This window comes from Streptomyces sp. NPDC043861 (genome assembly GCF_056435905.1).
On sequence record NZ_JBWKDP010000004.1, the window covers coordinates 1 to 110,040 of the forward strand.

Here is a 110,040-nt window from a genome sequence, read left to right on the forward strand (position 1 = left end):
GGTTGATAGGCCAGATGTGGAAGCCAGGTAACTGGTGAAGCTGACTGGTACTAATAGGCCGAGGGCTTGTCCTCAGTTGCTCGCGTCCACTGTGTTAGTTCTGAAGTAACGAACACGCCGAGACCACACACCACCACCATCATCGGTGCGGGAAGTGCTGGTCGGCCGGGTTCCACATCTTCATAGAGTTTCGGTGGTCATAGCGTTAGGGAAACGCCCGGTAACATTCCGAACCCGGAAGCTAAGCCTTTCAGCGCCGATGGTACTGCAGGGGGGACCCTGTGGGAGAGTAGGACACCGCCGAACAATTCTTTCGGGAAAGCCCCGGACCTTATGGTCCGGGGCTTTTCTGCGTTCACCACCACCCCACCCCAAAAACCCCACGGGACTCAGGTCGTATGCTGCCCACCCGGGTTGTTCGGACACTCACGGCAGCGACGGTTCTGCCGACGCACATCGGGCCGACGCACATCGGAGGGAAAGGCATCGGAGGGAAAGGCGTTGACCTGCGAGGCCCGGCCCGTGAGGATCGGTGTATGGAGCACTCTATTCGCGCTGTACGCGCCGACGAATGGGAAAAGGCCCGGGACATCCGGCTGGCCGCACTTCAGGACCCTGCCGCGCCCATTGCCTTCCTCGAGACGTACGAGCAGGGGCTCGGACGGTCCCCGGAGTTCTGGCGCGAGCGTACGGGCGCGGCTGCGGAAGGAGTGTCGAGCACGCAGTTCATAGCCGAGGCGCCAGACGGTCGTTGGGAGGGCACGGTCAGTGTGCTGGTCGAGCGGCCCCAGGACGAGGCCCGATTCGGGGCGCCGGCGGTGGTCGAGCAGACCCATCTGGTCGGTGTCTTCGTACGGCCGGAGGCGCGGGGGAACGGGCTGGCCGATGAGCTGTTCGGGGCGGCCATCGAATGGTCCTGGGCGCTGGAGGACCCGCGCATCGAACGGGTGCGGCTGTATGTGCACGAGCGCAATGTGCGGGCCGAGGCCTTCTACCGGCGGATCGGGTTCGTGCCCAGCGGGGTGACCGCTCCCGTGCCCGGTGATCCGACCGCGATCGAGGTCGAGTTCGAACTGCCGCGCGGGGCCGTGCTCAGCCCGTGATGACGCTCTGTCCCGGCCATCGGGCCCGGCCCTGTTCGCGGGAGCGCAGCAGGGCCAGGGTCGGCATGCCCTGATCGGCGCCGGAGGTCAGCAGCTCGGGCAGCAGGGGGAGTGGCGCCACGGCCGCGACATCGTCGAGGACGAGGGTGAGTGGTGGGTCGAGCCGGCCGGCGGATGACCGTGCGGCCATGCGGCGGCCGTGCTCGACCACGCTCGATGCGGCGGCGGTCAGCAGAGGCATTGCCCCGGGGCGGGTGCGGGGATCCTCAATAGGGTCACCCACCACATAAAGAGTGCCCCCCTCGACCAGAAAAGATTCCCACGCGAGCGAATCTGCTCGATTTGGTGTGCAAGCGTCGCGGATATGAACCGATGCCATCGCGGCGAGCGTACGTGCCGTCAGTTCCTGTGCGATTTCGCGCCGTTCGGGATGAGCGGTGAGCGCGGACTCGAGGAGACCGGCGAACCCGGACGCCGCCCTGGGGTGCGTACGGAGGATGCGTACGGGCTCATGGGCACCGCCGCCCTGCGCCCAGCGGTGGACCTGCTTGAAGGGGCGGCCGTCCACGGCAGCGGCGTGCAGCCAGCAGCGCAGGAGCGTTTCAGCGGTGTCGGCGACCGCCGCGTCGATACGGGCGGGCGGGCGGACGGGTGCGAACAGGGCGACCGCGCGGGCAGCGGCGGTGTCGGGGTCCTCACAACCTGTGGAGGGCGACCAGTGGAGGCGGGCGGGCGTGTCGCACAGATGCGAGGGGTCGTACAGGAGGACGGGGCCGAGCTTGGCACGGGCGTCCTTGGTCTCCGCCCACACGGAGGGGTCGGAGGTGACGACGAGTGCGGGGCCGTCGGCCTCACGGACGGCCTGGACGGTGGAGGGCCGACGGGAGGGGGCATCGCCGTAGACGACGCCCGACCCCAGGGGCCCTCGCGGGGCGGGGACGGTCCGCTCCACGGGAAGGCCGTCGGCGGCGGATGTCCCCGGCTGGGACGTCGCGGTCGGGGCGCCGGGGGTGACCGGGGTGCCGTGGCTCTCCGGGAATCCCGGAACTGCGGCGGTCCGGCTCGTGGCCGAGGCACCGGTTGCGACACCACCGGTGGCCGGTGCCGGTCCTCCTGTCGGCATCGCCCGGGCCTCGGCTGGTGCCTGACCCGTCGTCGCCTCTGTCCCGGGGTCGGCGTCCGGCCCGGATGGACGGGTGGTCATGTCCGAGGGCCGGTCCGGCACCGTCTGCGCGGCGGTGTCCAGGACGTGTTCGACGCCCGGCTGCCCGGCCTTCCCGCGGCCCGCTGCCGCCGTCGAGGTACGCCTCCTGGGGCCGGCGCCTGCGGGTCGTGGCCGCGACGCCCGTACCACACGCCAACGCGCCAGCGTCCCCAGCACGAAGACCGTGAGCACGACCAGGACCATCAGCTCGCCGATCAGCAGGCCCCAGAAGAGTCCGTACCCGGAGAGCTGCGCGGGTGGGGTGGTGGGCCAGGCGGCAGGCAGGTCGTGGGGTTCCGAGGCCAGACTGCGCATGGCCAGCGGGGTGTTCGTGAACATCACCCCGTCCGGCCATGCCCCGTGCGCGAACAGGCCGGCCAGGCCCGTCGCCGTCCACACCAGCAGCGTCAGCCCGAGCAGGAAGGCCAGCAGACCCACCAACAGGCCGTCGGGGATGCCTCTTTCCTCGCGAGGGCCCACGCGCCCCGGCAGCTCGCGGGACATGTCACGCCACCGTCGACTCGGGCGACTCGCTCAGACGCTGTTGCTGCTGTTCGATGAGGGCGGCGCGCTGCTCCGTCTCCCACTCCGCCGCCCGCAGGTCCTCCGGCACCGAGGATTCGGTCATGGCGCGGTCCGTGTAGACCAGTGGCCGTTCGGCCTCCGTGACGAGGTGCTTGACCACCTGGACATTGCCGTTGACGTCCCAGACCGCGATACCGGGTGTGAGCGTGGGAATGATCTCGACGGCCCACCGTGGGAGACCGAGCACCCGGCCCGTGGACCGGGCCTCGTCCGCCTTCTGGGCGTAGATCGTCCTGGTGGAGGCCATCTTGAGGATTGCAGCCGCCTCACGCGCCGCCGCCCCGTCGACCACGTCGCTCAGATGATGGACGACGGCCACGAAGGAAAGTCCGAGCCGGCGCCCGAACTTGAGCAGCCGTTGGAAGAGCTGTGCCACGAACGGACTGTTGATGATGTGCCAGGCCTCCTCGACGAGGAAGATCCGCTTCTTCCGGTCGGGCCTGATCCAGGTGTGCTCGAGCCACACGCCCACGATCGCCATCAGGATCGGCATCGCGATGGAGTTCCGGTCGATGTGCGACAGGTCGAAAACGATCAGCGGGGCGTCGAGGTCGATGCCGACGGTGGTGGGGCCGTCGAACATGCCTCGTAGGTCGCCGTCGACAAGCCGGTCCAGGACGAGGGCGACATCCAGGCCCCAGGCCCGTACGTCGTCTATGTCGACGTTCATCGCCGCTGCCGACTCCGGCTCGGGATGGCGCAGTTGCTCGACGATGTCGGTGAGGACCGGCTGCCGGTCGGTGATCATCTCGTTGACGTACGCGTGCGCCACCTTGAGGGCGAAGCCCGACCTCTCGTCGAGCCCGTGACCCATCGCCACCTCGATGATCGTGCGCAGCAGGGCCAGCTGGCCGGTCGTGGTGATGGCCGGGTCGAGGGGGTTGAGGCGAATGCCGCCGTCCAGGGCGGCCATCGGGTCGAGGCGGATGGGAGTGATGCCGAGCTCCTCGGCGATGAGGTTCCACTCGCCGACCCCGTCCTCGCCCTGTGCGTCGAGGACGACCACCTGGCGGTCGCGGAATCGCAGCTGGCGGAGCACGTAGGTCTTCTCCAGCGCCGACTTGCCGTTGCCGGACTCACCGAGGACCAGCCAGTGCGGGGCCGGCAGCTGCTGCCCGTACAGCTGGAAGGGGTCGTAGATGTAGCCCTTTCCGCTGTACACCTCGCGGCCGATGATCACACCCGAGTCCCCGAGTCCCGGTGCTGCAGTCGGCAGATAGACGGCCTGGGCCTGGCCCGTCGACGTACGCACGGGCAGCCGGGTCGTCTCGACCTTCCCGAAGAGGAACGACGTGAAGGTCTCGGTGAGGACGGACAGCGGATCTCGCATCGGATCAGGGCCCCTATCGGCGGATGCCGGTCGCGAACGGCAGCGTGTTCACAAAGGCCCGGTGGTGCTCGCGGTCGCACCACTCCAGCTTCAGGTACGACTTGCCCGCCGAGGCCCTGATCGTGCGCTTGTCCCTGGCCAGGGCCTCGGGCGTACGCGACGACACAGTGATGTACCCGACGAGGTTGACGCCTGCCGCTCCACTGGCGAGATCTTCACCCCGCTGGTCGAGCCTGCCGTGCGCGGCGATGTCGCGCGGGTCGACCGTGCGGTTCATCTTGGCGGCGCGGCTCGCCTCCGCCTCGTCGTTCGTCTTCTCGGTCAGCATCCGCTCGATGGCGACCTCGGTCGGTTCGAGGTCCATGCAGACGGCGACGGTACGGATCACATCAGGGGTGTGGACGAGGAGTGGGGCGAGGAAGTTGACGCCGACGGGAGTCATGGGCCACTCCTTCACCCACGCGGTGGCGTGGCACCAGGGGGCGCGGGTGGACGACTCGCGTGTCTTGGCCTGGAGATAGGTCGGTTCGATCGCGTCCAGTTCGGCGGGCCAAGCGTTTCGTTTCGTCATCGCCTGGATGTGGTCGATGGGGTGGTCCGGGTCGTACATGGAGTGCACGAGGGACGCCAGCCTGCCCTGGCCCAGCGGCTGGCGTACGCGGATGTCGGCCTCGGCGAGGCGGGCGCAGATGTCGGTGAGCTCGCGGGCCATGACGACGGCGAGGCCGGCGTCCTTGTCGAGCTTCTTGGTGCCGGCCCCCTGGCGGGCGGCGCGGGCCATGGTGTGGGCCTCGGCGGCGAGTTCGCGGCTGTAGTGCATGCAGGCGACGAGGTAGGCGCGGTGCTGCTCGCTCGAGGTGGAGACCATCGACTGGAGCTGGTCGTACGAGTCCTGGAGCCAGCCGGGGGCGGATACGTCGCCGCGCTGGGCGACGTCCTTGGCATGGGCGTCGGGGTCCGCGGGAAGCGTGCGGGCCAGCATCTGAAGACGGGTCACGAAGCCGTCGCCGTTGGCCACATGCTTGAGGAGGGTGCCGAAACGGTCGACCAGGGCCTCCTGGTCCTCGCTGTCACGCAGCCCGACGCCCGGTCCCTCGATCTCGATGGCGGCGGTGACGGTACGGCGGTCGGCGTGGAGCAGTACGGCGATCTCGTCCGGTCCGAAGGGTGCGGCGAGCCAGTTGATCCTGCCGATGCCGGGCGGGGGCCCGACCTCGACCTCACGGCCGTCGATACGCGTGCCGGACTCCATGGCGGTGGAGCGGTAGACCGTGCCCTGGCGCAGGGTGCGCTTGTAGCTGCGGTTGATCTCGAACCAGCGGTAGAAGGTGCGCTGGCGGTACGGGACGTACACGGCGGCCAGCGAGAGCAGCGGGAAGCCGGTGAGCAGCACGATCCGCAGGGACAGGACGGGGACCAGCAGTCCGCTCATCATGCCGAGGAACGCCCCCGCGATGATCAGGGCGATCTCGCCGCTCTCGCGGTTCTTGCCGACGATCGCGTTCGGCCTGGCCCGGCCGATGAGGTACGTACGGCGGGGCGCGATGGGCTGGGACTGCGTCGTCAACGCCCTCCACCTCCTGTGCTTCCTGTGCCTGTGCTCTTGCGGCTGCTGTGGGGGGTGCCCGTGCTCGGACCGCCGGCGCCGCTGCCGCCGCTACGTGGCGGGGAGGCGGGGGCGGGGACGGCTCCGTCACCGGCGCCGCGGGAGCCGTGCGCGGCCATCCCGCCGCCGACGGGGCTCGTGGGCCGCGGGGCGCTGCTCGACCCGTCACCCTGCTGGTGGCTGCGGCTCGAGTGGGTCTTGATTCCCTGCGAGACGAGTGCGGCGGGTGAGCTGATGACGGCGGCGGCCTTGTTCTCCGCACTGCTCTGGATGCGGTTGTTGCGGGAGGCGGCGATCTCGTCGCCGAACCCGGGCACGAAGCGGTAGATCATCGCTGAGGCGAAGATGGCGAGCAGGATGATCGCGAGGCCGGTGACGACCGCGGAGAACGAGTCCGGCCCGTCGTCGCCGGCGAGCGCCCCGGCGAGGCCGAGCACGATGATGATCACCGGCTTGACGAGGATCACGGCGATCATGATCCCGGCCCAGCGGCGTACGTGCCCCCAGAGGTTCTTGTCGACGAGTCCGGCGTACACGACGACGCCGAGCAGCGCGCCGACGTAGAGCAGAACGGCGCGGATGAAGAGCTCGAGGTAGAGCACACCGGCCGCGAGCACCGTCACGAGCGACACGATGATCAGCATGATCGGTCCGCCGCCGATGCCGTCGCCCTTCTGGATCGCTTCCTTGAAGCCTCCGAAGAACACGTCCGTCTGGCTGCCGGTGCCCTGCGCGATGACATCGGTGATCGCGTCGGTCGCGGAGACGAGCGTATAGAGGATCAGCGGGGTGAAGGCGGACGCGAGGACGGTCAGCCAGAGGAACCCGATCGCCTCGGACATGGCGGTGGCCAGCGGTACGCCGCGGATGGCGCGCTTGGCGACGGCGAGCAGCCAGAGGAGGAGGGTGAGGAAGGTCGCGGCGGCGAAGACGACGGCGTACTGGGCGAGGAAGGTGCCGTTGGTGAAATCCACCTGGGCGGTGGACTTCACGGCCTTCGACAGCGCGTCGATGATCGCCACGGCGGCGTCGGCACAACCCTTGGCGAGCGACGCGAGGGGGTCGAGGGGGGTGGTGGGGTCGTCGAGGGAGGGGGCGCGGCGGGAGGCGCCTTCGCCGTTGCTGCAGTACTCCTTGGCTGGACCGATCAGCAGGTCGCACGGGTCATTGCTCGGTGTAGGTGTAGGCGACGGGGCTGCGGCGGCGCGCGTCGCGAGCATGATGAGCGCCGTGGGCACAGCTACCAGCATGGTGGCGGCCGAGCTGAGGCGATGCCGAGGACTACCGGGCATAAGTGAAGCCTCCGTATTCCTCAACGGCCTTGCTGATCTCGTCCGAGCTCGACGCTGCGATGTCGCCTGGCACTGGCGCCGGGCCGTCCTTCTGGGAGTCGGTCGTGATCTTCCAGTCGTTGTCCGTCCACGCCAGCTCGAAGGTCCAGGTCTTCCACGTCGTGCTCACCGGGTCGGTCGACCCTGAGCCCGACATGCCGATCAGTCCCGTGTACCAAACCGACACCTTGGCGGTGGCTCCTGCGAAGCTCTCCACCTTGGTTCCGACAGGGATGGTCCTGGACACGAACGTGCTGCCGTCCGGTGCTTCGCCCTCGGCGTTCAAGCCCAGTTTGGCGAGGAACTCCGCGGAGTAGGCCGAGTCCTGCGGGCTCTTGAGTTTGGCCGCCGCCTGGGACGTGTAGACCGTATCCACGATTTGGTGTCGGCTGTCCTTCTGGAACATGCCTACGGAGCCCAGGGCCACGGCATAGTTGGATGCCGCGCTCTGCGCCCCCTGCTCGTTCTTCGCGTACCCCTTCGGGATCTCCCCGGTCTTGCCGGTCACGGGCCGAATCCCGGTCGCCGCGGTCGGGGCGGCACCCTGGGCCTTTTCGGTGGTGGCCGGGGTGTCCGCGCCATCGCCGCGGTTCGCGAACGCGATCGCGGCGATCAGCAGGACCACGACGCCGACCACCGTGATGAGCGAGCGCGAGGCCCGTACCGGCCGTCGCGCACCGCCGTACCCGTCGCCGTTGCCGCCGGTCTCCGGGAGGCGGGTGCGTGTCTGCCCCGCGCCCCCGACACTGTCGTGCTCGTCGCCGAAGCTCATACCGCGTACGCCCCCTCAGCCGTGTGCGGTTCCGTACCGTGGTCGCCGTCCCCGTGTCCTTGTCCCGGCCCGTGGTTCCCGTTGTCGCAGCCGTGGCCGTAGTACGACGGTAGCCGGGCTGGTGTCCGCGCGGGCGCGGTGTGGTGACTCGACATCAGGGGGACGCAACCTCTGCCGGTGGGCGCGACGGGCGGATGGTGTCGGGGACGGGTGGAGTCGGGTGAAGAGGCGTCAGACGGCCATCCCGTACACGATGGTGAAGAGTGTCCCCAGTGACCCGATGATGAAGACTCCGGTCAGCCCGGCCACGATCAGGCCCTTGCCCTGTTCCGCACTGAAGGTGTCGCGCAGGGCCGTCGCTCCGATGCGCTGTTTGGCCGCGCCCCAGATCGCGATGCCCAGGCAGAGCAGGATGGCGACCGCCATCACGACCTCGATCATCACGCGGGCCTCGTTCCCAAGGCTTCCGAAAGGCCCCCAGTTCGGGGCGATTCCACCGATGATGGTGGTGATGTCACCCTTCTCGGCTGCCAGGATCATGTAACTCACCGCCCCTGTCGGGTATTTCGACGCCCTTGCCGTTCGGCATGGGTCACGCTCTATCTTCGCTGATGGAACCGGTCTCGTGCGCCGACTTGGCTGGTCTCTTTACCCGATCCCCGCACAGTTGACCGAACCGGTGCGGCTGACCTGCGGCGGCGGTCGGGCAGTTCTGTGCGAGCTTACGCATGGTCACTCTGTGTATCACGCAGGGTGACTCCGGGCAATGACTGTCGTTGGGGCACTCAGGGCCGAAAACGCCGAGGCCGGACCGGGCGTTCCCGCTCGGCAGGGTGTATCGCTCCAACACCCCTGCGGGTAAGGGTGGTTGGACTACGTTGACGGCATGGCCAACGATCAGGACCTCTCCCGTATCGACACGTCACGCCCCCATACGGCCCGCATCTGGAACTTCTGGACCGGCGGCAAGGACAACTACCCCGTCGACCGGGAGGCCGGCGACCGGATCCGGAAGCTGCACCCCGGGATCGGGGATTACGCGCTCGCGGACCGGCGATTCCTTGGGCGTTCGGTCCGCCGTCTGGCAGCGGAGGCGGGGATCCGGCAGTTCCTGGACATCGGTACGGGTCTGCCGAGCGCCGACAACACCCATGAGGTCGCCCAGCGCGTCGCGCCCGAGTCGCGGATCGTGTACGTGGACAATGACCCGCTCGTCCTCGCGCATGCCCGAGCACTGCTGACGAGTTCACCCGAGGGTGCGACGGACTATCTCGACGCCGACCTGCGTGATGTCGACGCGATCCTGGAGCAGGCCGGGCGCACGCTCGATCTGAACCGGCCCGTGGCGCTCATGCTGCTCGGGGTGGTCATCTTCATCGAGGACGACGATGCGTCGTACGACGTCGTCCGCCGGCTGATGGACGCGTTGCCGTCCGGCAGTCATCTCGTCCTGTCGCACACCATCACCAGTCCGGTGATGCCCGACGTGGACGCGGCCGTCGCCTTCTGGAACGAGAACGGCACCCCCCGGCTGACCCAGCGCACGCCTGAACGGATCCTGCGCTACTTCGACGGGCTGGAGTTGCTGGAGCCGGGCCTCGTCTCCTGCAATCGCTGGCGGCCGGATGCGGGCGAGCCGCAGGAGCCGGAAGAGGTGGCGATGTACGGGGGAGTGGGGCGCAAGCCCTGAGACGGCAGGACCGTAACGACACGGTCCGGGAGTCACCCGGCCGGCGGCACCGGGTTCGATGCCGCCGGCCGGGTCAAGGGCTCACGCCCGGACGGTCATCAGACCGAGCAGTGCGACCGCCACGGCGATCAGTGCGATGACCATCACCGCAGCGGCAGTTCCCCCGGAATCGCCGACGCGACGGGCCTTGTTCCCCACGTTTCCCATGGTGTTCTCCTGTGTTGCTCGCCCCGCCGTTGGTCGTCGGCGGGGTTGGTGCACAGCCTCCCTGGCTGCGTAACACAGAGTAGTGGCCGCAGGTCCAGACCACTTACCCGGGGGTAGGGCCGGCCGCGGCCCCGGGCCGTGGGATCCGGAGCCGGGGTGAAGAGCGCAGTCAGAGGTCGAGTCAGAGGCCGGGTCCCGGCAGGGTGGGGCGAGCAGACCCAGTGGGCCGGGCGAGCAGGCTCAGCGGGGTGCGACGAAGAGGCTCTGTGCGCCGCGGCCGATCGGGCCCTTCTCGTCGTGGAGTTGGGAGTCCGCGAGGCCGATGCCCGCCGGGTCGATGCTCGTGCGTGCCTCGACGCAGACCCACTCCCCGACGGGGTGCCGGTGCAGATGGACCGTCAGGTCCGCGTTGATGAAGACGTGTCGGGTGAAGTCGAGGACGTTGCTGATGCCGTTGCCGGAGTCGGCGGCGATCAGGACACGGTCCAGGGGCCGGATCCCGTCCCCCGCGACGAGTGGCATCCTCATCCGCATCCAGCAGGTGCCGGGTCCCTGTTCCCGGAAGGTTCCCTCGGTGAAACGGGTGTCCATGGCGGTGTGGTAGCCGACGTCCCACGGCACGGCGAAGAAGGGCGTGTCGGCGGTCTCGCCGGGCGAGGGCACCTGGGGCCCGGGGGCGACCGCGGGGCCGGGCTCCTCGAGGGTACGGACACGGAGCGCCCTGGCGATCATGACGGGCGCCTCGCCCTCCGGCGCGAGGGTGGACTCGACGACCTCGACGCTGCGGCCGGAGCGCAGGACGGTCGTGGTCACTTCGAGTGGCCGGATCGGCACGGGGCGGACGATCTCGTACGTGACCCGTGCGAGGCGCATGTCGGTACGCCCACCGGGCCGCTCCTCGAGCGCCCGGCCGAGCAGCGCGGCCGGTGGTCCGGCGTGCTGCGAGTCCGCGTCCCACGGGCCGCGGGTGTGCTCGGTCGGGGCGAAGCGGTTCTCGGAGATCCGCTCGAAGAACGCCTCGGGTTCCGCCATGACGGGCCGCCTCTCCCTGTCGACAGGTGTAGGGCACACGCTACCCACTGGTAACCGGCTGAGCCAGGGTCTGCGGTGCGGCGACCTGCGGTTCCCCCGCGGTGACACGGTGTGACCGCTCCGGCCGCTCCGACCGCGAAAGCGCCCCGACCGGTCGTCCCGACGCCGCAACCGTGGATTCACCCGTGGCCCGGTGCGGCCGTGACGGGCCGCTGCGACCGCCATGGCTGCCGTGCCCAGTGGCGTGATGCGGCTGCTGCGATCCGACGATCCACGGGATCCGACGCGGCGGGCGGCAGGAGGAGGAAGGCAGCAAGGAGGGAGACCCGGCGCCCGACGGGAGCAGGTGGCGTGCGTTCGGCCAATGTGGGCCGGCGTACGCGTCACCGCCGACGCGGCCACCCCTGATCCGGGGGCCCCGCACCTACACTGGCGCAGGGCGGACTTCCGTACGGTGGAGGGTGGTTGACGGTGCGTAAGGCCTGGCTGGTCGCCGGCGGTGCCGTCGGGCTGTGCCTGTGCTTCGTCGCGCTGCTCGTCGTCGGCACCTACACCGCCGCTGCGGGGATCGCCAGGAGCGGGGCGGGCGGGGCCGTCGCCCTGGCCAAGGGGGCCGTGCCGGCGCTCTATCAGCCGCTCGTCCAGAAGTGGGGCAACCTCTGCCCGGCCATCAATCCCGCGCTGCTCGCGGCGCAGCTCTACCAGGAGAGCGGCTGGAACCCGCGGGCGCAGAGCCCGGCCGCCGCGCAGGGCATCGCGCAGTTCATTCCCGGGACATGGGCCGCGCACGGAGTCGACGGGGACGGTGACGGGGACCGGGACGTGTGGGACCCCGCCGACGCGATTCCGTCGGCCGCCTCGTACGACTGCAAGCTGGCCGGCTATGTGAAGAAGGCGCCGGGCGACCCGACGGACAACATGCTGGCGGCCTACAACGCGGGGGCGTACGCGGTCATCAAGTACGGGGGAGTGCCGCCGTACAAGGAGACGCGGAACTACGTCAAGATCATTCGCTCGCTGGAGAAGAGCTTTGCGCGGCCCGTGGGGCGGGTCGCGCCGTCTCGACAGGCGGCGGGGGCGATCTACTTCGCCCAGCAGAAGCTCGGCACCCCCTATCTGTGGGGCGGCAACGGGACGCCGGAACAGGGCGGGCGGTTCGACTGCTCGGGACTGACCCAGGCCGCGTACAGGACCGTCGGGATCGAGCTGCCGCGCGTCGCGAACGACCAGTACAACGCCGGGCCGCATCCCTCACGGGACGAGCTGCTCCCGGGAGACCTGGTGTTCTTCTCGGACGACCTCACCAACTCGCGGGCGATCCGGCACGTCGGGCTCTACGTCGGCGGCGGATACATGATCAATGCGCCGTACACCGGCGCCGTGATCCGCTTCGACAAGATCGACACGCCCGACTACTTCGGGGCGACGAGGGTGACCAAGGACGGGGCGGAGGCGCTGCCGAGGGCCCGTGCCGGTGCCATGACGGAAGACTGACGGAGTGTCGGTCATGGCCGGAACTCTCCGTTAAGTCAGGGCCCTGAGCTGCGGCGATGTATCACTCTTCGATAACGTCATGGTGATCGTTCCGTGGAGAGTGGAACGGACCGGCGGGGCGCGTCGTTCCCTGGAGCGGAGCATCACTCACGTATGCACCGCACACCGCACCGACCACGGGGGACTGGCAGGAGCGGCGCACACCGTCGTGCGCCGCGGCAGCAGGCGACAAGGCAGGCAAGGGGCCGCAGGATGGCTGGACTCGCACTCCAAGGGGTGAACCCCGACGTCGGCCTGCTCCATGACATCAACGGGCTGGCCCGGTCCGCGCCGCCCTGGTTCGACGGCGTCATGGCATTCGTCGGTGAGTACGGGATCATGCTCGCGATGGTGCTCCTGGTGCTCTGGTGCTGGTGGAGCGTCCGTCGGCGGAGTACGCAGGACGAAGCGGTCGCGGCACTGACCGGGCTGTTCTGGGCGCCGCTCGCGGCCGCTGTCGCGCTGCTGGTGAACATCCCGATCCGTGGGTTCGTGGAACGGCCACGCCCGTTCCTGGACCACGAGGGGATCGAGGTGCTCGTGGCCGGGAAGACCGACTTCTCGTTCGTGAGCGATCACGCGACGCTGGCGATGGCCCTGGGCGTCGGACTCTTCGTCGCACACCGGAACTTCGGGTTCGTGGCGATCGGTCTCGCGCTGGCCGAAGGCTTCTGCCGGGTGTACATGGGCGTCCACTACCCGACGGACGTGGTGGGCGGCTTCGCGCTCGGCACGGCTGTGACACTGCTGCTCGCACCGCTGGCGCTGGCCTTGCTGACCCCGCTGGTCTCGGCGATCGCCCGCTCCGGAAGGGCCGGTTGGATCGTGCAGTCGCGGCGCGCGGCGGCACGGGAGCAGGCGCAGGAGGGCCAGGAGCTGCGCGGGACGCTGGACCTTGCGGAGCCGCGGCGGGCAGCCGGGCCCGGCGAGAAGGACCTCGCGGCGTAACCGGCTCCGCCCGGCGCGGAGGCGGTGCTCGCCCTCACCGGGCGCGGAGGCGGTGCTCACCCCGCCTCATGCTCATGCACAGGTCGCCCCGTCCTGGAGAAGGACGAGCGCCGGGGCCGGGCGCAGGCGTATCCCGCCCACGGGTGCTCGGTGCGGAGGCCGCCCGGCGGGGGCGGCCCTTGGGGAGGGCAGCCTTCGGGGCCGGTCGCGGCGGCTCGTCTCGTGGAGTTCGTGTCCGGCCGCGAGGACGCCGTTCGACGCGGCTTCGCGGTGTGCCCGGCGGGTGCGCCGGGACGTGGGGCATCCTCCTCGGCGGGCACTCGTGTTCGCGGCGGTCAGGACTCGGCGGACGGGCTCGTCTCGTGCAACTCGGCGTCGGTGCGGGCGCGTTCACGGGATCGGCGGGCCGGCCCCCGCCAGCCGCAGCTGCAGCTGGCGAGGCAGAAGGAACCACGTTCCGTCGTCTGGGTGTGATGTTGCCGCTCCACGACTCCACGGTACTTGCCGTGACGGGGTGCCGGGGACCGTCGTTATCCCGGGCGGGAGGGCCGAGGAATGGGGATGCCGGCGATGGTGGTGCAGCAGCACAGGCTCAGGGGCGGGGCGTGTGCCGTCGCCGCCGTGGTCGGTGTGGGGGTGGGGTTGATCGTGACCACGGGTTGTTCCGCGGGCGGAGATGCCGTGGCCGACGCCCGGCCCAGCGGTGATCCCGTCACCGCCGTACGGAACGCCGCCGATGTGCTCGCCGGCGCCGGCACGTCCAAGGCCCGCACCTCGATGGAGATGGCGGCCGGCGGAACCCGGGTCACCATCCGGGGCGAGGGCGGCTATGACTTCCGCCGCGGCATGGGCCGGCTGCGCGTGGTGCTGCCCAAGGATCCCGCGGGCGCGGACGAGCACCGGCCGATCATCGAACTGCTCGCACCCGGTGCTCTTTACATGAAGGACCGCGGCGCGGGGGTCCCGCCGGACAAGTGGGTACGAATCGACACCACGACCCTGAAGGACGGCAATCTCGTCACGGGTGGCGCGACCGACCCGGCGGCCGCCGTCGAACTGCTGCGCGGGGCGCGGACGGTGACGTACCTCGGCCGGGAGGACCTCGCCGGCGTCAAGGTCACCCACTACCGCGGCACCACGGACATCGCGCACGCCGCCAGGGCCGCTTCGCCGCGGACCCGGGGTGCGCTTGCCGCGGCGGCGAAGGGATTTGCCCGGGACGCGGTGCCGTTCGACGCGTACCTCGACGACGCGGGGCGGCTGCGCAAGGTGCGCCACCAGTTCAGCTTTGTGAATCAGGGCCGCAGCGTCGACGTCGCCTCGACGACTCTGCTGTACGAGTTCGGCGCGCCCGTCGTCGTTCAGTTGCCGGCCCACCGGGACATCTACGCCGGCAGGATCCGCGTCTAGACAGAGGGGGCTGTCGCTAAATGGTCCGGACGTGCCATGCGTGGCGCGTGTCCAGCTCCCTACGCTAGGAAGTCGACACCGGCCGGAAGAGGTGAAAGCACGTGGCTCCGCCCAGCACGCCGACAGTCCAGGACCACGTGGCCCTCGCCGAGATCGAGCTGTGCGGTGAATTGATGATCGCGGCGTCGGCCGCGGACGGGGAGCGGCTCAGCGCCGACCGTATCGACGAGGTGCTCAACGTGATCAGTGCGACGGTGTCGGGCAGCGACTGAATGCGGAGGCGTGCGCCCCGGGCCGCGCCCTCGCTCAGGTCCGCATCATGCGGGCGATCGCCTTCGTCGCCTCCTCCACCTTCGCGTCGATCTCCTCACCGCCCTTGAGGGCGGCATCGGCGACGCAGTGGCGCAGATGCTCTTCGAGCAGCTGGAGTGCGAAGGACTGCAGAGCCTTCGTGGACGCGGAGACCTGCGTGAGTATGTCGATGCAGTACGTGTCCTCGTCGACCATGCGCTGCAGCCCGCGGATCTGGCCCTCGATCCGGCGCAGCCGCTTGAGGTGCTCGGCCTTCTGCTTGTGGTACCCGTGCACACCGCGGTCGTGGTCCGTGACCGGAAGTCCACCGGCTGCTTCCGCGGCCACATCCGCGGCCGTTTCCGCGGCTGTCCCCGCGGCCGTGCCCGTGGTCGTCATCGCGTCCTCCCGTGGTCCCTGATCTCATGGCCGAAGCTCTGTCCGGTATACCCCTCGTGGGTATATGGTACCGATCCCTGACGGTTGCGGCAGGGCCCTGTGCTGATCACTGTGCCCCATGGGCGACACTGAGGGGACGCCGGTTAGCCGTGGCCGGATGATGCGCCTAGCATCAGCCTGACCGAACCCAGCACCCCGAGGACCCCACGTGCGATTTCGTCTGACCCCCAGGGAGACGAGCTTCTACGACATGTTCGCCGCGTCCGCGGACAACATCGTCACGGGCTCGAAGCTCCTGATGGAACTGCTCGGGGCGGATGGACCCGCCCGGGCCGAGATCGCGGAACGGATGCGGGCAGCGGAGCATGCCGGGGACGACGCCACCCATGCGATCTTCCACCAGCTGAACTCCTCGTTCATCACCCCCTTCGACCGCGAGGACATCTACTCGCTGGCCTCGTCGCTCGACGACATCATGGACTTCATGGAGGAGGCCGTCGACCTGGTCGTCCTCTACAACGTCGAGGAGTTGCCGAAGGGCGTCGAGCAGCAGATCGAGGTGCTGGCGCGGGCGGCGGAGCTGACGGCGGAGGCCATGCCGCATCTGCGGACGATGGACAACCTCACCGAGTACTGGATCGAGGTCAACCGGCTCGAGAACCAGGCGGACCAGATCCACCGCAAGCTTCTGGCCCACCTCTTCAACGGTAAGTACGACGCCATCGAGGTGCTCAAGCTCAAGCAGATCGTGGATGTGCTGGAGGAGGCCGCCGATGCCTTCGAGCATGTGGCCAACACGGTGGAGACCATCGCGGTCAAGGAGTCCTGAGGCTTCGTGGACACCTTTGCGCTGGTCGTGACCATCGGGGTCGCGCTCTTCTTCACGTACACGAACGGATTTCACGACTCCGCCAACGCGATCGCGACCTCCGTGTCCACGCGGGCGCTCACCCCACGGGCCGCGCTGGCGATGGCCGCGGTGATGAATCTCGCCGGTGCCTTTCTCGGCAGCGGAGTCGCCAAGACCGTGAGCGAGGGCCTGATCGAGACGCCGAAGGGCGACCGGGGCATGGGCATCCTCTTCGCGGCCCTGGTCGGCGCGATCATCTGGAACCTGATCACCTGGTACTTCGGTCTGCCGTCGTCGTCCTCGCATGCGCTCTTCGGCGGCATGGTGGGGGCGGCGCTGGCCGGCGGTACCGAGGTCATCTGGGGCGGGGTGCTCGACAAGGTCATCATCCCGATGTTCGTCTCGCCGGTCGTGGGCCTGCTCGTGGGCTATCTGGTGATGTGCGCGATCATGTGGATCTTCCGGAAGGCCAACCCGTCCAAGGCGAAGCGCGGATTCCGCATCGCCCAGACCGTTTCGGCGGCGGGCATGGCCCTCGGCCACGGTCTCCAGGACGCGCAGAAGACGATGGGCATCGTGGTGATGGCCCTGGTCATCGCGGATGTCGAGGACTACGGCGACCCGATTCCGGTGTGGGTGAAGATCGTCTGCGCGGTGATGCTGTCGCTCGGTACGTATGCGGGCGGCTGGCGCATCATGCGGACGCTGGGGCGGAAGATCATCGAGCTCGATCCGCCCCAGGGGTTCGCCGCGGAGACGACGGGGGCGTCGATCATGTTCGGGTCCGCCTTCCTCTTCCACGCCCCGATCTCGACCACGCATGTGATCACCTCGGCGATCATGGGTGTGGGTGCGACGAAGCGCGTGAACGCGGTGCGGTGGGGTGTCGCGAAGAACATCGTCATGGGCTGGTTCATCACGATGCCGGCCGCGGCGCTGGTGGCTGCGGTCAGTTTCTGGATCGTGCACCTGGCCTTCGGCTGAGGTACGCCCCCGGGCGGGCGTGCGCTCGGCGTCGTGGCGGTGCGTGTGGCCCGCGGCGCCGGGGGTGTGGGGTGCGGATCGGCCCGTACCGCCGGTACCGGCCGGGTGCCCTGACCTCGCGGACGGATGCCCCGGCCGCCTTCGCGGCGCCGCCCGAGCCCGTCGACCTCGGCACGTCCGGTGCTTACGGACGGATGTCCCGGGCCGCCTTCGCGGCGCCGCCCGAGCCCGTCGACCTCGGCACGTCCGGTGCTTGCGGACGGATGTCCCGGGCCGCCTTCGCGGCGCCGCCCGAGCCCGTCCGCCTCGGCACGTCCGGCGCTTGCGGACGGATGTCCCCGGACGCGCGGACGGTGACGGTGCCGGTGGGCGCCCGCGCCGGTGGGGAAACGCGTGTCGGCCCCCTCTCTGTCGAGAGGGGGCCGACCCTTCGCCTTGCGGTGGCACCGCCATGCAGCACCGCGAGGCAGACCGGAGGGGGCGGGGGCCCGGACTCAGCCGAAGCGGCCCGAGATGTAGTCCTCTGTGGCCTGGACGGACGGGTTGGAGAAGATCCGCTCCGTCTCGTCTATCTCGATCAGCCGGCCGGGCTGGCCGACCGCCGCCAGGTTGAAGAAGGCCGTGCGGTCGGAGACACGCGCCGCCTGCTGCATGTTGTGCGTCACGATGACGATCGTGAAGCGGTCCTTCAGCTCGCCGATCAGGTCCTCGATCGCGAGGGTCGAGATCGGGTCCAGCGCGGAGCAGGGCTCGTCCATGAGCAGGACGTCCGGCTCGACCGCGATCGCGCGGGCGATGCACAGACGCTGCTGCTGGCCGCCGGACAGGCCCGAGCCGGGCTTGTTGAGGCGGTCCTTCACCTCGTTCCAGAGGTTCGCGCCCTTGAGCGACCGCTCGACGATCTCGGCGAGCTGGCGCTTGTTGTAGTTACCGTTGAGCTTCAGGCCCGCAGCGACGTTGTCGAAGATCGACATCGTCGGGAACGGGTTCGGGCGCTGGAACACCATGCCCACCGTGCGGCGCACCGCGACCGGGTCGACACCCGAGCCGTACAGGTTCTCGTCGTCCAGCATCACCTTGCCCTCGACGCGACCACCGGGGGTGACCTCGTGCATGCGGTTCAGGGTGCGCAGGAACGTGGACTTTCCGCAGCCGGACGGGCCGATGAAGGCCGTCACCGAGCGGGGCTCCACGGTCATCGAGATGTCCTCGATGGCCTTGTGGGCGCCGTAGAAGGCACTGAGACCGCTGACGTCGATTCGCTTGGCCATGTTCAAATCACTTCCAAAAGGCCTTAGCGGCCGGTCTTCGGGGCCTTCCAGCGGGCGATGCCACGGGCCACCAGGTTGAGGATCATGACGAAGGCGATCAGTACGAGGGCCGCTGCCCAGGCGCGGGCGACGGCGGCGTCGGTACCGACGGCGTACTGCTCGTAGACGTACAGCGGCAGCGAGGCCTGAGCGCCTTCGAAGGGGTTCGGGTTGATCAGCTTCGTACCGAAGACGAGCAGCAGTACGGGAGCCGTCTCACCCGTGATGCGGGCCACCGCGAGCATGACGCCCGTGGTGATGCCGCCGATCGCGGTCGGCAGGACCACCTTGACGATCGTGCGCCACTTGGGGACGCCCAGCGCGAGCGAGGCTTCGCGCAGCTCGTTGGGGACGAGCTTGAGCATCTCCTCGGTGGAGCGGACGACGACCGGCATCATCAGGATGGCGAGAGCCATCGCGCCGGCGAATCCGGAGGGCCCGAAGCCCAGCATCAGATTCCAGGTGGCGAGGATGAAGAGACCCGCGACGATCGACGGAATGCCCGTCATGACGTCAACGAAGAAGGTGACGGCCCGCGCCAGCTTTCCGCGGCCGTACTCGACCAGGTAGATCGCGGTCAGCAGCCCGATGGGGGCGGCGATCGCGGTGGCGATGAGGACCTGCTCGATGGTGCCCAGCAGTGCGTGGTAGACACCACCGCCGGTCTCGGAGTCGAGGATGCCGTTCATCGAGTGGCTCAGGAAGTACCCGTCGAGGACTTCCGCGCCCTTGCTGATCGTGACCCAGGCGAGGGAGAGCAGGGGGACGACGGCGAGGACGAAGGAGACCCAGATGACGCTGGTGGCCACCCGGTCCTTGGCCTGGCGGCTTCCCTCCACCCTGGAGGTGATCAGAAAGCTGGCGGCCACGAAGATCAGGGCGGCCAGCAGACCCCACTGCACCCTGCTCTGCCATCCGGCGGCCGCACCGATACCGATGCCCGCGGCCACGGAACCGACGGCGATGGCCGGCTGGGCCCAACGGGGCAGGCGCGCGTGGGAGAGGTGGTTCACCCTGGCGTCCCGGACAGGACGCTGGTTCTGGACGGCGTGGCTCATGCGTTGGCCCCCGAGTACTCCTTGCGGCGGGCGATGATCCACCGGGCCGCACCGTTGACCAGCAGCGTGATGGCGAAGAGGACGAGGCCGGAGGCGATCAGGGCGTCCCGTCCGAACTCATCCGCCTCGTTGAACTTCGAGGCGATGTTCTGGGCGAACGTGCCGCCGCCCGGGTCGAGCAGATGCCCGGAGATCAGGAAGCTCGGGGAGAGCACCACGGCGACGGCCATGGTCTCGCCGAGAGCACGGCCCAGGCCCAGCATCGAGGCGCTGATGATGCCGGAGCGGCCGAAGGGGAGCACCGACATGCGAATGACTTCCCAGCGCGTGGCGCCCAGCGCGAGCGCGGCCTCCTCATGCATCTTCGGAACCTGGAGGAAGACCTCACGGGTGACGTTGGTGATGATGGGAAGGATCATGATCGCCAGCAGGATGCCGACGGTGAACAGGCTGCGCGCGGGGCCGTCGCTCGACTTGTCGAAGATGTACGTCCAGCCCATGTACTCGTCGAGCCACTTGTTGAGGCCGTCCAGATACGGGACGAGGAAGATCGCGCCCCAGAGGCCGTAGATGATGCTGGGCACGGCGGCGAGCAGGTCGACGACGTACGCGAGCGGGGCGGCGAGCCTGCGCGGCGCGTAGTGCGAGATGAAGAGGGCGATGCCGACGGCGACCGGCACGGCGATGGCCATGGCGATGATCGAGGAGACGACCGTGCCGAAGGCCAGAACCGCGATGCCGAAGACCGGCGGGTTGCCGGCCGGGTTCCACTCGAAGGTCGTGAGGAAGTTCCCCTGGTCCTTCGAGACCGCGAGGATCGTGCGGTAGGTGAGGAAGCCGGCGATCGCGGCCATGATCACCAGGAGGGTGATGCCGGATCCGCGCGACAGACCCAGGAAGACGCGGTCTCCTGGGCGGCTCTTGGATGTGGTGTTCGTGGTGGCCGGCCCTGGTGGGGGCGGCGCTTCGGTGTGCGTGGTGGTTGCCATGATTTTCTCCGGTCTGCGGAGCCGTGGACGGCTCCCGGGCGGCGGTGCACCGGATGCTGGGGCCGGTCCGGCCTTGGTGTGGTCGGACCGGCCCCGGTCGGGTCAGGACAGGGTGGGGACGATCTCGCGGACCTTGGCCGCGATCTCGGCGGGCAGCGGGGCGTAACCGGCGTCGGTGAGGACCTTCTGGCCCTCCTCGCTGGCGGTGTAGGTGAGGAACGCCTTCAGGGTCGGCAGGGTCTCCGCCTTGTTGCCCTTGTCGCAGGCGATCTCGTACGTCACCAGGGTGAGCGGGTAGGCGCCCGGAGCCTTGGTCTTGTAGTCGAGACCCAGGGCGAGGTCCTTGCCCGTGCCCTTGATCTTGGCCGCGGCGATCGCCTTGGAGGCGTTCTCGGAGGTGGCCTCCACCGGGGTGCCCGCGCCGGTGTCGATCTTGACAGTGTTGATCTTGTTGGCGGTCGCGTAGGACAGCTCGAAGTAGCCGATCGTGCCCTCGGCGCCCTTGACGCCCGTGGCGACACCGGAGGATCCGTTGGCGGCCTGGCCACCGTCGGCGAGCCACGCCTTCGACTTCGGGTCGTGCTTCCACTCGGCAGGGGCGGCCTCGCTGAGGAACTTGCCCAGGTTCTGCGTGGTGCCGGACTCGTCCGAGCGGTGGTACGCCTGGATGGTGGAGGCGGGCAGCTTGACACCCGGGTTCAGCTTGGCGATCGCCGGGTCGTTCCACTTGGTGATCTTGTTGTCGAAGATCTTGGCGAGGGTCGGGGCGTCGAGGACGAGGTTGTCCACACCGCTCAGGTTGTAGCCGATCGCGATCGGGCCGCCGAGCATCGGCAGGTTGATGCCCTGACCGCCGGAGCAGACCTTCTTGGACTCCTCGACCTCTTCGGGCTTCAGGGCGGAGTCGGAGCCGGCGAAGGCGACCTGGCCCTGGTTGAACTTGGTGATGCCGCCGCCGGAGCCGATGGGCTGGTAGTTGATCTCGACGCCGGAGCAGGCCGCCTGGAATTCCTTCACCCAGAGGTCCATGGCGTTCTTCTGCGCGCTGGAGCCGGCGGCGAGGAGCTGGCCCTTGGCGTTGTCGCACTTGATGGCGGAGGCGGCCTTCGTCTTGTCGCCGCCGTTGGTGTCGCCGGTGTTGTTGTCCGAGCCGCACGCCGTGAGGACCAGGGCGCCGGAGACCGCAAGGGCAGCGAGCGCGGTGGCGCGAAGCCCGTTGTTGCGCTGAAGCTTCACTTTTCGGGTGTTCCTTCCAGGAGCGCCGGTCGGGGACGTCGTCTCGTTCTGACGTTGCACGGCGGCGCGCGTCGGGGTGAGTGGTGCGGCGAGGCGCCGGTCACCTTGTAGGCCCGAAATTAGGCAGATCAGGTGAAGCCGCCGACGGAGGGGAGTGAACGGAAGGTGAACCCTGCCGGGCGGGGAAGTTCTCGGGCGTGGTGTGAGTAGCGGGAGGTGATGCGGGGTATCAAGGGACGTCCGCCAGCGCCTGCCCGCCTGCCGATGCCCTGAAACGCCCATGAGGCACTAATGCGTGCCGAATGCCCCGATTGTCCCGAGTTCTGAGATGAGTGCGTCCACGAGATGGCGGTCACGGGGCTGGGTGAGCCGGGCGCGCGCGGAGGCCGGCGGCAGCCACATGATGCGGTCGACCTCCTTGCCCGGGGTGAAGTCACCCGGGGTCTCCGCCTCGGCCGCCCAGTAACTGACTTCCTTGGGTCGACCGTTCGCGATGTAGTGGACGGTCGGGAGGCGCGGGCCCGGGGTGCCGCGGTGCCCGGTCTCCTCCAGGACCTCGCGCAGGGCGCCGACCAGCCGGTCCTCACCGCGCTTCAGCTTGCCCTTGGGGTGGGACCAGTCGTCGTAGCGGGGACGGTGGACGAGGCAGATCTCGATCGCGTCGCCGCCGGGGGAGCCGCCCCGGTGGGAGCGCCGCCACAGGACGCATCCGGCGGCGCGGACGGTGCTGCCGGCCCCGGGCGTAGTCATGGCGCGGCCACCGCCTGGTTGTCCCGGTGGCCCGTGGGCCCGGGAGCGAGGCCCTGCCAGACCTGCTGGAAGGCGAAGCGGGTGGCCTCGACCTCATGGCGCTGGTCGGCGTGGAGGACACCGAGGGCATAGGCGGTCGCGGGGGCGATACGGGGCGTACGGGCGGCGGACGCGGCCGAGGCGGCCGCCTCGGCCGCGTCCCGGTGCCGGTCCAGGGTGCGGCCGGCGACCGCCAGCAGCGGGTCCGTACGGGGGTCGGTGACCTCCTGGGCGTACCGGTGCAGCCTGAGCAGCAGCCGCACCTGGTGCCAGGGGGCGTCCTGGGCCTCACCCGCGGAGGCGGTGGCCAGACCGTGGACCAGCGCATCGGCGTTGTACGGATGCGAGGCGCGTGTCAACGGCAGCGCGGCGACGGCGTCCAGGAGCCTGCGCCGGGCCTTCTCCGCGTGCACCTCCAGTACGCCTGCGGGCGCTGCGGCGGCCGCCGTCAGCGGAACCTCGGACGCGAGCAGTGCGACGGCATCGGCGACGGCGTGGAAGCGCGCCGAGCCGATGGCCTGCAGCGCGGCGGAGTGCGCCCGTGTCCGTGCGAGCGTCAGCTGGCGCTCGAGCAGCGCGCCGGCCCGCGCGGCGCCGACGGTGAGCGCTCCGCCCCCGCCGCCCCGGCCCGCCGCCCCGGCGCCGCGAGCGGAACCACGGGCTCCTGGGCCCGTGCCCTGGGCTGCGCCGCCGCGGGGCCTGACGGATTCCGACTGTCCCGGGCCCGTGGTCGCAGGACCGGCGGCTGCCGCGTCGATCGCCGTCGTCGTGAGCCGGCTACGGGCAGCGGCTGCGGCCCGGGTGCTTCCGGGGAGCTGTGGGCCGCCGGCGACGGCGCCCGGGGACACCGAGGTCCCGTCTCCAGGCGCCACCTCGTCCACGGTCCGTGCGGCCGGGGTCCCGGCTGCCCGTGCGCTGCCCGGGACCTGCGGCTCTGCGGCGAGGGCCGCTCCGCCGCCCGCCACGGGTGCGCCGGGCGGAGCCGGGGCCGTTCCGGGGCCGGTCCGTGGCGGAGCCGGTGATTCCGTAGCGGGAGGACGCGGCGGGGAGTCCGGGCCGGCGGCCGCACGACCCGGGGTGCCGTGGGCGGTTCCGGCCGGGGGAAGGTCCGGGCAGACCCGTTCCGTTCCCGACCGGGCCGGCGGCACCGGGCCCGTGCCCGAAAGACGGGCCAGGGCATCCAGGAGCCGGGACAGCCGGACGGTGCACGCGTGCTCCTGGGCGAGGACGCCGGAGAGCCAGATGAGTTCCGTGCGGAGCTGGTCCGCCCACGCGGGATCCAGCAGGGCACGGTAGGTGGACAGAGCCCCGCTGATGCGGCGGGCGGCACGGCGCAGTGCGCGGGCCGCGTCCTCCGCGCCCGCCGTGTCCGCACCGCTCTCGCCGTGCATCCGCAGGCTGCGGAGGAAGTCCGCGGCCAGCGTGTGCAGATAACCGGCCAGGACCTGGTCGGCGCCGGCCCCCTGCGGCACCAGGGGAAGGTCAGGGCTGTGCACGCCGGCGCCTCCGCGCGTCAATGAGCATTTCCTGTACGTTCCGCAGCGGCTGGCCGTCCGCATCCGTGGAATGCCGCGTCCACTCCCCGTCGGGGCCGAGGTGCCAGGACGACGTGGAGTCGGACATGCCGGTTTCCAGCAGCCGGTTCAGTGCCGCGCGGTGGGCCGGATCGGTGACCCGGACAAGGGCCTCGATTCGGCGGTCGAGGTTGCGGTGCATCATGTCGGCGCTGCCGAACCACACCTCGGGTTCGCCGCCGTTGCCGAAGGCGAAGACCCGGGAGTGCTCCAGGAAGCGGCCGAGGATCGAGCGGACGCGGACGTTCTCCGAGAGCCCCGCGACGCCCGGGCGTATCGCGCAGATCCCGCGCACCCAGATGTCCACCGGCACCCCGGCCTGTGCCGCCCGGTAACAGGCGTCGATGACCGCTTCGTCGACCATCGAGTTGACCTTGATACGGACGTAGGCGGGACGGCCCGCCCGGTGGTGGGCGGCCTCCTTGTTGATCCGGGAGACCAGTCCGTCGCGCAGTGACTTCGGTGCGACGAGCAGCCGGCGGTAGGTCTCACGGCGTGAGTACCCGGACAGCCGGTTGAAGAGATCGGACAGGTCCGCGCCGACCTGGGGGTCCGCGGTGAGCAGGCCGAGGTCCTCGTAGAGCCGGGCGGTCTTCGGGTGGTAGTTGCCCGTGCCGACGTGCGAGTAGCGGCGCAGCGTCTCGCCCTCCTGGCGGACCACCAGCGACAGCTTGCAGTGGGTCTTCAGACCGACCAGCCCGTAGACGACGTGGCAGCCGGCCTCCTCCAGCTTGCGCGCCCACTTGATGTTGGCCTGCTCGTCGAAGCGGGCCTTGATCTCGACGAGGACCAGGACCTGCTTGCCGGATTCGGCGGCATCGATCAGCGCATCGACGATCGGTGAGTCGCCGGAGGTCCGGTACAGCGTCTGCTTGATCGCGAGGACGTCGGGGTCGGCCGCGGCCTGTTCGAGGAACGCCTGGACGGACGTCGAGAACGAGTCGTACGGGTGGTGGAGGAGCACGTCCCGCTCGCGCAGTGCGGCGAAGATGTCGGGGGCCGACGCCGACTCGACCTCGGCGAGGTCGCGGTGGGTCCCGGCGACGAACTTCGGGTACTTCAGCTCGGGCCGGTCCTGGGCGGCGATGCCGAAGAGTCCGGTCAGGTCGAGGGGACCCGGGAGCGGGTAGACCTCGGACTCGGAGATCTTCAGTTCGCGGACCAGCAGGTCCAGCACATACGGGTCGATGGACTCCTCGACCTCGAGCCGCACCGGCGGGCCGAAGCGGCGCCGCATGAGCTCCTTCTCCAGGGCCTGGAGCAGGTTCTCGGCGTCGTCCTCCTCGACCTCCAGGTCCTCGTTCCTGGTCACCCGGAACATATGGTGCGCCAGCACCTCCATGCCGGGGAACAGCTCCTCCAGGTGCGCCGCTATGACGTCCTCCAGCGGGACGTACCGCTGCGGTGAGGCCTCCAGGAAGCGGGACAGCAGCGGCGGCACCTTGACCCGGGCGAAGTGGCGGTGGCCGCTCACCGGATTGCGTACGACGACGGCGAGGTTGAGCGACAGTCCCGAGATGTAGGGGAAGGGGTGCGCCGGGTCCACGGCCAGCGGGGTGAGGACCGGGAAGATCTGCTGGCGGAACAGGGTGAAGAGCCGGGCCTGCTCCTTGTCCGTGAGCTCGGGCCAGCGGATGAGGTGGATGCCCTCGTCGGCCAGGGCCGGCGCCACGTCCTGCTGGTAGCAGGCGGCGTGGCGGGCCATGAGTTCGCGCGAGCGGTTCCAGATCAGGTCCAGGACCTCGCGCGGCTGCAGGCCGGAGGCGGAACGGGTCGCGACACCGGTCGCGATCCGGCGCTTCAGGCCTGCCACGCGGACCATGAAGAACTCGTCCAGGTTCGAGGCGAAGATGGCAAGGAAGTTGGCCCGCTCCAGAAGCGGCGTCGCGGGGTCCTCGGCAAGCTCCAGCACGCGCTCGTTGAACGCGAGCCAGCTGCGCTCACGGTCGAGGAAACGGCCCTGGGGCAGCTCGGCGCCTTCGGTCTCGTCCTCGTACGTATCGAGGTCGGCGTCGATGTCCGGTTCCAGATCGGAGACCGCGGCGGCGACGGTGTGGGGACGGTGCGCGGCTATGGAGCCGACGGACGGCTGGACGTGCTGTACCGGGACCTCGGCGGGCTGCTTGCTCATGACCCCATTCTTCCGCGCGAAGGGGTTTTCGGGCGCGTCGAAGCGGGCCGTGGTGGAGGGAAGGCGCCCATTTCTCGGGGCTGGCACGGCAGGCGGCTGCATTCACCGAGGGTCGCAAGCGCCTCTGAATGCCTGGTAACGAGAACATGACGCCTGGGCAAGCAGGACGCCGCGGCGGGGGGCGTGCCGCATGCGGCAGGGGCGGCGCCCGAGGGCACCCGCGCGGGTGGCCCCCGGCCTCGGGGCATGGTGCCTCAGGCGTGGTGCCGCCGCAGCACCCGGTAGGCGGCGGCCGTCACGAGCGCCGCCAGGACGAGGACGATACCGGTCTCGACGAGCTGGACCGGCCAGAAGTGCGAGGCGGGGTGGTGGAGCACGAATTCCGTGACCCCGCCCTTCTCGGTCATGCACTGCAGGCGGTCCTGCTGGGGCGGGCCGGGCAGGGAGCAGTCCTCCCAGTACAGCCGCTCACCGGCGGCGGTCAGCATGCCGATGTCCAGCCACCAGTCCTCGCCGCCTTCCTGCCACCAGCCGTGGCCGAGGGCCGGCAGGTCGGCACCGGTCGACATGACCGGGGGCCACAGATGGGCGCGCAGCTGGCCCAGTGCGACCAGCACGGCGCCGGTCGCGAGCCCGGCGACGCTCATCGCGACGAGCGTACGGCGGACCAGCAGCCCGCACAGGGCTCCGAGTGCGACGGCCAGCAGGCCGTTCGCCACCGCGGTGGTGCCGATGGTCGCGTACACCTGGGCGTCCCAGAACTGCGTCATCATGGTGTGCCGCACGGGTCCCCAGGCCCAGCGGAAGACGCCGACCAGCAGCGCTGCGCCGGCCATGACGACGGCCGCGGTGACCGTCAGTTTCGCCGTGAGCCAGCGGGCGGGGGCCACCGACTGGGTCCAGGTCAGCCGGTAGGTGCCGGACTCCAGTTCGCGTGCGACCAGCGGTCCGGCGACGAAAGCCGCGACGAGCAGCGGCAGCAGCATGATCGCCATGCTGGCGTCGTCCAGCGCGCGCAGCAGTACGGGGCCGGCCGCCGGGTCCGTACCGCTGGTGTACCAGGCCCGTACCGAGGCCAAGGCGCCCGCGCTCAGGACGACGAGGGCGAGCACCGTCCACAGCACACGGCGGTGCTGGCGGACGACCACCCAGCGCGGACCGTGCGTCCTCGGGCTGCCGCTCGGTGTCTGCGCGCTCATGCGGCGGTCACCTCCGTGGCGGGGGTCAGCAGGGCGGGCGCCTCGGGGGAGCGCAGATGGGCCAGCAACAGCTCCTCCAGGGAGGGTTCCATGACCTGCCAGTCCTCCGGCAGGAGTTCATCGGGACGTATGAGCGCGGTGAGTTGACGTCCCGTCGTGCGTGCCTCGACAACGGTGTGCGGGGAGAGGTCGAGGGTTGCGGGTCCGGTCACCAGACGGTGTGCGGTGATCAGGTCGTCGATGCCGCCGCCGAGCCGGATGTGCCCGCCGTCGACGAGCAGCAGATGGTCGCAGGCCCCCTCGAGCTCGGCCAGGATGTGCGACGACATGACGACGCTCGTACCCCGCTCCGCGGCGTCGGCGAGCAGCGTGCCCATCAGCTGGTGCCGGGCGAGCGGATCGAGGTCGGCCATCGGCTCGTCGAGCAGCAGCAGTTCGGGACGCTTTCCGAGCGCCAGGGCGAGTGCGACGCGGGTGCGCTGTCCACCGGAGAGGGTGCGGACGCGGGCGCCCGGGTCGAGTCGGCCGGCTTCCACGATGCGCGCGGTGACGTCGTCGTCCCATCGGCCGGGGTTGAGCTCCCGGCCCATGCGCAGGGTCTCGGCGACCGTGAGCTGGGGGATGAGGGGCTTGTCCTGGCCGACGTACGCCAGTCGCTCGCGGGCCGACGCCGCGTCGGTGCCGAGGACGCGGATACTGCCCTCGGTGGGTCGCAGCAGTCCCGCGGCCATGGCCAGCAGGGTGGACTTTCCCGCCCCGTTGGGGCCGACGAGGGCGCAGATCCGGCCTGCCGGCAGACGGAATGTGCAGTCCCACAAGGCCCATGTGCGCCTGTATGCCCTGCCGAGGCCGATGGCCTCCAGTGCCGTATCGGTCATGCGTCGTCCCCCCTGTGGTGGTTCGTGAAGTGCTCGTCGAGCACGGCGGCGAAGAGGGCGGACACGTACTCCCGCTCCAGGCCCTCGGCCCGCGCCCGGGCCGCCCAGTCGGCGAGTTCGGCGCGCAGGGGCGAGTCGGCGCCCGCGCTGCCCAGCGTCCTGCGGACGAAGGTGCCGAGGCCCCGGCGTGCCTCGACCAGCCCCTCGCGCTCCAGCTCTCGATAGGCCTTGAGCACGGTGTTCGGGTTGATGGCGGTCGCCTCCACCACCTCGCGGGCGGTGGGCAGCCGGTCGCCCGGTTCCAGCAGTCCCAGCCGCAGTGCCTGCTTCGTCTGCTGCACGATCTGCAGATAGGTGGCGACGCCGCTGCGCCGGTCGATCCGGTACTCGATCACGGCACCACCCTTTCACTAATCAAGTAGTGAAAGGGTGGTGCAAGGAAGGGGGCGGTGTCAACCGCCCCCTGTGGTCCGTGCCGTGGTGTCCTTGTGCTCCGTCAGGTCTCCGTGCGGTACATCAGATCCACCTCGTGGGTGAGGAAGCCCAGCCGCTCGTACACCCGCAGCGCCGCCGTGTTGTCCGCGTCGACGTAGAGCATGGCCGTCGGCACACCCTGCGCGGCGAGATGGCGCAGACCGATCGCGGTGAGGGCCTTGCCCAGGCCGGTGCCCTGGGCGTCCGGGCGGATGCCGATCACATACACCTCGCCGAGCTGATCCTCGGCGTGGATCTTCGTCCAGTGGAAGCCGACGATCTCGCCCCCGCGTTCGGCGAGGAAGAAGCCCTTGGGGTCGAACCAGGGCTCCTCCTTGCGGTCGTCGAGGTCGCGCTGGGTGACCGAGCCCTGCTCGGGATGGTGGGCGAAGGCCGCCGCGTTCACCGTGATCCAGGCCGCATCGTCCTGGCCGGGGACGAAGCTGCGGATCGTCACTCCCTCGGGCAGGGCCGGCTCCGGGATGTCGAGCGGGCTCAACGGGCGGCGCAGCTGGCGCAGTTCGCGGAACAGGGTGAGGCCGAGGACCTGGGCGAGATGGCGGGCCGCGGACTTGCCGCCGTGGGCCCACACACGAAGGCGCTTGCCGGATGCGGCCAGCAGTGTGCTGCCGAGGGCGCGGCCGTGACCACGGCCGCGGTGTCCCGGATGGACGACCAGTTCCGCCGCCGGGGCCTCCACGGGGTCGGTGTCCTCCAGTTGGGCGTAGCCGCGGAGATCGCCTGCGACGGTGAGCAGGAAGTGCCGCACTCCCTCGCGCCGGCCGTGGCGCAGCTGCAGCCGTCCCTGCTCGGAGACGGCCTGCATCCCGTCGGCGCGGGCAGCGGCGGAGAGCAGGCGCAGGACGTCATCGGCCTGCTCCGGGGTGAGTTCGTCGAGCGTCTGGATCTGCCGGCCGGGCTCAAGGGCTGGGGCTGCGTCAGTCATACGTCGAGGGTACGGCGCCGGGCAGCAGCCGATCGGAAACCAGGTCGTAACCCGCTACCCCCTGTCGTGCTACGCGCGTTGACAATAGGCTGCGCGGCTGAGCGCCACTTTTGCGCCATCGAGTACGACCGGTACCACCGAGCACGACCGATCAACACCGAGCACGACCCAGTACCACCGAGCACGACCGTCATCACGCTGAGACTGACAAGGGGACAGATGTCAGCGACATCCCACCAGAAGCGCCGCCGCATACTTGCCGCCGTCGCCGGACTGACCACCGTCGGCGCACTGGTCGCCGCGATGCCCGCCGGAGCCCAGGAGCGCAGCTACGGGCACGGGCACGGCCACGGCCGGACCGTGGACGTCCAGCTGCTGTCCTTCAACGACCTGCACGGCAATCTGCAGCCGCCGGCCGGCTCGGCCGGACGCGTCACCGAGACCAACCCGGACGGCACCACCAAGACGATCGACGCGGGTGGCGCCGAGTACCTGGCGACCCATCTGCGACAGGCCCGCCAGGGCCACAAGTACTCGATCACGGCCGCGGCCGGTGACATGGTCGGCGCTTCGCCGCTGCTCTCCGGCCTCTTCCACGACGAGCCGACCATCGAGGCGCTGAACAAGCTCGAGCTCGACGTCACCTCCGTCGGCAACCACGAGTTCGACGAGGGCGCCAAGGAACTCGCCCGGCTGCAGTACGGCGGCTGCCACCCCACCGAGGGTTGCTACGAGAAGACGGGCAAGGGCAAGCCGAAGCGGTTCCGGGGCGCCGACTTCCCGTACCTCGCCGCCAATGTGACCAAGGAGAAGTCCGGCCGTCCGATCCTGGACCCGTACTTCGTCTGGGAGCGGAACGGGGTGAAGATCGGCTTCATCGGCGTCACCCTCGAGGGCACTCCGAACATCGTCTCCGCCGAGGGCATCAAGGGCCTGAAGTTCGGCGACGAGGTCGAGACGATCAACAAGTACACGAAGATCCTCGAGCGCAAGGGCGTCAAGTCGATCGTCGCCCTGCTGCACGAGGGCGGGCTGCCGGCCTCGTCCTCGTACAACTACAACTGCGACAGCCCGGGCCCCGGCGACGGCATCTCCGGCCCGATCGCGGACATCGCCAAGAACGTCAGCCCGCAGGTCGACGCCCTGGTCACCGGTCACACCCACCAGGCGTACGCGTGCACGATCCCGGACCCGTCCGGCAAGCCGCGCACGGTCACCTCCGCGGCCTCCTTCGGCAAGCTGTACACCGACACGACGCTCACGTACGACCGTCGCACCAGGGACATCGTCCGTACGTCCGTCGCCTCCGCCAACCACGTCGTCACCCGTGACGTGGCCAAGGCCGAGGACATGACCCGGCTCATCGACCGCTGGAACGCGCTCGCCGCGCCGATCGCGAACCGGCCCGTCGGCTACATCTCCGGCGACATCGAGAACCCCGCCGACGCGCTCGAGAAGCCTCTCGGCAACCTGATCACGGACGCCCAGCTCGAGAACATGGCCCCGGCCGACAAGGGCGGCGCGCAGATCGCCCTCATGAACCCGGGCGGTATCCGCGCGGGCCTGATCCACAAGGCGTCCGGCAGCGAGGGCGACGGCGTGGTGACCTACGGCGAGGCCTTCACCGTGCAGCCGTTCACCAACATGATGACGGCGGTCGACCTGACCGGCGCTCAGCTGATCACGACGCTCCAGCAGCAGGTCAGCGGAGCCAACCAGGCCGCCCCGAAGATCCTCCAGGTGTCGAAGGGCTTCACCTACACGCTGGACATGACGAAGACCGGTGCCGACCGGATCGTCGTCGACTCGGTGAAGCTGAACGGTGAGGCGATCGACCCGGCGAAGACCTACCGGGTCGCGATGAACGAGTTCCTCGCGGGCGGCGGCGACGGCTTCCCGGTCCTGAAGGAGCACAAGAACAAGCTGGTGGGCGGGTCCGACCTGGACGCCCTCACCGGCTACTTCGCCGCGCACTCCAGCGCGAGCGGCCCGATCGCGGCGCCGGCCACCGGCCGGATCACGGTCATCAAGTAACGAGCAGCGCGCAGAGGGGCGGTGGGCCGTCGGCCCGCCGCCCCTCGGTCGTCGGCACCACTGTCGTCCGGCCCCTGCCGTTCCCGCGGATGTTTCCGCCCAACCCATTTTCTGTCATGGGCATGTCTGCAATTATCCGTCTGCCGACCGCGACCCCCCCCCACATCGCGGAGGCCGACGAAGGAGACAGCACATGTCCTTGAGCAGACGTGGTTTCCTCACGGGCGCGGCGGTCGCGTCCGCCACCGCCCTCATCGGAGCGTCACCGGCCGCCGCTTCCGGACGGCGGCTGCTGGGCACCCAGGACTGGATGAGCGGCATCGACGGCGGCAGGGCGCTGTCGTCCCTCACCATCCCCGGCACCCACGACTCCGGTGCCCGTTTCGGCGGGCCGTGGGCCGAGTGCCAGAACACCACCATCGCGCAGCAGCTCGACTCCGGGATCCGCTTCCTCGACGTACGGTGCCGGGCCATCGACGGCTCCTTCGCCATCCACCACGGTGCCGCCTACCAGAACATGATGCTCGGCGACGTCCTCGTCGCCTGCTGGAACTTCCTCGCCGCCCGCCCCTCCGAGACCGTCCTGATGCGGGTCAAGCAGGAACACTCGGGAGAAAGTGACGCCACGTTCCGAGGCATCTTCGACAACTATCTCGACGTGCGGGGCTGGCGCCCCCTGTTCCACATCGGCGACACCCTCCCCACCCTCGGCCAGGCCCGCGGAAAGGTCGTCCTCGTCGCCGACAACGGTGGACTCCCCGGCGTGAAGTGGTGGGACGGGAACGTCTTCGACATCCAGGACGCCTGGAACGACCTCCCCTGGGACAAGTACCCCAAGATCGAGGCCCATCTGCGCAAGGCCACCCAGCAGCCGGGCAAGCTCTACATCAACTTCGTCAGCACCTCGGCGTATCTGCCACCGCGCTGGAACTCCGACAACCTCAATCCGCGCGTCCACGGCCTCCTCGACGGCACGGCGAGCAGCTGGAAGGGACTCGGAGTCGTCCCCATGGACTTCCCCAACACCCGCTCAGGGCTCGTCGAATCGCTCATCCGCCACAACTGACGAGGAGGAGTGCGGCGCGGCGGGCGGCGGGGTCGGGGCGCCCGGCAGCCTGATCTCGGCGACCGTCCCGCCGCCCTCCGCCGGACGCAGCGCCACCTCACCGCCGGCCTGCTGGACCGTGCGGGCCACGATCGACAGACCGAGACCCGAGCCGGGCAGCGCGCGGGCGGACGGGGAGCGCCAGAACCGTTCGAAGACATGCGGGAGTTCGTCGGGCGGAACACCTGGGCCGTGATCGCGCACGGTCAGCACGCCGCAGTCCAGCAGCACCTCGACCGTCCCGCTCCTCGGCGAGAACTTGACCGCGTTGTCCAGCACATTGACCAGTGCGCGCTCCAGCGCCGCCGGCTCCGCCCTCACGTACCAGGACTGCAGCTCGGCGGTCACGGTCAGCTCCGGACCGCGCAGCCGCGCGCGGTCCAGCGCGGTCCGCGCGATCTCATGGAGCGCCACCACGTGCAGCGGGCCCGGCTGGGCGCTGTCCGGGCGGGCCAGCTCCTGCAGGTCGCCGATCAGCGCGGCCAGCTCGGTCATCTGCGCCTTGACCGACTCCAGCAGCGCGGCCCGGTCCCCGGGCGGGAGGTCCCGGCCGGTCTCCTCGCTGCGGGCCAGCAATTCGATGTTCGTGCGCAGCGAGGTGAGCGGTGTCCGCAGCTCATGACCCGCGTCCGCGATGAGCTGCGCCTGCCGGTCCCGGGAGGACGCGAGCGCGGCGGTCATCTGGTTGAAGGAGCGGGACAGCCGGGCGATCTCGTCCTCGCCCTCGACGGGGATCCGTACGGTCAGATCCTCGGTACGGGCCACGTGCTCGACGGTGTCCGTGAGCCGGTCCACCGGCTTCAGCCCGGTGCGGGCGACCCAGAGCCCGGCGGCGCCGGCGGCGACGACGCCGACGCCGGCCAGCGCGGTCAGCAGCAGGGCGAGCCTGTTCAGAGCGGTGTCGATCTCGTTCAGGGGGCGGGCGATGGTCACGGCGACCTCGGGGCCGAGCCCGGGCAGCCGCATCCGCTCGGTGTGCACCCGCACCTCGTCGCCGTCGTCGGTCGTGCTGCTGTGCAGGGATTCGCGCAGGGCGCCCCGTGCGACCTGGATGTCCTCGCTCTGCACCTTCACCGGTTCGGAGCCCGCCCCCACACAGCGGCTGCCGCTGACATCGATGACCTGGACGTACGCGAACGAGGAGGTGCGCGCCGCATCCCGGCTCTCGGGGCTGCCGCAGGCCTGCGCCGCGTCGAGCGCCGTGCTGATCGGCGCACTGGTGTTGCGCAGCGAGGTGTCGAGTTCCTGTCGCAACTGGGCGCGCGCGAGCAGCCAGCACGTCACGGCGACCGCGGCGACCGCCATGGCGACGGCGGACGCCGTCAGCAGCGCGAGCCGCGATCTCAGGGGCAGCGACTGGAATCCGCGGGTCACTCCGGTGACCCCTCCCTCAGGGCATAGCCGACCCCGCGCACCGTCTGGACCAGGCGCGGCTCGCCCCCGGCCTCCGTCTTGCGGCGCAGGTACATCACGTACACGTCCAGCGAGTTGGAGCTCGGCTCGAAGTCGAAGCCCCAGACGGACTTGAGGATCTGCTCCCGGGTCAGCACCTGTCGCGGATGCGTCAGGAACAGCTCGAGGAGCGTGAACTCGGTGCGGGTCAGCTCGACCTGGCGTGCGCCACGGGTCACCTCGCGGGTGGCCGGGTCCATCCGCAGGTCGGCGAAGGTGAGCACATCACCCATGGCTTCCCGGTCGGCGGTGGCACCGGTGTACGAGCTGCGGCGCAGCAGCGCACGGATGCGGGCGAAGAGTTCGTCCAGCTCGAACGGCTTCACCAGATAGTCGTCCGCTCCCGCGTCGAGACCGGTGACGCGGTCGCCGACGGTGTCGCGGGCGGTGAGCATCAGGATCGGCAGCGTGGAGCCGGTCGAGCGGATGCGACGGGCAGCCGTCAGCCCGTCCATGCGCGGCATCTGGATGTCGAGAACGACGAGGTCGGGCGCGTACGACTCCACCTTGGCGAGGGCGTCGACCCCGTCGACGGCGACCTCGGTGGCGTATCCCTCGAACGCGAGACTGCGCTGGAGTGCCTCGCGTACGGCGGGTTCGTCGTCGACGATGAGGATGCGGTCGCCTTCACCGGGAGCGGTCGTCATGGAGTCAGCCTTGCACGCTCTCAGCCGGAGGAACCGGAGCGGAGGCCGTCCAGGTCGGCCTTGACGGTGTTGACGGGGATCGCGAAGCCGAGGCCGACGCTGCCTGCGCCGCCGCCGTTCGCGGAACTCGGGGAGTACATGGCCGAGTTGATGCCGACGATCTCGCCGTTCATATTGATCAGGGCGCCGCCGGAGTTTCCGGGGTTGAGCGAGGCGTCGGTCTGGATGGCCTTGTACGTGGTCTTGGAGTCGCCGGTGTCCCCGTTGAACTCCTGGCCGCCGAATTCGAAGGGCCAGCTCTGCCGCGGGTCCTGCCGAGGCTGCTGCCCCTCGTCCTTGGCCACGGTGACGTCGCGGTCGAGCGCCGAGACGATGCCGCTGGTCACGGTGCCGGTGAGGCCCTCGGGTGAGCCGATCGCGACGACTTCCTCACCGACCTTCAGGAGGTCCGAGTCGCCGAGGGTCGCCGCCTTCAGACCCTTCGCCCCCCGGACCTCCACCAGGGCGAGGTCCTTGTCGGGGTCGGTGCCGATGACATCCGCGGTGTACGACTTGCCGTCGCTGAGGGTCACCTTGACCGTGTCGGCGCCCGAGACGACGTGGTTGTTGGTGATGATCTCGCCGTCCTCGCTGATGATCACGCCGGAGCCGGTGGACGAGCCGGCGGAGGTGGACGCGCCGATCTCCACGATGCTGGGCGACACGGCCTCGGCGACACCCGCCACGGTTCCCTGGCTGGTCCGGGAGACCGTGGTCCCGTCGACCACACCGGTCGACGACGCGGGGGCGGTGCCGGTGTCGGCGAAGCGCTCCACGAGCGTGGCGGTGCCGCCGCCGACGACCGCGGCGGCGATCGCCACGGCGGCGAGCAGCGCGGCGGACCGCTTGACACGGGGCGCGGGTGCCGCGTGCGAGGCGGGCACGGGGGGATGTGCGGGGGGAGGCGGGTAGCCGCCGTCGGCCGACCCTGCGTACGGGTCATGCTGCCCGTCGGTGACGTACGGGTACTGCTGTGCGTCGGTGAGGGTGCGGTGGTCGCCGCTGCGGTAGTGGTCCGTCATGGAGACGACTCTCGGGGCCGTGGATGAGAAGACCCTGAGGACGGGGTGAGAAGCCCGACAGAACCGTGTATGCCCGATGTAAAGTCTGCCCCTCGGCGGAGCCGGATCCCGATGCCCGAGCTGCGGCAGGCCCGCCGGACGGGGCGTACGTGTCCGCAGCGAGGTGCCGCCCTGCCAGGTCCTGTCCTCAACGGCGCGGGCCGGATCCGGGCTTCCGCTTTCCGTCGAGCTCGTCCCACCACTCGTCGGACTTGGGGTCCCCGGACGGGTCGTCCCACCACCGGTCCTCGGGCCCCCGCCGGTTCGCCACCACTGCGGCCAGCGGCGGAATGACCATCGCCACGACGCACATTCCGACGGCCACCGGTACCGACCAGAGCCGCACGAAGGCCCAGGCGGAGACGAAGAGGACCAGGCATCCGCCCATCATCAGGAAGTAGGCGTGACGACGTCGCGCGTACATGACTCCAGCGTACGACCGAAGGGCCGCACCCCGTTCCAGTGGCGTCCAACCCCTGGGGTGCGGCCCTCGGCCCGTCCTGTGCTGCTGACGTGCGTGTGACGTCAGACGGCGATGGCCACCTCGGCCAGGCCGCCGGTCTGGGCCACGACCGTGCGGTCCGCCGTCGCGCCCGGCACGAGGGCCCGGACAGTCCAGGTCCCCTCCGCCGCGTAGAAGCGGAACTGTCCGGTGGCCGAGGTCGGGACCTCGGCGGTGAACTCGCCGGTCGAGTCCAGCAGCCGCACGTAACCGGTGACGGGCTCGCCGTCGCGGGTCACCTGGCCCTGGATGGTGGTCTCACCGGGCTTGATCGTCGAGGCGTCGGGGCCGCCGGCCTTCGCTCCACACATGCTTTCTGTCCTTACGGTCGAGGGGGTCCGGAGGTCCCGGGCTTACTTGTTCGCGCCGAGCTCGATCGGCACGCCGACGAGGGAGCCGTACTCGGTCCAGGAGCCGTCGTAGTTCTTGACGTTCTCCACGCCGAGCAGCTCGTGCAGGACGAACCACGTCAGCGCGGAACGCTCACCGATGCGGCAGTAGGCGATGGTGTCCTTCGCCAGATCCACCTGCTCGTCGGCGTAGAGCGCCTTGAGGTCGTCGTCCGACTTGAAGGTGCCGTCGTCGTTGGCGTTCTTGGACCACGGGATGTTGCGGGCGCTCGGCACGTGGCCGGGACGCTGCGACTGCTCCTGCGGAAGGTGGGCCGGGGCGAGCAGCTTGCCGCTGAACTCGTCGGGCGACCGGACGTCGACCAGGTTCTGGGCTCCGATGGCGGCCACGACGTCGTCGCGGAAGGCGCGGATCGAGGTGTTCTGGGCCTTGGCCCGGTAGTCGGCGGCAGCGCGCTGCGGAACGTCGGCGCCGTCGACCAGGTCGCGGGAGTCGAGCTCCCACTTCTTGCGGCCGCCGTCGAGGAGCTTCACGTCCTGGTGACCGTAGAGCTTGAAGTACCAGTAGGCGTAGGACGCGAACCAGTTGTTGTTTCCGCCGTAGAGGACGACGGTGTCGTCGTTGGCGATGCCCTTCTCCGACAGCAGCTTCTCGAAGCCGGCCTGGTCGACGAAGTCACGGCGGACCGGGTCCTGGAGGTCCTTCTGCCAGTCGATGCGGACGGCGTTCCTGATGTGGTTCTTGTCGTACGCCGAGGTGTCCTCGTCGACCTCGACGATGACGACCTTCGGGTCGTCCAGGTGGGCCTCGACCCAGTCGGCGTCTACGAGGACGTCGCTGCGGCTCATGCTGTTCTCCTCCGGGGCAGTGTGCGGCGGGTGGCGCGCGGGGATGGTGCGCAAGGGTGGGTGCGGGTACGCCGGAGCGGTGTACGGCACACGGTTGGCCCTGGCCGGAAAACGTGCTCGCAGGGCCGGAAGATGCGGAAGGCGACGCTTCCGCTCAGAAGGTGCGACAGAGCATGGCGGCGACGCGGCACAGGTCTACTGCCCGCCGCTTCGTGAGGTCCGCCTGTCGCTTCATGGGTCCGATCGTAGGGACGAGTCGGTGACGATGTCACCGGCGTGTCGCATGATGAGACGCGATCGTCCGCATGGTGGTACGGGTGGCTGGATCCATGGGGTGCCGACGGGGACCTCCGTCCGTTGTGTCCGTCCGCCATCTACGGATCGGACGTCACCGTCTCACGATCCGATCACCGGCCTCCCGGAACGGCCCGCCCCTCGGGCACCGACCGCCCGTCCGCCGCCGGTCGGGGCCGCCGTGACCGGGGTGACGTGGGGCGGGGGTGCCCCTCATCCGTCGGCGGCGCCACCAGGCACTCACGGGCCGATCGGCGCGCCATCAGGCGCCCCCGTCCCCGTTACGGGTTCCGCCGTCTGGTGCTCAGCCGGCCAGGGTCACATCGGTGCCCACGCCCGAGAACCGCAGTCCCTTGTCGTCCGCGGCGACCTTGTCGAGCTTGATGGTCTTCGGAAGCCCGTCGATCTTCAGGTCGTAGTCCACGGCATCGCGCAGTGTCCGGTCCATACCCGGTACCGGAAGCCGCGGAAGGTTCTCGGCGCGCAGTCGGACCGTGTCGCCTCCGGTTATCGAGACCGTGCTGTACGTCGTGAGCGAGCGGCCCTGCAGCATCCCCTCGGCGAAGGAGGGAACGTCGAAGCCCGCGCCCTCCAGCAGTTCGAGGGCCGGTCCTGTGACCTTGACCTGGCCCTTGGCCGCCCGCTCCGCTCCGGCGTAGGAGACGGTCGCGCCCTCGGGTGCGGACTTGCCGAGGTCCGCGTACGAGATCCGGGCCGAACCCGTGGCGCGGTCGGCGACGGCGGAGCTGAAGCCGTTCATGCGCACACCGCTCAGCTCGGCCGCGACTTCGGTCACCTCCACCGCGTGGCCGCCCGCACTGGCCTTCACCCCGCCCATGCGGATCTCCACCTGGTCCAGCTCGGAGCTCACGATCTGGGTCAGGAAGGGGAAACCGTTGATGGAGACATCGGGCTCGGTGCTCAGCCCCTGGCTGCTGCGGACCTTGGCCGCGACCTCGCCCTCGGCGAAATTGACCGCGAGCCGGTCCGCGATGGCGAAGAGTCCGCCCAGGATCACAGCGGTGATCAGCAGTATTCGCAGTGCGCGCATGACTCGATGTTCCCCCACCCTGTCCCCGGGCCGGCCCGGGATCGAACTGGCCCGAATGATCGACGTGTGGGCACACCGGAATGGTTCCCGAGCCGATCGGGACGCCTGGGACGCGTGGGATGCATGGGCCGCGGGTGGCCCAGGACGACTCCGGTGACCGGCAGCGAGGACTCCCGACGTCTCGGGCGGGCTCGGATGCCTCGATGCCTCGACGCCTCGGACGACCCGGTCGACCCGGGCGGCCGGGAGCGACTCCGTGGCTCGGGAGGGCGGGCGCCGACGTCACCGACCGCACCGCCCCTGGTCACGGACGCGTCAATGGGGAGCGCCGGAGCCGCACGACCGCCCCAGGTGCCCGGTGGTGAGGCCGACCGCGGAGGCGACGTGCCGCTGCCTGCCGGGATGAGCCGGGTTCTGCCGACGCGGCGGTGTCCCGACGGGTCACCGGCGCCGTGGACGTCGCGTGGACCGGCGAGCGGCGCACAGCGGTGTCAGCACAGCGGTGTCAGCACGGTGGTGTTCGCACGGCGGTGTTCGCACGGCGGTGTTCGCGCTGGACCGGTCACGGCGCGTCGTGGCCGGTCAGGTCAGAGCGCGGCCCAGCAGGTACACGATGGGCGCCGCGGCAGTGAGCGGCAGAGCGACACCGGCGGTCATGTGGACGAAGCGCGAGGGGTAGTCGTAGCTCGCCACGCGAAGCCCCACGAGGGCGCACACACCGGCGCCCGTCCCGAGCAGCGCCCCACCGAGCGGCCCTGTCCCGACCACACCGCCTGCCGCCGCACCGGCGCCCGCCGCCGCGAGGAGTGCTGCCACGACCGACGCGGCACCAGGCAGCGGAAGCGCCCGGGCGATGGTGGCCGCGGCGACCGCGAGGCCGCCCACGGCCACGGCGTCCGGTTCGGCAGCGAGATATCCCGTCGCGACGATCGTCAGTGCGGCCGAGGCGACCGTGGCCATGAGGCCCTGCATCCGCTCGTCCGCGGAGGCGTGGCTGCGCAGTTGCAGCACGAGCGTGAGCAGGACCCAGACACCGAGGGTGCCGATGATCGCGCCGGGCGCGTGCTCACGGCCCGCGGTGACCAGCACGGTGTCCGCGACGACGCCGCCCGCGAAGGCGAGGGCGATGCCCTGCCGGGCGGGCCACATGCCGTTCAGCCGGAACCAGCCCGCAGCGGTCACGGCCTGCAGCAGGATCAGCGGAAGGAGAAGGACGTACGACGACTGGGCGATGCCGGCGGCGGCGAGCAGCAGACCGGTCACGGCCGTCAGTCCCGCGGGCTGGATGCCGGGCGGAATGATCGGCGAACGTCCCTCGGCGCGGGCTCGCCGGGCGTCGGTGATCCGGTTGTTGCCCAAGGTGACGGGCGCGCTGTAGGCGGGCTCCCCGGCAGCAGGTGCCCCGTACGCGGGGGCCCCGGCCGGCGCGGCGCCTGCGGCCGGCGCCTGGGCCGGTGTCTCGGGCGGCAGCGGGGCGGACCCCGGGCCGTGCGGCCCACCCTGCTGCGGCAGATACGTCGTCTCGGCGGCGTGCCCCGGGTACTGGGCCTGCGGCGCCGGCCGGCCCTGCTGGACCTGTGGCTGGTACTGGGTGTCCCAGGTCTGGCCCTCCCACGTCTGAGCGACGTCGGGGTCGGGCTGGTGGCTCTGTCCGTAAGGGTCGTACGGGTACTGCTGCTCGCTGCTCATGCTGTGCGGTTCACCCTCCTGCGAACGGCGGGAGCACCTCGACCGTGCCGCCCTCGGCAAGCCGTACGCTCTCATGTCCGCGGGTACCGACGGGATCACCGTCGACGAGGAAGGAACACCGCTGGAGCACGCGGACGAGCTCGCCCGGGTGTCTCTCGCGGGCGGCGTCCAGCGCCTCTGCCAGGTTCTCCGCGGCGTAGGGCTCCTCGGCCACGCCTGCGGCCGCCTTGGCCGCTGCCCAGTAGCGGATGGTCCCCGCTGCCATGGCGCCACTCCTCTCGTCGGCTCGTCGGTCATCCCATGATGGGCTATGCACGGACGAGCCATTCCGCCAGGCGCCCCAGCAGCTCGTCGTCCGCCGCGTTCTCCGCGTGGCCCATGCCCGGCTCCAGCCAGAGCTCGCAGGGACCGGCCGCCGCCAGCATCCGTGGATGGTCCAGCGGGAAGTACGGGTCACGATCACCGTGGACGATCAGCAGCGGAGCTGGCGCGATCAGGGGCACGGACTCCACGGGGGAGAGCGGCACCGGGTTCCAGTCCTCGTGGTGGATGCGGGTCCGCAGGCCGTACCGTCCGACCATCCGCCCCAGGGGCCGAGCGATCACCCAGTGCAGCCGGCGCATGGGGGCCGTACCCCGGTAGTACCAACGGGCGGGGGCACTCACCGCAACGACGGCGTCCGTGTGGGCAGCCTGTGCATCCGTGCGCCTCTGGTGCGCTTCCGCGAGCTCCCCCGACGCCGTGCCGTACAGCGCCGCATGCCGAAGCACCACGGATCCGCCCATCGAGAAGCCGGCCGTCACGACCTTCCGGTATCCCAGGGACCGCGCCCACGCGACCGCCGCAGCCAGATCCAGCACCTCACGGTCGCCTACCGTGGAGTGACCGCCGGAGCGGCCGTGGCCCCGGAACGAGAAGGTGACGACCGCCGCGTGGCGGGCGAACACCCCCGCCGCACGACGCACCGCCGGCCGGTCCACCGCGCCGGTGAAGCCATGTGCGACGACAATCGCGGTAGCGGTGGCACCGGCCGTGCAGGGCTCGTGGAGCGCTTCGATCCGGACGCCGTCGGAAGTCCTCAGGGTTGCGCGCCGGGGTCCGTGCGTGATCGAGGAAACATCCACATGGTGAAACCGACCCTCTGACGCAGCACTCATGTGGGCTATTCTGCTGGGCAGAGGATCCGGGCGACGCAGCCCCCGGGTCCTTTTGTGTTTCCAGCCCGTTGTTACAGACAGGTGAACGAAACGGTCGAGGGCCCCAGGGTGCGGGGGCCGTGGCCGGGCAAGAAGCAGTGCCGCAAACGCCCCCACCGCCCTCCGGGCGTGGGAGGTGCCCCCCTCTCGCAGGGACGAGGAGGAACCGACGTCATGGGCGAGCGAACCGTGCACGACCGCAGGAACACGACGCAGGCAGGAACGGCGAACCGGGCAGGTGGGACGCGATGAGCTCGCTGCTGCTCCTCACGAACGCCCTTCAGCCGTCGACGGAGGTGCTTCCCGCTCTCGGCCTGCTGCTCCACAACGTCCGGGTCGCGCCCGCCGAGGGCCCGGCCCTCGTCGACACGCCCGGAGCCGATGTGATCCTGGTCGACGGCCGACGCGACCTGCCGCAGGTGCGCAGCCTCTGCCAGCTGCTGCGCTCCACCGGGCCCGGCTGTCCGCTGCTCCTCGTGGTGACGGAGGGCGGCCTCGCGGCCGTCACGGCGGACTGGGGCATCGACGACGTGCTTCTCGACACCGCGGGACCGGCGGAGGTGGAGGCCCGGCTCCGGCTGGCCATGGGCCGCCAGCAGATCACCGCGGACGACTCCCCGATGGAGATCCGCAACGGTGATCTGTCGGTCGACGAGGCGACGTACAGCGCGAAACTGAAGGGCCGGGTCCTGGACCTGACCTTCAAGGAGTTCGAACTGCTGAAGTATCTGGCGCAGCACCCGGGCCGGGTGTTCACGCGGGCGCAGCTCCTGCAGGAGGTGTGGGGCTACGACTACTTCGGCGGCACCCGGACGGTCGACGTCCATGTGCGGCGGCTGCGGGCGAAGCTGGGTCCCGAGCACGAGTCGCTGATCGGAACCGTACGGAACGTGGGCTACCGCTTCGTTGCGCCGGAGAAGGTGGAGCGGGCGGCGGAGGAGGCCAAGGCGAAGGCCGCCGCTTCGGCCGGCCGCGAGGAGGACCCGGCCGAGCAGGAGGAAGCGGCCGTACGCCCTGCCCAGAGGTAGGTCACCACGCGTAGACTTCGCGCGTGGCCAAGGTGACGCGGGACGATGTGGCACGACTGGCGGGTACATCCACCGCCGTCGTCAGCTATGTCATCAACAACGGACCCAGGCCGGTCGCCCCGGCCACGCGCGAGCGGGTACTCGCCGCGATCAAGGAGCTGGGCTACCGGCCCGACCGGGTTGCGCAGGCGATGGCCTCGCGGCGCACGGACCTCATAGGCATGATCGTCCCCGATGCGCGGCAGCCGTTCTTCGCGGAGATGGCGCATGCGGTGGAACGGGCGGCGGCGGACCGCGGAAAGATGGTCCTCGTCGGCAACTCCGACTACCGGGACGAGCGCGAGGTCCACTATCTGCGAGCCTTCCTGGGGATGCGTGTCGCCGGGCTGATCCTGGTCAGCCAGGGTCCCAGCGAGCGGGCGGCGGCGGAGATCGAGGCCTGGGACGCCCGGGTCGTGCTGCTGCACGAGCGGCCGGAGGCGATCGACGACGTGGCGGTCGTGACCGACGACATCGGCGGGGCGCAGCTCGCGACCAGGCATCTGCTGGAGCATGGACACGAGTACGTCGCCTGTCTCGGCGGCATCGAGAACACCCCGGCGGTCGGCGACCCGGTGGCCGATCACGTCGAGGGCTGGCGGCGAGCCATGCTGGAGGCCGGGCGGACGACCGAGGGCCGGCTGTTCCAGGCCCCGTACAACCGGTACGACGCCTACCTCGTCGCCCTGAAGCTCCTGTCCGGCCCCGACAGACCGCCGGCGATCTTCTGCGCCACTGACGACCAGGCGATCGGTGTCCTGAGGGCCGCGCGCGAACTGCGTATAGACGTGCCGGGCGAGCTGGCCGTGGCCGGCTTCGACGACGTCAAGGAGGCGGCCCTGACCGATCCTCCCCTGACGACGATCGCCTCCGACCGCCCTGCGATGGCGCGCGCGGCGGTGGATCTGGTCCTGGACGACGGCCTGCGGGTCATCGGTTCGCGCCGGGAGCGGGTGAAGCAGTTCCCTTCGGCGCTGATCGTCCGCCGCTCCTGCGGCTGCGCCTGACCGGGGCCCCGCCCCCGTCCGGGGCAACGGGCTTCACCGCGCCGCCCACGTCGGCAGCCGCCGGCGACACCGGCCCGAACGGTCGGCGCCGCGGTGCCCCTGCGCGGGGGCGCACATGACGCAGCGTCAGTGGAGGCGCCGGCACCCAGGCCCGTGCTGCCTCACCCGTGCTGCCTCGCCCGTGCTGCCTCGGTGGTTGTGCCGAACGGTCCTTGGCGCCGGTGGACGTGCCCGCACGTCAGTAGACGAGTGCCTGGACCCCGTCGGCCGTCGCCTCGCTGACGAAGACCTGCGCGCCGGCGATCCGTACGCCCTCGATCACGTCCTTCTCCGTGATCTCGCGCCGCGCCGCGCACTGGGTGCAGAGCGTGATCTGTCCTGCCGCCCGGATCGACTCGATCAGATCCGGCAGTGGGGCGGCGTGCGGAAGCTCGAACTCCGCGGCACGGCCCGGCAGCGCGAACCACGAGGACTCGCCGGTCAGCCACAGTGAGATCTCCACTCCGCTGGCCGCGGCGACGGCCGCGACCGTGAAGGCCTGCGAGCAGCGTTCGGGGGCATCGGCCCCGGCGGTCACCTTGATCACGAGCTTCTTCGCCATACGCCGAACTGTAATGCGCGGTGGTACGGCCCGGCTCCGGGCGTGGGTCGCTCGTGCGGAGCGCGGACGACGGATTCGTCGGCGCGCATTCGTCGGGAGCCCTCGGGGCAGGACGCCGGGGAGACCCGCCACGCCTGTGTCGTCGCGGGCGACCCGTGGCGTTGATCGTCCCTTCGCGGAACGGCGGGGCGGCTGCAGTCCCGTTCCACCGGACGGTCGTTCTGCAGAACCCGCTGCTGGGCCGAGGGAGACCGACCTCGCAGAGAGGGCCGGACCCCAGCCCACTAAGCTGGGGTCTGGCCCGTACTGCGTTCACTGCTCATTCAAGGAGCACCCGTGATTCTTTTCTTCGAGATCCTGCTGATCCTGGTCTGCGTCGGCGTGCTCGCGTTCACCGGCCTGGCCGTGAAGAAGCTGTACCAGGGCCAGCGCTAATCCCCACTACAGATCGACTGAGCGACTGATGATCGAGATCCCGTCCGACCTGAACCCGGACCTCGTCCCCCTCGCGTTCCTCCTCGGCACCTGGGAAGGTGCCGGCGTCTCCGACTTCCCCGGCGCCGAGAAGTGCAACTTCGGCCAGTCGGTGACGTTCAGCCACGACGGCCGGGACTTCATCGAGTACGTCTCGCACACCTGGGTGCTGGACCCCGAGGGCAAGAAGGTCAGGCCGCTCGAGTCCGAGACCGGCTACTGGCGGATCGACAAGGACCGCAAGGTCGAGGTCGTCATGGCCCGCGACCAGGGTGTCGTGGAGATCTGGTACGGCTCCCTCGCCGACCAGAAGCCGCAGATCGACCTGGTGACGGACGCCGTCGCGCGCACCGCGGCCTCCGGCCCGTACACCGGGGGCAAGCGGCTCTACGGCTACGTCAAGGGCGACCTGATGTGGGTCGGCGAGAAGGCCACCCCCGAGGTGCCGCTGCGGCCGTACATGTCGGCGCACCTCAAGAAGGTCGTCACCCCCGAACAGGTCGAGCAGTGGGCGAAGGACCTCGGCGACCTCCCGGACGACGGCATCGCCTTCTTCAAGTAGGCCGTTTCAAGCAGACCATCGGGCCTTCGAGCAGACCGTCGTGCCCGGGGCCTGCCAGGACCGGCCGGGACGGGCCAGGACCGGCCAAGGACTCCCCGGCAGACCGGGGCGGGCTCACCGCGCGCGCCTACACTGGACGCGTGGTGAGCACCGACTGGAAGAGCGATCTGCGGCAGCGCGGCTACCGGCTGACCCCTCAGCGCCAGCTTGTCCTCGAAGCCGTCGACACCCTGGAGCACGCGACACCCGACGACATCCTCGTCGAGGTGCGCAAAACTGCCTCCGGAATCAACATCTCCACGGTCTACCGGACCCTGGAGCTGCTCGAGGAGCTGGGTCTGGTCTCGCACGCCCATCTGGGCCACGGCGCGCCGACGTACCACCTGGCCGACCGGCACCACCATCTGCATCTGGTCTGCCGGGACTGCACGAACGTCATCGAGGCGGACGTCGAAGTCGCCGCCGACTTCACCGCGAAGCTCCGCGAGACCTTCGGTTTCGAAACGGACATGAAGCACTTCGCGATCTTCGGGCGGTGCAGCGACTGCACGGTGAAGGCGGCTGCTGACCAGTCGTAGGCTTGTGCGTATGCAGCGACATTCAACGACCAGCCCTCTGCTGTCCCTGCCCGGCGCCGTGCCCTCCGAGGGGCGCGACGAAGGTGTCGCCGCACACTACGGCGATCTGTTCCGCGAGCAGCGCACGCTCGCCGACGGCGGCGGTCTCGTCGACCTCTCGCACCGCGGAGTCGTCACCGTGTCCGGCAGCGACCGGCTGAGCTGGCTGCATCTGCTGCTCACCCAGCATGTCAGCGACCTCCCGGCCGGACAGGCGACCGAGGCGCTGATCCTGTCCGCGCACGGCCACATCGAGCACGCGCTCTCTCTCGTGGACGACGGCGAGACAGTGTGGGCCCATGTCGAACCCGGGACGCAGGACGCGCTCATCGCGTACCTGGAGTCGATGAAGTTCTTCTACCAGGTGGAGGTCGCCGACCGGACGGACGAGTTCGCCGTCGTGCATCTGCCGGCCGGTTCGATCGCCGAGGTGCCGGACGGGGTGGTCGTAAGGGAGACCCCGCAGGGCCGCGACCTGTTCCTGCCGCGCGGGGACCTGGAGACGTACGCGGCGGCCAACGGCCCCGCGGTCGGGATGCTCGCCTACGAGGCGCTGCGCGTCGAGGCGCACCGCCCACGCCTCGGCTTCGAGACCGACCACCGGACGATCCCGCACGAGGTCGGGCTGATCGGCAGCGCGGTGCATCTGCAGAAGGGCTGCTACCGGGGACAGGAGACCGTGGCCCGCGTCCACAACCTCGGGAAGCCCCCGCGGCGGCTGGTCTTTCTGCACCTGGACGGCAGCGAGGTGCATCTGCCCGGCCACGGCACACCGGTCCGGCTGGCCGCGGACGGGGAGGACGGACGGCAGCTGGGGTTCGTCACGACATCGGCCCGGCACCACGAGCTGGGACCGATCGCCCTGGCGCTGGTGAAGCGGAACGTGCCCGTGGACGCGGAGCTGCTGGCGGGGAACACGGCCGCGGCCCAGGAGACGGTCGTCGAGCCCTGACGTGAGCGAGTCGGGGCGGCGGCGCCGGAAGGGCCTCCCCCGGCGGCCCGGTGCGTCCGGTGCACGGGCGAACCCGCGCCGGTGCACGGTCGGACCCACGACGCGGCGGTGGGTCCGTGACCGCCTCAGACCTCGATCAGTACGGTGAACGGGCCGTGATTCGTGAGCGACACCCGCATGCTCGCTCCGAACCGGCCCGTCTCCACACGCGCCCCCAGCGCCCGCAGCTGCGCCACGACCTCGTCGACGAGCGGCTCCGCGATCTCGCCGGGCGCAGCGGCGTTCCAGGTGGGGCGGCGCCCCTTGCGGGCATCCCCGTAGAGGGTGAACTGCGAAATCACCAGCAACGGCGCATTGACGTCCGAGCAGGACTTCTCGCCGTCCAGGATCCGCACCGACCAGAGTTTGCGGGCCAGCTGTGCGGCCTTCTCCGGTGTGTCCCCGTGGGTGACCCCCACCAGTACACACAGCCCTTCTCCGACGATTTCGCCCACCGTCTCGCCGGCCACCACGACGCTCGCGCCGTCGACCCGCTGTACCACTGCTCGCATACGGACCAACCTATCCGGGACCAGTCCGTGCGTATCCGGGGCTGAACGGGTGCAGAGCACCTGCGTACGAACCGCCCGGAATGGCACGATGCACGGAGTCGGTGCTTCCCCTCGGCCCTCCAAGCCCGGGGAGACCCCATGCACCGGTCGAGGGGATCAAGCAATGAGCACTTCTGGCGCCGGGCAGTCATCCGGTCCCGTTCCGACGACCATCCGCAGCGGTACGGGCGCGGTGCGTCCGCCCGTACAACGCACCGCGGGCCCCGCGGGCACTCTGCCCGAGCCGCGCAAGCACGACCTCGGCGCGCTGAGACTGCCGGAACTGCGCGCGCTGCGCCGTGACTCCCAGCGGGACGAGGCGGATCTCAGCTATGTACGGCGGCTGCTGCACGGTCGTATCGACATTCTGCGGGCAGAGCTCTCCCGCCGTACGGGAGCGCCGGCCCGGACGGACCAGGGCGGCCCGGCCGATCCGGACGCCGTCGTCCACCGGCTCTCGGAGATCCTCGCGGACCCGCCGTCGCGGCGGGGCAGCTCGGCCCGTCATGTGACGCTGTCCACGCCCCGGGGCGAGGAGTCCGGACGCCTGGCCACGGAGATGCTGGCCGAGGTGGAACTGTCCGACCTCGACGCGCGTACGGACGAGGAGCTCCACGCGGCCATGGGGCGTCTGGCGAGATACGAGCAGGAGGTGTCGCGGCAGCGTGCTGAGCTGCAGCGGACCGCGGACGACTGCAGCGCGGAAATCGCCCGCAGGTACCGTGAAGGTGAAGCACAAGTAGACGACCTGCTCACCTGAGGACATCGTCCGGGCGGGTCCTCTGTCCGGAAGGCACACCGCCGATGAGCACCACCACCGCATCCGCGATACATCCGGTCCTCGCCGAAGTCGTGCGTTCCGGCTTCGTCGAGGGCCGGCACCGGGGATCGCTGGTGGTACTGGCGGCGGACGGCAGCGTGGAGTTCGCGCTGGGCGATCCGACGGCGCCGGTCTTCCCGCGTTCGTCGAGCAAGCCGATGCAGGCCGCCGCCGTGCTGCGGGCGGGCCTCGACATCGCAGGGGAGCGACTGGCGCTGGCCAGCGCCAGCCACTCAGGCGAGGCGTTCCACCTGGAACTCGCCCGCAAGATGCTCGCCGAGAACGGACTCACCCCCGGGGATCTGCAGACCCCGCCCGATCTGCCGCTGGACCCGGCCGAGGCGGAGGCGTATCTCGCGGCCGGGCTGGTGCGGGACAGGGTCACCATGAACTGCTCGGGCAAGCACGCGGCGATGCTGGCGGCCTGCACGTGGAACGGCTGGCCCCTGGACTCGTATCTCGACCCGTCCCATCCCCTGCAGCGGCTCGTGCGCACCGTCGTGGAGGAGACGGCTGGTGAGCCGGTCGCCGCCGTCGGTACGGACGGCTGCGGTGCGCCGCTGATGGCGATCAGTCTGACCGGCCTGGCGCGGGCCTATCGCTCGTTCGTGCTGGCCCCGGAGGGGTCGGCAGAGCGACGGGTCGCGGACGCGATGACCTCGCACCCCGAGTACGTCGCCGGAACGCGCCGACCCGACACCTGGCTGATGCGGGCCGTGCCCGGCGCGCTGTCGAAGATGGGCGCCGAGGCGGTCCAGGCGGTGGCCCTTCCCGACGGGCGGGCCTGCGCCTTCAAGGTCGACGACGGCGCGGGACGGGCACTGGGCCCGGTGCTGGCCCGCTGCCTGGAGAGGCTCGGTGTGGACGACCCGGTGCTGGCGCGGATCGCGGAGGTGCCGCTGCTGGGTGGTGGACGACCGGTGGGGGAGATCCGCGCGGCGTTCTGACGCGGATCGCACGCGGGGCCGGGACGTCGGTCCGCCCGGCGGATCCGGGGCGTCGGTCCGCACGGGCATCGGAGGCGCCGCCTTGCGGATCCGGGGCGTCGGTCCGCACGGGCATCCGGGACGTCGGATGCGGATCCCGGACGTCGGTCCGCACGGGCATCCGGGAGTTCGGTCCGCTCAGGCAGCCGGGACTGTCGATCCGCTCGGGGTACGCCGCCCGCATGGCCTCCCGATCACAGCACCGGCCACTTCTACGAGGGCCCGCGCCGGAATCCTGCGCGGCCCCCCGCCGGGCCCCGCACCGTCCCCTTGCCGAGACCGCAAAGCGGTGCCGGGCGACGCTCGCCGGTGAACCTTTCGGGTCACGGCACTAGCGTGGACTGTATGAGCCTTGCGGGCATCGAGGTGCGCACCGTCACCGAGGCCGAGGGCCGTGACTGGCTGCGGGCCATGGCCACGGGCTTTCTGATGTCTCCCGTCGTGACGGAGACCGAGGCCGCCGACCGGCTCGCCCACATGGATCTCGCACGGGTGAGGGGTGCCTTCGACGCGGGCCGGTGCGTGGGAACGTACTACTCCTTCCCGCAGCAGCTCACGGCTGTCGGCGGTGCCTTCGTCGGCGCGGACGCCGTCACCCAGGTCACGGTCGCGCCGACCCATCGCCGTCGCGGCATCCTCACCCGGATGATCACTGATGATCTGGCGGAGGCGAAGGAACGCGGTGACACCGTCGCGACGCTGGTCGCGGCCGAGCACCGTATCTACGGGCGGTACGGCTTCGGCCCGGCCGCCTGGCTCACCGAGTGGGAGATCGACGTCCCGCGCAGTGGCCTGGATCCGCGATGGCCGGGCCCGGCCGACGGGGGCCGGGTGGACATGGCCGGCGCCGAGGACGTCCGCAAACTGGGACCGGAGCTGTACGAGCGGTTCCGGGCCCGGCAGCACGGCGCCGTCGACCGGGACGAGCGCTGGTGGAGTCTGAACACCGGTGTGGTGCGGATGGCCTCGCGGCCGTGGACGGAGCCGTACTACGCGGTGTACCGCTCGGCTGCGGGTGAGGTCGAGGGCCTCATCACCTACAGGGTGGACGCCCACTGGAGCGACGCAGGGCAGCCCGCGAACACGGCGAGGGCCGAGAGCCTGATCGCGGTCACTCCGGCCGCGGAACGGGCCCTGTGGCAGTTCGTCTGCTCGATCGACTGGATCACCAAGGTCCGCTCGGGCGGCCGCGCCCCTGACGACCTGCTCCCGCAGTTCCTCCCGGACTCCCGCGCGGCCCGGGTCGTCTCGCAGTCGGACTTTCCGTGGGTGCGGATGCTGGACGTCGTACGGGCACTCCAGTCACGTGCGTACGAGGCAGCCGGATCGCTGGTGCTCGACGTGCACGACGATTCGGGACTGGCCGCCGGCCGCTTCCGGCTGGACGCCACACCGGAAGGGGCGTGGTGCGTACCGACGACGGAGGCGGCCGATCTGTCGCTGGGGGCCTGCGAGTTGGGGACGCTCTATCTCGGGGACGAGTCGGTCCTGCGCCTGGTGGCGCTGGGCCGCATCGACGAGAACCGTCCGGGCGCGGCGACGCGGGCGGACACGGTGCTCCGCGCGCGACGCCGGGCGTGGTGCCCTGACATGTTCTGAGCCGAGTTACCGTCCGAAGCTCTTGCGCACCTGCGTATTCGGATCACAGGGCGCCGTCCCCGTTGCCGTGGCAGCCCGGCGCGGAGTGGCGGCGGCCGATCCCGGCCGCGGCCCGGCGGGTACGGACGGCGGGAGTGCCGCACGGCAGGCGTCAGACCGTCAGGACCACCTTCCCCACCAGCGCTCGCGACTCGATCGCCGCGTGTGCGTCCGATGCCCGTGACAGGGGGAAGGTCGCTCCGATGACCGGGCGGAGGATGCCCGAGGCCGCGGCGGCGAGGGCCCGGCCGGCCAGTTCGGTGTGAGTGGCGGGGGAGAGCTGGACGTCCGTGATGCCGAGCAGGCGCACCCCGCGGCGGTGTGCATCGTCCGGGTCCACCGGGGCGAAGCCGCCGGTGGGAGCGCCGTGGCCCGAGAAGCGGCCACCGTCGGCGGTGAGCCCGAATGCGGCGAGCCCCGGCTCGCCGCCGACCCCGTCCAGCACGACATCGGCGCCTGCGCCGCCGAGTGCCTCGCGGGCCCGCTCCGTCCAGCCGGGTACGGCCGCGTCCACGACGGCGTCGGCACCCAGGTCCCGTACGAGAGAGGTCTTCCGGTCGCCCCTGGCGACGGCGACGACATGCGCGCCCGCCGCACCGACCAGCTGGACCAGCAGGGTGCCCATGCCGCCCGATGCGCCCGTGATCAGTACGCGTTCACCCGGCTTGATCCCGGTCAGGTCGATCAGGGCATGCGCGGTGACGCCGTCGTGGATCAGTGCCGCCGCGTCCGTGAAGGCGACTCCGTCCGGCACCGGGGCCAGCGACTCCACGGCCGCGACGGCCCGCTCCGCATATCCGCCGGTGAAGCCGATGGACGCGGCCACCCGGCGTCCCAGCCATGTCTCGTCGACGCCCGCGCCGACAGCCCGCACCGTGCCGGCGACACCGCCCCCGGGCACGTACGGCGGGTGCAGCGGGAAGAAGTCCGTTCCCCAGCCGGCCCGGAGCTGCGTCTCCACGAAGATCGTGTCGATCGCGGCGGTCTCCACCAGCACCTCACCGGGACCGGCCTCCGGCTCCGGTGCCCGAGCCGTCACCAGTACCTCCGGTCCGCCGAATTCGGTCACCTGTGCCACACGCATTCCGTCCACACCTCTCCGGTCGGGACTCCGGTCGTTCCGGAGCCCGTACACGGAAGTCTTGAACCTCAACTGTGGTTGAGGTCAAGCCTGATCGAGTGGGTGCACGAAGGAGGCTCGAGGCAGTCCCCCGGGTCTATGTGACGACCCGGTACTTCATGTGCGTGGCGTTGTCCGTGTGCACCACACGGACCGGTTCGAGGCGCTGGTGCAGGACGCCCAGGTGGTCGAACAATCGCAGGCCCTCCCCGAACAGGAGGGGGAGCACATGGATCTGGATCTCGTCCAGCAGGCCCGCCCTGAGGAACTGCTGCACGGCGTCGGCCCCGCCCGCGATGTCGACGTTGCGGGTACCTGCGGCCTCCTTGGCCTGTTCCAGGGCGCTGTGGATGCCGTCGGTGACGAACGTGTAGCTGGTGCCGCCGTCCTTCGCCTCGGGTCGGCGGGGGCGGTGGGTAAGGATGAACACCGGGGCCCGGAAGGGCGGGTTGTCACCCCAGGGCTTCTCGCCGGTGTCGAACATCGTCCGGCCCATGACCACCGCACCCGTCGCGTCGAACCACTCGCCGACGATCTCCGAGTCGCGGTTGTGCTCCCCACCGCTCAGGCCCTGGCGCTCCCGCCAGCTGGCCAGGCCCGCCATCCAGTCGTGCAAGGGCGCGCCACCGTCGCCGCCGGGGTTGTCGACGCCGCTGTTCGGGCCGGCGATGAAGCCGTCGAGCGACATCATCAGGTCCGCGGTCACTTGTGCGCCGGTCGCCGTTGTCTTCGCCATGTTTCCTGCCTCCTGGCAGCCGTGCTCCGGAGTGCTCCGTGCTCTCACTCAGGGCGTCGAACGGGACTCGACGTTTTCGACACGCGCGACAGGAGAACTGCCGCCCTCGGGCGATCCCGGGCCGTCTCAGCCGTTGGGCGGGTCTCCCCCTCGGTCGTCGCGCCGGTCTCCCTGTCGGTCATCGTGTCCGCCGTCGCCTCGCTCGTCACTGCGTTCGTCGTGGCCGAGAGCCTCGCGCCTGTCCTGAAGGAAGCCACGCTCGGCAGCGTTGCCCGTACGCGCGATCGCGGCCTCGTAGGCCTGTGCTGCCTCGGTGTCACGTCCCAGGCGGCGCAGCAGATCCGCCCGTACGGCATGGAAGACGTGGTAGCCGTCGAGGCCGGAGCCGGAGCCGGAGCCGGAGCCGGAGCCAGGGCCAGGGCCGGAGCCGGAGCCAGGGCCAGGGCCGGAGCCGGAGCCGAGCGCGTCCACGAGAGCCAGGGCCGGTCCTGGGCCCTCGACCTCGGCGACTGCGACGGCGCGGTTGAGCGCGACGACCGGGTTCGGGGCGATCGCGTACAGCTGGTCGTAGAGCCGCAGGATCTGGTGCCAGTCGGTCCCGGCCGCGACCGGTGCGTCGCTGTGGACGGCGTGGATCGCCGCCTGGATCTGGTACGGGCCCGGCCGGTTCCGCCGCAGGCACTGCCGGACGAGGGCCTGGCCCTCCTCGATCAGGCCCCGGTCCCAGCGACCGCGGTCCTGGTCGGCCAGGACCACGAGGCCGCCGTCCGGGGTGGTGCGGGCGTCCCGGCGCGACCGGGCGAGCAGCATCAGCGCCAGCAGGCCCATCACCTCGGGCTCGTCCGGCATGAGTTCGGCCAGGAGCCTTCCCAGGCGGATGGCCTCCGCACAGAGGTCCTCGCGGACGAGCTCTTCGCCCGAGGCGGCCGCGTACCCCTCGTTGAAGATGAGATAGACGACGGCCAGCACGGCCCGGACCCGGTCCGGCAGGTCGGCATCGGTGGGTACGCGGTACGGAATCCCCGCGTCACGGATCTTGCCCTTCGCCCGGACCAGTCGCTGGGCCATGGTCGGCTCGGCCACCAGGAAGGCACGGGCGATCTCCGCCGTGCTCAGGCCACCGAGCAGCCGGAGCGTCAGGGCCACCCGGGAAGCCGGGGCGAGCGCGGGGTGGCAGCAGGTGAAGATCAGGCGCAGCCGGTCGTCGTGCACCGGTCCCTCCTCCCCGGGCGGCGCGTCGCGGGCGTACAGCAGGGCCGCCTGGGCATGCCGGTCTGCGCGCGATGCCTCTCTGCGAAGTCGGTCGACGGCCCGGTTGCGGGCGGTGGTGATGATCCATCCCGCCGGGCTGGGCGGCACCCCGGACGAGGGCCAACGCTCGGCCGCCGTGGTGAACGCGTCCTGGACCGCCTCCTCGGCGATGTCGATGTCGCCGAAGACGCGGACCAGCACGGCGACCGCGCGCCCGTACTCCTGCCGGAACACGCGCTCCACCGCCGATGCGCTCGTCATGCACAGCTTCCGTGCTGGAGCGGCCTCACCTCGATCGGGAGAGTGATCGCCCGGGCGAGCTTGCGGCCCCATTCGAGTGCCGCGTCGAGATCGGGCGCCTGGACGACCGTGAACCCGCCGATGTGCTCCTTGCCCTCGACGTAAGGGCCGTCGGTCATCAGCACCGCGTCGTCCTCGAGGTGCAGAACCGTGGCGGTGCTCGGGGGGTGCAGGCCCCCGGAGAAGACCCAGGCACCGGCCGCCTTCATCTCGGCGCTGACCGCCTCCACATCCCGCATGATCGGTTCCAGGAACTCGGGCGGGGGGATCGGACCGTCGGGCTGATAGATGCTGAGCAGGTACTGCTTCATGGTGTTCCTCCTTCGGCGTACTGACACCGGGGGTGTGAGCGGGGCCGCGGCCCCGCCGTCGTCGTCGCGGTGGGGGCAGCGGTCGGGGCCGTCGTCGTTCCGGCCTCACCCTCCATACGAACGGTGCCGCCCCGGATCGACACCTCGCCGCCCGAAAACCCGCGTCCGGGCCAGCGCCGGGAGCCCGCGTCCGGGCCAGCGCCGGGAGCCCGCATTGGGAGCCAGCGCCGGAAACCGCTGTCCGCAGCCAGCGCCGGGAGCCCGCGTCCGGGGCCGCTGCCGGAAAGCCCCGTCCGGAAACCCCGGCGCCCGAACCTGCGGCCGCCGCCGTCGGAACCCCCGGCCCCCGGCCTTGCGACCCGCCGGCCGGAGCCATCCGTGCCCGCCCGTCACACGGGACCACCACGGGACTCTCCCTCCGCCGATGCCGACGTCGGCGTTGCGGGCGCCGCGGTCGGTGGCCCGTAGGTGGCCGCGAGCTCGGCGGCCAGCCGAGCCAGCCGCTCCCGCGCCGCCGGCGGCCCCAGCACCTCGACGCGCGACCCCAGCCCAGCCAGCTGCGCCGCCACGATCTCCGGCGACGGCCCGTCGATCTCCACCTCCAGCCGGCCGTCGGCCCCTGGTGGTCCGGCGATCCGCAGCCGCCCGCCGAACAGCCCTTCCAGTACCGCCCCGGCGCCCGCTTCGGCCCGTGCCCGGACGGTCGTGGCGAGCATGCGGTCCTCCATGCGCCCGACGAGGGAGCGCCAGGCCGTGGCCAGGTCGAAACCGTCCGGGCGTACGACGGGCTCACCGGTCGGCTGCACGGATGTGATGCGGCTGAGCCGGAACGTTCGCAGCCCACGGTCGGTGTCCGCGACGAGATACAGGACTCCGGCCTTGTCGGCGATGCCCAGCGGATGCGCGGTCCGCTCGCCTGCGGGCCTGCCGGGTGCTGCGTACCCGAGCAGGATCTGCGTCCCGTCCACGACCGCACGCCGGAGCATGTCGAGAGGGGGTGCCACTCCCGAGACGGGGGAGCGTGACCAGTCCTTGTCGTCCATGACACCGGCCCGTGCCGCGGCCTCGGCCCCCGCGCGGAGCGTGGACGGCAGAGCGCGTACCAGCTTGCGCAGCGCGGTCCGCAGCTCGGGTGTGGTCGACGAAGGACCCGCGACCAGGAACAGTGCGCGGATCTCGTCGGCGGTCAGACCCGTGAGATCGGTCCTGGCGCCGCCGACGAGCGACCAGCCGCCGCCGCGTCCCCGCTGTGAGTAGACGGGGATTCCGGAGGTTGCCAGCGCCTCCAGGTCACGGCGGGCCGTGCGCTCGGACACCTCGAGCTCGGCGGCGACCTCCGCCACGGTCACGCGTCCGCGCGACTGGAGGAACAGCAGGGTCGCCACCAGACGGTCGGCTCTCATACGGGCCATTGTGTCCCGGAAACTGGCCAGGAGATGGCCTGTTTGGTCACCAGGATGGCTCTGTGGACCAGCCCCCGCGACCCGCGGGTGCACATCGGAATCGGAGTTGATCATGATCGTGGTAACAGGCGCCACCGGGAACGTGGGCCGCCCGCTCGTGGAGGCGCTCGCCGCCGCGGGCGAGAAGGTGACGGCGGTCTCCCGGCGTCCCGAGGCAGACACCGTGCCGCCCGCGGGCGTACGCCATCAGCAGGCGGACCTGGCCGCACCCGAGGGCCTGGGGCCCGTGCTCGAGGGGGCCGAAGCGCTCTACGTCCTCGTCGCCGGCGGCGGAGCCGAGATCGATCCGCACGGCGTCGTCGACGTCGCAGTGGCGTCCGGCATCCGGCGGATCGTCCTGCAGTCGTCCCAGATCACCGGGACCCGTCCGGAGTCCGCGTCCCACGCCCACCTCAGGGCGTTCGAGGGCGCCGTGCGGCAGTCGGGCCTGGAGTGGACCGTGCTGCGGCCGTCCGGCTTCGCCTCCAACGCCTGCATGTGGGCGGAGACGGTCCGCTCGCAGCGGACCGTCTCCGCGCCCTTCGGTGAGGTCGCCCTGCCCGTCATCGACCCCTCCGACATCGCGGAGGTCGCCGCGGCTGCTCTCCGCGACAGCCGGCATGCGGGTCGTACGTACGAACTCACGGGTCCTGTACCGGTGTCCCCGCGGGAGCAGGCCCGGGCGATCGGCGATGCCGTGGGCACCGAGGTGCGCTTCGTCGGGATGAGCCGTGCCGAGGCCCGTGCGGCCATGCTCCGGTTCATGCCCGGCCACGTGGTGGACGGCACTCTTTCCATCCTGGGCGAGCCGTCGGCCGAGGAGCAGCGGGTGAGCCCCCACGTCGAACAGGTCCTCGGCCGTCAGCCCCGCACCTTCGCCGAGTGGGCGGAGCGCAACGCCGCGGTCTTCAGGTGACGGTGCCAGGGTGAAGGGCCCGCCGCGGGTGCTGCGGCCTCACCCAGGGTGGGCGCTGCGGCCTCACCCAGGGTGGAGGTCGACCTGCCGGAGGGGCCGCTGCCCGAACCGCTTCCTCGACCGCTGCCCGAGCCGCTTCCTCGGCCGATGCCCGACCCGCTTCCTCGACCGCTGCCCGAACCTCTGCTTCGACTGCTGCCCAAGCCGATCCTCTACGTGGGGAACTCGGACGGGAGGCCCGTCCAGCGGAGTTCTGCGGGGAGGTGCCCCATGTCGTTGTGGAAGAGCAGGGAGGCTGGCCGGCCGGGCGCGTAGCGGATGACCGTCAGGGCCGTGTGGGAATGGGTCAGGCCCATCCAGCGCCACCGGGGAGCGTCCAGGGCGGCCCGCACGAGCCAGCCGATCAGGAAGTTGTGGGTGACGACCAGTTCATGGCGGGGTTCGTCGCCCTCGACGGTGCCGGTGAACTCGGCGAGAGCCGCGCGCGCCAGCTCCGGGCCCTGCTCGCGTTCCTCGGCCGGGAACTGGGCCAGGTGGGCGAGCATGCCGTCCGCCGCGTCCGAGGGCAGTTCCTCCCGCTGGGGCACATGGGGGATGTAGTCCCCTGCGGACTCGGAGGACTTCAGGGGTACGCCGTCGAGCTGGTCGCAGATCAGACGGGCGGTCTGCTCCGCCCTCGGCAGCGGACCGTGGTGGACGGCCGTCAGAGGGTTGCGCCGAAGCCGTTCGCCGAGCAGCACGGCCTGACGCCGGCCGTTCTCGGTCAGCTCGCTCTCGTCCGGTGTGGCCTCACCGTGCCGGGCGAGATAGAGGTAGCGAGTTGCTGTTCCGGCCATGGGTGTCCTCCGTCGACGTCCGTGATCTTGTGGCTGTCCGGACGGACGCGGGCACGCGCGGGGGCGGTTCCCGCCGGGCACGGCTGAGCGGCGTGCGGCGTGCGGCGCGGTGCAGCCGGAGGAGGCGGTCAGGGACCACTTCGCGGGGCGCTGCGCTGCACCCTGCTCGGAGGGCCTCATCGCGAGACCGCCCATCGTGATGACCCCTCTAGGGTGAGCATCGCGGAAGTCCACCGATGGGCCCGGAGGCGCCATGTCCCTGCAGATGAAGTTGAGCGCGATAACACTCGACTGCCCCGATCCGTTGGCCCTCGCGGCGTTCTATCAGCAGGCCACCGGCCTCGAACCCCACCCGAAGTCCCACGCCGACTTCGCCAGTCTCACCCATGAGGACGGACTCCTCATCGGCTTTCAACGTGTCGACGAATACCGGGCTCCGAGCTGGCCCGACCAGACCGTTCCCCAGCAGCTTCACTTCTGCTTCACGGTCGAGGGCCTGGACCTGGACGAGGCCGAGGCCAGGCTGCTGGAGCTTGGCGCGGGCAAGCCGGACAACCAGCCGCACGAGGACAGATGGCGCGTCCTCACCGATCCGGCCGGGCACCCCTTCTGCATCGTCAGAGGCTGATGGAGGACCAGCAGGCTGTGCTCCTTGCGGCTGCGGACTCGACGGTGGTGCCGAGCCATGTGCGGCTGGTGCCCGCGGTCCGGCCGGAGCGCGACCCTCCGCTCTCGCCCGGCCGGACGGCTATCGTGAGGTCGTGACCGGTCCGGAGCAGCGTCCACTTCTCTTTCTTGATGTTGACGGCCCCCTCATTCCGTTCGGGGCGACGCCGCAGCAGTATCCGGACGGGTATCCGACGTATCGCTCGAGCTCCGGGAAGCAGGCGGTCGCCGGGAATCCGCTGCTGGCCAGGGTCAATCCTGCGCATGGGCCTCGACTTGCCGCGCTGGGGTGCGAGCTGGTGTGGGCGACGACATGGACGACCGATGCGAACGAGTGCGTATCGCCGTGGCTCGGTCTGCCTGCCCTGCCCGTGTTGGCCCTGCCGGAGGACTCCGACGAGGAGGAGCGAGGCGGGCTCCACTGGAAGACGCGTTCTCTTGTCGACTGGGCAGCCGGCCGCTCCTTCGTCTGGGTGGACGATGAGGTCACCGATACCGATCGGGCCTGGGTGGCCGCGCACCACGGAGGGCGAGCGCTCCTCCACCGTGTCGATCCCTGCCACGGCCTCACGGACAGGGACTTCATGAGTCTCGCGGAATGGCTGAGCACGCATTGACCGCCGGGCCGGGGCCGGCGCTCTCCGTGGTCGAACCGGACCCTGCCCGTGGACCGGGAAGGCGGCTCAACGCGCAGCGGCGTCGGTGAGGATCGCCTGAAGTCGTGCTCGGCATTCGGCGACGAATGCGGGGAAGGTGTGCCAGTAGTAGGAGATTCCGCTGACGCCCACCGCGACAGCCCAGGCGCGGGCGCGGGCCCAGGTCGGATCGTCGAGGTCCAAGGTGTCCCAGTAGGCCTGTCGTGCCTGGGGCGGCAGGTCCCAGACCGTGGAGTGCTCGGCGTCGGGACGCCCGACGGAGAGTCCTCCGAAGTCGATGACAGCGTGGAGCTTGCCCTCCCGGACCAAGAGGTTCGTCGGCTTGAGGTCGCCGTGGAGCCACACCTGAGGTCCGCAGGGCCCGGGCAGCGCGAGTGCGGCTCGCCACAACTGTTCCAGAGCGTCGACGTCGATCTCCGCACCCACGGTGGCCCGGCAGTCGTCGAGGCATCCACTGATCCACTGGTCGCACGGCCCCAGGTCGCCTCCGCGGTACCAGCTGAGGTCATCCGCGCGAGTCGCTCCCATGAGGTCGACGCTGTGGAGCTCCCTCACGACCGCTGCCAGGTCGGTTCCGAAGGCGGCCCAGTCCTTGACGGTGTCCGGGCCGGCTTCGTCACCGTCGATCCAGCGGTTGGCTTTGTACATGAGAACCGACAGCAGATGTTCACCACTTCGGGAGGCAGTGAGTGAGTCCCGGAATCGAACTGCTTGCGCCTCGTGACATTGCCGGGAAGCCGACTTGAGCCTCCGCTCGGCTCAGCGCCGCCGGGGCCGTTGCTCTAGCTGGCGTCGAGCGCAGCTGCAACGCCCTCAAGGATCCCGACGAACTCCTCGGCCGGGGCTTCGACCACGAAAACCGCACCGACGTCTTCGGGGTGGTTGATCAGGTGTTCCTCACGCCAGAAATCCAGCGTGATCACCAGGCGGTCCTCTTCCCTGAACAGGTAGGCCGTCACATTGTCGGTGGTGGGCCCCCAGAGCAAGGCCCGGAACCGGCCGTGCAGTCGGTAATCGGCCTCGGGCTCGGCGTCGTCCCCTGCGCGGTGCGTGAGGCGCCGGTGAGTGGCTTCAGCGGACAAGCCGACGAACGGCAGGGGAGAACCCTTGCCCGACCGCAGCCAGGCGGCAGTGTGCAGCACGTCGCGGCGGAACTGCGGGACGTAAGCCATGTTGTCGTCGCAGGTCAGCCACTTTCCAGCTGCCCAGAGGTCGACACGGCACAGTGGGCCTGGCTCACCGACCTCTGCAGCGAACCGGAGCTTGTCTCCCAAAAACACGGTCATGCCGGTGACCGTCGCAGGCTCAGCCCTTCACGAACAACCGAATACTCCACTGGGCCAGCAGCTGGCATGCCTCGGCAGGACATCGAACGGCCGCTGACCCATGGTGCCTCCCGAAGTGCTGAACACCTGCTGTCGGTTCTCGTGAACAAAGCCAAGCGGTAGACCGACCAGAGAAGGGGAAAGGCGTCGGTGGGCGTCCCGGCGTGGACGGGCTCGGGAATCCGACAGGTGAGGAAGGGCGCCAGGCGAGGAAGCCATGTCTGCTCCTTCCGCACGGCCCGTCCGTTGCCGGCGGTTCGTGGAAGTCGCACGAGCAGGTCATCGCCCAGCCGGTACATGGTGTTGTCCGTGCCCGCACCTGCGGGCGACAACGGCAGGTCAGCCCATTCCGGCTGCTGTGCCTTCAGCAGCGACCGGACAAGCGTCTCGTCGACCGGGATCTCGTTCTCATGAAGCGCCACGCCGGAAGTCTCATCGCGGGGTGGAGCGGGAAGCCGGTGGATTTCCGTCCTCGGCATCGGGCAGCAGCTGGCCTGTCCCAGACAACTGTGGGCTTGGTGGGGCTCTGACCTGCGGTGCTCACGGTTGAGTGGGACGAGCGGGCTCCCCTGTCCCGCTCAACCGCAGGCAGCCGCCTCTGGGGGTGTGCACCGCGAGAATCCACCGATCGGCCCGGCGTTTCCTCGCGATCCTGGTGGGGTGGGCCTGGCGGGACCGGTGTCATGGCGCTGCGGGGTGGCACAAGGGGGTGAGTCGCTGACGAGCGTGAGCCGGCCGAAGCGCGGAGTCTTCGAAGTCCGCCGGAAAATTTCGCGAGGGGATGTCGAGAACCTGCGCGCGGCTCCGTCCCAGGAGCGGACACGGCCACAATGGGCCGTACGTCACCAAGGAGAACATGATGGCCAAGTACCTGCTGCTCAAGCACTACCGGGGCACGCCGGCATCGGTCAACGACGTGCCGATGGACCAGTGGGAGCCGGAGGAGGTTTCGGCCCACGTGCAGTACATGCGTGACTTCGCCGCTCGGCTCGAGGGCACCGGCGAGTTCGTCGACAGTCAGGCACTCTCCCCGGAGGGCACGTTTGTCCGCTACGACGGTGAGGGGCGGCCGCCGGTCACCGACGGCCCGTTCGCGGAGACCAAGGACCTGATCGCCGGCTGGATGGTGATCGACGTCGAGACCTACGAACGCGCGCTCGAGCTGGCCGGCGAGCTGTCCGCGGCTCCGGGTGCGGGTGGGAAGCCGATCCACGAGTGGCTCGAGGTGCGCCCGTTCTACGCCGAGCAGTGCACGGCCACCGAGTGAACGATGCGCTGCTCCGGGAGCTGGTGCCCGCGGTGATCGGTGTTCTCGTCCGTCGCGGAGCCGACTTCGCGGCGGCCGAGGACGCCGTGCAGGACGCCCTGGTCGAGGCCGTGCGCGGGTGGCCGGACGACTCCTCCCCCAGCTCTTCGAGCAGCGGACACCCCGTGCGGGACCCCAAGGGCTGGCTGGTCACGGTGGCCTGGCGCAAGTTCCTCGACGCCGTCCGCGCCGATACCTCCCGGCGGCGGCGGGAGGAGCTGGTCGAGGCCGAGCCCAGGCCCGATCCGGGCGAGGCGGTGGACGACACGCTTCAGCTGTACTTTCTGTGCGCGCACCCGTCCCTGACACCGGCCTCGGCCGTCGCGCTCACGCTGCGCGCGGTCGGCGGTCTGACCACGCGCCAGATCGCGCAGGCCTACCTTGTGCCGGAGGCGACCATGGCCCAGCGGATCAGCAGGGCCAAGCGGACCGTCTCCGGCGTCCGGTTCGACCAGCCCGGTGACGTCGCCACGGTGCTGCGTGTGCTCTACCTGGTCTTCAACGAGGGCTACTCCGGCGACGTCGACCTCGCCGCCGAGGCGATCCGGCTCACTCGCCAACTGGCGGCCAGGACCAACCACGAGGAGGTCACGGGCCTGCTGGCGCTCATGCTGCTGCACCACGCCCGGCGCCCGGCACGGACCGGCCCCGACAGCAGGCTCGTGCCGCTCGCCGAGCAGGACCGCAGCCTGTGGAACACCCAACTGATCGCCGAGGGCGTCGAGATGCTCCAGACCGCCCTCGCCCGCGACCGTCTGGGCGAATTCCAGGCCCAGGCGGCCATCGCCGCGCTCCACGCCGACGCCCGGACGGCCGAGGAGACCGACTGGGTGCAGATCGTCGAGTGGTACGACGAACTGGTGCGCCTCACCGACAGCCCGGTGGCCCGCCTCAACCGGGCCGTCGCGGTGGGCGAGGCCGACGGCCCGCGGGCCGGGCTGGCCGCCCTGGCGGGGCTCGACCCCTCCCTGCCACGGCACGCCGCCGTCGTGGCATACCTGCACGAGCGTGATGGTGATCCGGTGACCGCAGCACGGCTCTACGCCCAAGCCGCCCGATCAGCGCCCAACATCCCCGAACGCGACCACCTCATGCGACAGGCCGCCCGGCTCAACGCGCAGCTGCGCAGTTGAGCGGCGAACCCGTCGGTGGCGCCGTCGTGCTGGTGGCGCACGGTCACCGGCCGGCTGGGTTCCACGGGGAACCGGTGACAGTTGACTGCGAGAGCCCATCGGCAGGCCGGCGCGCACTATCGTCGGCTGATGCGCACCCACCCGATAGACCGCCCGGCCGATCTCGACGTGGTCCGTGAGTCCTATGACCGCGTGGCCGACAACTACGCCCACATGGTGGTGACGACGGGTGTCGGCGACATCCGCAGGCATCCATGGCTCAAGGCATCGATCGACGCCTTCGCCGACGCGGTGAGCGAACTCGGGCCTGTCCTCGACGTCGGCTGCGGACCCGGAACGGTGACCGCCTACCTCGCTGAACGCGGACTCGACGTGTCCGGAGTCGATCTCTCACCTCGCATGATCGAAAACGCGCGCCGTCTTCATCCGCAGTGCCGCTTCAGCGTCGCCTCGGCCACCGACCTCGACCTCGGAGAAGCGTCCCTCGGCGGCGTACTCGGGTGGTGGTCACTGTTCAACCTCCCCCGTGACGTCCTTCCTCAGGTTCTCGCCCTGTTCGCGCGCGCCCTGAAGCCGGGCGGACACTTCATCACCGCGACACACGTCGGCGACGAAGACGCGGTGCGCACCGAGGCCTACGGAGGTGTACCCGTTCGTTGGACGACACACAAATGGCGGCCGGAACAACTCGTGGACCTGATCGAGCAGGCAGGACTGCGCCCGGTCGCCGAACTTCGGCTTCCTGCAGATGAGCAGACAGGGCCAGGTCTTGTCGTCATGGCCAAGCAGCCCGGCTGAGAATCCGGCGTCGGAGGGGGCGCAGGGTCCTGTGCCGGGTGGTTTCGCGGGATCATCCGTCGTCGCACAGAGTGATGAGATGCACTTTTGCAAGCAGGTGCTTGCAAAAGTTAGCGTGAGTGTCGCAGTATCGGGGTATGGCATCACTCAACGTCGGCAATCTCGGTGAGTACCTCCGCGAGCAGCGGCGCAACGCGCAGCTGTCGCTGCGGCAGCTCGCCGACGCCGCCGGGGTGTCGAATCCGTACCTCAGTCAGATCGAGCGCGGGCTGCGCAAGCCGAGCGCCGAGGTGCTGCAGCAGGTTGCGAAGGCGCTGCGGATCTCGGCCGAGACGCTGTACGTACGGGCCGGAATTCTGGACGAGCGCGAGCGGGACGAGCTGGAGACGCGGGCCGTCATCCTCGCCGACCCGTCGATCAACGAGCGGCAGAAGCAGGTTCTGCTGCAGATCTACGAATCGTTCCGCAAGGAGAACGGCTTCGACGCCGATACGGATAAGGACACCGCCGATGACGGCCCCCGCACGGCCGGCGCGGGTGGTGTCGATGGACCCGCAGCACCCGTACGTGAACCTGAACTCTGACTCTGCGATCCGGGAGGACCACAGTCATGGCCATCACTGATGACCTGCGTAAGACCTTCACCGACCCCACCCCCCTCTACTTCGCGGCCGGTACGGCCGACCTCGCCGTGCAGCAGGCCAAGAAGGTGCCTGCGCTGATCGAGCAGCTGCGGGCCGAGGCGCCCGCGCGGATCGAGGCGGTGCGGGAGGTCGACCCGAAGGCCGTGCAGGCGAAGGTGACCGCCCAGGCCAAGGAGGCCCAGGCCACCGTTCAGGCCAAGGTCACCGAGGTGCTCGGGAACCTCGACACCGACCTGAAGAAGCTCGGGGAGTCCGCCCAGGACCTGGCGCTGCGCAGTGTGGGTGTCGCCGCCGAGTACGCGGTCCGGGCCCGTGAGACGTACGAGAAGGTCGCCGAGCACGGCGAGCAGACCGTGAAGGCCTGGCGGGGCGAGGCCGCGGAGGAGATCGCCGACATCGCGATCGCCGTGGAGCCCAAGGCCGAGCCCACGCCGGAAGCGTCCAAGGAGTCCGAGGCCAAGGCGAACGGCACCTCGGTGAAGAGCTCCCCGGCGAAGTCCACGACGGAGGGTGCGCCCGAGGCCGCCACTCCGGCTCCGCGCAAGGCTCCGGCCCGCAAGCCTGCAGCCAAGAAGAGCAGCCCCTCCACCGGGAAGTAGCGGCCCCGGAGAGCGGTGGGCGAGCCACGACCGTCACGGGCCGGGCGCACCGGGGCACCTTCCCCTGTGCCCGGTCCGTTGTCGGAGTACGTTGGCCGCGAGGCGCTCCACATCACTGAATAGGCGGTGCTCGGCATGTTGCTCGACCATTTCGACGATGCGCTCTTCTTGTTCATCAACCTGGCGATGCTGGTGCTCGCCGTGGTCGCGCTGGGCATCGCGGCGTTCGCGCGTGAGGACGCCTACCGGGCAGCGGACAAGCAGACCAAGATGTTCTGGCTGATCATGCTGGGTGTCACGGTCGCGGTGAACCTCTTTGTGCCGTACCTGTTCCTGCAGATCGCCGGTCTGGTCGCGACGATCGTCTTCCTGGTCGACGTGCGGCCCGCGCTCCATCAGGTCTCGGGTGGCCGCGGACGCCGCGGCGGGTCCAGCAGCGATGGACCGTACGGCCCCTACAACGGCGGGCGTTAGGCGTCCGCCGCGGGAGCGCTCCGGGTGGAGCGGTCCGGTCAGGGGCCGGGCGGACAGCCGGCGGACCGTCATCGGCCCCGGCCCGACCGGCGGACCGTCATCGGCCCCGGCCGGGGCAGGCGGACCGTCAGCGGATCCGGTCGAGCAGCAGTACCGCCAGGTCGTCCGTCAGATCGCCGCCGTTCAGCTCCCGCACCTCGGTCACCGCGGCCTCCAGCAGTGCCTCGCCGCGCAGTCCCGCCGCCAGCCGGCGGTTGATCATCTCGACCATGCCGTCCTGGCCCAGCCGGTCCCCGCCCGGGGAGGTGCGGCCCTCGATGAGCCCGTCCGTGTACATCATCAGGCTCCATGACCCGCCCAGCTCGACCTGGCGGCGCGGCCAGCGGGCGTTCGGCAGCAGACCCAGCGCCGGGCCGCTGTTCTCGTACGGCAGCAGCTGAGCGGGCTGGCCCGTGCGGGCGATCAGCGGTGAGGGGTGGCCGGCCAGGCACAGGCCGGCCCTGCGGCCGTCGGGCGCTATGTCGACCGTGCAGAGGGTCGCGAAGATCTCCTCACTCTCCCGCTCGTGCTCCAGTACCTGCTGGAGCGTGGAGAGCAGCTCGTCGCCGCACATGCCCGCGAACGTCAGCGCGCGCCAGGCGATGCGCAGCTCGACACCCAGGGCCGCCTCGTCCGGGCCGTGGCCGCAGACGTCGCCGATCATCGCGTGGACGGTGCCGTCCGGGGTGCGCACCGTGTCGTAGAAATCGCCGCCGAGCAGGGCACGGGAGCGCCCCGGCCGGTAGCGGGCCGCGAATCGCAGGTCCGAGCCCTGGAGCAGGGGTGTGGGCAGCAGGCCACGTTCCAGGCGGGCGTTCTCCTGCGCCCGGAGCCGGGACTCGGCGAGTTTCACCTGCGCGGTGTCCGCCCGCTTGCGTTCGACGGCGTACCGGATGGCGCGGCTCAGCAGCCGGCCGTCCAGCTCGTCGCGGAGCAGGAAGTCCTGTGCCCCGACCCGTACCGCCTCGGCCGCCCGCTCGGAGTCCGCTCCGGCGGTCAGCGCCAGTACGGCGTGGCGCGGCGCGAGGCGCAGCACGTGCCGCAGTACGGCGAGCTCGTCCGCGTTGTCGCCGTTGGGTACCCGGCAGGGCAGCGCGAGGTCGACGAGGATGCAGTGGACGTCGTCCGTGAGGAGGCGCTCGGCCTCGGTGAGGTTGCGGGCGGTACGGATGCGTACGCGCGTCCCGGCGGCGTCCAGCAGTTCGGGGACGGTGAAGGTGCCCGCGGGATCGTCCTCGATCACGAGCAGGGTGAGATCGCCGCCGCCCGCCGTCTCGGTGACGGTGGCTGCAGCGACGTCCGTGGCGCGCGGCTGTACGGCGGTGGCCGGTACGGCAACGTGAGAGCCGGTCCGCTGGCGCGGAACGGGTACGGGCATCGGTTCGTTTCCTTCCCTCCCCCCGAGGGCGCGGCGGGACGACGATCGACGTCCCGCCCAGACGGGGACCATAGCGGGCCGGGCCGGTGCAGCGGAATGGCATGACAAGAAGATCGGATGGCATATGCCGCGCATCGGGAGGTAGTTGCCCCGAGGGTGATGACGAACGTCACGCGTTACTGGTGAGGCGGGTCACGACGGACGCCGTGACCCGCCTCACCCCAACTGCCTTTACGTGGTCCGGGTCACGTGTTTGGGTGGGTATGTCCGGGACTGCTCCCCGGGGTGTACGGCCGGGTCGCCGCCCGAGTGCATTCATCGCCCGGGCTGCGATTCATGCCGGTTCGTGTGCACGTGTCCGCCGGTCCCGCCGCCACCCGGCTCATCTCCGGTTCCGATTGCGGGCTTACGGCACAAACAGCGCGCAAAGAAGCTTATCTGTCCGGGCGTACGACCCCGAGGATCTTCATCGAACCCGCCCCCGCAAGGGTCACGTGCCGCCCGGGGCGCGGCGCGTGCACGATCGCCCCGTCACCCACGTACATGCCCACATGGCTGGCGTCGGCGTGGTAGATGATCAGGTCGCCGGGGCGCATGTCCTTGATGTCGATGCGGGGCAGCAGGCGCCACTGCTCCTGGGAAGTGCGCGGAATCGCCGTTCCCGCCGCCGACCAGGCCTGCGAGGTCAGCCCGGAGCAGTCGTAGGAGCCGGGGCCTTCGGCGCCCCACTCGTACGGCTTGCCGATCTGGGCGGTGGCGAAGGCGATGGCCTTCCTGCCCTGTGCGCTCGCATTGCCGCCGACTCCCTTCAGGACGCCGGAGTTCAGCCAGGTCGTCTGTGCCCGGTACGCCGCATCACGCTCCAGCTGGAGCAGCCGCTCCCGCTCCGCCTTCTCCAGCTGCGACTCGATCTTCTTCGCGGCGGCGATCTGGGCGTTGATCTCCTTCTTGGCCTTCGCCTGCTTGACCCGATTGGCCTCCAGCTTGGTCCACTGGGCGCCGGCCTCCTTGGTGTAGGCCGCCAAGTCGTCCTGGGACTGCTGCAGTTCGCCGATGAGATCCCTGGTCGCCTTCTGGCCCTGCTTGAAGCGGCTCACGCCGTCGAGGAAGAGCTCCGGGTCGTCCGTGAGCATCAGCTGGGCCTCGGGGGGCAGACCACCGCCCCGGTACTGGGCGCGGGCCGCAGCGCCCGCCCGGCTCTTGAGGTCGGCGATCCTGTCCTGGCCCTTGACGATCTCCCGGGCCAGCCGCACGATCTCGGCCGACTGCTTCTTGGTGCGCTCCTCGGCCAGGTTGTACGCATCGGTGGCGGACGCCGCCTTGGCGTAGAGCCCCTCGAGTTCCAGGCGGATCTCTTCGAGGGTCTTCTTCGGCTGCGGCCGAACGGGCGGCTCCGGTGCGGCCGGAGCGGCGGGGGCCAGAGGTGCCGAAGGGGCCGCGAAGGCCTGCCCGGGAACGGCGAGCAGTGTCACGGCGCAGACCACGGTGATCGCTGCGGCGGCACAGCGGCGTCGGTTCACAAGCTCCCCCTCGGACAAACCGGCACATGTGTCACACGGAATGTGATTTACCGTCAGTAACTTAGCTCACCGACGTGATGGTGCCACGCACGGCGCGAAAGCGACAGGGTCGCTCCTGTGATCACATCCACCTGTCAGAGACGAACGAGCCCGGCCGCACGTTCCCCACGCGTCCGAATCGCCCCGCGCTCAGCCGGAATTGGGTGCCAGGGCGGGCCAGTCCACCGTGACTTCGCCCTGCCGCCACCGTCGCAGCCCATCCGTACCCGCCCCGGTCAGCGGCCAGTCCGCGGACAGGTCCGCCACCGTTCTGATCCACCGCTGCCGCGCGCCCAGCGAGGCGTACGGGGCCGACGCCGCCCACGCCCGGTCGAAGTCCCGCAGGAACGCGTGCACGGGCTCGCCCGGCACATTGCGGTGGATGAGCGCCTTGGGCAGCCGCTCCGCCAGGTCCGAGGGCCGCTCCAGGGAGCCGAGCCGGGTGGCGAAGGTGACGGTCCGCGGCCCTTCGGGGCCCAGCGCCACCCAGACATGCCGGCGGCCTATCTCGTCGCACGTCCCCTCGACCAGCAGCCCGCCCGGCGCGAGACGCCCGCACAGCCGCCGCCACACGTCGGCGACCTCGTCCTCGTCGTACTGCCGCAGCACATTCGCCGCCCGGATGAGCACGGGCCGCTCCGCCAGCGGGATCTCGAAGCCGCCGTGCAGGAAGCGCAGCCCGTCGCGCTCGTAGGGGCGCGCCGCCGCGACCCGGGCGGGCTCGATCTCGATGCCGACGACTTCGGTGCGCGGGTCCGCGGTGCGCAGCCGCTGCATCAGCTCGACCGCGGTCCAGGGGGCGGCCCCGTAGCCCAGATCCACCGCAACCGGTGCGGCCGCCGAGCGGCGCAGGGCCGGGCCGTGCACGGCGGCGATCCAGCGGTCCATGCGGCGCAGCCGGTTCGGATTGGTGGTGCCACGGGTCACAGCGCCCACGGGGCGGGTCGGGGGCGGGGTGGCGCGCGGGGGCATGGGAACGAGGGTAAGCGAGTGCAGGACCCCCGGTCCGGCCCACCATCGGTGAGGGAGGCCCGTCCTGGTGGTGGCCCGGCAGGGGGAGGGCCGCCGGGGGCTCGTCCCCATCTCGTGGGGTCCCCCCCCGTACCCGGGCACGGCGCCCGGACCGCCGGTGGCGGGGCCCAGCCCTCGTCCGGCACTCAGCCCCGTCCGGCACCCAGCATGTGCTCGGCATGCTCGGCAATGATTCGGCAAAGGGGAAATGAAAGGGTCAGTTCCGCTGTTGACGGCCTTGAAGGGCACGGCAGGCCCTCCTCAGGCATGCCCGATATCGTCCCAGCCCCCACCGGAGAGGACCGTCCACGTGAGCCAGTACCGGTCCCGGCTCGCCGGAACCCTGGCGGTTCCGCCACGGCTGCGGCTTCCCGGCCACCCCCGCAGGCCGCGCCGTATAGCCATGCTCAGCGTGCACACCTCCCCGCTGCACCAGCCGGGCACGGGCGATGCCGGCGGTATGAACGTCTACATCGTGGAACTGGCCAAGCGCCTCGCCGCCATCAACATCGAGGTGGAGATCTTCACCCGGGCGACCACGGGCGGACTGGCCCGGGTCGTCGAACTCGCACCCGGTGTGCTCGTCAGGCATGTGGACGCCGGGCCCTACGAGGGCCTCGCCAAGGAGGAGCTCCCGGCCCAGCTGTGCGCCTTCACCCACGGTGTGATGCAGGCCTGGGCGGGGCACCGGCCCGGCCACTACGACCTGGTCCACTCGCACTACTGGCTGTCCGGCCATGTCGGCTGGCTCGCCGCCGAGCGCTGGGGCGTCCCCCTCGTCCACGCCATGCACACCATGGCCAAGGTCAAGAACGCCGCGCTCGCCGAGGGCGACACCCCCGAGCCCGCGGCCCGTGTCATCGGGGAGACACAGATCGTCGCCGCCGCCGACCGGCTGATCGCCAACACCACGGAGGAGGCCGGCGAGCTGGTGCGCCACTACGACGCCGACCCCGGCAAGGTCGCCGTCGTCCATCCCGGGGTGAACCTGGAGCGCTTCCGGGTCGCCGACGGACGGGCCGCCGCCCGTGCCCGCCTCGGTCTGCCGCAGGACGCCGTGATCCCGCTCTTCGCCGGCCGTATACAACCGCTGAAGGCTCCCGACGTACTGCTGCGCGCGGTCGCGCTGCTGCTGGCGCAGGATCCGTCTCTGCGTCGGCGCATGGTCGTGCCGATCGTCGGTGGCCCCAGCGGCAGCGGCCTCGCCAAGCCGGAGGGCCTGCAGAAACTGGCGGCCCGGCTCGGTATCGCCGATGTCGTGCGGTTCCGGCCGCCGGTCACACAGAACCGCCTCGCGGACTGGTTCCGGGCGGCTTCCGTGCTGGTCATGCCGTCGTACAGTGAGTCCTTCGGGCTGGTCGCCATCGAGGCCCAGGCGGCGGGAACCCCGGTGGTCGCGGCCTCCGTCGGCGGCCTTCCCGTGGCGGTGGAGGACGGGAGGACCGGCTTCCTGGTGGCGGGACACGATCCTGCCGACTACGCCCGGGCCCTGCGCCGCTTCGTCGAGGACCCGGAACTGACGAGCCGTATGGGCGACGCTGCGGCGCTCCACGCCCGTCGCTTCGGCTGGGACACGGCGGCCTCAGCGACGGCGGACGTGTACACCGCGGCCATGCATGAGCACCGCCGTCACGTACGCTCCCACCATGGCTGACGTACCGGAGATCCTCGGGGTCGTCGAGGCGTACCTGAAGGACGCCGAGCTGGAGTGGGAGAGCCCTGCTCCGGGCTCGTACGTCGTCAAACTCCCCGGCACCCGCAAGCTGTCGACGACGTGCTCGCTGCTCGTCGGCAAGCACTCGCTGTCCATCAACGCCTTCGTCATCCGGCATCCGGACGAGAACGAGGCCGGTGTGCACCGCTGGCTGCTGGAGCGCAATCTCCGGTTGTACGGGGTGAGTTACGCCGTCGACCCGCTCGGGGACATCTACCTGGTCGGGCGGCTGCCGCTGGCGGTCGTCACCCCGGAGGAGCTCGACCGGCTGTTGGGGACCGTCCTGGAGGCGGCGGACGGCGGCTTCAACTCCCTTCTGGAGCTTGGCTTCGCAAGCGCGATCCGCAAGGAGTACGCCTGGCGGGTGTCGCGCGGCGAGTCCACACGGAACCTGGACGCGTTCACCCATCTGACCAAGGGCTCCGCGGAGTAGCGCCCGGCGCATCCGGGCTTCGCCGAGGCCGCGGCGGGGGCACCCGGACGACGCGGGCCCACTGGTGACGGAACGGTCGCCACGGCGATGCGGAACACGACGACGGCGGTCCGGCCGGCATCCGTGCCCCACGTCCGGCCGGCGGTCATCCGCGCACGCGCCCCGATCACCCGAGTGGTGACAAGGCGTACTCGTCCCGCTGGAATCGCCGCTGTCTGCGGCATCGCCGGATCAAGCACACGATTCCTGAGCACAAGGATCAGCGGGCCAACCGCCAGCGCCGTGGTAGCGCGGACGGCCGGCCCGTCGGCTTCCACGAGGCGCTCTGCAAGCGCCGCAACGAAGTCGAGCGAACGCTCAACGCACTCAAGGGCTTCCGCGCTGTAGCCACCCGATTCGACAAGCGGGCGTACATCTTCCACGGCACTGTTACCGGTGCTGCCATCCGCCTCTGGCTCCGCTCATGACCTGTCGGACGGTGCCAGCCGAGCGGTTCCGGGATGTGCGGGCGCGGGGTTTGGCCATGAGTCAGCGAGTACGTGCCGGGGCGAACGGGATTCCCGAAGCCATGCCGCGGCGACCGACCATGAGGGACTCGCCGAGGAAGCTCACGCCGATGGAGAGCTGGAGGGGGCGTGCATTCTGATGCATGCCCATCTTCACCGCCAGGACACTGAAGCCGGCTGTGACCGCCAGGGTGCCGATCACGGCGAGGAAGGTGCGGCCCGTGTACCGCTGCCACAGGACGCCTCCCTTGTCGACGAGTTGAACGGTGGCGCCGCGGAGTGCGCCGAGTGCCGCGCCGAGGGCTGCGCCCGTGATGGCCCAGGTGAGGTCGGTGCCGGTCAGATCCGTCATCTTGACGAGGGACAGGATGCCAATCCCGGTCAGGATCGCCGGGGCCGCGAAGAGTTCCCTTGCATTGACCGGTTCACCGATCATCCGTTTGATCACGACCGCGATCACGACCACCGCGATGATCGCGGCAAGTACCAAGGGGTTCACGCAGATACCACCCATCTTTATGGCATGACTGAGCTAAAAAGATGTTAGCTCAGGCGTGCTATAATGGCAATGTGCCGAAGATCGTCGATCCCGTGGCCCGCCGCAGGGCGGTGGCGCAGGCCGTCCTGTCCGTCGCCGCCCGTCGTGGGCTGGAGCATGCGTCGCTGCGCAACGTCGCCGATGAAGCCGGACTCGCCATCGGCTCGGTCCGCCACTACTTCGCCGACCACGACGAGTTGATGACCTTCACGATGAGGGAGCTGAGCCAGCGCATCAGCGACCGCATCCGCACCCACGCCGAGCGGCTCCTGGATCCCGACAGCCGCACCGACCGCCGGGCCGCAACAGAAGAGCTCCTGGCTGAGTTCCTCCCGCTGGACGAGGCCCGCCGCCAGGAGTCCGCACTCTGGTTCTCCTTCACCGCCGCAGCACACACCCGCCCGGAACTGCGGCCCTGCGCAGCCGAGATGCACGCCGACCTGCACACTCTGATGTCGCGCGTGCTGCACGAGGCGCGGTGCGCCGGCGGGCTGCCGGCCGGCATGGACGTCGAACTGGAAAGCACGCGACTGGCCGCCCTCCTCGACGGACTCAATCTGCAGGCGACGCTGCTGCCGGACCGCTATCCGCCGAAGCTGCTCCGGCAGGTACTGCGACGGCACCTGGACACCCTCAAAGCCCACAGCTGACGTCCTGGCCAGCGCGTTCAGCGCGCAGACCTCGGAGATATCAAACTCACCGATCACCCCGCCGGCACTTCCTCGCGGTGCGCCACCCTGCCGGTTGTGCAGGTGGAAGTCCGCAGTCTCCACATCGACCCGGCCGGCGCAGCGCAGCGCAGGATCGCGGTGCGATGCCGCCGGCCCGCCGGCCGGTCACTCTCCTCGCTGAGGACGGGCAGCGCGGCCTCGGCGCGCTCGGCCTCGACCGTATGGGTCCGAGCCGCCCGGCATGAGGACGCCCCGGTCGGCCGGTCGCCACTCGCGCGACCGTCTGACCCACCTGACAAAGCCCTACGGGGCGCCGGCCCTCTCGGGGGACTCGGCCGTGGAGGGGACGCCCGGATCCAGGGGGGAACCGGTCTCGCGATCCTGCGCGGTCCGCCGCTCCTGCGGTGCCTCGGGCAGCCCCCGCATCAGCAGCCAGTAGCCCAGCGCCGCCACCGTGCCGATGGCGGCGCACGAGCCCCACAGCCAGCCGGCGCCGAAGTGCTCGATGACATGACCGGCCATCAGCGGGGCGAGCAACGCGGCGACCGACCACGACATCGTGTAGACGCCCTGGTACCGGCCTCGCCCATGGACCGGGGAGAGCCGCACCACCAGGCCCATCTGGGTGGGGGAGTTGACGATCTCGGCCAGCGTCCAGACGCACACCGTCAGCGCGTAGACGCCGATCGAGCCGGCGAAGGCGGTCAGCCCGAAGCCGTATCCCGCCAGCAGTGCGGAGATCAACAGCAGCCGCTGCGGATCCCGGTGCTCGATGAAGCGGGTGACCGGGATCTGCAGACCGACGATCAGCACGCCGTTGACCATGACGACGAGTCCGTAGTCGGACGTAGAGAAGCCGCTCAGCCCCATCGCCACCGGCAGGCCCCACGATCCCTGCATGAAGATCAGTGAGATCAGGAACGAGAGTCCGACGACGCCCATGTACCGCCCGTCGCGCAGGACGGTCCCGAGACGGGTCTCCGGCTCGCTCCGGCGGGCGGAGGCGCTCCGCTCCGGGCGGGACTCCGGCAGCTTGACGAAGACGAGCACCGCACACAGGAGGGTCAGCGCGGCCTCGCCGAGGAAACCGGCGAGATAGCTGTGCTCGGCGATGAATCCGGCTGCCGCCGCGGAGATCGCGAAGCCGAGGTTGATCGCCCAGTAGTTGAGCGAGAACGCCCGTACCCGGTCCTCGGGCCGGACGATGTCCGCCATCATCGCCTGCACCGCGGGCCGGGAGGCGTCGCCCGCCATGCCGACGACGAAAGCGACGGCCGCGATCGCCGCCGGGTGCTCCATGAAGCCCAGCAGTGCCACGGACAGGCCGGTCGCGGTCTGCGCGATCAGCAGAGTGGGCCGCCGCCCCAGCCGGTCGGCCATCACCCCGGCGCCGAGCGACGAGATGACGCCGCCGAAACCGTACAGAGCGGCCACGAGTCCGGCGTACGAGGCCGGATAGCCCCGCTCCAGGGTCAGGTAGAAGCCCATGAAGGTCGCGACGAAACCGCCGAGACGGTTGACCAGGGTGCTGGCCCACAGCCACCAGAACTCCCGGGGCAGCCCCGAGACGCTCTCTTTCGCGGCTCGTCTGAGAGCGGCTACGGACATACGTGCATCCCCCCGGGGCGACGACCCGCGATCGCCGCATCTGTAAGTGGTGCAAAGCTGATCGGCAACTTACAAGGAGGTGTTCCGGGGCGCCAGCGGATTGACGATGGACGTCAATCGTCGGCCGTGTCGGGCGTCTATTAGGCTCGGCTCCATGGCCGACGCGACATACAAGCTGATCCTCCTCCGCCACGGCGAGAGCGAATGGAACGCGAAGAACCTGTTCACCGGCTGGGTGGACGTCAACCTCACCGAGAAGGGCGAGAAGGAGGCAGTCCGCGGCGGTGAGCTGCTGAAGGACGCCGGCCTGCTGCCCGACGTGCTGCACACCTCGCTCCAGAAGCGCGCCATCCGCACCGCCCAGCTCGCGCTGGAGTCGGCGGACCGCCACTGGATCCCGGTGCACCGCTCGTGGCGCCTGAACGAGCGCCACTACGGGGCGCTGCAGGGCAAGGACAAGGCGCAGACCCTCGCCGAGTTCGGCGAGGAGCAGTTCATGCTGTGGCGCCGCTCCTACGACACCCCGCCGCCGGCCCTCGCCGACGACAACGAGTACTCGCAGGCCCACGACGCCCGCTACGCGACGATCCCGCCGGAGCTGCGCCCGCGCACCGAGTGCCTCAAGGACGTCGTGGTCCGCATGCTGCCGTACTGGTACGACGGCATCGTCCCGGACCTGCTGGCCGGCCGCACGGTCCTGGTCGCCGCCCACGGCAACAGCCTGCGCGCGCTGGTCAAGCACCTCGACGGCATCTCCGACGCCGACATCGCGGGCCTCAACATCCCGACCGGCATTCCGCTCGTCTATGAGCTCGACGCCGACTTCAAGCCGGTCAAGCCGGGTGGCACCTACCTCGACCCGGAGGCCGCGGCGGCGGCCATCGAGGCGGTCAAGAACCAGGGCAAGAAGAAGTAGGTTTGGTGATCATGCCCCTGAGCTGCGCTTCCGGCGCGACTCAGGGGCATTTTCACGCCGTGGAGCCTCTCCGGAACCTCAGCCCGTGTGACCTTGCGGCCGGAGAGCCTTCCGGCCCGGACCCGGCTGTTGGCGGGCGGGGCATGCGGCATCGTCGGACAGCCGGAAGGGAACGCCGGTGAGTTTCTCGGACAGCTCCCACAGCCGGCGTGCGGTGGTGGTGTCACGGATGGCGCGCTCCTCGGTGCGCAGGACGGGCTCGCCGCGTAGCTGCAGCGGTCCGTCGGGCACGACATACGCTCCGCCCGGCAGGTCCGGGACGGTCGCGGCGTACAGGGATGTCCTGGCGCCTTCGGGGGTGGGGCGGAAGGCGGCGCGGACCAGCAGCCGGGTCAACGTTGCATGGAGGCGGCCGCGGTTGGCGTTGGCGCCGCCGGTCAGAACGTTGGTGCGGGTGAGTCCGGGGGCGACGGTCATGCTGCGCAGCCTCAGACCGGCGGCATCGGCGCGGCGCTGCAGTTCGGTGGCGAAGTAGAGGTTGGCGCGCTTGGACTGCAGGTAGGCGAACACGGTGCTGTAGCGGCGTTCGGCGTTGAGGTTGTCCGGGTCGAAGCGGGCGAACCGCTGTCCTTCGCTGCTGACGGTGACCACCCGCGGATCGGGCGAGGCGAGCAGCTGGGGCAGCATCAGCCCGGTCAGGGCGAAGGTGCCCAGGTGGTTGATCCCGAACTGCGACTCGAAGCCATCGGCGGTCCGGGCGAACGGCACCATCGCCACGCCGGCGTTGTTGACCAGCAGATCGAGCCGGTCATGGTCCCAGCCGTCGGCGAAGGCGCGTATGGAGGCAAGATCGGCGAGGTCGAGGAGGCGCACCTCGGCACGGGCGCCGGGTGCCCGGGCGAGCAGCCGGTCCAGGGCGGCCTGCCCCCGTCGGGGACTGCGGCAGGCCAGCACGACGTGTGCGCCCCGGCGAGCGAGCACCTCCGCTGTGACCTGGCCGATGCCGCTGTTGGCGCCGGTCACCACTACGAGGCGGCCGGATTGGTCGGGGATGGAGTCGAGGGTCCAGGTGGGGGAAGCGCTGGGCATGGCTTTCCTTCTCAGCTCATCGGTTGAGGCTTCCGGTACGCAGTGGGACAGGACTCGCCTCAATGCAACTTCTAGTTGCGATAGTCTGGAGCCTGACATGCGATCGACCGCTAGCGCAACTAGGAGTTGCAATGGAGTTGGGGTCCTCCGGTCCTGCCCGCCCGGTCGGGCGCGGACGCAAGGCGCAGGCGGCGGTGCGCGCGGCTACCCTCGCCGAGTTGCTGGACCGGGGATATGCCGAGCTGACCGTCGAGGGCGTGGCTCAGCGGGCCGGGGTGCACAAGACGACCGTCTACCGGCGCTGGAAGGATCGCGCGAGCCTGGTTGTTGACGCGCTTTCCGAGCACTTCGCCACCGACATCCCCACCCCGGACACCGGAGCCATCGAGACCGACCTGCGCGCGCTCGCGCGGGCGCTCGTGCAGAGCATGACGGGCCCGGTCGGCAGGGCGGTGCAGACCGCGATGCACTCCGACGCGGGTCGGCTGCCGGAGATCGCCGAGGCGCGGCGGCGGGTCTTCGCCGACCGGTTCCGGCGTGCCGAGCCCGTGATCACCCGTGCCATCGAGCGAGGCGAACTCCCGGCGGAGACCGATCCGGTCGAGCTGCTCAAAACGCTGGCCGCACCGATCTACTTCCGGTTGCTGGTCAGCGCTGATCCGATCGAGGAGGGCGCCGCCGACCAGGCCGTGCGGATCACGCTCGCCGCCGCCCGCGCCGGTGCCCTGACACGGGACTCCGCCGTAGCCGTCAAGACGACCGAGGCGGACGCCGGTCAGGCGTGAAGGGCAGCGCGACGGCCACCGCCCCCTGCCTGCGATTTCTCCACGGGCAGGGGGCTCTTCGCGTCCGGGGCGGTTCGGGCGCGCCCCGGGAGGTCAGACCCCGGTGCCCGGGTCGCGTCGACGCCGGGACAGGGTGACTCCGAGCACCACGGCGAACAGGGCCACCAGCGCGGCCGAGACGGCGAGGAAGGTCGGGTCCAGGGAGCCGATGGCGCCGGACGCGGTGGGGACCGCTCCGGCAACCCCGGGACCGTGCGGGAAGGTGATCCGCGCCTTGTACGACTCTTCGAGAAGACCGCTCTTCAGCTTGAGCGAGACCTCCCAGGGGCCGTCGTCCACCTGATCGGTCACCAGGACCTTCACCGGCCCCGACTGGCCGGGTGCCAGGCTCGTCCCGAGCTGGACCGGGTAGGGGCCCGCGCTGAGACTTCCGGACACCTGCTTCATCCTCATGGAGCCGATGAGGTCCAGGGCGCGGCCACCGGTGTTGTGCACCTGCGCCCGCACGACGGCGCGCCCCTTCCTGTCGCGCGCGGCCGTCATCGTGTCCACCGTGAATTTCGCCTGCGGGGGATTGTTGCCGCCGACCGAGAGGTAGATGCGGATACCGGTGCGGTTGACCAGGGCGATACCGGAGCCCGTGTCGCGACCGCTGACCTGTGCCCACACCACGCCGTAGCGCTCGCCGGGAGCCGCGTCCTTGGGCACGGCGATCGTCACCGTGTCGCGGGCCACGGAGCGGGCGGGCACGGTCAGCTGGTTGTCCCGGAGCCTGGTCCAGGACGTCAGCTCGTTCCCTGTGCTCCCGGCCGCAGGGATGAAGGCGCCGCGGACGATCTTCGCCGCGCCGGCATAGACGGCGACCCGCATCGGCGAGTCGGAGGTGTTCGACACCTCGATACGCCGGCTCACGGTGATGCCCGGACGGAGATTGTCGATGATGTACTGCCGCGCCCGCGGGTCGTCGACCAGGTCTACCGGAACGTCGACGAGTCGCACACCGACGCTGCCTGCATCCGGGGGCGCCGGCCGACGGGCCGGGTCCGATCGATGGGACGCGGACGAGACAGTGCTGATGGCCAGGGTCAATGCCACGGCCATCAGCACTGTGAGAGAAACGAACCTGCGCATGCGCCTCTATTGATTTTCTGTTGATTCCCCGACGAGTTCCTCTGTCGGTCAGGCGACCGAGTGGGTGATCGTCGAGTTGTACGTACCTGCGAGCGCGTTCGCCGGAATGGTGATGGCGATCGTGGGGTTCCAGGTGGCCGAGTTGATTCCTGAGACGTTGGCGGCCGTCTGGACGGGCCCCGGGGGGTAGAGCGGGTCCAGGTTGCTCGGAGTGACGGTGGCGGTGCCGCTGACCGAGGCCTGAGGGGTGGTGTAACTGCTGTTGCCGGCTTGGGATACGGAGATGTTCTGGGGGCCGGTGAAGTCCACGGCGTTCGCCGTGACCGTCCAGCCGGTGGTACCGCCCCGTCCGTCCGTCACCGTCACATTGCCGAGTTGGCTGTCGACGGTCTGCGGACTGCTGCTGACGGCAACGGTTCCGAGGTTCACCGGCCCTGTGGGCACGGCGATGTTGAGCGTGCCGGAGGAGACCTGGACCGTCACCGGTGTGTCCGCAGCGGAAGCCGGTACCGGAAATGCCAGCACGGTAACGGCCGCACCGGCAATCAGGGGGCTGATGACAATACGTCTTCTCATCGTCACAACCTTGCGTGAAGGTGAGCGGGGAATTCGGACAGCGCAGTAGCGCCACCTGTTTTTCAAATTACTCACAGCAAGGTCGAAAGGTATTCCGGACGAATCGAATGAACCCCCGGATTCACTCGGTTCGGCGAACCTGCAGATGCCCGGCGCGGCGAAGGGCCCCGCCCGTCCCCGGGCGGGGCCCTTCGCGTGTGCGCTGTCACCGGATCACCGGCGGCGGTACCTGTCGCGTGTCAGCCGCCGCACTGGCACGGCCCGCCCGACTGGCAGCCGCAGCCGCAGCCCGAGCCGCAGCCGCAGGCGCCGAGGAGCGGCAGCCGACGGGGCGGGGTCACTGCTTCGACCGGTGTGTCCTGCTGGGCGGGTGTGGGGGAATCGGCCATGGGTCCTCCTCGAAGGCGTGCGTGTGTCGCCTTTCCCCATTGCATGCCCACTCGGCCCGGCGCATCAACGGCGCACAGTTGTGCCCGGGTCGTCGGCGCGCGGGAAACCGGGGGGAGCTACGCGCCCTCGACCGTCGTCTCCGACTGCAGCTCGTCCGCGTGCTCGCCGGTGACCAGGTACACGACCCGCTTGGCCACGGAGACCGCGTGGTCGGCGAAGCGCTCGTAGTAGCGGCCGAGCAGGGTGACGTCGACGGCCGTCTCGATGCTGTGCTGCCAGCGCTCGTCGATCAGGTGCGTGAACAGCGTGCGGTGCAGCAGGTCCATCTCGTCGTCGTCGGTCTCCAGCTGGAGCGCCAGGTCGACGTCCTTGGTGATGATGACCTCCGCCGCCTTCGCCATCAGCCGCTGCGCGAGCTGACCCATTTCGAGCATGGTGGCGTGCAGATCCCGCGGAACCGCGGAGTTCGGGAAGCGGAGGCGGGCCAGCTTGGCCACGTGCTGCGCCAGGTCGCCGGAGCGCTCCAGGTCCGCGCTCATCCGCAGGGAGGTCACCACTATGCGCAGATCCGTGGCCACTGGCTGTTGGCGGGCGAGCAGGGCTATCGCCCGGGCCTCCAGGTCGTGCTGGAGGTCGTCCACCTTCTGGTCTGCGGCGATCACGCTCTCGGCGAGCTTCAGATCCGCGTCGAGCATGGCCGTCGTGGCGCGCCCGATCGCCGACCCGACCAGCCGGGCCATCTCGACGAGGCCTTCACCGATGGAGTCCAGTTCCTCGTGGTACGCGTCCCGCATGGGAAGTCCCTCTCTTGGATGTGAACGGGGGTCCGGGTGGGGCTGAGACCCCCACGCTCCCACGTTCGGCGCCGCACGCGTCCGGATCCTCCCCCTCAAGTGAACCGCCACTTTCCCCTCGGTGAACTCTGAGCGACGACTGTTCGAGGTGCCACTCGGATGGCTGGGAGACAGGTCGACGGCCCGCATAACCTGGATGCATGGACGTGAACGCGGCAGTCGCCGCATTGGCTGCGATCGCCGGGGTGTGCACCGGCGTGATCGCCATGCTGGCGTTCCGCTGGAGCGAGCGCGACCTGGCAAGGCCCACCCGCACATCCCTGCACACGGACCCCGTGCTTCCGCCCGGAGTCGACACCGTGCTCTCCGTACTCCGCTCCTCGGCGGTCGTCCTCGACGAGAGCGACTCCGTGGTCAAGGCCAGCTCCGCCGCGTATGCGCTGGGTCTGGTCAGGGGCGGGAAGCTGGCGGTGGAGCCGATGCTGCACATGGCCCGGGACACTCGACGCGACGGCGAGATACGCCAGGTCGAGCTCGACCTGGACCGGCGCGGCACCGGCCGCGGCGAGGCCCTCGCCGTCTCCGCCCGGGTCGCACCGCTCGGCTCACGCCTTGTGCTGCTCCTCGTCGACGACCTCACCGAGGCCCGACGGATAGAAGCGGTGCGACGGGACTTCGTCGCCAATGTCAGCCATGAGCTCAAAACCCCCGTAGGTGCGCTCTCGCTGCTTTCCGAAGCGGTCATGGACGCATCGGACGACCCGGAGGCGGTCACCCGCTTCGCGGGCCGCATGCAGATCGAGGCGACCCGGCTCACCAACCTCGTACAGGAGCTCATCGACCTCTCACGGGTGCAGAACGACGACCCGCTGGAGTACGCCGAACCCGTACGGGTGGACGAACTGGTCGCCGAGGCGATCGACCGCTCCCGGCACACCGCGTCCACCAAGCAGATCACCATGGCCGCCGGCGGCACGGCCGACCTGCACGTCTGGGGCAACCGCGGCCAGCTGGCCGCCGCCCTCGGCAATCTCGTCGAGAACGCCGTCAACTACTCGCCCGCCCGTACCCGTGTGGGTATTGCCGCTCGCCGTGTTCCCGCGCCCGGCGGGGACGCGATCGAGATCGCCGTCACCGACCAGGGCATCGGAATCTCCGAGAAGGACCGCGAGCGCGTCTTCGAGCGCTTCTACCGTGTGGACCCCGCCCGCTCCCGGGCGACGGGCGGTACGGGCCTGGGCCTGGCCATCGTCAAACACGTGGCCGCCTCCCACGGCGGTGAGGTCACGGTCTGGAGCACCGAGGGCCAGGGCTCCACTTTCACCCTGCGGTTGCCGGAGGCCGGCTCCGTCCGGGACCGTACGCACATCCGGGCGGCCGTCGGCCCCGACGACCCGGTCGACCCCTACGATCCCGACGACCCCGCACCGTACGACCCCGATCCCGCTCACGATCCCCCTCCCGCTCCGGGCCAGGATTCCGCTCCCGCTCACGATCCCCGTCGTGCTCATGAGTCCGAGTCCGGTCCCGCCTCACGTCCCGGTCCAGATCCCCGGACCATCACACGCGAACCACTGCCTGCCCCGGAGGTCCTTCCGTGACCCGAGTGCTTGTCGTCGAGGACGAGGAATCCTTCAGCGACGCTCTTTCCTACATGCTCCGCAAGGAGGGCTTCGAGGTCGCGGTCGCGACCACGGGGCCCGAGGGGCTCGACGAGTTCGAGCGCAACGGCGCCGACCTCGTCCTCCTCGACCTGATGCTGCCGGGCCTGCCCGGTACCGAGGTCTGCCGCCAGCTGCGCGGCCGGTCCAACGTCCCCGTCATCATGGTGACCGCCAAGGACAGCGAGATCGACAAGGTCGTCGGCCTGGAGATAGGAGCCGACGACTACGTGACCAAGCCGTTCTCCTCGCGGGAGCTGGTCGCCCGTATCCGCGCGGTGCTGCGGCGCCGTGGCGAGCCGGAGGAGGTCACGCCGGCCGCCCTGGAGGCCGGTCCCGTCCGGATGGATGTCGACCGCCATGTGGTCACCGTCTCCGGCGGCAAGGTCGACCTGCCGCTGAAGGAGTTCGACCTGCTGGAGATGCTCCTGCGCAACGCGGGGCGCGTGCTGACCCGTATGCAGCTGATCGACCGCGTCTGGGGCGCCGACTACGTGGGTGACACCAAGACCCTCGACGTCCATGTGAAGCGTCTCCGCGCCAAGATCGAGCCGGATCCGGGTGCGCCGCGCTATCTGGTCACGGTCCGAGGTCTGGGCTACAAGTTCGAGCCGTAGGCCGGCCCCGGCCCGGGCACCTGGTGCTGTGACCGGATGGGTTCACCGGCTCGCGACGCCCTGCACGGCGCTCACCGGCTTGCGATGCGTCCCCTCGGCCCCAAGGGGCCGGGGGAGACCCCATGCCCTCGGCCCCAAGGGGCCGGGGAGAGCCCATGCCCTCGGCCCCAAGGGGCCGGGGAGAGCCCATGCCCTCGGCCCCAAGGGGCCGGGGAGACCCCATGCCCTCGGCCCCAAGGGGCCGGGGAGAGCCCATGCACCGGACGCCGCGAGCTTCCCGGCAAACCTGTCCGGTCACAGCACTGGCAGGTACGGCGGAGCCCCACCGGATCCTTCCGGTGGGGCTCCGCCGTACTCACGCCTGGAAGGGGCCGGTGAGCCTCAGTGCTCCGCGCCCTCGGCGGGCTGGGTCCCCTCAGCGCCTTCGGTGCCTTCGGTGCCTTCGGCACCCTCAGCGCCCTCGGCGGACTCGGACGGCGTCGTGCCGCCCGCGTGCTCGCCTTCGTCCTCGCTGCCGTGCTGGCCCTCCGCCGGGGCGGACGGGCTGCCCGACGGCGACGACGCCGGGGCCGACGGCTCGGCCGGCTGCGGCGCCCCGGTCGGGCCGTAGTCCTTGTAGTAGCCGGTTGCCGGAACGACGAAGGCGTCGAGCGCGACGTCGCCGGTCTCGCTGAAGCGGAAGACGACGCGCTGGACGTCGCCGCTCTTCACCGCCTCGCTGCCGTTCTCGACGACTGCGGACGCGTTGCCCTTGCCGCCGAGAAGCACCGAGCCGCCGGCCGGCACGGTCAGCGGGCCGCCCCCCGTGGCCGGGGAGAGCTTCACCGTCGCGCTGGTGCCCGGCAGCGCGATGGAGTCGAGCGTCTGCTGCTCGGTGCCGTTGTTGAACACCGTTCCCGTGACGACCGCCGGGCCCTTGGCACCCTCTCCGGGCTGGGCGATCACCGTCGCGTTCTGGATCTTGATGTCGCCGACCGAGGTGGCAGCGTTGTCCGGCTTGACCTCGAGCGTCTGCGCGTCCATGCCTGCGCCGCAGGCCGAGAGCGAAGCGATCGAGATCACGAGGGCAGTGGCGGCGATGGCGCCGCGTCGAAGGCTGCGGCTCACGGCGGCGGCAACTCCTTGGACGTACGGACGGGCTGAAGGTCTTGCAGGTCTTGCGGCCCCGCAGGCCTACGGGCCTTGCAGGGCTTACGGCTGGCTTAGGTTACCGAGCCATGGTCGGCGTCCCGCACCCGACCCGCCCCTGTCCCGGCCGCACTCCACGCCGCGCGCGTTTCCGGTCCTCCTGCGGCCCTCCCGCGTGCCGCTGCCGCCCGGTCCCGGGCACCGCCTCCCGAGGCTCCTCGCATCGGGATTCGGCCCCTCTGTTCACATAACCCGGATGATCAATTCCAGGGCCATCACACATTCCTTACGGAAAACCGTCGAGGATGCCCTTGTTGATCAATTCGGGATTCCTTCTCGCGGCACCTCCGTACGGGTGACCGAGCCTCGAACGGAGTACGGGAAGTAGACTGCTGAGAACCAGGCAAATCGGGACGTTCGTCCGCTTGGGCGGGGGTTGTGGTGTGTGTAACGTGCGCGTATCTGCGTGCCCGTGCAGCCGCTCCGACCTGCGAATACCCCCTTCCGGAAGTCGTCCGCAGCACGTCCGGGTTGGTGTTGTCAAGCCCCGAGATATGCCCTGACCTGCGAAAACGCCATTCAGAAGAAGCCGTTCTCGTGTTACCCTGGATAGCCACGGAAGGGGTACCTGTCACATGACGTTCAAGGTTGGCGACACCGTGGTCTATCCCCATCACGGGGCCGCGCTGATCGAGGCCATCGAAACTCGCCAGATCAAAGGCGTGGACAAGACCTACTTGGTGCTCAAGGTCGCCCAGGGCGACTTGACGGTTCGTGTGCCGGCGGACAATGCGGATCTTGTTGGCGTGCGCGATGTGGTCGGTCAGGATGGGCTGGACCGGGTCTTCGACGTACTGCGTGCGCCGTATGCGGAGGAGCCCACGAACTGGTCCCGTCGCTACAAAGCAAATCTCGAGAAGCTCGCCTCCGGCGATGTCATCAAGGTCGCCGAGGTAGTGCGTGACCTGTGGCGTCGTGAGCGCGAGCGCGGTCTCTCCGCAGGTGAGAAGCGCATGCTTGCCAAGGCGCGCCAGATCCTGGTGAGCGAACTGGCCCTCGCGGAGAACACGAACGAGGACAAGGCCGAGGCTCTCCTCGACGAGGTCCTCGCGTCCTGACACCAAGGCGTCGGCGCTCTCCGCGCCAAGCGTCCACGGTGCAGAACTGAATGCCGCGGTGCCCGCTGACCAGCTGAAGAGTTGCGTCGCCGGGCACTGCGGCATGTTCGCAAGCTCAATACCCGACGTTCAATCCCCCGACGTTCCCCGTCTCCCCCCGACCTCCCTGGCCGTCCCCGCCGAACTCTGGCGTGCCGGGCCCGGGCAGCTGGCGCAGCCGGCTCAACCAGTCGTCACGGAAAGGGTCCGGTCAAGGCGTCGCGCCCGGCACGCTGTGGCCATACCCATATCGGCCGCGGACACAAACCTGGTGACGGCCGATTCGGTCCTGGTCATGCCAATTCGGGGGCGTCATCGACCTCCGGAGTGGAACCGATGTCAGACCAATCGCGCACCGGCCGCACCGCCGTGGTGATCCCCGCGGCAGGCCGAGGCGTTCGGCTCGGCCCGGGTGCGCCCAAGGCGCTCCGCGCTCTCAACGGCACCCCCATGCTGATCCACGCCGTCCGGGCCATGGCGGCATCGCGGGCCGTCTCGCTCGTCGTCGTGGTCGCCCCACCGGACGGTGCCCCCGAGGTCAAGAACCTGCTCGACGAACACGCCCTGCCCGAGCGCACCGACTACCTGGTCGTCCCCGGCGGCGACACACGCCAGGAGTCAGTGCGCCTCGGTCTCGAAGCACTCCCCGAGACGATCGGCACGGTGCTCGTGCACGACGCGGCCCGCCCGCTCGTCCCGGTCGACACCGTCGACGCGGTCATCGAGGCCGTACGGGACGGGGCTCCGGCCGTGGTCCCGGCCCTGCCGCTCGCCGACACCGTCAAGCAGGTCGAGCCACGTGCGAAGGGCGAGCCGGAGCCGGTCGTCGCCACCCCCGAGCGGGCCAGGCTGCGCGCCGTGCAGACCCCGCAGGGTTTCGACCGCGACACGCTCGTACGCGCCCACGAGACGGTCGCCGTGAGCGGTGACGGCGCCACCGACGACGCCGGGATGGTCGAGCAGCTCGGCGCGCCCGTCGTGGTCGTGCCCGGCCACGAAGAGGCGTTCAAGGTGACCCGCCCGCTGGACCTCGTGCTCGCCGAGGCCGTACTCGCCCGCAGGAGGGCCAACGATGGCTTCTGACACCCCCGCCGTCCCCGCCATGCCTCTCGTCGGCATCGGCACCGACGTCCATGCCTTCGAGCAGGGTCGCGAACTGTGGTGCGCGGGTCTGCTGTGGCCCGACGAGGAGTACGGCCTGGCCGGCCACTCCGACGGCGACGTCGCCGCCCACGCCGCCTGCGACGCCCTCTTCTCGGCCGCGGGTGTCGGCGACCTCGGCGCCCACTTCGGCACCGGCCGCCCCGAGTGGTCCGGTGCCTCCGGGGTCACGCTGCTTGCCGAGGCCGCCCGGATCGTCCGCGCCGAGGGCTTCGACATCGGCAACATCGCCGTCCAGGTCATCGGCGTACGGCCGAAGATCGGCAAGCGGCGCGAGGAGGCCGGCAAGGCGCTGAGCGCGGCGGCGGGAGCACCGGTCTCCGTGTCCGGCACGACCACGGACGGTCTCGGGCTGACCGGCAGGGCCGAAGGGCTGGCAGCGATCGCCACAGCGCTCGTCTTCCGCGCGTCCTGACCGGGATCGGGAGCCTGCGTGGGGTAGACGCGGTGGTGACCCAACGGATTCCTGCGCAACACGTGCACCGAGTTCAGGAGGACCGCACCGTGACCGCCCCACTCAGCGACAAGCTCAAGGAACTGCTCGACAGTCCCGTGTTCGTGAACCTCGCCACCATCCAGCCCGACGGAAGCCCCCAGGTGTCTCCCGTCTGGGCCAAGCGTGACGGCGACGACGTGCTGATCTCGACGACCGTCGGGCGGCGCAAGGAGAAGAACCTCCGTCGCGACTCGCGGGCGACCGTGCTCGTCCAGCCCTTCGACGAGCCCTACACCTACGCTGAGATTCGCGGGAGTGCCAGCCTCACCAGCGAGGGCGGCCAGGAGCTGATCGACGAGCTGTCCCTGAAGTACACCGGCAAGAGGTACGCCGACTTCAACCCGGAGGCCCACAAGGACGCGCCGCGCGTGGTCGTGCGGATCACCCCGCGGAAGGTCGTCGGCGCACTCGCCTGAACGGTTTTCGGGTTCACGTGGTCACAATCCAGTCCCCGCGCCCTCAAGGGGGCGCGGGGCACTGCCGCAGGCCCACTACTCTTGAGTGGTGACTATTCGGCTGTACGACACCAGCGCCCGGCAGATCCGTGATTTCGTCCCGCTCACGCCGGGTTGTGTCTCGATCTACCTGTGTGGCGCGACCGTGCAGTCCGCCCCGCACATCGGGCACATCAGGTCCGGACTCAACTTCGACATCATGCGCCGCTGGTTCGAGCACCGCGGCTACGACGTCACGTTCATCCGCAATGTGACGGACATCGACGACAAGATCATCGCCAAGGCGGAGCTCCAGAAGCGTCCCTGGTGGGCGATCGGGTACGAGAACGAGCGCGCGTTCAGCGCGGGTTACCAGGCGCTCGGCTGCCTGCCGCCCACCTACGAGCCGCGCGCCACGGGCCACATCACCGAGATGGTCGAGATGATGCGCGGCCTCATCGAGCGCGGCCACGCCTACGAGGCCGACGGCAACGTCTACTTCGACGTGCGCTCCCTGCCCGGCTACCTGGAGCTGTCCAACCAGGACATCGACGATCTGCGCCAGCCGTCCGGTGAGGGCGAGACCGGCAAGCGCGACCCGCGGGACTTCGCCATGTGGAAGGCGGCGAAGCCCGGCGAGCCGTCCTGGGAGACGCCCTGGGGGCGGGGGCGTCCGGGCTGGCACCTGGAGTGCTCGGCCATGGCGCACAAGTACCTGGGCTCCGCCTTCGACATCCACGGCGGCGGCATCGACCTGATCTTCCCGCACCACGAGAACGAGATCGCCCAGGCCAAGGGCTTCGGCGACGCCTTCGCCTCGTACTGGGTGCACAACGCCTGGGTGACGCTGAGCGGCGAGAAGATGTCGAAGTCGCTGGGCAACTCGGTGCTCGTGTCCGAGATGGTCAAGCAGTGGCGTCCCATCGTGCTCCGCTACTACCTGGGCACCCCGCACTACCGCTCGATGATCGAGTACAGCGAGGAGGCCCTGCGCGAGGCCGAGTCGGCGTTCGCGCGCATCGAGGGCTTCGTGCAGCGGGTCACCGAGAAGGCGGGGAACACGGTTCCTCCCGCCGCCGAGGTGCCGGCGGCCTTCGCCGAGGCGATGGACGACGACCTCGGGGTGCCGCAGGCGCTCGCGATCGTCCACACCACGGTCCGCCAGGGGAACTCGGCACTCGCCGCCGACGACAAGGAAGCCGCCGTCGAGCGTCTCGCCGAGGTGCGGGCCATGCTCGGTGTGCTGGGCCTGGACCCGCTGGACCCGCACTGGGCGGGCGAGGCCGACCGTGGCGAGGACCTCCACGGGGTCGTCGACACGCTCGTACGGCTCGTGCTTCAGCAGCGCGAGTCGGCCCGGGCCCGCAAGGACTGGGGCACGGCCGACGCCATCCGGGATCAGCTCAACCAGTCCGGACTCGTCATCGAGGACGGCCCGGACGGTCCACGCTGGACGCTCGGACAGCGCTGACCAGTGACAATGTGCCGCCCGGCCCCCCGGGCGGCACACTTTCTTACGTACGTACGCATCCGGGACCCGCGAAGATCCGTTTGGGGCCCACGAAGATTCAGGGAAACAGGTAGTCATGGCCGGGAACAGCCAGCGCAGGAACCGCCGCACGTCCAACAAGAAGGGCGCGACGGTCGGCAGCGGTGGCAAGCGGCGCCGCAGCCTCGAGGGCAAGGGCCCGACCCCGCCCGCGTCCGCACGCAAGGGCCATGTGAAGAACCGGATCGCCAATGCCAAGACCAAGCAGGCACAGCGTCGCCCGGTCGCGCGGCGCGGCGGCAAGGGCTCGTCCGAGATGGTCGTCGGCCGCAACCCCGTCTTCGAGGCGCTGCGCGACGGTGTGCCGGCGACGACGCTGTACGTCCAGCAGTTCATCGACAACGACGAGCGGGTGCGAGAGGCACTCCAGCTCGCCGGGCAGCGCGGCAACATCAATCTGATGGAGGCGCCCCGCGCCGAGCTGGACCGCATGACGAACGGGCTGAACCACCAGGGCCTCGTTCTTCAGGTGCCGCCGTACGAGTACGCCCACCCCGAGGACCTCGCGGCGGCCGCGTTCGACGACGGCGAGGACCCGCTCATCGTCGCCCTCGACGGTGTCACCGACCCGCGCAACCTCGGTGCGGTCGTCCGCTCGGTGGCGGCCTTCGGCGGCCACGGTGTGGTCGTGCCCGAGCGGCGCGCCGCCGGTATGACCGCCGGCGCCTGGAAGACCTCCGCGGGTACGGCCGCCCGCACCCCGGTGGCCCGCGCCACCAACCTGACCCGCGCCCTCGAGGCGTACCAGAAGGCCGGCATCACGGTCGTCGGCCTCGCGGCGGACGGTGAGGTCGAGGTCGGCGAGCTCGACGCCCTGGACGGACCGGTCGTCATCGTCGTCGGCAGCGAGGGCAAGGGCCTCTCCCGCCTTGTCGGCGAAACCTGCGACTTCCGGGTGCGCATCCCGATGCCGGGCGGTGCGGAGTCCCTGAACGCCGGTGTCGCGGCGGGCGTGGTGCTGTACGAGGCGGCGCGGCGCAGGGGCTGACCGGGTCAAGGGGCCTCGGGGCCGGACCGGCTGCCGGGGCCGGGCCGGAGCGGTTGCCCGAGCCGGAGAGGGAGTGTGCCGCCGGGGCCTGGGCCGCAGCGGTTGCCCCGGCCGGGGCGTCAACTCCCTTGGTTCCAGGGGCTACTGATGTCGCATGATCGAACGTCGGTTCCCGTGTGGTGCGGCGTGGGCCGACCTTGACGGGTCTCGGACATTTCGCCGCCGTCAAGGCAGTGTCCTAAACACAAGTCACTCGGTTAGATGAGTGTGGACACCAGAACTCCCCGGACCGGCTTCGACGAGCAGCCCTCCCTGGGCATGGTCAAGGTGAACTGCGATCCCGCGCAGGTCATCGTGAACCACGCCAGTTTCCGGGTGAAGCTCGGCCCGAGCCAGACCCCGCGCCCCGCGCGAGGCATGGCGGACGCCGCCGTCAGGATCCCCGCCGGCCGCGGCGCGGGTGCGGCGGCGCGCCGTCGTGCGCCCGTTGTGTGGAGCGGGAGGTCGGCTCCGGGTGATCCCGGGGCGACCGGCCTGCTCCAGGCGGTGCGCAGCTCGGGAGCGCTCACGCACGCCGGCACGCAGCCCGGGGACGGATTCGACGGTCACGGCTTCGACCGGTCGGGCTTCGAGCCTTCCGGGTTCGACGGGGCGGGTTACGAACGTTCCGGGTTCGACGGGGCGGGTTATGAACGTTCCGGGTACGACGCGACGGGTTACGAACGTCCCGGGTACGACGGGACAGGTTACGAACGTCCCGGGTACGGGGGGACCGGCCTCGAGGGGCCGGGTTTCGAGCGGGCCGGGTTCGAACGTCCCGCCTTCGAGGGCGGCGCCACGCAGGTCATCCCCCGCGTCGACGTGGCTGCCGGCTCCGACACCGTGCCCACACCCGTGGCGGGACGTCCCGGGGGCCCGCTGCTGCCACCCATGCGACAGGCGGAGGGTGCGTACGACGCGTACGAGCCGTACGGCCAGGAGGCCGACGAGGAGCCCGACTTCGGGTACCGGCCCCCCGAGCGCACTCCTGCGGCAGAGACGGGCGTACGGCACGCCTACTACCCCGGGCGCCGGATGAACCTCGGCGTCGTCCTGCTCCCGCTCCGTGTCTTCCTCGGACTCATCTCGGTCTACGCGGGGATGGGCAAGCTCTGCGACCCCGTCTACTTCGACGGCGGCGAGCGCGGCTCCATGGTCAAGTGGCTGAACTCGCTCGACCCCTGGACGGTGGCGGGCCCGCTGCGCGACTTCGCGGTCTCCCACCCGGTCGGTGCCGGTCTCACCGTCGCGTTCCTGCAGGTCGTCGTAGGCGTACTCACGATCCTCGGTCTTTGGCAGCGGGTCGCGGCCGTCGTCGGCACCCTGCTCTCGGCCGCACTGATCATGACCGTGAGCTGGCGCACCGTCCCGGTCTACGACGCGCCGGACATCATCAATCTCGCCGCCTGGTCGCCCCTGATCATCGCCGGCGCCCCCGTGTACTCGGTGGACGGGCGCCTGGCGGGCGAGGCATGGCGCAAGCTCGGACCGCGCTCGGAACTGTGGGAGCTGCGACGTCGCGTGCTGCGGCGCGGCGGGATGCTTGCCGCGGTGGTCGTCGGGCTGACCCTGTTGGTCGGCTCCGTCCTCGGCGGAGCGGTGCGCTCCACTGAGCTGGTGACCGTTCCCGGCCCGAATGTCGACCCCACCAACCACCTCCCCGGCTCCCCGCTGCCCCAGGAGTCGGGTGAGCGCACCCCGACCCGTGAGGCGAGGCAGCGGACCGAGCCTGCCAGGACCGGGACGAGCACCCCCACGGCGGAGGAGGCCGAGCCGTCCGAGTCGGCCCGCGAGACCGGCAGTGTCGGACAGGCCGGCAGTCCCAGCCAGTCCCAGGGCACGGGCAGCCAGGAGCCGCCGGTCCACTCGCAGCCGGCCCAGCAGGCCCCGTCCAGCAGCTCCGGCCCCGGCACGACCGACGGCGGTGCCACCGGCGGCACCGGATCCGGCGGTGGCAGCACGGGCGGTGGGTCCGACAACGGAGGGTCCGGCGGGAATGGAGGCGGCTCCGGCGGAGGCAACCGCAACCCGATCGGCGGCCTGCTCGGCTGACGCTCCCACCGCAGGCCCGCACCGGGACCAGGACGGCCCGAGGGGCGGTCACCCATGTCGATACGACTGTGGTGACCGCCCCTCGGGCGTGCCGGAGCCTGTCGCTGTCCGCGGTCCGTGAACCCGCTGCCGACAAGGCACGCCCGCTGGGTGGTGCCCCTGGCAGGGGAGGTGCCCGCTGCGGATCCCGCCGGGGACGGGGGTTCGCCCGACGGGGTCGTCAGGAAGCCCCCTACAAGGCTCGTCAGGGAGCCTGGGCCGAGAGCTCCTTCGCGGCCTCCGTCAGGTCCTTCGCCGTGTCGATGGCACGCCAGTAGGCCCCGTGAGGCAGCGGGAACCCTGCCAGCGCGCGCTCACGGGCCAGCCGCGGGAACGTCGTGCGCTCGTGGTCGCCCCGGTCCGGCAGCAGACTCGTGAACTCCGCGGAGAAGACGTACACGCCCGCGTTGATGAGATACGGCGACGGCGGGGACTCGATGAAGTCCAGAACGTGCCCGAACTCGTCGGTCTCCACGGCCCCCCAGGGGATACGGGGGCGGGCGAGGGCGAGCGTGGCGGTGGCATCCCGTTCCGCGTGGAACTCGGCCATCTCACGCAGCGAGAAACGGGTCCAGATGTCGCCATTGGTGGCGTACCAGGGCTCGTCCGGGTTCGGGAGGCTCCTGGCCGCGTACTTGAGGCCGCCGCCTCGGCCCAGGGGGACCGGTTCCACGACGGTCTTCACCCGCAGCGGCAGTACGGCGTTCGCCAGCCACTCCTGCAGGACCTCGGCGAGGTGTCCGCAGGAGACAACGGCGTCAGTGACGCCCTCGGCGGCCAGCCAGGCAAGCTGATGGCCGATGATCGGGGTCCCCGTTCCGGGGATCTCGACCATCGGCTTGGGGCGGTCGTCGGTGTACGGGCGCAGTCGCGAGCCCTGGCCACCTGCCAGGACCACGGCCTGCGTCGGATACGTATGCATAGGGGCACGATAAGCGGTTCCCCTCGGGCAGCTCCCGGGAGCCGCCCCGCGCCGTCAGCGGCCCTGTGTCTGCTGGTAGACGCCCGAGGCGAACGAGGTGTCGCAGACGGGACGGGAGAACGACTGCGCGCGCGTCGGCCCGTAGTGCTCCACCGCGGCACGGCCGAGAGCCTTCGCGATCGTCATGCAGTGCCTCGCGAGCGACGGGCGCTGCTCGACCTCGCGCTGGAGGTGGGTGAGGGCGGTGCCCGCGTCCTTCTCCTGCAGCTCCGCGAGGAGCTTGTCGCGCAGAACCTCGTGCGGTGCACGGGACTTGGCACGGACCGATACATTCTCCGAGGACGCGGTGAGCATCCGCGACTCGGTGTTGCGGTCCGCCCACGGGACGCTGGTGACCGCGAGAGTTCCGGAGAGCACCAGGACGACGGGCAGGACGAGGGCGAGGGTGCGGCCGATACGGCGGGCTGTGTGGGTCACGCAGGCGAGCGTAGCGGGCAGTAGTGATTTGGCGACATTTAGTCACTCGCGCGAGGGATGGTTCGAGAGGTTTTTTCGAATCAGGTGTTGACGCCGAGGTGCGAATTGCCCGATCTGCCGGGGTATTTGTCGACATACATGAACGGCCCCCTCGCCGAAGCGAGGGGGCCGTTCATGTGTCTCAGTCCTGTCAGTCGCTCAGACGCTCGCCCGTGGACGTCGAGAACACATGCGTCTCACCCGGCCGCGGCACCACATGCAGCTCGGCGCCCTTCGCCGGCACGGAGCGGCCGTTCACCCGGACCACGAGATCCTTCTTTTCGGCGCCGACGTGGGCGGTGCCGTAGACATAGCCGTCCGCGCCGAGCTCCTCGACGACGTTGACGGTCACCGCCAGGCCGGCCGGGGCGTCGGCAGTGTCCTTCGACAGCGACTGCGCCGCGGCCCCGTTCAGCTCGACCACGTCGAAGTGCTCGGGCCGGACTCCGACGGTCACGGTCCTGTCGCCCCTGTTCGCCGCAGCGGACAGCGCCTCGCGCGACACCGGGACGACGCTGTTGCCGAACTTCACGCCGCCGTCGGTGATCGGCACCTCGACCAGGTTCATGGCCGGGGAGCCGATGAAGCCCGCGACGAAGAGGTTCGCCGGACGGTCGTACATGTTGCGCGGCGAGTCGATCTGCTGCAGCAGGCCGTCCTTCAGCACGGCGACACGGTCGCCCATCGTCATCGCCTCGACCTGGTCGTGGGTGACGTACACCGTGGTGATTCCGAGACGGCGCTGCAGCGACGCGATCTGCGTACGCGTGGAGACCCGGAGCTTCGCGTCGAGGTTCGACAGCGGCTCGTCCATGAGGAACACCTGGGGTTCGCGCACAATGGCCCGTCCCATGGCCACGCGCTGCCGCTGACCACCGGACAGCGCCTTCGGCTTGCGGTCCAGGTACTCGGTCAGGTCGAGGATCTTCGCCGCTTCCTCGACCTTCTGCCGGATGGTGGCCTTGTTGACGCCGGCGATCTTGAGCGCGAAGCCCATGTTGTCGGCCACGGACATGTGCGGGTACAGCGCGTAGTTCTGGAACACCATCGCGATGTCCCGGTCCTTCGGCGGGAGGTGCGTGACGTCGCGGTCACCGATGCGGATGGATCCGCCGTTGACGTCCTCGAGCCCCGCGAGCATCCGCAGGGAGGTCGACTTGCCGCAGCCCGAGGGGCCGACCAGAACGAGGAACTCGCCGTCCTCGATCTCGATGTCGAGCCCGTCGACGGCGGGCTTGGTGGAGCCCGGGTAGATCCGGGTTGCCTTGTCGAAAGTGACAGTGGCCATGGGTGATGAGTCCCTTCACCGGCAGGAACGTGCCGGACGATCCGAGTAAAGGAAGGTTGAGGTCTAGTCCACCGGAGTGAACTCCAGGTGACGCTACCCCGCGAGCTCCGTTCTGTCAGTAGGCCGGGGCGATGAGAGGCGTCACCTTCCCCGGCGCCTCACCGGGGTCATGAATCTCCTGGTCGGGTGAATTGGCCGCTGTGTAAAGTGGGGGAGCCCGCGCGCGGCCTTGTGGCGCGCGAGGCCTCCTTAGCTCAGCTGGCCAGAGCAACGCACTTGTAATGCGTAGGTCGTCGGTTCGAATCCGACAGGGGGCTCCGGCCAAGCCCCAGCTCAGACACTGTCTGAGCTGGGGTTTTTCGTTCATCGGATGCGGCGCCGACGCTTGGCCCGCTCCCCGCGACTGCTCGCGGTCTCAGTCCTGGTCTCAGTTGCGGGCTCGGGAGCCGGTAAGAAGGCGCCACCCATGCGCCGCATCGCCTCCTTGGAAAGAGTCGATCGCCGGCGTCTGCTGGTCCCCCACCGGAACGTGTGTTCTGCGGCACGGACCTACTCACGGTGTCAGTTGCCGGCATGTACGGGGCGGGCAAGGGCCCCGATCAGCACCCCAGCGAAGTGGTCACCAGGGAAGACCTCAACAACTTCGAGCACCTGCGCAAGCTGGTGAGCGGCATGAAGCTCGACGCGCAGTACGAGGTGATCCCGCCAACCGGATCGTGGCGCAGGTGCTGAAAGGGGATGACAGTCTTCGGTTTGAGAAGGACACTGCGTGGCACCTGGTGGACCAGGTGGCCGGGAAGAAGTACCAGTCACCCTTCGATGGCGACGGGTCGGCCGGCGACATCGGCTACCTGGGGCGGCTTCCCCGCCTGGACGGCAAGGGGACGTTCCTCCATATCGCTGGCATCCACGCCATTGGCGCGAGTGGAGTCGTTCACTTCCTGGAGAAAAACCTGGCAGAGCTCTACCGAGAGGTCCGCACGCGGCGCTTCTCCACCCTGATTTCGTGCCGTTACGACCCGAAGACGCTCGAGGTGCTGGAGAGTCGACGCGTCACCCCGCTGTACCGACACGAAGGCTGAGCAAGCTAAGGCTTGTCCCGCTAATGGCGGTTGGGGCGCGCATCAAGTGCTGAGCCCGGGAGTTCCAGTGGCCGCGGGTGCGCGGCGAGCGCATTTGCGTGACCGTTCGAGGGGGGACCACATGACGCAGCAAGGGATCATCGCGATAGGGCGCATGGATGGATCGGCGGCAGTGCAGGCCGCCGACGCGTTGAAGCTGATCTACGCCGAAGCGTTCGCGGAGCCTCCGTACAACGAGACCGAGGACGACGTCGCCGCTGCCTTCCGCCGCTTCCCCATACAGGCTCGCAACCGCACCTTTCGCGCTGTCTTGGCCCGTACCTCGGAGGGCGAGCCGATCGGCATGGCGTACGGCTACCCGCTCGGGCCCGACACGGTGTGGTGGGACGAACTGACCGAGCCCGTGCCCGACGAAATGCGGCGCGAAGACGGGCACCGCACCTTCGGGCTCATGGAACTCGCCGTGCGCGGACCTTGGCGCGGACAGGGTGTTGCGCGGCGTCTGCACAAGACGCTGCTCGACGGCCTCGGAGTCGAGCGGGTGCTGTTGAACGTCCACCCGGCGAGCAAGGCGGCGTCGGCCGCTTACCTGGCGTGGGGATACCGCAAGATCGGCGAGGCGCGGCCATGGGGCGAGGGCGCGGACCTCCATGACGTGATGCTGCTCGATCTGCGCTGAAAGCAGTCTGTGAACTCGTCAGCCCCACTCTGGTGGACGGTCTCATGAGCTGACGCCGCACTAAGTGAGTGTCCCTGCGCGAGTCGCTTCGGGACGAAGAGGGCGTGCACCCGCACGCGCGCGGACCGTTGTCGAGCTGCAGTTTCTGGCTGTCTGGAAGACCCTGAACTCATGGCCGCACCGATCGTCGTACACGTGGCGTCGCCCTCGGGCGGTCGCCGGGTCACCGTGCGCGGGGAGATCCTCGGCCTGGCGCACGACGACCGAGACGTGATCGAGTTCCTGCGGCGTGCGGGCCTTCCGGATGCGTGGGACCTTCTCGATGATCCGAACTGGGTCGAGTGGCGGGGCGGGCACGCGCATCAGTGGGACGCGGCCTGACCCGGGAAGGGCGAGTGTCGCACCGTCCAGAGGCCGCTGAGCCGGGTCTCAGTTCTGGTCTCGAACGGCGCTCGCTCCAGAGCCGTTCGCTGTTGTCCGCCATCGTCCGGTACCTGCGATGACCTGCGGCGCAATCCACTCCGCGAACGCCGCCGGACGTCCGTGGACCATGATCGGACAACTTGTCATGCATAGGTCGTCGGTTCGAATCCGACAGGGGCTCCGGCGTACCCCCACCTCGGTCCTCGCCGCGGTGGGGTTTCTTGTGCGTGCACACGGCGCCTGCGCACTTCCGTGCCCGACCGCCCGGCCTCGCTTCGTGTCCCGTTCCGCCGGAACCGTTGGCGGGCGGGGCAGGGGTCTTTTCAGTGGCGGCCCGAGATCCGGTCCGCGAGTGCCGCGATGCGGTCCGTGCGGGCGGTGTGGGCGGTGAGTTCGCGGCGGTCGGCAGCGCGGTAGGCCGCGTAGAGCGCCTGGACGCCGAGCCAGCGGAGGGGTTCGGGCTCCCACTTGCGGACCTTGTGATTGACCCAGGGGAGAGTGGTGAGGTCCGTGGGGCCGGACTGGCCGGAGTCCTGCTGGATGAGGTCGCGGAGGGTGCGGGCGGCCAGGTTGGCGGTGGCGACGCCGGAGCCGACGTAGCCGCCGGCCCAGCCGAGGCCGGTGGAGCGGTCGAGGGTGACGGTGGCGCACCAGTCGCGCGGGACGCCGAGGACGCCGGACCAGGCGTGGTCGATGCGGACACCGGCGAGCCGGGGGAAGAAGCGGGTCATCAGTGAACGCAGCGCCTCGACGGTGGCGGGCTGGGTGCTGCCGTCGTTGTCGGTGCGGGAGCCGTAGCGGTAGGGGACACCGCGGCCCCCGATGGCGATGCGGTCGTCGGCGGTGCGCTGCGCGTACACATAGGCGTGGGCCATGTCGCCGAGTGCTTCCCGGCCTTCCCAGCCGATCGTCTCCCAGACGTCCGTGGGGAGCGGCTCGGTGACGATCATCGACGAGTTCATGGGGAGCCAGGTCCGGCGCTGTTTCGTGAGGCTTGCCGTGAAGCCCTCGGTGCAGCGCAGGACGTACGGGGCGCGAACCGTTCCGTAGGGGGTGACGGCGTGCTTCGGTCTGATCTCCGTGACCGGCGTGGATTCGTGGATGGTCACGCCCAGTGCCTCGACCGCTGCCGCGAGTCCCGTGACCAGTTTGACCGGGTTCAGCCGGGCGCCGTGCGATGTCCAGCTGGAGCCGACGGCTCCGGCGACCCGTATGCGTTCGGCGGTCTCGCGGGCACCGTAGAGCTCGCGGTCCTTCTCGCCGAAGGCGACCTCGACGGAGTGGAAGTCCTTGAGGCGGGTGAGCTGTGCCGGGGTGCGGGCGATCTCGAGGACGCCACCCCGGTGGATGTCGGCGTCGATCTGCTCGTCGCGGGCGACGTCGACGACCTCGGCCACCGTGTCGTTCATCGCCTGCTGCAGGCGTACGGCGGCGTCGTGGCCGTGCAGTCGGGCGTAGCGGTCGCGGCCGGCGATCCCGTTGTAGAGCCAGCCGCCGTTGCGCCCGGAGGCGCCGTAGCCGCAGAACTTGGCTTCGAGGAGCGTGATGTTGAGGAAGGGGACGGCTTTCTTGAGGTAGTAGGCCGTCCACAGACCGGTGTATCCGCCGCCGACGATGCAGACGTCCGCGGACGCGTCGCCGGGCAGGGGTTCCCGGGGGGCGGGGACACCCTCCTGTGCGTACCAGAACGATATGCCGCCGTTGACGGTGCTCATCTTCTTTCCCTGCCCGATGCCCGGTTGTGTGGTCCGTGTGGCGGGGACGTTACTGCTCCGGCCGGGTTTTCGCGACGTACGGGCCGGTGGGGGTCCGCATCCCGGACGTATCTGGCGGGACGGGCCGTGGTGAGGGCAGGCTGCGGACATGATCCGCCATGTCACGCCCGCCGATGTTCCCGTCGTTCTCGAGATGATCCGGGAGCTCGCGGCCTACGAGAAGTCACTGCACGAGGTGCGGACGACCGAGGAGCAGTTGCACGAGGCGCTCTTCGGTGGGCGTCCCGCGGCTTTCGCGCACATCGCGGAGACGGAGGACGGGGAGGCGGCAGGGTTCGCGCTGTGGTTCCTGAACTTCTCGACGTGGCGCGGGGTGCACGGGATCCACCTGGAGGACCTGTACGTGCGGCCGGTCCTCCGCGGTGGCGGGTACGGGAAGGCACTGCTGACGGAGCTGGCGGGGATCTGTGTGGAGCGGGGCTATGAGCGGCTGGAGTGGTCGGTTCTGGACTGGAACACTCCGTCGATCGACTTCTACGAGGCGCTGGGAGCTCGTCCGCAGGACGAGTGGACGGCGTACCGGCTGACGGACGGGGCGCTGGCGGCGCTGGGCGGGGTGGCTTCCGGGTGCGGGCGCGGCGGGGCTGTGTGAGTCTTGCCGCGTGACCGGGGGACGGGGGCGCTGACGAGGGAGATGGTCATGGACCAGCTCGGAGACAAGCCCGAACAGATCCGGAAGCATCTCGAGGAGGAGAAGCGGCACGTGCGGAAGGGGAAGCGGGAGGCCACCCGGCGCGCTTCCGCGCGTGGAGAGCGGGATGCCGAGGCGCGCGGCGGGTCGCGGGAGACGCCCGGGGAGGACGCGTACGACGACGTGTCGGACGAGTCCATGGGTGACTTGGGCGATGTGCTCAGGAACGAGTCGTACCGGGGCGGGTCGGGGCGCGGGTAGCCGTCGGCCGGAGCGCGGCCGCGCACCGCACGGCCCGAGGGTGCGGGCCGTGCGAGCGGCAGTGACCTCGTGACCGGCAGCGGCCCGCGGCGGCCGTAGAACTGCACGGCGGTCGGCGGGGCCGCAGGGGGCTGCACAGCCGTCTGCGGTGGGCGGGGCGCGTACGCCTGCGGAGGGGCAGGCCGGCGCTACGGGACCAGGACCACCTTGCCGGTCGTGCCGCGTGTCTCCAGGGCGCGGTGGGCCGCTGCTGCCGCGGCGAGCGGGAAGCGCTGGACGGCGGGGCGCAGCCGCCCTGCGGCGGCTTCGGCGAGGGCGCGGATCTCCAGGGTGCGTATGTCGCCGCCCGCCTTCTCGAGCATGACCGGTCCGAGGACGCTCGCCGAGGTGATGCCTCGTGCGAGGAGTTCCTCCTGGGTGTAGGTGAGTGCCGAGCCCGCACGGATGCCTTCGCCGGACCAGCCGAAGACGAGGTGCTGTCCTCCCCTGCCGAGGAGGTCGACGGCAGCGCGTGCGGTGTCTCCTCCGACCGAGTCGAAGACGACGGTGGCGCGGCGGTCGCCCAGGTGGGCGCGGACGGGCTCGGGCCAGTCGGGGAGGGTGTAGTCGACGGCGAGGTCGGCACCGTTCCGGGTGACGCGCGCGGTCTTGCCGGGTCCGCCGGCGAGGCCGATGACGGTGGCGCCCGCGTTCTTGGCGTACTGGACGAGGAGGGTGCCGATGCCGCCGGCCGCGGCCGGGACGATCGCGATCGAGTCCGGGCCGAGGTCGGTGAACTGCAGGATGCCCAGGGCGGTGCGGCCGGTGCCGATCATGGCGACGGCCTCGGCCTCGTCGAGGCCGTCGGGGATCTCGTGGAGTCTGGCGGCCTCGGTCACGGTGAGTTCGGCGTAGCCTCCGGGGGCCATGCCGATGTGGGCGACGACGCGCCTGCCGAGCCACGCGGGGTCGGTGCCGGGGCCGAGGCGGTCCACGGTGCCCGCGACCTCGCGGCCGGGGATGGTGGGGAGTTCGACCGGAGTGGGGTACGGGCCGGGCTCGCCTTCGCGCAGGGCGGTGTCGAGGAGGTGCACGCCGGCCGCGGCGACCGCGATACGGACCTGTCCTGGGCCGGGCTCGGGGTCGTCGACGGTCTCGTAGCCGAGGTTCTCGGCGGGTCCGAAGGCGTGGAGGCGGACGGCGTGCATGGGCTCCCCCTACTGCGGGCGGCTGGGCGTTGTCGGGTGACTCGCCCCCACTCTTCAACCTCAAGCAAGGTTGAGGTCAAGCTTCGCCGCCCGGGCGGCGAGCGTCGCCGCCTCGATGCCGCTGTTGAAGGACACCTCGGACAGCAGTCCGGGCGCCGCGACCTGGTCGCCTGCGAGGAAGACGCCGCCGCCGCGGTCGATGCGCGGTCGGTCCCGCCAGGTCGTACCCGGACGGTCCACGGCACCGGTGCGGCCGTTGGCGACGGATGCGCGCCGCCATGTGGTGCGCGCGCGCCAGTCGGGGAAGCCGAGGTCGAGGAGCCGCTCGGCGTGGGCGACGCCGTCGGCCCGGGACTCGTCGGGGGCAAGGGGGAGTTGCCCCTGGACGAGCTGTTCCCCCGTGGGGGCGAGGGTCGGGTCCTGGGCGGTGAACCGCTCGATCCAGCCCGGTGCGTCGAGGTCGGAGATCGCGAACACGTCTCCCCTGTGGGTCCTCAGGGCCAGGTCGACCAGGGCCGTGCGTCCGCTGTCCCAACGCAGGGTGTCGTCGCCGAGCAGGCGGCGGGCGGCGTCGAGGGAGGTGGCGACGATGACGGGGCCCGCGGTCTCGGGCAGCCGGTCGACGCGCGCCCCGGTCTCGATGCGTACGCCCAGGTTCCAGGCGTGCGCGATCATCCGTTCGATCATGGCGCCCCAGCCGCCGCGCACGTAGTGCGCCTCGGGCGGGAGCTTGGCCGCCCGCCGCAGCCTCTCGTGGACGAAGGCGGCGGAGAGCGAGCCGGGGTCGTGGTGGAAGAGCGCCACGGCGGCGTAGTTGGCGGCGGCACGGGCGCCGTCCTCGCCGACCTGCCCGGTGGCCCAGGTGAGGAAGTCGCTGTCCACGGGGGCCTGTTCCGGCTTGCGGCGCAGTAGCCGGAGCATCGCGAGGGGCGGGGTGCGGCGGAGTGCGCCGCCGCGGTGCAGGCGCAGCCGGGCTGCTTCGCGCAGCGGGAGCGGGGCGAGCGGACCGATGAGGTCACGCTGGGCGAGCCAGGTCCAGTGGGGGCCGCCGTTGTAGAGGGCGTGGGGGCCGTCGTTGGTCAGGTAGGCGCCTTCGGCGGTGCGGGCGCGGCCGCCGGGAGTGCGGTGCGACTCGTACAGGGTCACCCGGGCGCCGGATTCGGCCGCGGTGATGGCTGCGGTGAGGCCGGCGAGGCCGGCGCCTATGACGGTGATGCGGGGCTGGGTCGTCATGGGGTACTCCGTACTCCGTTGCTCCGGTTGCTGCGTTCCCCGTCACCGGTTCTGGGCCGCTGAGGGGACCTGTCACGGGGGAGACGGGGCAGGGCGGCGGTTTTGTGACACGGGCGGCGGCCGCGGGCCGGGCAGTGTCCGTGGTGTGCGTCACCATGGGGCCATGGCGCGGAGGACGAGTGGCTCGCAGATGACGTCGGCCCAGCGGCCGGAGGTGCGGCTGCCGCCGCTGAGGCCGTTCGAGGAAGGGCGGCTGCAGCCGGACGGCGACTACGACGGTCTTGAGCTGGCAGGGCTGGACCTGGGCGGCCAGGAGGGGGCGGGGGCGCGGTTTCTGGACTGTGCGCTGCGGGAGTGTGCGCTCGATGGGACGGCGCTGGTCAACGCGCGGTTCATCGACTCGGTGCTGACGGGGGTGCGGGGTGTGGGGACGGATCTCGCGGGGGCGTCGCTGCGGGACGTGGAGGTCGTGGACGCGCGGATGGGCGGGGTGCAGCTGCACGGTGCCGTGCTGGAGAGGGTGGTGGTGCGGGGCGGGAAGATCGACTATCTGAATCTGCGCAAGGCGAGGCTGAAGGACGTCACGTTCGAGGGGTGCGTCCTGTCCGAGCCGGACTTCGGGGCGGCGGAGCTGGTGCGGGTGGAGTTCCGGGGCTGTGCGCTGCGGCGGGCGGACTTCAGCGGTGCGCGGATGCGGGACGTGGATCTGCGGCAGGCGGCGGAGCTGGACATCGCGCGGGGCGTCGAGCGGCTGGCGGGGGCGGTGATCAGCGCAGCACAGCTGATGGATCTGGCACCGGTGTTCGCGGCGCAGATCGGTGTGCAGGTGGAGGACTGAGGTCCGTCACGGGGTGCGCGGGAAGCGGGCCTGCAGATCCCAGACGACGGGATTGTCGGCCAGGCCCTCGTGCATGTCGGCCAGGTCGGCGATCAGATCGTGCAGGAAGTCGCGGGCCTCGCGGCGCAGTTCGGTGTGGCTGAAGGTGAGCGGCGGCTCGTCGCCCGGCATCCAGTCGGCCTCGACGTCCACCCAGCCGAAGCGCCGCTCGAACAGCATGCGGTCGCTGGACTCGGTGAAGTCGAGCTCGGCGTGCTGCGGTTTCGCGGCACGGCTGCCGAGGGGATCGCGGTCGAGCTGCTCGACGATGTCGCACAGTGCCCAGGCGAAGTCCAGGACGGGCACCCATCCCCAGGCTGTGGACACCTCGCGGTCCTCCTTGGTGTCCGCGAGGTAGACGTCACCGCAGAAGAGGTCGTGCCGCAGCGCCTGGACGTCCGCGCGCCGGTAGTCGGTCTGCGGGGGGTCGGGGAAGCGCCGGGAGAGGGAGTAGCCGATGTCGAGCACGGGACGATGGTGTCATGCGCGGATGTCAGGCGTGGTGCCGCTTCCCGTACGCCCGTGCGACGACGGCGAGCAGGGGGCCGGTGGCGAGCAGCGGCGCGTAGCAGAGGTTCAGGACCAGGTGTCCGGTGGGCGACATGTTCGGGTCGGGCTCGACGAAGAAGAAGAGCACCAGCTGGCTCAGGCACACCGAGGTGACGACGGCCGACAGGGTCCAGGCGGTCGTGGCGACGGCCCGCGGGCGGGGCAGGCGTACGTGCTCGCCGACCAGCAGCAGGGGGAGGAGGGCGGCGCCCTCCTGGAGAACGGCGAGGCCGACGACGTAGGCGACGCCCCAGCCGGGGATGCCGTAGACATCACGCAGCACCTGATCGCTGTAGCCGACGGGCAGCCCGGCGGCCATGGCCAGCCGCCAGAGGCCGGAGGGGACCGCGCACAGGGCGAGCGCGTGCGCGGCGCGGCGGGCGTTCGCGTACGAGTGCGTCGCGCGGGGAGCGGGCGTCGCGCGGAGATCCGTCGGTGTCGTCATGGCACATAGCCTCGTCTAGCACATGACGGTGGCGCCTCGTCCCGTACGGCAGTCCTCCTCCGCCGTGCGGCGGAGGAGGTGCGTCCCTGGGGAGGAGCCGCTCAGCGGCGGGCGGCGGCCGTCCTGCGCCGGGCCAGGACCTCCAGGACCCGCTCGCACCAGCGGATGTTCTCCTCCTCGAAGGAGCGGCCGCGCATGAGCGTCAGATAGGGGCCGATCCGCTCGGACTCGTTCAGGAATTCGTCCTCGGTCCGGCCGTTGAGAAGCCGCTCCCGCACGCGCTCGTAGCGGGCGAGTTTGGCGCCGGCCCATTGCAGGCGCTCCTCGACCAGGGCGTACGCGGTGTCAGGGTCGGACCTGTCCACGGCCTGGATCTTGACGAGGAGTTCGTCGCGGATCGTCGTCGGGCGCGGTGGGGCGGCGGCGAAGGTGCACAGTTCCTCCAGGCCCGCCTCGGTGAGGGTGAACATCCGTTTGTTGGGGCGGCGTTCCTGCTGGACCACGCGGGCGGCGATCAGGCCGTCCGTGGCCAGCCGGTCGAGCTCCCGGTACAGCTGCTGGGGCGTCGCCGCCCAGAAGTTCGCCACCGAGATGTCGAAGTGTTTGGCCAGGTCGTAGCCCGACGCCTCGCCTTCCAGGAGGGCCGCGAGCACCGCGTACTTGAGGGACACCTGGACACGCTAACACCAAGGTGATTACTCTGCACCGCACCTATTCAACAAAGTGACTACCAGGAGCCCCCGAGGCTCGGACTCCGCAGGAGGTACAGGCCATGCATCCATTCCGCAAAGCCGTCGAGGCGGGGGACCACGACGCCATCCCCGCGCTCCTCGCCGAGAACGTCGTCTTCACCAGCCCGGCTGTCTTCCGCCCGTACCGCGGCAAGGCCATCACTGCCGCGATCCTGGCCGGCGCCGCACGCGTGTTCGAGGACTTCCGCTATGTGCGGGAGATCACCGGCGCCGACGGCCGCGACCATGCGCTCGTCTTCACCGCGCGCGTCGGCGACCGTGAGATCAACGGCTGCGACTTCCTCCACATCGACGAGAACGGGCTCATCGACGACTTCATGGTCATGGTCCGTCCGCTCTCCGCCGCCCAGGCGCTGTCCGAGGCCATGGGTGCCCAGTTCGAGCAGATCAGACAGCAGGCGGCGAACGCCGAGAACGCCGAGAGCACGAAGAGCACGGAGGTCTGAGCCCCGGGAGCGATCAGGGGCCGCAGCTGCCGTTCCGGCCCCGGGCAACGCCATGGCGTCGGGTTGCGGAGAGGAATCGGATATTCCGTGCATAGGATCGCTGATGTGGATCAGCGACCCCTTCTCCCTCTTCTCCGCACCCTCGCGCCCGTCGTTGCGCTGATCGTCCTCGGCGGGACCGGGTGCACCGCGGCGGACAGAGCCGTCAAGGGAGTCAAGGGCGCCCCGGGAGCCGCAGGTGTCCGCGACCCGTACTTCCCCAGACTCGGCAACGGCGGCTACGACGTCGGCCACTACGCGCTGGTGCTCGACTACGAGCCGAAGACGAACGCCCTCAACGGCACCGCCACGATCACCGCCCGCGCCACCCAGGACCTCAGCGCCTTCAACCTCGACCTCCACGGGCTGACCGTCAGGAGCGCGAGCATTGACGGCGCCCCCGCCGCCGTCAACCGTGCCGGGGACGAGCTGACGCTGCGCCCGCGCGACGAGATCGCCAAGGGCAGCACCTTCCGTACCGTCGTCCGCTACTCCGGCTCCCCGCGCACCATCACGGATGCCGACGAGTCCAAGGAGGGCTGGCTGAGGACCGCTGACGGTGCGATCGCGCTCGGCGAGCCGACGGGTTCGATGGCGTGGTTCCCCGGCAACCACCACCCCAGCGACAAGGCGACGTACGACATCACCGTCAGCGTTCCGGAACGAGGCGATCTGGCCGCCGTGTCCAACGGGGAGCTGCGCTCCCGGCGGACGGCCGACGGCCGGCGCACCTTCGCATGGCACGTCGCGCAGCCCATGGCGAGTTATGCCGCCACGGTCGGCATCGGCGAGTACGAGACCAACAGCTTCCGCCCGAAGGGCGGCGTGCCCGTCTACACGGCGGTGGACAAGACCGTCGCGGCGCGCAACGAGGAACTGCTCGCCCGCATCCCCGAGATCATGGAGTGGGCCGCGGTGAACTTCGGCCCGTACCCCTTCACCTCCACCGGCGCGATCGTCGAGCGCTCCGGTGATGCCGGCTATGCCCTGGAGACCCAGAGCCGGCCCGTCTTCCCGGAGGGATCCTTCGACACCGCGACCCTCGTCCATGAGATCGCGCACCAGTGGTACGGGGACTCCGTCACGCCGAAGAGCTGGCAGGACATGTGGCTGAACGAGGGCTTCGCGAGGTATGCGGAGTGGCTCTACCAGGAGGACTTCGAGGACGTCCCGGCCCAGAGCAGCTTCGAGGACGCCTTCGACACCGAGACGAACTGGGCCTTCCCGCCTGCCGAGCCGCCCGGCCCGGACCGCATCTCCGACGACCCGGTGTACGACCGCGGCGCGATGGTCCTGCACAAGATCCGTCAGGCCGTCGGCGACGACACGTTCTTCGGCATCCTGGAGGGCTGGGCGCAGACACGCCGTCATGGGAACGCCTCCACCGACGACTTCATCGCCTACGTGGAGGAGGAGTCGGGCGAGGACCTCACCGAGCTCTGGGACACCTGGCTGTACGGGCAGGACAAGCCGGACAAGCCCTGACGGACGGCGCCCGGCCCGGGAAGCCCGGGCCGGGCGCTGTGCGTGGACTGCCGGAGCCTGCGTCAGACGTTCACACCGAAGTCCTGGGCGATGCCCACGAGACCCGAGGCGTAACCCTGGCCGACCGCACGGAACTTCCACTCCGCGCCGTTCCGGTACAGCTCGCCGAAGACCATCGCGGTCTCGGTGGCGGCGTCCTCGCTCAGGTCGTAGCGGGCGATCTCGGCGCCGCCTGCCTGGTTGACGATGCGGATGTAGGCGTTGCGCACCTGGCCGAAGTTCTGGGAGCGGTTCTCGGCGTCGTAGATGGAGACCGGGAAGACGATCTTGTCGACGTCGGCCGGCAGGCCCTGCAGATTGACGTTGATCTGCTCGTCGTCGCCGCCGCCCTCGCCCGTGCGGTTGTCGCCGGTGTGGACGATGGTCTGGTCCGGAGTGGACTTGTTGTTGAAGAAGACGAAGTGGCCGTCGGAGACGACCTTTCCACCGGGGTTGACCGCGATCGCCGAGGCGTCGAGGTCGAAGTCGGTGCCGGTGGTGGTACGGACGTCCCAGCCGAGGCCCACCGTGACGGCGGTCAGGCCCGGTGCCTCCTTGGTGAGCGAGACGTTGCCGCCCTTGGACAGGCTTACAGCCATGGGGAGGTCCCTTTCCTGGTCGGGTGCTGTGCGGTCGGGCTTCGTGCCTTGCGTCCCGAAGCTACCGTCACCTTCCATAACGCGGGCGAAGCACCGCCAGGTTCCCCGTGAAAAGAAGGTGACGCGGACAGCCCGTGGACGCGACCATGGACACATGTCCGGGCCCTACCTCATCCGTGGCTCCGTCTCCCTCCCGGAGGCCGAGCTCATGTGGCGTTTCTCGCGCTCGTCGGGCCCAGGCGGCCAGCACGTCAACACGAGTGACTCCCAGGTGGAGCTGCGTTTCGACCTCGCGGCGACGGAGGCACTCCCGGCGGTGTGGAAAGCGCGGGCCCTGGAGCGCCTTGCCTCCCGCCTGAACGGCGGTGTCGTCACCGTACGGTCGTCGGAGCACCGCTCCCAGTGGCGCAACCGCGAGGTGGCGGCGGTGCGCCTTGCCGCGCTGCTCGCCGAGGCGACGGCGCCGCCGCCTCGCCCGCGCCGCCCGACGAAGATCCCCCGGGGCATCAACGAGCGCCGTCTGCGCGAGAAGAAGCAGCGCGCGCAGACGAAGCGCGGCCGCAGCGGCCGCGACTGGTGACCCCCGGGGGCTGACGCCCCCGAACCCCCGCCCCCCTCGGCGCGCGGTCGGTCTTCCCGGCCGGCGGCCATCCATGGCCCCGACTCCCTCCATGGCCGGGGGCTGCGGCAGTGGGTCCGCACCCGTGGCCCGGTGCGGGCCCTCGGCCCGCGGGCGTGCGGGGAGTCCTGTGTCCGTGGCCTCGCGTGCCGGTGTGCGGTTCGGTCTTCCTGCCAGGCGGGTTGGCCGGGCTCGTGTGTCCGCCTGCTCGGCCGGTTCTCCCGGCCTGTCCGGGTCGGACCTGCGTTCCTGGTGCTGTGGGGCGCCGGGTGCGCTGGCGGTCCGGGTCGCGGGCGGGGGCTGCGGCAGTGGGCCCGGTGCGGGCCCACTGCCCGGCGTGCGGGGAACTCATGGCGTTCCGCGCGGGCGGAGCCGGGGCGACGAGGGCGTCAGCCCAAGTGGCGGTACCGGCCGCGGTAGTACGTGAGCGGTCCGCCGTCGCTGCCCGCGAGGCCGACGTCGAGCACACGTCCGATCACCAGGGTGTGGTCTCCCGCCTGGACCCGCTGTTCCGTGCGGCATTCGAGTACCGCAAGCGATCCGTCCACGAGCAGGGCGCCCGATACCGCGCCGCGGGTGCAGGCGAGGTCCTGGAAGAGGAGCCGGTCGCTGATCCGCCCTTTCATCGCGAAGCGCCCCGCGATGTGGCGCTGCTGCTCGGAGAGGAGCGAGACGCCCCACATCGGCTGCTCGGCCAGCAGATCGTCCATGCGTGAGCCGTTCCGCAGGCTGACCAGGACCAGCGGCGGATCCAGGGACACCGACATGAATGCCGTCGCGGTCATGCCGACGTCGTCCCCGAGCGGGCCGTCCTCGCTCAGTGCGGGCTCGTGCGCCGTCACCAGCACCACACCGGCCGCCAGTCGGGTCATGGCGGCTCGGAACTCGTCGTTGCTCACCCCCTCAGGATGGGGGATGACCTCGGTAGCGGGGGCTTGAGTCGTTGGGAGCACACCCGGAACGCTAACCTCGTCCGCGTCACGGCCACATCGGGCCAGGGGACCAGACAGGTCCTAGGTCTCCGGGCCGGGATTTGCGTTCAAGAAGCACCGGACATTCACCGGCACCTTTATCTGACACTTCATCATCTCATGTGACTTGAGTCACAGAGGGCGGTATTTGTTGACCCTGTGTACCGGGTGGGCAGCGCGCTGTGATTCAGTGGCGTGGACAGTGCATCGAGAGGACCGATGAGAAACCTGGAGTCACGTTAGCTGTCGAGGTCTCGGGGAGAGCGAGCAATGGAGACCGAGTCGGAGCCGTACGTCCGTCTTGCGACCCTGCGGCAGCTGCATCAGGTCGTGGCGGACCTCAACACGGCCCGCAGCCTGGCGGACACGCTGCAGACCGTCGCCAACGGCATCGTCGCGGGGCTCGGCTATGAGCTGGCATGCGTCAATCTCGTCCGCCCCGACGGGGATCTCGTCGTCGCCGCCTTCGCCGGAAATTCCGCGGCCGAGGCCCTCATCACCGGTCGCGTCGGCTCCCGCGCGTCCTGGGAGCGGCGGCTGTCCATGGGGGAGGCCTGGGGCGACCTCCGGTTCATACCCCACACCGAGGGCTGGGTGCTGCTGGAGGACGACGTTCCGCAGTGGTACACGGAAGGCCCCGAACCCCGCTTCGAGGACGAGTGGCACCCCCAGGACCGGCTCTACGCCCCCATGTACGCGTCGGGCGGCGGCCAGGAGCTCCTGGGCGTGATATCCGTCGACAAGCCCCGCAATGGCCGCCGGCCGGGCCCCTGGGGCCAGGAAGCCCTTCAGATGTACGCGTCGCAGT

The 110,040-nt window shown here is 70.3% G+C and carries 116 protein-coding genes, 1 tRNA gene, 1 rRNA gene and 2 pseudogenes (1 of these 120 only partly in view); 55 read left to right on the plus strand and 65 right to left on the minus strand.

The features are described from left to right. Positions 1-189 precede the first annotated feature (189 nt). Positions 190-306, plus strand: a 5S ribosomal RNA gene (gene rrf, locus AC068D_RS10765). 230 nt (positions 307-536) lie between these two features. Continuing rightward, positions 537-1,103 carry a GNAT family N-acetyltransferase gene (locus tag AC068D_RS10770; protein WP_478822634.1) on the plus strand — a complete coding sequence of 189 codons (567 nt, stop codon included), beginning with the start codon at positions 537-539 and terminating at the stop codon, positions 1,101-1,103. Here AC068D_RS10770 and AC068D_RS10775 read toward each other — a convergent pair. The 6 genes from AC068D_RS10775 to AC068D_RS10800 form a co-directional block, all read right to left on the minus strand. Beyond that, positions 1,093-2,811 (minus strand): type VI secretion protein, encoded by a 1,719-nt coding sequence (locus AC068D_RS10775; RefSeq protein WP_478822635.1) that lies wholly within the window; start codon positions 2,809-2,811, stop codon positions 1,093-1,095. The two genes, AC068D_RS10770 and AC068D_RS10775, sit on opposite strands and share 11 nt — an antisense overlap. A 1-nt stretch (position 2,812) precedes the next feature. Then, entirely contained in the window at positions 2,813-4,222 is a 1,410-nt protein-coding gene (locus tag AC068D_RS10780) for an ATP-binding protein (protein WP_478822636.1), read from the minus strand. 13 nt (positions 4,223-4,235) lie between these two features. Continuing rightward, complete coding sequence (locus AC068D_RS10785) at positions 4,236-5,789, minus strand: SCO6880 family protein (protein WP_478822637.1); 1,554 nt, start codon at positions 5,787-5,789, stop codon at positions 4,236-4,238. After that, positions 5,786-7,120 (minus strand): hypothetical protein, encoded by a 1,335-nt coding sequence (locus AC068D_RS10790; RefSeq protein WP_478822638.1) that lies wholly within the window; start codon positions 7,118-7,120, stop codon positions 5,786-5,788. Before AC068D_RS10790 ends, AC068D_RS10785 begins: the two co-directional genes overlap by 4 nt. Then, complete coding sequence (locus tag AC068D_RS10795; RefSeq protein WP_478822639.1) at positions 7,110-7,931, minus strand: hypothetical protein; 822 nt, start codon at positions 7,929-7,931, stop codon at positions 7,110-7,112. The genes AC068D_RS10790 and AC068D_RS10795 overlap by 11 nt, the downstream gene beginning before the upstream one ends. A 231-nt stretch (positions 7,932-8,162) precedes the next feature. Next, positions 8,163-8,471 carry a hypothetical protein gene (locus AC068D_RS10800; protein ID WP_142217964.1) on the minus strand — a complete coding sequence of 103 codons (309 nt, stop codon included), beginning with the start codon at positions 8,469-8,471 and terminating at the stop codon, positions 8,163-8,165. A gap of 346 nt (positions 8,472-8,817) precedes the next feature. Between AC068D_RS10800 and AC068D_RS10805 the strand changes: the two genes are divergently transcribed. Continuing rightward, positions 8,818-9,621, plus strand: coding sequence for an SAM-dependent methyltransferase (locus tag AC068D_RS10805; RefSeq protein ID WP_478822640.1), 804 nt, complete (start codon positions 8,818-8,820; stop codon positions 9,619-9,621). 81 nt (positions 9,622-9,702) lie between these two features. Here AC068D_RS10805 and AC068D_RS10810 read toward each other — a convergent pair whose 3' ends face one another. Continuing rightward, complete coding sequence (locus AC068D_RS10810) at positions 9,703-9,828, minus strand: hypothetical protein (protein WP_478822641.1); 126 nt, start codon at positions 9,826-9,828, stop codon at positions 9,703-9,705. A 240-nt stretch (positions 9,829-10,068) separates the two neighbouring features. After that, positions 10,069-10,860, minus strand: coding sequence for a thioesterase family protein (locus AC068D_RS10815; RefSeq protein ID WP_478822642.1), 792 nt, complete (start codon positions 10,858-10,860; stop codon positions 10,069-10,071). 471 nt (positions 10,861-11,331) lie between these two features. On the opposite strand from AC068D_RS10815, the gene AC068D_RS10820 reads away from it, so the two are divergent. The 4 genes from AC068D_RS10820 to AC068D_RS10835 all read left to right on the plus strand — a co-directional run bounded on the left by AC068D_RS10820 (position 11,332) and on the right by AC068D_RS10835 (position 15,023). After that, positions 11,332-12,354: a C40 family peptidase gene (locus tag AC068D_RS10820; protein WP_478823115.1), complete on the plus strand. Its 1,023-nt coding sequence runs from the start codon at positions 11,332-11,334 to the stop codon at positions 12,352-12,354. Between the two features lie 252 nt (positions 12,355-12,606). After that, positions 12,607-13,341, plus strand: coding sequence for a phosphatase PAP2 family protein (locus AC068D_RS10825; RefSeq protein ID WP_478822643.1), 735 nt, complete (start codon positions 12,607-12,609; stop codon positions 13,339-13,341). Positions 13,342-13,911: 570 nt separating this feature from the next. Continuing rightward, entirely contained in the window at positions 13,912-14,751 is an 840-nt protein-coding gene (locus tag AC068D_RS10830; RefSeq protein ID WP_478823116.1) for an SCO4651 family lipoprotein, read from the plus strand. 101 nt (positions 14,752-14,852) lie between these two features. Continuing rightward, entirely contained in the window at positions 14,853-15,023 is a 171-nt protein-coding gene (locus AC068D_RS10835) for a hypothetical protein (RefSeq protein ID WP_478822644.1), read from the plus strand. Positions 15,024-15,057: 34 nt separating this feature from the next. Here the strand turns inward: AC068D_RS10835 and AC068D_RS10840 are convergent, their stop codons facing one another. Then, on the minus strand, positions 15,058-15,441 hold the full coding sequence (locus tag AC068D_RS10840; protein WP_478822645.1) for a metal-sensitive transcriptional regulator: 384 nt from the start codon (positions 15,439-15,441) through the stop codon (positions 15,058-15,060). Positions 15,442-15,649: 208 nt separating this feature from the next. On the opposite strand from AC068D_RS10840, the gene AC068D_RS10845 reads away from it, so the two are divergent. Then, entirely contained in the window at positions 15,650-16,270 is a 621-nt protein-coding gene (locus AC068D_RS10845; protein WP_093661211.1) for a DUF47 domain-containing protein, read from the plus strand. Between the two features lie 6 nt (positions 16,271-16,276). Beyond that, positions 16,277-17,275 (plus strand): inorganic phosphate transporter, encoded by a 999-nt coding sequence (locus AC068D_RS10850; RefSeq protein WP_478822646.1) that lies wholly within the window; start codon positions 16,277-16,279, stop codon positions 17,273-17,275. A gap of 494 nt (positions 17,276-17,769) precedes the next feature. On the opposite strand, the gene pstB is transcribed toward AC068D_RS10850, so the two are convergent. From pstB to mshD, 12 genes and pseudogenes are all read right to left on the minus strand, one after another. Further along, entirely contained in the window at positions 17,770-18,546 is a 777-nt protein-coding gene (gene pstB / locus AC068D_RS10855) for a phosphate ABC transporter ATP-binding protein PstB (RefSeq protein WP_478822647.1), read from the minus strand. A 23-nt stretch (positions 18,547-18,569) separates the two neighbouring features. After that, positions 18,570-19,643, minus strand: a complete 1,074-nt coding sequence (gene pstA / locus AC068D_RS10860; protein ID WP_478822648.1) for a phosphate ABC transporter permease PstA — start codon at positions 19,641-19,643, stop codon at positions 18,570-18,572. After that, positions 19,640-20,632, minus strand: a complete 993-nt coding sequence (gene pstC, locus AC068D_RS10865; RefSeq protein ID WP_478822649.1) for a phosphate ABC transporter permease subunit PstC — start codon at positions 20,630-20,632, stop codon at positions 19,640-19,642. The genes pstA and pstC overlap by 4 nt, the downstream gene beginning before the upstream one ends. A gap of 102 nt (positions 20,633-20,734) precedes the next feature. After that, positions 20,735-21,868 carry a phosphate ABC transporter substrate-binding protein PstS gene (pstS, locus tag AC068D_RS10870; protein WP_478822650.1) on the minus strand — a complete coding sequence of 378 codons (1,134 nt, stop codon included), beginning with the start codon at positions 21,866-21,868 and terminating at the stop codon, positions 20,735-20,737. 288 nt (positions 21,869-22,156) lie between these two features. Then, complete coding sequence (locus AC068D_RS10875) at positions 22,157-22,618, minus strand: NUDIX hydrolase (protein ID WP_478822651.1); 462 nt, start codon at positions 22,616-22,618, stop codon at positions 22,157-22,159. After that, positions 22,615-23,622: a CHAD domain-containing protein gene (locus AC068D_RS10880; RefSeq protein WP_478823117.1), complete on the minus strand. Its 1,008-nt coding sequence runs from the start codon at positions 23,620-23,622 to the stop codon at positions 22,615-22,617. Before AC068D_RS10880 ends, AC068D_RS10875 begins: the two co-directional genes overlap by 4 nt. A 204-nt stretch (positions 23,623-23,826) precedes the next feature. After that, positions 23,827-24,216 (minus strand): annotated as a pseudogene (locus AC068D_RS10885) (CHAD domain-containing protein); the annotation flags it as partial. After that, positions 24,140-26,362: an RNA degradosome polyphosphate kinase gene (locus AC068D_RS10890; protein WP_478822652.1), complete on the minus strand. Its 2,223-nt coding sequence runs from the start codon at positions 26,360-26,362 to the stop codon at positions 24,140-24,142. The gene AC068D_RS10890 and the pseudogene AC068D_RS10885, both read right to left, overlap by 77 nt. A gap of 254 nt (positions 26,363-26,616) precedes the next feature. After that, a complete protein-coding gene (locus AC068D_RS10895) occupies positions 26,617-27,561 on the minus strand; it encodes an ABC transporter permease (RefSeq protein ID WP_478822653.1) in 945 nt (314 codons plus the stop codon). Continuing rightward, positions 27,558-28,439, minus strand: coding sequence for an ABC transporter ATP-binding protein (locus AC068D_RS10900; RefSeq protein ID WP_478822654.1), 882 nt, complete (start codon positions 28,437-28,439; stop codon positions 27,558-27,560). Before AC068D_RS10900 ends, AC068D_RS10895 begins: the two co-directional genes overlap by 4 nt. After that, entirely contained in the window at positions 28,436-28,834 is a 399-nt protein-coding gene (locus AC068D_RS10905; RefSeq protein ID WP_478822655.1) for a GntR family transcriptional regulator, read from the minus strand. Before AC068D_RS10905 ends, AC068D_RS10900 begins: the two co-directional genes overlap by 4 nt. A 101-nt stretch (positions 28,835-28,935) precedes the next feature. Further along, the gene (gene mshD, locus AC068D_RS10910; protein ID WP_478822656.1) at positions 28,936-29,859 is read right to left on the minus strand and encodes a mycothiol synthase; all 924 of its coding nucleotides are present in this window, start codon (positions 29,857-29,859) and stop codon (positions 28,936-28,938) included. Between the two features lie 219 nt (positions 29,860-30,078). On the opposite strand from mshD, the gene AC068D_RS10915 reads away from it, so the two are divergent. Both AC068D_RS10915 and AC068D_RS10920 read left to right on the plus strand, forming a co-directional pair. After that, a complete protein-coding gene (locus AC068D_RS10915; protein ID WP_478822657.1) occupies positions 30,079-31,893 on the plus strand; it encodes a bifunctional metallophosphatase/5'-nucleotidase in 1,815 nt (604 codons plus the stop codon). A 193-nt stretch (positions 31,894-32,086) separates the two neighbouring features. Next, positions 32,087-32,959, plus strand: a complete 873-nt coding sequence (locus tag AC068D_RS10920) for a phosphatidylinositol-specific phospholipase C (protein WP_478822658.1) — start codon at positions 32,087-32,089, stop codon at positions 32,957-32,959. Here the strand turns inward: AC068D_RS10920 and AC068D_RS10925 are convergent. From AC068D_RS10925 to AC068D_RS10975, 11 genes are all read right to left on the minus strand, one after another. Then, a complete protein-coding gene (locus AC068D_RS10925; RefSeq protein WP_478822659.1) occupies positions 32,924-34,372 on the minus strand; it encodes a HAMP domain-containing sensor histidine kinase in 1,449 nt (482 codons plus the stop codon). The two genes, AC068D_RS10920 and AC068D_RS10925, sit on opposite strands and share 36 nt — an antisense overlap. Continuing rightward, on the minus strand, positions 34,369-35,097 hold the full coding sequence (locus AC068D_RS10930; RefSeq protein ID WP_478822660.1) for a response regulator transcription factor: 729 nt from the start codon (positions 35,095-35,097) through the stop codon (positions 34,369-34,371). Before AC068D_RS10930 ends, AC068D_RS10925 begins: the two co-directional genes overlap by 4 nt. A gap of 20 nt (positions 35,098-35,117) precedes the next feature. Beyond that, complete coding sequence (locus tag AC068D_RS10935) at positions 35,118-36,158, minus strand: S1C family serine protease (protein ID WP_478822661.1); 1,041 nt, start codon at positions 36,156-36,158, stop codon at positions 35,118-35,120. 187 nt (positions 36,159-36,345) lie between these two features. Next, a complete protein-coding gene (locus AC068D_RS10940; RefSeq protein ID WP_478822662.1) occupies positions 36,346-36,621 on the minus strand; it encodes a DUF3099 domain-containing protein in 276 nt (91 codons plus the stop codon). Positions 36,622-36,722: 101 nt separating this feature from the next. Then, positions 36,723-37,010 (minus strand): DUF1416 domain-containing protein, encoded by a 288-nt coding sequence (locus AC068D_RS10945; protein WP_266770873.1) that lies wholly within the window; start codon positions 37,008-37,010, stop codon positions 36,723-36,725. A gap of 42 nt (positions 37,011-37,052) precedes the next feature. Continuing rightward, positions 37,053-37,898 (minus strand): sulfurtransferase, encoded by an 846-nt coding sequence (locus tag AC068D_RS10950; protein WP_478822663.1) that lies wholly within the window; start codon positions 37,896-37,898, stop codon positions 37,053-37,055. Between the two features lie 154 nt (positions 37,899-38,052). Then, positions 38,053-38,133, minus strand: coding sequence for a putative leader peptide (locus tag AC068D_RS10955; protein WP_350310325.1), 81 nt, complete (start codon positions 38,131-38,133; stop codon positions 38,053-38,055). 363 nt (positions 38,134-38,496) lie between these two features. Then, positions 38,497-39,243, minus strand: a complete 747-nt coding sequence (locus tag AC068D_RS10960) for an LmeA family phospholipid-binding protein (RefSeq protein ID WP_478822664.1) — start codon at positions 39,241-39,243, stop codon at positions 38,497-38,499. A 582-nt stretch (positions 39,244-39,825) separates the two neighbouring features. Continuing rightward, a complete protein-coding gene (locus AC068D_RS10965) occupies positions 39,826-40,932 on the minus strand; it encodes a hypothetical protein (protein ID WP_478822665.1) in 1,107 nt (368 codons plus the stop codon). A 10-nt stretch (positions 40,933-40,942) separates the two neighbouring features. Next, complete coding sequence (locus tag AC068D_RS10970; protein ID WP_478822666.1) at positions 40,943-41,197, minus strand: MoaD/ThiS family protein; 255 nt, start codon at positions 41,195-41,197, stop codon at positions 40,943-40,945. Between the two features lie 43 nt (positions 41,198-41,240). Beyond that, entirely contained in the window at positions 41,241-42,089 is an 849-nt protein-coding gene (locus AC068D_RS10975; RefSeq protein WP_478822667.1) for an alpha/beta hydrolase, read from the minus strand. A 287-nt stretch (positions 42,090-42,376) separates the two neighbouring features. Between AC068D_RS10975 and AC068D_RS10980 the strand changes: the two genes are divergently transcribed. Continuing rightward, positions 42,377-43,156 carry a winged helix-turn-helix transcriptional regulator gene (locus tag AC068D_RS10980; RefSeq protein WP_478822668.1) on the plus strand — a complete coding sequence of 260 codons (780 nt, stop codon included), beginning with the start codon at positions 42,377-42,379 and terminating at the stop codon, positions 43,154-43,156. A gap of 23 nt (positions 43,157-43,179) precedes the next feature. Next, complete coding sequence (locus tag AC068D_RS10985) at positions 43,180-44,202, plus strand: LacI family DNA-binding transcriptional regulator (RefSeq protein WP_478822669.1); 1,023 nt, start codon at positions 43,180-43,182, stop codon at positions 44,200-44,202. 238 nt (positions 44,203-44,440) lie between these two features. Here the strand turns inward: AC068D_RS10985 and AC068D_RS10990 are convergent, their stop codons facing one another. Further along, on the minus strand, positions 44,441-44,803 hold the full coding sequence (locus tag AC068D_RS10990) for a DsrE family protein (RefSeq protein ID WP_478822670.1): 363 nt from the start codon (positions 44,801-44,803) through the stop codon (positions 44,441-44,443). A gap of 463 nt (positions 44,804-45,266) precedes the next feature. On the opposite strand from AC068D_RS10990, the gene AC068D_RS10995 reads away from it, so the two are divergent. The 3 genes from AC068D_RS10995 (at position 45,267) to ygfZ (ending at position 47,408) form a co-directional block, all read left to right on the plus strand. After that, positions 45,267-45,839, plus strand: coding sequence for a heme-binding beta-barrel domain-containing protein (locus AC068D_RS10995; RefSeq protein ID WP_478822671.1), 573 nt, complete (start codon positions 45,267-45,269; stop codon positions 45,837-45,839). A 140-nt stretch (positions 45,840-45,979) separates the two neighbouring features. Beyond that, positions 45,980-46,417, plus strand: a complete 438-nt coding sequence (locus AC068D_RS11000) for a Fur family transcriptional regulator (RefSeq protein ID WP_478822672.1) — start codon at positions 45,980-45,982, stop codon at positions 46,415-46,417. 10 nt (positions 46,418-46,427) lie between these two features. Next, positions 46,428-47,408: a CAF17-like 4Fe-4S cluster assembly/insertion protein YgfZ gene (ygfZ, locus tag AC068D_RS11005; protein ID WP_478822673.1), complete on the plus strand. Its 981-nt coding sequence runs from the start codon at positions 46,428-46,430 to the stop codon at positions 47,406-47,408. 125 nt (positions 47,409-47,533) lie between these two features. Here ygfZ and dtd read toward each other — a convergent pair whose 3' ends face one another. Continuing rightward, positions 47,534-47,959, minus strand: a complete 426-nt coding sequence (gene dtd, locus AC068D_RS11010; RefSeq protein WP_478822674.1) for a D-aminoacyl-tRNA deacylase — start codon at positions 47,957-47,959, stop codon at positions 47,534-47,536. A gap of 163 nt (positions 47,960-48,122) precedes the next feature. Here dtd and AC068D_RS11015 point away from each other — a divergent pair, with 163 nt between their 5' ends. From AC068D_RS11015 to AC068D_RS11025, 3 genes are all read left to right on the plus strand, one after another. Continuing rightward, positions 48,123-48,758: an RsiG family protein gene (locus AC068D_RS11015; RefSeq protein ID WP_478822675.1), complete on the plus strand. Its 636-nt coding sequence runs from the start codon at positions 48,123-48,125 to the stop codon at positions 48,756-48,758. Between the two features lie 44 nt (positions 48,759-48,802). Beyond that, positions 48,803-49,765 carry an asparaginase gene (locus AC068D_RS11020; protein WP_478822676.1) on the plus strand — a complete coding sequence of 321 codons (963 nt, stop codon included), beginning with the start codon at positions 48,803-48,805 and terminating at the stop codon, positions 49,763-49,765. Positions 49,766-50,149: 384 nt separating this feature from the next. Then, positions 50,150-51,403: a GNAT family N-acetyltransferase gene (locus AC068D_RS11025; RefSeq protein WP_478822677.1), complete on the plus strand. Its 1,254-nt coding sequence runs from the start codon at positions 50,150-50,152 to the stop codon at positions 51,401-51,403. Between the two features lie 151 nt (positions 51,404-51,554). On the opposite strand, the gene AC068D_RS11030 is transcribed toward AC068D_RS11025, so the two are convergent. From AC068D_RS11030 to AC068D_RS11050, 5 genes are all read right to left on the minus strand, one after another. Then, complete coding sequence (locus tag AC068D_RS11030; protein ID WP_478822678.1) at positions 51,555-52,526, minus strand: zinc-binding dehydrogenase; 972 nt, start codon at positions 52,524-52,526, stop codon at positions 51,555-51,557. Positions 52,527-52,659: 133 nt separating this feature from the next. Beyond that, on the minus strand, positions 52,660-53,298 hold the full coding sequence (locus AC068D_RS11035) for a dihydrofolate reductase family protein (protein ID WP_478822679.1): 639 nt from the start codon (positions 53,296-53,298) through the stop codon (positions 52,660-52,662). Between the two features lie 126 nt (positions 53,299-53,424). Further along, the gene (locus tag AC068D_RS11040; protein WP_478822680.1) at positions 53,425-54,810 is read right to left on the minus strand and encodes an RNA polymerase sigma factor; all 1,386 of its coding nucleotides are present in this window, start codon (positions 54,808-54,810) and stop codon (positions 53,425-53,427) included. Then, positions 54,807-55,160, minus strand: coding sequence for a YciI family protein (locus AC068D_RS11045; RefSeq protein ID WP_478822681.1), 354 nt, complete (start codon positions 55,158-55,160; stop codon positions 54,807-54,809). Before AC068D_RS11045 ends, AC068D_RS11040 begins: the two co-directional genes overlap by 4 nt. Positions 55,161-55,549: 389 nt before the next feature. Beyond that, positions 55,550-56,563 carry a helix-turn-helix transcriptional regulator gene (locus AC068D_RS11050; protein ID WP_478822682.1) on the minus strand — a complete coding sequence of 338 codons (1,014 nt, stop codon included), beginning with the start codon at positions 56,561-56,563 and terminating at the stop codon, positions 55,550-55,552. Positions 56,564-56,675: 112 nt separating this feature from the next. On the opposite strand from AC068D_RS11050, the gene AC068D_RS11055 reads away from it, so the two are divergent. Next, positions 56,676-57,518: an NAD(P)H-binding protein gene (locus AC068D_RS11055; protein ID WP_478822683.1), complete on the plus strand. Its 843-nt coding sequence runs from the start codon at positions 56,676-56,678 to the stop codon at positions 57,516-57,518. A 212-nt stretch (positions 57,519-57,730) separates the two neighbouring features. On the opposite strand, the gene AC068D_RS11060 is transcribed toward AC068D_RS11055, so the two are convergent. Then, positions 57,731-58,354: a histidine phosphatase family protein gene (locus AC068D_RS11060; RefSeq protein ID WP_478822684.1), complete on the minus strand. Its 624-nt coding sequence runs from the start codon at positions 58,352-58,354 to the stop codon at positions 57,731-57,733. Between the two features lie 253 nt (positions 58,355-58,607). Here AC068D_RS11060 and AC068D_RS11065 point away from each other — a divergent pair, with 253 nt between their 5' ends. Continuing rightward, the gene (locus tag AC068D_RS11065; RefSeq protein WP_478822685.1) at positions 58,608-58,982 is read left to right on the plus strand and encodes a VOC family protein; all 375 of its coding nucleotides are present in this window, start codon (positions 58,608-58,610) and stop codon (positions 58,980-58,982) included. 133 nt (positions 58,983-59,115) lie between these two features. Beyond that, a complete protein-coding gene (locus AC068D_RS11070; RefSeq protein ID WP_478822686.1) occupies positions 59,116-59,637 on the plus strand; it encodes an HAD domain-containing protein in 522 nt (173 codons plus the stop codon). A 66-nt stretch (positions 59,638-59,703) separates the two neighbouring features. Here AC068D_RS11070 and AC068D_RS11075 read toward each other — a convergent pair whose 3' ends face one another. From AC068D_RS11075 to AC068D_RS11085, 3 genes are all read right to left on the minus strand, one after another. Further along, a complete protein-coding gene (locus tag AC068D_RS11075; RefSeq protein ID WP_478822687.1) occupies positions 59,704-60,324 on the minus strand; it encodes a phosphotransferase in 621 nt (206 codons plus the stop codon). A 134-nt stretch (positions 60,325-60,458) separates the two neighbouring features. Further along, the gene (locus tag AC068D_RS11080; protein WP_478822688.1) at positions 60,459-60,962 is read right to left on the minus strand and encodes a hypothetical protein; all 504 of its coding nucleotides are present in this window, start codon (positions 60,960-60,962) and stop codon (positions 60,459-60,461) included. Continuing rightward, a complete protein-coding gene (locus AC068D_RS11085) occupies positions 60,959-61,423 on the minus strand; it encodes a phosphotransferase (RefSeq protein ID WP_478822689.1) in 465 nt (154 codons plus the stop codon). Before AC068D_RS11085 ends, AC068D_RS11080 begins: the two co-directional genes overlap by 4 nt. 437 nt (positions 61,424-61,860) lie before the next feature. Here AC068D_RS11085 and AC068D_RS11090 point away from each other — a divergent pair, with 437 nt between their 5' ends. The 6 genes from AC068D_RS11090 to AC068D_RS11115 all read left to right on the plus strand — a co-directional run bounded on the left by AC068D_RS11090 (position 61,861) and on the right by AC068D_RS11115 (position 65,955). Further along, positions 61,861-62,268 carry a YciI family protein gene (locus tag AC068D_RS11090; protein WP_478822690.1) on the plus strand — a complete coding sequence of 136 codons (408 nt, stop codon included), beginning with the start codon at positions 61,861-61,863 and terminating at the stop codon, positions 62,266-62,268. Further along, entirely contained in the window at positions 62,265-63,440 is a 1,176-nt protein-coding gene (locus tag AC068D_RS11095) for an RNA polymerase sigma factor (RefSeq protein WP_478822691.1), read from the plus strand. Before AC068D_RS11090 ends, AC068D_RS11095 begins: the two co-directional genes overlap by 4 nt. A gap of 129 nt (positions 63,441-63,569) precedes the next feature. Beyond that, complete coding sequence (locus AC068D_RS11100) at positions 63,570-64,238, plus strand: class I SAM-dependent methyltransferase (RefSeq protein ID WP_478822692.1); 669 nt, start codon at positions 63,570-63,572, stop codon at positions 64,236-64,238. A gap of 137 nt (positions 64,239-64,375) precedes the next feature. Next, the gene (locus AC068D_RS11105; RefSeq protein WP_478822693.1) at positions 64,376-64,822 is read left to right on the plus strand and encodes a helix-turn-helix domain-containing protein; all 447 of its coding nucleotides are present in this window, start codon (positions 64,376-64,378) and stop codon (positions 64,820-64,822) included. Positions 64,823-64,848: 26 nt separating this feature from the next. Beyond that, on the plus strand, positions 64,849-65,481 hold the full coding sequence (locus AC068D_RS11110) for a hypothetical protein (RefSeq protein WP_478822694.1): 633 nt from the start codon (positions 64,849-64,851) through the stop codon (positions 65,479-65,481). A 135-nt stretch (positions 65,482-65,616) separates the two neighbouring features. Beyond that, complete coding sequence (locus tag AC068D_RS11115) at positions 65,617-65,955, plus strand: DUF2516 family protein (protein ID WP_478822695.1); 339 nt, start codon at positions 65,617-65,619, stop codon at positions 65,953-65,955. 127 nt (positions 65,956-66,082) lie between these two features. On the opposite strand, the gene AC068D_RS11120 is transcribed toward AC068D_RS11115, so the two are convergent. The 3 genes from AC068D_RS11120 to AC068D_RS11130 form a co-directional block, all read right to left on the minus strand. Next, entirely contained in the window at positions 66,083-67,372 is a 1,290-nt protein-coding gene (locus AC068D_RS11120; protein WP_478822696.1) for a PP2C family protein-serine/threonine phosphatase, read from the minus strand. A gap of 434 nt (positions 67,373-67,806) precedes the next feature. Beyond that, complete coding sequence (locus AC068D_RS11125; RefSeq protein ID WP_478822697.1) at positions 67,807-68,892, minus strand: C40 family peptidase; 1,086 nt, start codon at positions 68,890-68,892, stop codon at positions 67,807-67,809. Positions 68,893-69,081: 189 nt separating this feature from the next. Beyond that, complete coding sequence (locus tag AC068D_RS11130; RefSeq protein WP_478822698.1) at positions 69,082-69,903, minus strand: class I SAM-dependent methyltransferase; 822 nt, start codon at positions 69,901-69,903, stop codon at positions 69,082-69,084. A gap of 349 nt (positions 69,904-70,252) precedes the next feature. On the opposite strand from AC068D_RS11130, the gene mshA reads away from it, so the two are divergent. From mshA to AC068D_RS11145, 3 genes and pseudogenes are all read left to right on the plus strand, one after another. After that, on the plus strand, positions 70,253-71,596 hold the full coding sequence (gene mshA / locus AC068D_RS11135) for a D-inositol-3-phosphate glycosyltransferase (RefSeq protein ID WP_478822699.1): 1,344 nt from the start codon (positions 70,253-70,255) through the stop codon (positions 71,594-71,596). Beyond that, positions 71,589-72,089 carry a type III secretion system chaperone family protein gene (locus AC068D_RS11140; RefSeq protein ID WP_478822700.1) on the plus strand — a complete coding sequence of 167 codons (501 nt, stop codon included), beginning with the start codon at positions 71,589-71,591 and terminating at the stop codon, positions 72,087-72,089. Before mshA ends, AC068D_RS11140 begins: the two co-directional genes overlap by 8 nt. Positions 72,090-72,163: 74 nt before the next feature. Then, positions 72,164-72,556, plus strand: a pseudogene (locus tag AC068D_RS11145) (transposase family protein); the annotation flags it as partial. A gap of 61 nt (positions 72,557-72,617) precedes the next feature. On the opposite strand, the gene AC068D_RS11150 reads toward AC068D_RS11145, so the two are convergent. Continuing rightward, the gene (locus AC068D_RS11150) at positions 72,618-73,094 is read right to left on the minus strand and encodes a DUF1453 domain-containing protein (protein ID WP_478822701.1); all 477 of its coding nucleotides are present in this window, start codon (positions 73,092-73,094) and stop codon (positions 72,618-72,620) included. 71 nt (positions 73,095-73,165) lie between these two features. Here AC068D_RS11150 and AC068D_RS11155 point away from each other — a divergent pair, with 71 nt between their 5' ends. Further along, positions 73,166-73,783 carry a TetR/AcrR family transcriptional regulator gene (locus AC068D_RS11155; RefSeq protein ID WP_478822702.1) on the plus strand — a complete coding sequence of 206 codons (618 nt, stop codon included), beginning with the start codon at positions 73,166-73,168 and terminating at the stop codon, positions 73,781-73,783. Positions 73,784-74,107: 324 nt separating this feature from the next. Here the strand turns inward: AC068D_RS11155 and AC068D_RS11160 are convergent, their stop codons facing one another. Continuing rightward, positions 74,108-75,412: an MDR family MFS transporter gene (locus AC068D_RS11160; protein ID WP_478822703.1), complete on the minus strand. Its 1,305-nt coding sequence runs from the start codon at positions 75,410-75,412 to the stop codon at positions 74,108-74,110. Positions 75,413-75,566: 154 nt separating this feature from the next. Between AC068D_RS11160 and AC068D_RS11165 the strand changes: the two genes are divergently transcribed. Further along, positions 75,567-76,328, plus strand: a complete 762-nt coding sequence (locus AC068D_RS11165; protein ID WP_478822704.1) for a phosphoglyceromutase — start codon at positions 75,567-75,569, stop codon at positions 76,326-76,328. Between the two features lie 78 nt (positions 76,329-76,406). Here AC068D_RS11165 and AC068D_RS11170 read toward each other — a convergent pair whose 3' ends face one another. Further along, positions 76,407-77,417, minus strand: a complete 1,011-nt coding sequence (locus AC068D_RS11170; protein WP_478822705.1) for an oxidoreductase — start codon at positions 77,415-77,417, stop codon at positions 76,407-76,409. A 131-nt stretch (positions 77,418-77,548) separates the two neighbouring features. Here AC068D_RS11170 and AC068D_RS11175 point away from each other — a divergent pair, with 131 nt between their 5' ends. Beyond that, positions 77,549-78,202 carry a TetR/AcrR family transcriptional regulator gene (locus AC068D_RS11175; protein ID WP_478822706.1) on the plus strand — a complete coding sequence of 218 codons (654 nt, stop codon included), beginning with the start codon at positions 77,549-77,551 and terminating at the stop codon, positions 78,200-78,202. A 93-nt stretch (positions 78,203-78,295) separates the two neighbouring features. On the opposite strand, the gene AC068D_RS11180 is transcribed toward AC068D_RS11175, so the two are convergent. The 4 genes from AC068D_RS11180 to phoU all read right to left on the minus strand — a co-directional run bounded on the left by AC068D_RS11180 (position 78,296) and on the right by phoU (position 81,093). Further along, positions 78,296-79,201, minus strand: coding sequence for a hypothetical protein (locus tag AC068D_RS11180; RefSeq protein ID WP_478822707.1), 906 nt, complete (start codon positions 79,199-79,201; stop codon positions 78,296-78,298). Positions 79,202-79,381: 180 nt separating this feature from the next. Next, positions 79,382-79,909: a hypothetical protein gene (locus tag AC068D_RS11185; protein ID WP_478822708.1), complete on the minus strand. Its 528-nt coding sequence runs from the start codon at positions 79,907-79,909 to the stop codon at positions 79,382-79,384. A 239-nt stretch (positions 79,910-80,148) separates the two neighbouring features. Beyond that, positions 80,149-80,298 (minus strand): hypothetical protein, encoded by a 150-nt coding sequence (locus AC068D_RS11190; protein WP_478822709.1) that lies wholly within the window; start codon positions 80,296-80,298, stop codon positions 80,149-80,151. Positions 80,299-80,415: 117 nt separating this feature from the next. Next, complete coding sequence (gene phoU, locus AC068D_RS11195; RefSeq protein ID WP_478822710.1) at positions 80,416-81,093, minus strand: phosphate signaling complex protein PhoU; 678 nt, start codon at positions 81,091-81,093, stop codon at positions 80,416-80,418. A gap of 200 nt (positions 81,094-81,293) precedes the next feature. On the opposite strand from phoU, the gene phoR reads away from it, so the two are divergent. Together phoR and phoP are read left to right on the plus strand one after the other, a co-directional pair. Then, complete coding sequence (gene phoR / locus AC068D_RS11200) at positions 81,294-82,694, plus strand: two-component system sensor histidine kinase PhoR (protein ID WP_478822711.1); 1,401 nt, start codon at positions 81,294-81,296, stop codon at positions 82,692-82,694. 5 nt (positions 82,695-82,699) lie between these two features. After that, on the plus strand, positions 82,700-83,371 hold the full coding sequence (gene phoP / locus AC068D_RS11205; RefSeq protein WP_020610279.1) for a two-component system response regulator PhoP: 672 nt from the start codon (positions 82,700-82,702) through the stop codon (positions 83,369-83,371). 381 nt (positions 83,372-83,752) lie between these two features. Here the strand turns inward: phoP and AC068D_RS11210 are convergent, their stop codons facing one another. Next, entirely contained in the window at positions 83,753-84,478 is a 726-nt protein-coding gene (locus tag AC068D_RS11210; protein WP_478822712.1) for a copper chaperone PCu(A)C domain-containing protein, read from the minus strand. Between the two features lie 656 nt (positions 84,479-85,134). On the opposite strand from AC068D_RS11210, the gene AC068D_RS11215 reads away from it, so the two are divergent. The 7 genes from AC068D_RS11215 to AC068D_RS11245 all read left to right on the plus strand — a co-directional run bounded on the left by AC068D_RS11215 (position 85,135) and on the right by AC068D_RS11245 (position 92,375). After that, a complete protein-coding gene (locus AC068D_RS11215) occupies positions 85,135-85,617 on the plus strand; it encodes a CarD family transcriptional regulator (protein ID WP_017945956.1) in 483 nt (160 codons plus the stop codon). A 375-nt stretch (positions 85,618-85,992) separates the two neighbouring features. Beyond that, positions 85,993-86,739, plus strand: a complete 747-nt coding sequence (gene ispD / locus AC068D_RS11220; protein WP_478822713.1) for a 2-C-methyl-D-erythritol 4-phosphate cytidylyltransferase — start codon at positions 85,993-85,995, stop codon at positions 86,737-86,739. Then, positions 86,729-87,232 carry a 2-C-methyl-D-erythritol 2,4-cyclodiphosphate synthase gene (ispF, locus tag AC068D_RS11225; RefSeq protein WP_478822714.1) on the plus strand — a complete coding sequence of 168 codons (504 nt, stop codon included), beginning with the start codon at positions 86,729-86,731 and terminating at the stop codon, positions 87,230-87,232. The genes ispD and ispF overlap by 11 nt, the downstream gene beginning before the upstream one ends. Before the next feature lie 89 nt (positions 87,233-87,321). Then, on the plus strand, positions 87,322-87,729 hold the full coding sequence (locus tag AC068D_RS11230; RefSeq protein WP_478822715.1) for a PPOX class F420-dependent oxidoreductase: 408 nt from the start codon (positions 87,322-87,324) through the stop codon (positions 87,727-87,729). 88 nt (positions 87,730-87,817) lie between these two features. Further along, positions 87,818-89,218 carry a cysteine--tRNA ligase gene (gene cysS / locus AC068D_RS11235; RefSeq protein WP_478822716.1) on the plus strand — a complete coding sequence of 467 codons (1,401 nt, stop codon included), beginning with the start codon at positions 87,818-87,820 and terminating at the stop codon, positions 89,216-89,218. A 115-nt stretch (positions 89,219-89,333) separates the two neighbouring features. Then, complete coding sequence (rlmB, locus tag AC068D_RS11240) at positions 89,334-90,284, plus strand: 23S rRNA (guanosine(2251)-2'-O)-methyltransferase RlmB (protein WP_478822717.1); 951 nt, start codon at positions 89,334-89,336, stop codon at positions 90,282-90,284. A gap of 261 nt (positions 90,285-90,545) precedes the next feature. Beyond that, on the plus strand, positions 90,546-92,375 hold the full coding sequence (locus AC068D_RS11245) for a DoxX family protein (RefSeq protein WP_478822718.1): 1,830 nt from the start codon (positions 90,546-90,548) through the stop codon (positions 92,373-92,375). Positions 92,376-92,619: 244 nt separating this feature from the next. On the opposite strand, the gene AC068D_RS11250 is transcribed toward AC068D_RS11245, so the two are convergent. The 3 genes from AC068D_RS11250 to AC068D_RS11260 all read right to left on the minus strand — a co-directional run bounded on the left by AC068D_RS11250 (position 92,620) and on the right by AC068D_RS11260 (position 95,140). Further along, complete coding sequence (locus AC068D_RS11250) at positions 92,620-93,336, minus strand: nucleotidyltransferase family protein (protein WP_478822719.1); 717 nt, start codon at positions 93,334-93,336, stop codon at positions 92,620-92,622. A gap of 54 nt (positions 93,337-93,390) precedes the next feature. Further along, on the minus strand, positions 93,391-93,813 hold the full coding sequence (locus AC068D_RS11255) for a hypothetical protein (RefSeq protein WP_478822720.1): 423 nt from the start codon (positions 93,811-93,813) through the stop codon (positions 93,391-93,393). Positions 93,814-94,003: 190 nt separating this feature from the next. Then, positions 94,004-95,140: an ABC transporter ATP-binding protein gene (locus AC068D_RS11260; RefSeq protein ID WP_478822721.1), complete on the minus strand. Its 1,137-nt coding sequence runs from the start codon at positions 95,138-95,140 to the stop codon at positions 94,004-94,006. Positions 95,141-95,383: 243 nt separating this feature from the next. Here AC068D_RS11260 and AC068D_RS11265 point away from each other — a divergent pair. The 5 genes from AC068D_RS11265 to AC068D_RS11285 all read left to right on the plus strand — a co-directional run bounded on the left by AC068D_RS11265 (position 95,384) and on the right by AC068D_RS11285 (position 97,282). Then, positions 95,384-95,457: transfer RNA gene (locus tag AC068D_RS11265), tRNA-Thr, on the plus strand. 241 nt (positions 95,458-95,698) lie between these two features. Then, positions 95,699-95,872, plus strand: a complete 174-nt coding sequence (locus AC068D_RS11270; protein WP_478822722.1) for a hypothetical protein — start codon at positions 95,699-95,701, stop codon at positions 95,870-95,872. Beyond that, positions 95,857-96,222: a hypothetical protein gene (locus AC068D_RS11275; RefSeq protein ID WP_478822723.1), complete on the plus strand. Its 366-nt coding sequence runs from the start codon at positions 95,857-95,859 to the stop codon at positions 96,220-96,222. Before AC068D_RS11270 ends, AC068D_RS11275 begins: the two co-directional genes overlap by 16 nt. 121 nt (positions 96,223-96,343) lie before the next feature. Then, positions 96,344-96,901: a GNAT family N-acetyltransferase gene (locus AC068D_RS11280; protein WP_478822724.1), complete on the plus strand. Its 558-nt coding sequence runs from the start codon at positions 96,344-96,346 to the stop codon at positions 96,899-96,901. A 171-nt stretch (positions 96,902-97,072) separates the two neighbouring features. Next, a complete protein-coding gene (locus AC068D_RS11285) occupies positions 97,073-97,282 on the plus strand; it encodes a hypothetical protein (protein ID WP_478822725.1) in 210 nt (69 codons plus the stop codon). 365 nt (positions 97,283-97,647) lie between these two features. Here the strand turns inward: AC068D_RS11285 and AC068D_RS11290 are convergent, their stop codons facing one another. Beyond that, positions 97,648-99,039 carry an NAD(P)/FAD-dependent oxidoreductase gene (locus AC068D_RS11290; RefSeq protein WP_478822726.1) on the minus strand — a complete coding sequence of 464 codons (1,392 nt, stop codon included), beginning with the start codon at positions 99,037-99,039 and terminating at the stop codon, positions 97,648-97,650. Positions 99,040-99,187: 148 nt separating this feature from the next. Between AC068D_RS11290 and AC068D_RS11295 the strand changes: the two genes are divergently transcribed. Together AC068D_RS11295 and AC068D_RS11300 are read left to right on the plus strand one after the other, a co-directional pair. Then, a complete protein-coding gene (locus AC068D_RS11295; protein WP_478822727.1) occupies positions 99,188-99,691 on the plus strand; it encodes an N-acetyltransferase family protein in 504 nt (167 codons plus the stop codon). A 48-nt stretch (positions 99,692-99,739) separates the two neighbouring features. Then, positions 99,740-99,991: a hypothetical protein gene (locus tag AC068D_RS11300; RefSeq protein ID WP_478822728.1), complete on the plus strand. Its 252-nt coding sequence runs from the start codon at positions 99,740-99,742 to the stop codon at positions 99,989-99,991. A 188-nt stretch (positions 99,992-100,179) separates the two neighbouring features. Here the strand turns inward: AC068D_RS11300 and AC068D_RS11305 are convergent, their stop codons facing one another. Both AC068D_RS11305 and AC068D_RS11310 read right to left on the minus strand, forming a co-directional pair. After that, positions 100,180-101,178 (minus strand): zinc-binding dehydrogenase, encoded by a 999-nt coding sequence (locus AC068D_RS11305; RefSeq protein ID WP_478822729.1) that lies wholly within the window; start codon positions 101,176-101,178, stop codon positions 100,180-100,182. 60 nt (positions 101,179-101,238) lie between these two features. Beyond that, positions 101,239-102,411: an NAD(P)-binding protein gene (locus AC068D_RS11310; protein WP_478822730.1), complete on the minus strand. Its 1,173-nt coding sequence runs from the start codon at positions 102,409-102,411 to the stop codon at positions 101,239-101,241. Between the two features lie 163 nt (positions 102,412-102,574). On the opposite strand from AC068D_RS11310, the gene AC068D_RS11315 reads away from it, so the two are divergent. Next, the gene (locus tag AC068D_RS11315) at positions 102,575-103,249 is read left to right on the plus strand and encodes a pentapeptide repeat-containing protein (protein ID WP_478822731.1); all 675 of its coding nucleotides are present in this window, start codon (positions 102,575-102,577) and stop codon (positions 103,247-103,249) included. Between the two features lie 6 nt (positions 103,250-103,255). On the opposite strand, the gene AC068D_RS11320 is transcribed toward AC068D_RS11315, so the two are convergent. From AC068D_RS11320 to AC068D_RS11330, 3 genes are all read right to left on the minus strand, one after another. After that, positions 103,256-103,756, minus strand: a complete 501-nt coding sequence (locus AC068D_RS11320) for a hypothetical protein (protein ID WP_478822732.1) — start codon at positions 103,754-103,756, stop codon at positions 103,256-103,258. A gap of 25 nt (positions 103,757-103,781) precedes the next feature. Beyond that, positions 103,782-104,282, minus strand: a complete 501-nt coding sequence (locus AC068D_RS11325) for a hypothetical protein (protein ID WP_478822733.1) — start codon at positions 104,280-104,282, stop codon at positions 103,782-103,784. A 101-nt stretch (positions 104,283-104,383) separates the two neighbouring features. After that, positions 104,384-104,953 (minus strand): PadR family transcriptional regulator, encoded by a 570-nt coding sequence (locus AC068D_RS11330; RefSeq protein WP_478822734.1) that lies wholly within the window; start codon positions 104,951-104,953, stop codon positions 104,384-104,386. A gap of 101 nt (positions 104,954-105,054) precedes the next feature. Between AC068D_RS11330 and AC068D_RS11335 the strand changes: the two genes are divergently transcribed. Together AC068D_RS11335 and AC068D_RS11340 are read left to right on the plus strand one after the other, a co-directional pair. Beyond that, positions 105,055-105,480 carry a nuclear transport factor 2 family protein gene (locus AC068D_RS11335; protein WP_478822735.1) on the plus strand — a complete coding sequence of 142 codons (426 nt, stop codon included), beginning with the start codon at positions 105,055-105,057 and terminating at the stop codon, positions 105,478-105,480. A 105-nt stretch (positions 105,481-105,585) separates the two neighbouring features. After that, on the plus strand, positions 105,586-107,004 hold the full coding sequence (locus AC068D_RS11340; protein WP_478822736.1) for a M1 family metallopeptidase: 1,419 nt from the start codon (positions 105,586-105,588) through the stop codon (positions 107,002-107,004). A 62-nt stretch (positions 107,005-107,066) separates the two neighbouring features. Here the strand turns inward: AC068D_RS11340 and AC068D_RS11345 are convergent, their stop codons facing one another. Continuing rightward, a complete protein-coding gene (locus AC068D_RS11345) occupies positions 107,067-107,642 on the minus strand; it encodes a TerD family protein (RefSeq protein WP_478822737.1) in 576 nt (191 codons plus the stop codon). 154 nt (positions 107,643-107,796) lie between these two features. Here AC068D_RS11345 and arfB point away from each other — a divergent pair, with 154 nt between their 5' ends. Next, a complete protein-coding gene (arfB, locus tag AC068D_RS11350; RefSeq protein ID WP_478822738.1) occupies positions 107,797-108,222 on the plus strand; it encodes an alternative ribosome rescue aminoacyl-tRNA hydrolase ArfB in 426 nt (141 codons plus the stop codon). Positions 108,223-108,650: 428 nt separating this feature from the next. Here arfB and AC068D_RS11355 read toward each other — a convergent pair whose 3' ends face one another. After that, on the minus strand, positions 108,651-109,160 hold the full coding sequence (locus AC068D_RS11355; RefSeq protein ID WP_478822739.1) for a flavin reductase family protein: 510 nt from the start codon (positions 109,158-109,160) through the stop codon (positions 108,651-108,653). Between the two features lie 342 nt (positions 109,161-109,502). Between AC068D_RS11355 and cdgB the strand changes: the two genes are divergently transcribed. Further along, positions 109,503-110,040: the 5' end (the start) of a diguanylate cyclase CdgB gene (gene cdgB / locus AC068D_RS11360; protein WP_478822740.1), read on the plus strand. It continues 1,157 nt past the right edge of the window; 538 of the gene's 1,695 nt are visible here — the first part of the coding sequence; it begins with the start codon at positions 109,503-109,505; its stop codon lies off the right edge, out of view.

What these genes read in the sequence shown, in the direction of transcription:
- pstC (WP_478822649.1), bottom strand. Translation starts at nt 20,632, where the DNA reads ATGGCAACCACCACGCACACCGAAGCGCCGCCCCCACCAGGGCCGGCC.
- AC068D_RS11290 (WP_478822726.1), bottom strand. Translation starts at nt 99,039, where the DNA reads ATGAGCACCGTCAACGGCGGCATATCGTTCTGGTACGCACAGGAGGGT.
- AC068D_RS10970 (WP_478822666.1), bottom strand. Translation starts at nt 41,197, where the DNA reads ATGGCAGCGGGGACCATCCGCTACTGGGCAGCGGCCAAGGCGGCCGCA.
- ispF (WP_478822714.1), top strand. Translation starts at nt 86,729, where the DNA reads ATGGCTTCTGACACCCCCGCCGTCCCCGCCATGCCTCTCGTCGGCATC.
- AC068D_RS11130 (WP_478822698.1), bottom strand. Translation starts at nt 69,903, where the DNA reads ATGCCCCCGCGCGCCACCCCGCCCCCGACCCGCCCCGTGGGCGCTGTG.
- AC068D_RS10930 (WP_478822660.1), bottom strand. Translation starts at nt 35,097, where the DNA reads ATGACGACCGCTCCCGGTGAAGGCGACCGCATCCTCATCGTCGACGAC.
- AC068D_RS11315 (WP_478822731.1), top strand. Translation starts at nt 102,575, where the DNA reads ATGGCGCGGAGGACGAGTGGCTCGCAGATGACGTCGGCCCAGCGGCCG.
- AC068D_RS11295 (WP_478822727.1), top strand. Translation starts at nt 99,188, where the DNA reads ATGATCCGCCATGTCACGCCCGCCGATGTTCCCGTCGTTCTCGAGATG.
- AC068D_RS11060 (WP_478822684.1), bottom strand. Translation starts at nt 58,354, where the DNA reads ATGGCCGGAACAGCAACTCGCTACCTCTATCTCGCCCGGCACGGTGAG.
- AC068D_RS10830 (WP_478823116.1), top strand. Translation starts at nt 13,912, where the DNA reads ATGGTGGTGCAGCAGCACAGGCTCAGGGGCGGGGCGTGTGCCGTCGCC.
- AC068D_RS10990 (WP_478822670.1), bottom strand. Translation starts at nt 44,803, where the DNA reads ATGGCGAAGAAGCTCGTGATCAAGGTGACCGCCGGGGCCGATGCCCCC.
- AC068D_RS10840 (WP_478822645.1), bottom strand. Translation starts at nt 15,441, where the DNA reads ATGACGACCACGGGCACGGCCGCGGGGACAGCCGCGGAAACGGCCGCG.
- mshD (WP_478822656.1), bottom strand. Translation starts at nt 29,859, where the DNA reads ATGACTGACGCAGCCCCAGCCCTTGAGCCCGGCCGGCAGATCCAGACG.
- arfB (WP_478822738.1), top strand. Translation starts at nt 107,797, where the DNA reads ATGTCCGGGCCCTACCTCATCCGTGGCTCCGTCTCCCTCCCGGAGGCC.
- pstA (WP_478822648.1), bottom strand. Translation starts at nt 19,643, where the DNA reads ATGAGCCACGCCGTCCAGAACCAGCGTCCTGTCCGGGACGCCAGGGTG.
- AC068D_RS10780 (WP_478822636.1), bottom strand. Translation starts at nt 4,222, where the DNA reads ATGCGAGATCCGCTGTCCGTCCTCACCGAGACCTTCACGTCGTTCCTC.
- AC068D_RS10940 (WP_478822662.1), bottom strand. Translation starts at nt 36,621, where the DNA reads ATGTACGCGCGACGTCGTCACGCCTACTTCCTGATGATGGGCGGATGC.
- AC068D_RS11100 (WP_478822692.1), top strand. Translation starts at nt 63,570, where the DNA reads ATGCGCACCCACCCGATAGACCGCCCGGCCGATCTCGACGTGGTCCGT.
- ygfZ (WP_478822673.1), top strand. Translation starts at nt 46,428, where the DNA reads ATGCAGCGACATTCAACGACCAGCCCTCTGCTGTCCCTGCCCGGCGCC.
- AC068D_RS10890 (WP_478822652.1), bottom strand. Translation starts at nt 26,362, where the DNA reads ATGAGCAAGCAGCCCGCCGAGGTCCCGGTACAGCACGTCCAGCCGTCC.
- AC068D_RS11140 (WP_478822700.1), top strand. Translation starts at nt 71,589, where the DNA reads ATGGCTGACGTACCGGAGATCCTCGGGGTCGTCGAGGCGTACCTGAAG.
- AC068D_RS10790 (WP_478822638.1), bottom strand. Translation starts at nt 7,120, where the DNA reads ATGCCCGGTAGTCCTCGGCATCGCCTCAGCTCGGCCGCCACCATGCTG.
- AC068D_RS10770 (WP_478822634.1), top strand. Translation starts at nt 537, where the DNA reads ATGGAGCACTCTATTCGCGCTGTACGCGCCGACGAATGGGAAAAGGCC.
- AC068D_RS10915 (WP_478822657.1), top strand. Translation starts at nt 30,079, where the DNA reads ATGTCAGCGACATCCCACCAGAAGCGCCGCCGCATACTTGCCGCCGTC.
- AC068D_RS10795 (WP_478822639.1), bottom strand. Translation starts at nt 7,931, where the DNA reads ATGAGCTTCGGCGACGAGCACGACAGTGTCGGGGGCGCGGGGCAGACA.
- pstB (WP_478822647.1), bottom strand. Translation starts at nt 18,546, where the DNA reads ATGGCCAAGCGAATCGACGTCAGCGGTCTCAGTGCCTTCTACGGCGCC.
- AC068D_RS10900 (WP_478822654.1), bottom strand. Translation starts at nt 28,439, where the DNA reads ATGACCGATACGGCACTGGAGGCCATCGGCCTCGGCAGGGCATACAGG.
- AC068D_RS11170 (WP_478822705.1), bottom strand. Translation starts at nt 77,417, where the DNA reads ATGCCCAGCGCTTCCCCCACCTGGACCCTCGACTCCATCCCCGACCAA.
- AC068D_RS11030 (WP_478822678.1), bottom strand. Translation starts at nt 52,526, where the DNA reads ATGCGTGTGGCACAGGTGACCGAATTCGGCGGACCGGAGGTACTGGTG.
- AC068D_RS10955 (WP_350310325.1), bottom strand. Translation starts at nt 38,133, where the DNA reads ATGAAGCGACAGGCGGACCTCACGAAGCGGCGGGCAGTAGACCTGTGC.
- AC068D_RS11260 (WP_478822721.1), bottom strand. Translation starts at nt 95,140, where the DNA reads ATGGCCACTGTCACTTTCGACAAGGCAACCCGGATCTACCCGGGCTCC.
- AC068D_RS11190 (WP_478822709.1), bottom strand. Translation starts at nt 80,298, where the DNA reads ATGGCCGATTCCCCCACACCCGCCCAGCAGGACACACCGGTCGAAGCA.
- AC068D_RS11075 (WP_478822687.1), bottom strand. Translation starts at nt 60,324, where the DNA reads ATGTACAAAGCCAACCGCTGGATCGACGGTGACGAAGCCGGCCCGGAC.
- AC068D_RS11080 (WP_478822688.1), bottom strand. Translation starts at nt 60,962, where the DNA reads ATGACCGTGTTTTTGGGAGACAAGCTCCGGTTCGCTGCAGAGGTCGGT.
- AC068D_RS10995 (WP_478822671.1), top strand. Translation starts at nt 45,267, where the DNA reads ATGATCGAGATCCCGTCCGACCTGAACCCGGACCTCGTCCCCCTCGCG.
- phoR (WP_478822711.1), top strand. Translation starts at nt 81,294, where the DNA reads ATGGACGTGAACGCGGCAGTCGCCGCATTGGCTGCGATCGCCGGGGTG.
- AC068D_RS10800 (WP_142217964.1), bottom strand. Translation starts at nt 8,471, where the DNA reads ATGATCCTGGCAGCCGAGAAGGGTGACATCACCACCATCATCGGTGGA.
- AC068D_RS11245 (WP_478822718.1), top strand. Translation starts at nt 90,546, where the DNA reads ATGAGTGTGGACACCAGAACTCCCCGGACCGGCTTCGACGAGCAGCCC.
- AC068D_RS11335 (WP_478822735.1), top strand. Translation starts at nt 105,055, where the DNA reads ATGCATCCATTCCGCAAAGCCGTCGAGGCGGGGGACCACGACGCCATC.
- AC068D_RS11160 (WP_478822703.1), bottom strand. Translation starts at nt 75,412, where the DNA reads ATGTCCGTAGCCGCTCTCAGACGAGCCGCGAAAGAGAGCGTCTCGGGG.
- AC068D_RS11280 (WP_478822724.1), top strand. Translation starts at nt 96,344, where the DNA reads ATGACGCAGCAAGGGATCATCGCGATAGGGCGCATGGATGGATCGGCG.
- AC068D_RS11305 (WP_478822729.1), bottom strand. Translation starts at nt 101,178, where the DNA reads ATGCACGCCGTCCGCCTCCACGCCTTCGGACCCGCCGAGAACCTCGGC.
- AC068D_RS11115 (WP_478822695.1), top strand. Translation starts at nt 65,617, where the DNA reads ATGTTGCTCGACCATTTCGACGATGCGCTCTTCTTGTTCATCAACCTG.
- ispD (WP_478822713.1), top strand. Translation starts at nt 85,993, where the DNA reads ATGTCAGACCAATCGCGCACCGGCCGCACCGCCGTGGTGATCCCCGCG.
- AC068D_RS10825 (WP_478822643.1), top strand. Translation starts at nt 12,607, where the DNA reads ATGGCTGGACTCGCACTCCAAGGGGTGAACCCCGACGTCGGCCTGCTC.
- AC068D_RS10935 (WP_478822661.1), bottom strand. Translation starts at nt 36,158, where the DNA reads ATGACGGACCACTACCGCAGCGGCGACCACCGCACCCTCACCGACGCA.
- AC068D_RS11110 (WP_478822694.1), top strand. Translation starts at nt 64,849, where the DNA reads ATGGCCATCACTGATGACCTGCGTAAGACCTTCACCGACCCCACCCCC.
- AC068D_RS11020 (WP_478822676.1), top strand. Translation starts at nt 48,803, where the DNA reads ATGAGCACCACCACCGCATCCGCGATACATCCGGTCCTCGCCGAAGTC.
- AC068D_RS11105 (WP_478822693.1), top strand. Translation starts at nt 64,376, where the DNA reads ATGGCATCACTCAACGTCGGCAATCTCGGTGAGTACCTCCGCGAGCAG.
- AC068D_RS11045 (WP_478822681.1), bottom strand. Translation starts at nt 55,160, where the DNA reads ATGAAGCAGTACCTGCTCAGCATCTATCAGCCCGACGGTCCGATCCCC.
- AC068D_RS10805 (WP_478822640.1), top strand. Translation starts at nt 8,818, where the DNA reads ATGGCCAACGATCAGGACCTCTCCCGTATCGACACGTCACGCCCCCAT.
- AC068D_RS11175 (WP_478822706.1), top strand. Translation starts at nt 77,549, where the DNA reads ATGGAGTTGGGGTCCTCCGGTCCTGCCCGCCCGGTCGGGCGCGGACGC.
- AC068D_RS11065 (WP_478822685.1), top strand. Translation starts at nt 58,608, where the DNA reads ATGTCCCTGCAGATGAAGTTGAGCGCGATAACACTCGACTGCCCCGAT.
- AC068D_RS10875 (WP_478822651.1), bottom strand. Translation starts at nt 22,618, where the DNA reads ATGACTACGCCCGGGGCCGGCAGCACCGTCCGCGCCGCCGGATGCGTC.
- AC068D_RS10980 (WP_478822668.1), top strand. Translation starts at nt 42,377, where the DNA reads ATGAGCTCGCTGCTGCTCCTCACGAACGCCCTTCAGCCGTCGACGGAG.
- AC068D_RS11300 (WP_478822728.1), top strand. Translation starts at nt 99,740, where the DNA reads ATGGACCAGCTCGGAGACAAGCCCGAACAGATCCGGAAGCATCTCGAG.
- AC068D_RS10960 (WP_478822664.1), bottom strand. Translation starts at nt 39,243, where the DNA reads ATGCGCGCACTGCGAATACTGCTGATCACCGCTGTGATCCTGGGCGGA.
- AC068D_RS11285 (WP_478822725.1), top strand. Translation starts at nt 97,073, where the DNA reads ATGGCCGCACCGATCGTCGTACACGTGGCGTCGCCCTCGGGCGGTCGC.
- dtd (WP_478822674.1), bottom strand. Translation starts at nt 47,959, where the DNA reads ATGCGAGCAGTGGTACAGCGGGTCGACGGCGCGAGCGTCGTGGTGGCC.
- phoU (WP_478822710.1), bottom strand. Translation starts at nt 81,093, where the DNA reads ATGCGGGACGCGTACCACGAGGAACTGGACTCCATCGGTGAAGGCCTC.
- AC068D_RS11215 (WP_017945956.1), top strand. Translation starts at nt 85,135, where the DNA reads ATGACGTTCAAGGTTGGCGACACCGTGGTCTATCCCCATCACGGGGCC.
- AC068D_RS11035 (WP_478822679.1), bottom strand. Translation starts at nt 53,298, where the DNA reads ATGGCGAAGACAACGGCGACCGGCGCACAAGTGACCGCGGACCTGATG.
- rlmB (WP_478822717.1), top strand. Translation starts at nt 89,334, where the DNA reads ATGGCCGGGAACAGCCAGCGCAGGAACCGCCGCACGTCCAACAAGAAG.
- AC068D_RS11025 (WP_478822677.1), top strand. Translation starts at nt 50,150, where the DNA reads ATGAGCCTTGCGGGCATCGAGGTGCGCACCGTCACCGAGGCCGAGGGC.
- AC068D_RS11040 (WP_478822680.1), bottom strand. Translation starts at nt 54,810, where the DNA reads ATGACGAGCGCATCGGCGGTGGAGCGCGTGTTCCGGCAGGAGTACGGG.
- AC068D_RS11165 (WP_478822704.1), top strand. Translation starts at nt 75,567, where the DNA reads ATGGCCGACGCGACATACAAGCTGATCCTCCTCCGCCACGGCGAGAGC.
- AC068D_RS11050 (WP_478822682.1), bottom strand. Translation starts at nt 56,563, where the DNA reads ATGAGAGCCGACCGTCTGGTGGCGACCCTGCTGTTCCTCCAGTCGCGC.
- AC068D_RS11120 (WP_478822696.1), bottom strand. Translation starts at nt 67,372, where the DNA reads ATGCCCGTACCCGTTCCGCGCCAGCGGACCGGCTCTCACGTTGCCGTA.
- AC068D_RS10895 (WP_478822653.1), bottom strand. Translation starts at nt 27,561, where the DNA reads ATGAGCGCGCAGACACCGAGCGGCAGCCCGAGGACGCACGGTCCGCGC.
- AC068D_RS11090 (WP_478822690.1), top strand. Translation starts at nt 61,861, where the DNA reads ATGGCCAAGTACCTGCTGCTCAAGCACTACCGGGGCACGCCGGCATCG.
- AC068D_RS11185 (WP_478822708.1), bottom strand. Translation starts at nt 79,909, where the DNA reads ATGAGAAGACGTATTGTCATCAGCCCCCTGATTGCCGGTGCGGCCGTT.
- AC068D_RS10815 (WP_478822642.1), bottom strand. Translation starts at nt 10,860, where the DNA reads ATGGCGGAACCCGAGGCGTTCTTCGAGCGGATCTCCGAGAACCGCTTC.
- AC068D_RS10965 (WP_478822665.1), bottom strand. Translation starts at nt 40,932, where the DNA reads ATGAGCAGCGAGCAGCAGTACCCGTACGACCCTTACGGACAGAGCCAC.
- AC068D_RS11310 (WP_478822730.1), bottom strand. Translation starts at nt 102,411, where the DNA reads ATGACGACCCAGCCCCGCATCACCGTCATAGGCGCCGGCCTCGCCGGC.
- AC068D_RS11055 (WP_478822683.1), top strand. Translation starts at nt 56,676, where the DNA reads ATGATCGTGGTAACAGGCGCCACCGGGAACGTGGGCCGCCCGCTCGTG.
- AC068D_RS10810 (WP_478822641.1), bottom strand. Translation starts at nt 9,828, where the DNA reads ATGGGAAACGTGGGGAACAAGGCCCGTCGCGTCGGCGATTCCGGGGGA.
- AC068D_RS11345 (WP_478822737.1), bottom strand. Translation starts at nt 107,642, where the DNA reads ATGGCTGTAAGCCTGTCCAAGGGCGGCAACGTCTCGCTCACCAAGGAG.
- AC068D_RS11325 (WP_478822733.1), bottom strand. Translation starts at nt 104,282, where the DNA reads ATGACGACACCGACGGATCTCCGCGCGACGCCCGCTCCCCGCGCGACG.
- AC068D_RS10775 (WP_478822635.1), bottom strand. Translation starts at nt 2,811, where the DNA reads ATGTCCCGCGAGCTGCCGGGGCGCGTGGGCCCTCGCGAGGAAAGAGGC.
- AC068D_RS10975 (WP_478822667.1), bottom strand. Translation starts at nt 42,089, where the DNA reads ATGAGTGCTGCGTCAGAGGGTCGGTTTCACCATGTGGATGTTTCCTCG.
- AC068D_RS10920 (WP_478822658.1), top strand. Translation starts at nt 32,087, where the DNA reads ATGTCCTTGAGCAGACGTGGTTTCCTCACGGGCGCGGCGGTCGCGTCC.
- AC068D_RS10945 (WP_266770873.1), bottom strand. Translation starts at nt 37,010, where the DNA reads ATGTGTGGAGCGAAGGCCGGCGGCCCCGACGCCTCGACGATCAAGCCC.
- AC068D_RS11015 (WP_478822675.1), top strand. Translation starts at nt 48,123, where the DNA reads ATGAGCACTTCTGGCGCCGGGCAGTCATCCGGTCCCGTTCCGACGACC.
- AC068D_RS11250 (WP_478822719.1), bottom strand. Translation starts at nt 93,336, where the DNA reads ATGCATACGTATCCGACGCAGGCCGTGGTCCTGGCAGGTGGCCAGGGC.
- AC068D_RS10950 (WP_478822663.1), bottom strand. Translation starts at nt 37,898, where the DNA reads ATGAGCCGCAGCGACGTCCTCGTAGACGCCGACTGGGTCGAGGCCCAC.